89 protein-coding genes and 9 pseudogenes (2 of these 98 only partly in view) are annotated in these 114,109 nt (G+C 72.8%); 41 read left to right on the top strand and 57 right to left on the bottom strand.

What is annotated here, in order from left to right; translation table 11 throughout:
* The 4 genes and pseudogenes from ACSMXW_RS30285 to allB all read right to left on the bottom strand — a co-directional run.
* Positions 1-385: the 5' portion of a guanyl-specific ribonuclease gene (locus ACSMXW_RS30285; RefSeq protein ID WP_485800993.1), read on the bottom strand. It extends 35 nt beyond the left edge of the window; 385 of the gene's 420 nt are visible here — the first part of the coding sequence; the start codon lies at positions 383-385; its stop codon lies beyond the left edge, outside the window.
* Positions 386-632: 247 nt separating this feature from the next.
* Entirely contained in the window at positions 633-1,451 is an 819-nt protein-coding gene (locus tag ACSMXW_RS30280; protein WP_485800991.1) for an AIM24 family protein, read from the bottom strand.
* Between the two features lie 160 nt (positions 1,452-1,611).
* A complete protein-coding gene (gene alc / locus ACSMXW_RS30275; protein ID WP_485800989.1) occupies positions 1,612-2,892 on the bottom strand; it encodes an allantoicase in 1,281 nt (426 codons plus the stop codon).
* Between the two features lie 275 nt (positions 2,893-3,167).
* Positions 3,168-4,436, bottom strand: a pseudogene (gene allB / locus ACSMXW_RS30270) (allantoinase AllB); the annotation flags it as partial.
* Positions 4,437-5,056: 620 nt separating this feature from the next.
* Between allB and ACSMXW_RS30265 the strand changes: the two are divergent.
* Entirely contained in the window at positions 5,057-5,857 is an 801-nt protein-coding gene (locus ACSMXW_RS30265) for an IclR family transcriptional regulator (protein ID WP_485800988.1), read from the top strand.
* 284 nt (positions 5,858-6,141) lie between these two features.
* Here the strand turns inward: ACSMXW_RS30265 and ACSMXW_RS30260 are convergent, their stop codons facing one another.
* Positions 6,142-6,429 (bottom strand): DUF5955 family protein, encoded by a 288-nt coding sequence (locus ACSMXW_RS30260; RefSeq protein ID WP_485808418.1) that lies wholly within the window; start codon positions 6,427-6,429, stop codon positions 6,142-6,144.
* A 557-nt stretch (positions 6,430-6,986) separates the two neighbouring features.
* Here ACSMXW_RS30260 and ACSMXW_RS30255 point away from each other — a divergent pair.
* Together ACSMXW_RS30255 and aceB are read left to right on the top strand one after the other, a co-directional pair.
* Positions 6,987-7,607, top strand: a complete 621-nt coding sequence (locus tag ACSMXW_RS30255) for a nucleotidyltransferase family protein (RefSeq protein ID WP_485800986.1) — start codon at positions 6,987-6,989, stop codon at positions 7,605-7,607.
* A 255-nt stretch (positions 7,608-7,862) separates the two neighbouring features.
* Positions 7,863-9,491 (top strand): malate synthase A, encoded by a 1,629-nt coding sequence (aceB, locus tag ACSMXW_RS30250; protein ID WP_485800984.1) that lies wholly within the window; start codon positions 7,863-7,865, stop codon positions 9,489-9,491.
* Positions 9,492-9,658: 167 nt separating this feature from the next.
* Here the strand turns inward: aceB and ACSMXW_RS30245 are convergent, their stop codons facing one another.
* The 3 genes from ACSMXW_RS30245 to ACSMXW_RS30235 all read right to left on the bottom strand — a co-directional run bounded on the left by ACSMXW_RS30245 (position 9,659) and on the right by ACSMXW_RS30235 (position 13,133).
* Entirely contained in the window at positions 9,659-10,390 is a 732-nt protein-coding gene (locus ACSMXW_RS30245) for a DUF4097 family beta strand repeat-containing protein (RefSeq protein WP_485800982.1), read from the bottom strand.
* Positions 10,391-10,603: 213 nt separating this feature from the next.
* Positions 10,604-11,494, bottom strand: a complete 891-nt coding sequence (locus ACSMXW_RS30240; RefSeq protein ID WP_485800980.1) for a HipA family kinase — start codon at positions 11,492-11,494, stop codon at positions 10,604-10,606.
* 520 nt (positions 11,495-12,014) lie between these two features.
* On the bottom strand, positions 12,015-13,133 hold the full coding sequence (locus tag ACSMXW_RS30235) for an endonuclease/exonuclease/phosphatase family protein (RefSeq protein WP_485808417.1): 1,119 nt from the start codon (positions 13,131-13,133) through the stop codon (positions 12,015-12,017).
* A gap of 129 nt (positions 13,134-13,262) precedes the next feature.
* On the opposite strand from ACSMXW_RS30235, the gene ACSMXW_RS30230 reads away from it, so the two are divergent.
* Together ACSMXW_RS30230 and ACSMXW_RS30225 are read left to right on the top strand one after the other, a co-directional pair.
* On the top strand, positions 13,263-13,958 hold the full coding sequence (locus ACSMXW_RS30230) for a response regulator transcription factor (RefSeq protein WP_485800978.1): 696 nt from the start codon (positions 13,263-13,265) through the stop codon (positions 13,956-13,958).
* Positions 13,951-15,093, top strand: coding sequence for a sensor histidine kinase (locus ACSMXW_RS30225; protein ID WP_485800977.1), 1,143 nt, complete (start codon positions 13,951-13,953; stop codon positions 15,091-15,093). Before ACSMXW_RS30230 ends, ACSMXW_RS30225 begins: the two co-directional genes overlap by 8 nt.
* Before the next feature lie 91 nt (positions 15,094-15,184).
* On the opposite strand, the gene ACSMXW_RS30220 is transcribed toward ACSMXW_RS30225, so the two are convergent.
* A complete protein-coding gene (locus ACSMXW_RS30220) occupies positions 15,185-16,771 on the bottom strand; it encodes an alpha/beta fold hydrolase (RefSeq protein WP_485800976.1) in 1,587 nt (528 codons plus the stop codon).
* Positions 16,772-17,185: 414 nt separating this feature from the next.
* Between ACSMXW_RS30220 and ACSMXW_RS30215 the strand changes: the two genes are divergently transcribed.
* On the top strand, positions 17,186-17,410 hold the full coding sequence (locus ACSMXW_RS30215) for a CU044_2847 family protein (protein ID WP_485800975.1): 225 nt from the start codon (positions 17,186-17,188) through the stop codon (positions 17,408-17,410).
* A gap of 18 nt (positions 17,411-17,428) precedes the next feature.
* Here ACSMXW_RS30215 and ACSMXW_RS30210 read toward each other — a convergent pair.
* Together ACSMXW_RS30210 and ACSMXW_RS30205 are read right to left on the bottom strand one after the other, a co-directional pair.
* Positions 17,429-17,653 (bottom strand): annotated as a pseudogene (locus tag ACSMXW_RS30210) (hypothetical protein); the annotation flags it as partial.
* Positions 17,654-17,857: 204 nt separating this feature from the next.
* Positions 17,858-18,496: an HD domain-containing protein gene (locus ACSMXW_RS30205; RefSeq protein ID WP_485808415.1), complete on the bottom strand. Its 639-nt coding sequence runs from the start codon at positions 18,494-18,496 to the stop codon at positions 17,858-17,860.
* Between the two features lie 134 nt (positions 18,497-18,630).
* On the opposite strand from ACSMXW_RS30205, the gene ACSMXW_RS30200 reads away from it, so the two are divergent.
* Together ACSMXW_RS30200 and ACSMXW_RS30195 are read left to right on the top strand one after the other, a co-directional pair.
* Entirely contained in the window at positions 18,631-19,590 is a 960-nt protein-coding gene (locus ACSMXW_RS30200) for a GlxA family transcriptional regulator (RefSeq protein WP_485800974.1), read from the top strand.
* A gap of 637 nt (positions 19,591-20,227) precedes the next feature.
* On the top strand, positions 20,228-21,241 hold the full coding sequence (locus tag ACSMXW_RS30195) for a methyltransferase (RefSeq protein WP_485800973.1): 1,014 nt from the start codon (positions 20,228-20,230) through the stop codon (positions 21,239-21,241).
* Positions 21,242-21,392: 151 nt separating this feature from the next.
* Here the strand turns inward: ACSMXW_RS30195 and ACSMXW_RS30190 are convergent, their stop codons facing one another.
* Positions 21,393-22,244 carry a helix-turn-helix transcriptional regulator gene (locus ACSMXW_RS30190; RefSeq protein ID WP_485800972.1) on the bottom strand — a complete coding sequence of 284 codons (852 nt, stop codon included), beginning with the start codon at positions 22,242-22,244 and terminating at the stop codon, positions 21,393-21,395.
* A gap of 87 nt (positions 22,245-22,331) precedes the next feature.
* Between ACSMXW_RS30190 and ACSMXW_RS30185 the strand changes: the two genes are divergently transcribed.
* The 4 genes from ACSMXW_RS30185 to ACSMXW_RS30170 all read left to right on the top strand — a co-directional run bounded on the left by ACSMXW_RS30185 (position 22,332) and on the right by ACSMXW_RS30170 (position 26,588).
* Complete coding sequence (locus ACSMXW_RS30185) at positions 22,332-23,207, top strand: SDR family NAD(P)-dependent oxidoreductase (RefSeq protein WP_485800971.1); 876 nt, start codon at positions 22,332-22,334, stop codon at positions 23,205-23,207.
* A 170-nt stretch (positions 23,208-23,377) separates the two neighbouring features.
* Positions 23,378-24,526 carry an esterase-like activity of phytase family protein gene (locus ACSMXW_RS30180; protein WP_485800970.1) on the top strand — a complete coding sequence of 383 codons (1,149 nt, stop codon included), beginning with the start codon at positions 23,378-23,380 and terminating at the stop codon, positions 24,524-24,526.
* Positions 24,527-25,123: 597 nt separating this feature from the next.
* Positions 25,124-25,912, top strand: a complete 789-nt coding sequence (locus ACSMXW_RS30175) for an alpha/beta fold hydrolase (protein WP_485800969.1) — start codon at positions 25,124-25,126, stop codon at positions 25,910-25,912.
* A 157-nt stretch (positions 25,913-26,069) separates the two neighbouring features.
* A complete protein-coding gene (locus ACSMXW_RS30170) occupies positions 26,070-26,588 on the top strand; it encodes an RICIN domain-containing protein (protein WP_485800968.1) in 519 nt (172 codons plus the stop codon).
* A gap of 98 nt (positions 26,589-26,686) precedes the next feature.
* Here ACSMXW_RS30170 and ACSMXW_RS30165 read toward each other — a convergent pair whose 3' ends face one another.
* Positions 26,687-27,181, bottom strand: coding sequence for an ATP-binding protein (locus tag ACSMXW_RS30165; protein WP_485800967.1), 495 nt, complete (start codon positions 27,179-27,181; stop codon positions 26,687-26,689).
* Between the two features lie 158 nt (positions 27,182-27,339).
* Here ACSMXW_RS30165 and ACSMXW_RS30160 point away from each other — a divergent pair, with 158 nt between their 5' ends.
* From ACSMXW_RS30160 to ACSMXW_RS30145, 4 genes are all read left to right on the top strand, one after another.
* Positions 27,340-28,197, top strand: a complete 858-nt coding sequence (locus tag ACSMXW_RS30160; protein ID WP_485800966.1) for a helix-turn-helix domain-containing protein — start codon at positions 27,340-27,342, stop codon at positions 28,195-28,197.
* On the top strand, positions 28,194-28,406 hold the full coding sequence (locus tag ACSMXW_RS30155) for a DUF397 domain-containing protein (protein ID WP_485800965.1): 213 nt from the start codon (positions 28,194-28,196) through the stop codon (positions 28,404-28,406). The genes ACSMXW_RS30160 and ACSMXW_RS30155 overlap by 4 nt, the downstream gene beginning before the upstream one ends.
* A 75-nt stretch (positions 28,407-28,481) precedes the next feature.
* Positions 28,482-29,777, top strand: coding sequence for a VWA domain-containing protein (locus tag ACSMXW_RS30150; protein WP_485800964.1), 1,296 nt, complete (start codon positions 28,482-28,484; stop codon positions 29,775-29,777).
* Positions 29,777-30,685: a hypothetical protein gene (locus tag ACSMXW_RS30145; RefSeq protein ID WP_485800963.1), complete on the top strand. Its 909-nt coding sequence runs from the start codon at positions 29,777-29,779 to the stop codon at positions 30,683-30,685. The genes ACSMXW_RS30150 and ACSMXW_RS30145 overlap by 1 nt, the downstream gene beginning before the upstream one ends.
* A gap of 112 nt (positions 30,686-30,797) precedes the next feature.
* On the opposite strand, the gene ACSMXW_RS30140 is transcribed toward ACSMXW_RS30145, so the two are convergent.
* A complete protein-coding gene (locus tag ACSMXW_RS30140; protein ID WP_485800962.1) occupies positions 30,798-31,598 on the bottom strand; it encodes an SOS response-associated peptidase in 801 nt (266 codons plus the stop codon).
* Between the two features lie 106 nt (positions 31,599-31,704).
* The gene (locus tag ACSMXW_RS30135; RefSeq protein ID WP_485800961.1) at positions 31,705-32,424 is read right to left on the bottom strand and encodes a winged helix-turn-helix transcriptional regulator; all 720 of its coding nucleotides are present in this window, start codon (positions 32,422-32,424) and stop codon (positions 31,705-31,707) included.
* A gap of 151 nt (positions 32,425-32,575) precedes the next feature.
* On the opposite strand from ACSMXW_RS30135, the gene ACSMXW_RS30130 reads away from it, so the two are divergent.
* Positions 32,576-33,784, top strand: coding sequence for a pyridoxal phosphate-dependent aminotransferase (locus ACSMXW_RS30130; protein ID WP_485800960.1), 1,209 nt, complete (start codon positions 32,576-32,578; stop codon positions 33,782-33,784).
* A 341-nt stretch (positions 33,785-34,125) separates the two neighbouring features.
* Here ACSMXW_RS30130 and ACSMXW_RS30125 read toward each other — a convergent pair whose 3' ends face one another.
* Complete coding sequence (locus tag ACSMXW_RS30125; RefSeq protein ID WP_485800959.1) at positions 34,126-36,855, bottom strand: DUF6493 family protein; 2,730 nt, start codon at positions 36,853-36,855, stop codon at positions 34,126-34,128.
* A 27-nt stretch (positions 36,856-36,882) separates the two neighbouring features.
* Positions 36,883-38,319, bottom strand: coding sequence for an SWIM zinc finger family protein (locus ACSMXW_RS30120; RefSeq protein WP_485800958.1), 1,437 nt, complete (start codon positions 38,317-38,319; stop codon positions 36,883-36,885).
* A gap of 209 nt (positions 38,320-38,528) precedes the next feature.
* Between ACSMXW_RS30120 and ACSMXW_RS30115 the strand changes: the two genes are divergently transcribed.
* From ACSMXW_RS30115 to ACSMXW_RS30100, 4 genes are all read left to right on the top strand, one after another.
* The gene (locus tag ACSMXW_RS30115) at positions 38,529-39,128 is read left to right on the top strand and encodes a histidine phosphatase family protein (RefSeq protein WP_485800957.1); all 600 of its coding nucleotides are present in this window, start codon (positions 38,529-38,531) and stop codon (positions 39,126-39,128) included.
* 148 nt (positions 39,129-39,276) lie between these two features.
* The gene (locus ACSMXW_RS30110; protein WP_485808413.1) at positions 39,277-39,954 is read left to right on the top strand and encodes a hypothetical protein; all 678 of its coding nucleotides are present in this window, start codon (positions 39,277-39,279) and stop codon (positions 39,952-39,954) included.
* 112 nt (positions 39,955-40,066) lie between these two features.
* Positions 40,067-40,525, top strand: coding sequence for an acyl-CoA thioesterase (locus tag ACSMXW_RS30105; RefSeq protein WP_485800956.1), 459 nt, complete (start codon positions 40,067-40,069; stop codon positions 40,523-40,525).
* A 332-nt stretch (positions 40,526-40,857) separates the two neighbouring features.
* Positions 40,858-41,706 (top strand): chitosanase, encoded by an 849-nt coding sequence (locus ACSMXW_RS30100; protein WP_485800955.1) that lies wholly within the window; start codon positions 40,858-40,860, stop codon positions 41,704-41,706.
* A 149-nt stretch (positions 41,707-41,855) separates the two neighbouring features.
* On the opposite strand, the gene ACSMXW_RS30095 is transcribed toward ACSMXW_RS30100, so the two are convergent.
* From ACSMXW_RS30095 to uraD, 7 genes and pseudogenes are all read right to left on the bottom strand, one after another.
* Entirely contained in the window at positions 41,856-43,667 is a 1,812-nt protein-coding gene (locus ACSMXW_RS30095) for an ABC transporter ATP-binding protein (RefSeq protein ID WP_485808411.1), read from the bottom strand.
* Positions 43,668-43,679: 12 nt separating this feature from the next.
* Positions 43,680-44,270, bottom strand: a pseudogene (locus ACSMXW_RS30090) (ABC transporter transmembrane domain-containing protein); the annotation flags it as partial.
* Positions 44,271-44,281: 11 nt separating this feature from the next.
* Positions 44,282-44,557, bottom strand: coding sequence for a hypothetical protein (locus tag ACSMXW_RS30085; protein WP_485800954.1), 276 nt, complete (start codon positions 44,555-44,557; stop codon positions 44,282-44,284).
* 380 nt (positions 44,558-44,937) lie between these two features.
* Positions 44,938-46,323, bottom strand: coding sequence for an 8-oxoguanine deaminase (locus ACSMXW_RS30080; RefSeq protein ID WP_485800953.1), 1,386 nt, complete (start codon positions 46,321-46,323; stop codon positions 44,938-44,940).
* 84 nt (positions 46,324-46,407) lie between these two features.
* Positions 46,408-47,502, bottom strand: a complete 1,095-nt coding sequence (gene pucL / locus ACSMXW_RS30075) for a factor-independent urate hydroxylase (protein ID WP_485800952.1) — start codon at positions 47,500-47,502, stop codon at positions 46,408-46,410.
* 7 nt (positions 47,503-47,509) lie between these two features.
* Complete coding sequence (uraH, locus tag ACSMXW_RS30070) at positions 47,510-47,845, bottom strand: hydroxyisourate hydrolase (RefSeq protein WP_485808409.1); 336 nt, start codon at positions 47,843-47,845, stop codon at positions 47,510-47,512.
* A gap of 74 nt (positions 47,846-47,919) precedes the next feature.
* Entirely contained in the window at positions 47,920-48,465 is a 546-nt protein-coding gene (gene uraD / locus ACSMXW_RS30065; protein ID WP_485800951.1) for a 2-oxo-4-hydroxy-4-carboxy-5-ureidoimidazoline decarboxylase, read from the bottom strand.
* A 428-nt stretch (positions 48,466-48,893) separates the two neighbouring features.
* On the opposite strand from uraD, the gene ACSMXW_RS30060 reads away from it, so the two are divergent.
* On the top strand, positions 48,894-50,303 hold the full coding sequence (locus ACSMXW_RS30060; protein WP_485800950.1) for an IS701 family transposase: 1,410 nt from the start codon (positions 48,894-48,896) through the stop codon (positions 50,301-50,303).
* A gap of 51 nt (positions 50,304-50,354) precedes the next feature.
* Here the strand turns inward: ACSMXW_RS30060 and ACSMXW_RS30055 are convergent.
* A pseudogene (locus ACSMXW_RS30055) lies at positions 50,355-50,771 on the bottom strand (transposase); the annotation flags it as partial.
* Positions 50,772-50,923: 152 nt separating this feature from the next.
* On the opposite strand from ACSMXW_RS30055, the pseudogene ACSMXW_RS30050 reads away from it, so the two are divergent.
* The 3 genes and pseudogenes from ACSMXW_RS30050 to ACSMXW_RS30040 form a co-directional block, all read left to right on the top strand.
* Positions 50,924-52,183 (top strand): annotated as a pseudogene (locus ACSMXW_RS30050) (IS4 family transposase); the annotation flags it as partial.
* A 68-nt stretch (positions 52,184-52,251) separates the two neighbouring features.
* Positions 52,252-53,432, top strand: a protein-coding gene (locus tag ACSMXW_RS30045; protein WP_485797810.1) for an IS3 family transposase whose coding sequence is annotated in 2 segments (ribosomal slippage) — positions 52,252-52,536 and positions 52,539-53,432 — 1,179 coding nt in all. Because the reading frame shifts where the segments join, the coding sequence is not laid out codon by codon here.
* Positions 53,413-54,039: a JmjC domain-containing protein gene (locus tag ACSMXW_RS30040; protein WP_485808408.1), complete on the top strand. Its 627-nt coding sequence runs from the start codon at positions 53,413-53,415 to the stop codon at positions 54,037-54,039. Before ACSMXW_RS30045 ends, ACSMXW_RS30040 begins: the two co-directional genes overlap by 20 nt.
* A 608-nt stretch (positions 54,040-54,647) precedes the next feature.
* On the opposite strand, the gene ACSMXW_RS30035 is transcribed toward ACSMXW_RS30040, so the two are convergent.
* The 3 genes from ACSMXW_RS30035 to ACSMXW_RS30025 all read right to left on the bottom strand — a co-directional run bounded on the left by ACSMXW_RS30035 (position 54,648) and on the right by ACSMXW_RS30025 (position 56,326).
* Positions 54,648-55,040 carry a helix-turn-helix domain-containing protein gene (locus ACSMXW_RS30035; RefSeq protein WP_485800949.1) on the bottom strand — a complete coding sequence of 131 codons (393 nt, stop codon included), beginning with the start codon at positions 55,038-55,040 and terminating at the stop codon, positions 54,648-54,650.
* Positions 55,037-55,288, bottom strand: coding sequence for a YkoF family thiamine-binding protein (locus ACSMXW_RS30030; protein WP_485800948.1), 252 nt, complete (start codon positions 55,286-55,288; stop codon positions 55,037-55,039). Before ACSMXW_RS30030 ends, ACSMXW_RS30035 begins: the two co-directional genes overlap by 4 nt.
* 174 nt (positions 55,289-55,462) lie before the next feature.
* Positions 55,463-56,326, bottom strand: coding sequence for a helix-turn-helix domain-containing protein (locus tag ACSMXW_RS30025; RefSeq protein ID WP_485800947.1), 864 nt, complete (start codon positions 56,324-56,326; stop codon positions 55,463-55,465).
* A gap of 103 nt (positions 56,327-56,429) precedes the next feature.
* Here ACSMXW_RS30025 and ACSMXW_RS30020 point away from each other — a divergent pair, with 103 nt between their 5' ends.
* A complete protein-coding gene (locus ACSMXW_RS30020; protein ID WP_485800946.1) occupies positions 56,430-57,137 on the top strand; it encodes an SDR family NAD(P)-dependent oxidoreductase in 708 nt (235 codons plus the stop codon).
* A gap of 304 nt (positions 57,138-57,441) precedes the next feature.
* Here the strand turns inward: ACSMXW_RS30020 and ACSMXW_RS30015 are convergent, their stop codons facing one another.
* The 3 genes from ACSMXW_RS30015 to ACSMXW_RS30005 are packed head-to-tail and all read right to left on the bottom strand — an operon-like array spanning position 57,442 to position 60,379.
* Complete coding sequence (locus tag ACSMXW_RS30015) at positions 57,442-58,827, bottom strand: NAD(P)(+) transhydrogenase (Re/Si-specific) subunit beta (protein ID WP_485800945.1); 1,386 nt, start codon at positions 58,825-58,827, stop codon at positions 57,442-57,444.
* A complete protein-coding gene (locus ACSMXW_RS30010) occupies positions 58,827-59,270 on the bottom strand; it encodes an NAD(P) transhydrogenase subunit alpha part 2 (RefSeq protein WP_485800944.1) in 444 nt (147 codons plus the stop codon). The genes ACSMXW_RS30015 and ACSMXW_RS30010 overlap by 1 nt, the downstream gene beginning before the upstream one ends.
* Entirely contained in the window at positions 59,270-60,379 is a 1,110-nt protein-coding gene (locus tag ACSMXW_RS30005) for an NAD(P) transhydrogenase subunit alpha (protein WP_485800943.1), read from the bottom strand. The genes ACSMXW_RS30010 and ACSMXW_RS30005 overlap by 1 nt, the downstream gene beginning before the upstream one ends.
* 407 nt (positions 60,380-60,786) lie before the next feature.
* On the opposite strand from ACSMXW_RS30005, the gene ACSMXW_RS30000 reads away from it, so the two are divergent.
* Together ACSMXW_RS30000 and ACSMXW_RS29995 are read left to right on the top strand one after the other, a co-directional pair.
* A complete protein-coding gene (locus ACSMXW_RS30000) occupies positions 60,787-61,722 on the top strand; it encodes a TIM barrel protein (RefSeq protein ID WP_485800942.1) in 936 nt (311 codons plus the stop codon).
* A 55-nt stretch (positions 61,723-61,777) separates the two neighbouring features.
* Positions 61,778-62,710, top strand: coding sequence for a 2-hydroxy-3-oxopropionate reductase (locus tag ACSMXW_RS29995; protein ID WP_485800941.1), 933 nt, complete (start codon positions 61,778-61,780; stop codon positions 62,708-62,710).
* A gap of 197 nt (positions 62,711-62,907) precedes the next feature.
* Here ACSMXW_RS29995 and ACSMXW_RS29990 read toward each other — a convergent pair whose 3' ends face one another.
* Positions 62,908-64,902: a glycosyltransferase gene (locus ACSMXW_RS29990; protein ID WP_485800940.1), complete on the bottom strand. Its 1,995-nt coding sequence runs from the start codon at positions 64,900-64,902 to the stop codon at positions 62,908-62,910.
* A gap of 392 nt (positions 64,903-65,294) precedes the next feature.
* Between ACSMXW_RS29990 and ACSMXW_RS29985 the strand changes: the two genes are divergently transcribed.
* Positions 65,295-67,361 carry a phosphocholine-specific phospholipase C gene (locus tag ACSMXW_RS29985; protein ID WP_485800939.1) on the top strand — a complete coding sequence of 689 codons (2,067 nt, stop codon included), beginning with the start codon at positions 65,295-65,297 and terminating at the stop codon, positions 67,359-67,361.
* 207 nt (positions 67,362-67,568) lie between these two features.
* Here the strand turns inward: ACSMXW_RS29985 and gcl are convergent, their stop codons facing one another.
* A complete protein-coding gene (gene gcl, locus ACSMXW_RS29980; RefSeq protein WP_485800938.1) occupies positions 67,569-69,353 on the bottom strand; it encodes a glyoxylate carboligase in 1,785 nt (594 codons plus the stop codon).
* Between the two features lie 379 nt (positions 69,354-69,732).
* Between gcl and ACSMXW_RS29975 the strand changes: the two genes are divergently transcribed.
* Together ACSMXW_RS29975 and ACSMXW_RS29970 are read left to right on the top strand one after the other, a co-directional pair.
* On the top strand, positions 69,733-70,494 hold the full coding sequence (locus tag ACSMXW_RS29975; protein WP_485800937.1) for an SDR family oxidoreductase: 762 nt from the start codon (positions 69,733-69,735) through the stop codon (positions 70,492-70,494).
* 119 nt (positions 70,495-70,613) lie between these two features.
* Entirely contained in the window at positions 70,614-71,297 is a 684-nt protein-coding gene (locus ACSMXW_RS29970; RefSeq protein WP_485800936.1) for a TetR/AcrR family transcriptional regulator, read from the top strand.
* A gap of 405 nt (positions 71,298-71,702) precedes the next feature.
* On the opposite strand, the gene ACSMXW_RS29965 is transcribed toward ACSMXW_RS29970, so the two are convergent.
* The 4 genes from ACSMXW_RS29965 to ACSMXW_RS29950 form a co-directional block, all read right to left on the bottom strand.
* Entirely contained in the window at positions 71,703-72,311 is a 609-nt protein-coding gene (locus ACSMXW_RS29965) for a hypothetical protein (RefSeq protein ID WP_485800935.1), read from the bottom strand.
* 380 nt (positions 72,312-72,691) lie between these two features.
* Positions 72,692-74,287, bottom strand: coding sequence for an FGGY-family carbohydrate kinase (locus ACSMXW_RS29960; protein WP_485800933.1), 1,596 nt, complete (start codon positions 74,285-74,287; stop codon positions 72,692-72,694).
* 151 nt (positions 74,288-74,438) lie between these two features.
* Positions 74,439-75,233 carry a DeoR/GlpR family DNA-binding transcription regulator gene (locus tag ACSMXW_RS29955; RefSeq protein ID WP_485800931.1) on the bottom strand — a complete coding sequence of 265 codons (795 nt, stop codon included), beginning with the start codon at positions 75,231-75,233 and terminating at the stop codon, positions 74,439-74,441.
* A complete protein-coding gene (locus ACSMXW_RS29950; protein WP_485800929.1) occupies positions 75,230-76,063 on the bottom strand; it encodes a histidine phosphatase family protein in 834 nt (277 codons plus the stop codon). Before ACSMXW_RS29950 ends, ACSMXW_RS29955 begins: the two co-directional genes overlap by 4 nt.
* Positions 76,064-76,430: 367 nt before the next feature.
* Here ACSMXW_RS29950 and ACSMXW_RS29945 point away from each other — a divergent pair, with 367 nt between their 5' ends.
* Both ACSMXW_RS29945 and ACSMXW_RS29940 read left to right on the top strand, forming a co-directional pair.
* Positions 76,431-77,483: a 2-hydroxyacid dehydrogenase gene (locus tag ACSMXW_RS29945; RefSeq protein ID WP_485800927.1), complete on the top strand. Its 1,053-nt coding sequence runs from the start codon at positions 76,431-76,433 to the stop codon at positions 77,481-77,483.
* A complete protein-coding gene (locus ACSMXW_RS29940) occupies positions 77,480-78,967 on the top strand; it encodes an FGGY family carbohydrate kinase (RefSeq protein ID WP_485800926.1) in 1,488 nt (495 codons plus the stop codon). The genes ACSMXW_RS29945 and ACSMXW_RS29940 overlap by 4 nt, the downstream gene beginning before the upstream one ends.
* 314 nt (positions 78,968-79,281) lie before the next feature.
* On the opposite strand, the gene ACSMXW_RS29935 is transcribed toward ACSMXW_RS29940, so the two are convergent.
* From ACSMXW_RS29935 to ACSMXW_RS29920, 4 genes are read right to left on the bottom strand one after another with little or no spacing between them, the layout of a single operon-like run.
* Positions 79,282-79,995, bottom strand: a complete 714-nt coding sequence (locus ACSMXW_RS29935; protein WP_485800925.1) for a glycerophosphodiester phosphodiesterase — start codon at positions 79,993-79,995, stop codon at positions 79,282-79,284.
* Entirely contained in the window at positions 79,992-81,359 is a 1,368-nt protein-coding gene (locus ACSMXW_RS29930) for an ABC transporter substrate-binding protein (protein WP_485800923.1), read from the bottom strand. The genes ACSMXW_RS29935 and ACSMXW_RS29930 overlap by 4 nt, the downstream gene beginning before the upstream one ends.
* A complete protein-coding gene (locus tag ACSMXW_RS29925; protein WP_485800921.1) occupies positions 81,356-82,243 on the bottom strand; it encodes a carbohydrate ABC transporter permease in 888 nt (295 codons plus the stop codon). Before ACSMXW_RS29925 ends, ACSMXW_RS29930 begins: the two co-directional genes overlap by 4 nt.
* The gene (locus tag ACSMXW_RS29920) at positions 82,240-83,199 is read right to left on the bottom strand and encodes a carbohydrate ABC transporter permease (protein WP_485800919.1); all 960 of its coding nucleotides are present in this window, start codon (positions 83,197-83,199) and stop codon (positions 82,240-82,242) included. Before ACSMXW_RS29920 ends, ACSMXW_RS29925 begins: the two co-directional genes overlap by 4 nt.
* 347 nt (positions 83,200-83,546) lie before the next feature.
* On the opposite strand from ACSMXW_RS29920, the gene ACSMXW_RS29915 reads away from it, so the two are divergent.
* Positions 83,547-84,347: a polysaccharide deacetylase family protein gene (locus ACSMXW_RS29915; protein WP_485808407.1), complete on the top strand. Its 801-nt coding sequence runs from the start codon at positions 83,547-83,549 to the stop codon at positions 84,345-84,347.
* Positions 84,348-84,595: 248 nt separating this feature from the next.
* Entirely contained in the window at positions 84,596-85,090 is a 495-nt protein-coding gene (locus ACSMXW_RS29910; RefSeq protein WP_485800917.1) for an SRPBCC family protein, read from the top strand.
* Positions 85,091-85,280: 190 nt separating this feature from the next.
* Here the strand turns inward: ACSMXW_RS29910 and ACSMXW_RS29905 are convergent.
* The 3 genes and pseudogenes from ACSMXW_RS29905 to ACSMXW_RS29895 form a co-directional block, all read right to left on the bottom strand.
* Positions 85,281-85,991, bottom strand: a pseudogene (locus ACSMXW_RS29905) (glycoside hydrolase family 6 protein); the annotation flags it as partial.
* A 276-nt stretch (positions 85,992-86,267) separates the two neighbouring features.
* Positions 86,268-86,876 (bottom strand): annotated as a pseudogene (locus ACSMXW_RS29900) (glycoside hydrolase family 6 protein); the annotation flags it as partial.
* 389 nt (positions 86,877-87,265) lie between these two features.
* The gene (locus ACSMXW_RS29895; RefSeq protein ID WP_485800916.1) at positions 87,266-88,216 is read right to left on the bottom strand and encodes an NADP-dependent oxidoreductase; all 951 of its coding nucleotides are present in this window, start codon (positions 88,214-88,216) and stop codon (positions 87,266-87,268) included.
* A 49-nt stretch (positions 88,217-88,265) separates the two neighbouring features.
* Between ACSMXW_RS29895 and ACSMXW_RS29890 the strand changes: the two genes are divergently transcribed.
* Complete coding sequence (locus tag ACSMXW_RS29890; protein WP_485800915.1) at positions 88,266-88,892, top strand: TetR/AcrR family transcriptional regulator; 627 nt, start codon at positions 88,266-88,268, stop codon at positions 88,890-88,892.
* 142 nt (positions 88,893-89,034) lie between these two features.
* Here ACSMXW_RS29890 and ACSMXW_RS29885 read toward each other — a convergent pair.
* The 5 genes and pseudogenes from ACSMXW_RS29885 to ACSMXW_RS29865 all read right to left on the bottom strand — a co-directional run.
* A pseudogene (locus tag ACSMXW_RS29885) lies at positions 89,035-89,272 on the bottom strand (leucine zipper domain-containing protein); the annotation flags it as partial.
* A gap of 317 nt (positions 89,273-89,589) precedes the next feature.
* Positions 89,590-90,783: pseudogene (locus tag ACSMXW_RS29880) on the bottom strand (XdhC family protein); the annotation flags it as partial.
* A gap of 647 nt (positions 90,784-91,430) precedes the next feature.
* Complete coding sequence (locus ACSMXW_RS29875) at positions 91,431-93,917, bottom strand: xanthine dehydrogenase family protein molybdopterin-binding subunit (RefSeq protein WP_485800914.1); 2,487 nt, start codon at positions 93,915-93,917, stop codon at positions 91,431-91,433.
* A 341-nt stretch (positions 93,918-94,258) separates the two neighbouring features.
* The gene (locus tag ACSMXW_RS29870; RefSeq protein ID WP_485808406.1) at positions 94,259-94,801 is read right to left on the bottom strand and encodes a (2Fe-2S)-binding protein; all 543 of its coding nucleotides are present in this window, start codon (positions 94,799-94,801) and stop codon (positions 94,259-94,261) included.
* Complete coding sequence (locus ACSMXW_RS29865; protein ID WP_485800912.1) at positions 94,801-95,700, bottom strand: FAD binding domain-containing protein; 900 nt, start codon at positions 95,698-95,700, stop codon at positions 94,801-94,803. The genes ACSMXW_RS29870 and ACSMXW_RS29865 overlap by 1 nt, the downstream gene beginning before the upstream one ends.
* 345 nt (positions 95,701-96,045) lie before the next feature.
* Between ACSMXW_RS29865 and ACSMXW_RS29860 the strand changes: the two genes are divergently transcribed.
* Both ACSMXW_RS29860 and ACSMXW_RS29855 read left to right on the top strand, forming a co-directional pair.
* Entirely contained in the window at positions 96,046-97,752 is a 1,707-nt protein-coding gene (locus tag ACSMXW_RS29860) for a PucR family transcriptional regulator ligand-binding domain-containing protein (RefSeq protein WP_485808404.1), read from the top strand.
* A 354-nt stretch (positions 97,753-98,106) separates the two neighbouring features.
* The gene (locus ACSMXW_RS29855) at positions 98,107-98,883 is read left to right on the top strand and encodes a hypothetical protein (RefSeq protein WP_485800910.1); all 777 of its coding nucleotides are present in this window, start codon (positions 98,107-98,109) and stop codon (positions 98,881-98,883) included.
* Positions 98,884-98,973: 90 nt separating this feature from the next.
* On the opposite strand, the gene ACSMXW_RS29850 is transcribed toward ACSMXW_RS29855, so the two are convergent.
* Positions 98,974-99,786 carry a GntR family transcriptional regulator gene (locus ACSMXW_RS29850; RefSeq protein WP_485800908.1) on the bottom strand — a complete coding sequence of 271 codons (813 nt, stop codon included), beginning with the start codon at positions 99,784-99,786 and terminating at the stop codon, positions 98,974-98,976.
* 178 nt (positions 99,787-99,964) lie between these two features.
* Between ACSMXW_RS29850 and ACSMXW_RS29845 the strand changes: the two genes are divergently transcribed.
* Both ACSMXW_RS29845 and ACSMXW_RS29840 read left to right on the top strand, forming a co-directional pair.
* A complete protein-coding gene (locus ACSMXW_RS29845) occupies positions 99,965-100,879 on the top strand; it encodes a (2Fe-2S)-binding protein (protein ID WP_485800907.1) in 915 nt (304 codons plus the stop codon).
* Between the two features lie 349 nt (positions 100,880-101,228).
* Positions 101,229-102,290, top strand: coding sequence for a DUF2637 domain-containing protein (locus ACSMXW_RS29840; protein WP_485800906.1), 1,062 nt, complete (start codon positions 101,229-101,231; stop codon positions 102,288-102,290).
* A 183-nt stretch (positions 102,291-102,473) separates the two neighbouring features.
* Here the strand turns inward: ACSMXW_RS29840 and ACSMXW_RS29835 are convergent, their stop codons facing one another.
* The 3 genes from ACSMXW_RS29835 to ACSMXW_RS29825 all read right to left on the bottom strand — a co-directional run bounded on the left by ACSMXW_RS29835 (position 102,474) and on the right by ACSMXW_RS29825 (position 106,388).
* Entirely contained in the window at positions 102,474-102,884 is a 411-nt protein-coding gene (locus ACSMXW_RS29835; protein WP_485800904.1) for an ATP-binding protein, read from the bottom strand.
* A 373-nt stretch (positions 102,885-103,257) separates the two neighbouring features.
* Positions 103,258-105,000 carry a pyruvate dehydrogenase gene (locus ACSMXW_RS29830; RefSeq protein ID WP_485800902.1) on the bottom strand — a complete coding sequence of 581 codons (1,743 nt, stop codon included), beginning with the start codon at positions 104,998-105,000 and terminating at the stop codon, positions 103,258-103,260.
* 83 nt (positions 105,001-105,083) lie between these two features.
* On the bottom strand, positions 105,084-106,388 hold the full coding sequence (locus tag ACSMXW_RS29825) for a protein phosphatase 2C domain-containing protein (RefSeq protein WP_485800900.1): 1,305 nt from the start codon (positions 106,386-106,388) through the stop codon (positions 105,084-105,086).
* Between the two features lie 2,285 nt (positions 106,389-108,673).
* On the opposite strand from ACSMXW_RS29825, the gene ACSMXW_RS29820 reads away from it, so the two are divergent.
* Positions 108,674-109,153 (top strand): DUF456 domain-containing protein, encoded by a 480-nt coding sequence (locus tag ACSMXW_RS29820; RefSeq protein ID WP_485800899.1) that lies wholly within the window; start codon positions 108,674-108,676, stop codon positions 109,151-109,153.
* Positions 109,154-109,213: 60 nt separating this feature from the next.
* On the opposite strand, the gene ACSMXW_RS29815 is transcribed toward ACSMXW_RS29820, so the two are convergent.
* The 4 genes from ACSMXW_RS29815 to ACSMXW_RS29800 all read right to left on the bottom strand — a co-directional run.
* A complete protein-coding gene (locus tag ACSMXW_RS29815; RefSeq protein WP_485808402.1) occupies positions 109,214-109,738 on the bottom strand; it encodes a methylated-DNA--[protein]-cysteine S-methyltransferase in 525 nt (174 codons plus the stop codon).
* Positions 109,739-109,921: 183 nt separating this feature from the next.
* Positions 109,922-111,388 (bottom strand): bifunctional transcriptional activator/DNA repair enzyme AdaA, encoded by a 1,467-nt coding sequence (locus tag ACSMXW_RS29810; protein WP_485800897.1) that lies wholly within the window; start codon positions 111,386-111,388, stop codon positions 109,922-109,924.
* Between the two features lie 178 nt (positions 111,389-111,566).
* On the bottom strand, positions 111,567-112,664 hold the full coding sequence (gene rsgA, locus ACSMXW_RS29805) for a ribosome small subunit-dependent GTPase A (protein WP_485800896.1): 1,098 nt from the start codon (positions 112,662-112,664) through the stop codon (positions 111,567-111,569).
* Positions 112,665-113,019: 355 nt separating this feature from the next.
* Positions 113,020-114,109: the 3' portion of a radical SAM protein gene (locus tag ACSMXW_RS29800; RefSeq protein WP_485800895.1), read on the bottom strand. 275 nt of this gene lie beyond the right edge of the window; only the last 1,090 of its 1,365 coding nucleotides appear in the window; its start codon lies beyond the right edge, outside the window; its stop codon occupies positions 113,020-113,022.

Genomic DNA, 114,109 nt, shown 5'->3' with positions numbered 1-114,109 from the left:
AGTGGTCGGAGGTGTAGTAGTCCTCGTCGGTCCGCTGACCGGTGATGACACGGCGGGCGCCGCGGTCCGGCGAGCCGGGGGTCTCCACCGTGTACTCGTGGTAGTAGCCGCTGGACTGCTGCGGGAGCAGGCCCTCCCGGTTCTGGAAGACCTCGCCGTCCTGCGGATAGGGGAAGGGGCCGCCCTGGTCGATCAGATCGAGCGTGTCGTGCGCCTGGGACGGCAGGTCGGAGTAGCAGATGTCGCCGACGGCCGCGATCTGCTGCGAGATCGAGGGGGCGGCCGCGTGGGGGGCCGGGGCCGCGCTCGCGGCGGCTACGGGGCCGCCGAAGAAGAGGGCGGCGGCGACGGCAGTGACACTGAGGATGCGTGTGGGGGTTCGCATGGCTCCTAGCATGACGCGCGTAGACCCTGTCGTGTCAATGACAAGAACGGGAGTTTGCTGAACGTTCATCGAATGAGGGAGGCATAACGGGCGCAATCCGCGGGGTGCGCGACCCGGCGTGCGCGGCGCCCCGAACGCGGCGCCGTACGCGCGCCCCCGGCCCCGGGCGTACGCACCGTGCGCTTCCCCCGGCGAGCCTGGGTGTGTACGGGTCCAACCCGCCGTGGGCACGGGCCCTGAGCCGTCGTCAGCCCCCGTGGGTGGAGAACAGTCCGCCCGTGGGCCCCTGCTTGTCACCGCCCTGGGCCTTCTTCAGGGCGTTGGCCAGACCCTCGATGGTGAGGGACTGAAGGATGACGCGGCCCTGGCCTTCCAGCGTGGCGAGGGAGAGGCCCTCGCCGCCGAAGACGGCGTTCATGATGCCCTGGCGGTTGAGGCCGCCGACGCGCTCGACGCCGTACCGGATGCCCTCCTCGAAGGCCACCACACAGCCCGTGTCGACCTCGATGCGGCCGCCGAAGTCGGCGGGGTCGAGGTCGATGAAGTTGCCGGCGCCGCAGATGATGACCGTGCCGTGCCCGGTGAACTTCTCCAGGATGAAGCCCTCGCCGCCGCTCATCCCCGTCCTGCCGCCCTGGAAGGCGATACCGAACTCGACCGTGGACTCGGCGGCCACGAAGGCGTCCTTCTCGGCGAACCAGGCGCGTGATCCGGTGAGTTCCAGGGCGCGCATCTCGCCCGGCAGGACGCCCGCGAAGCCGACGGTGCCCTCGCCGCCCTGCGAGGTGAAGTACTGGAACGCGAGGGACTCGCCGGCCAGGTACCGCTGGCCGACCTGCATGGCGGTGCCCATGGCCTGCCGGAGCATGCCGCCCATCCCTCCGCCCCCGCCCTGCCGGCTCTCCGGCTGACCGCCGCCGGACGGTCCCCCCAGCCGGGTCTCCATCGTCACATTGGACGTCTTGAAGAGGAACTTGCCCGCCTCGCAGTAGACGGTCTGGCTGGGCTGGAGGTTGACGACCGCCATCTGCATGGCATTGCCGACTATCTCTTGCTGCAGGGTCACGGCGGTCTCCTTGACACGCGCGGTCGGGGTGCGGTGCGGATCGCGGGGGTCCGCGTGCCGGGGCCCCAGGGCCCGGCGGGTTCCGACGGGTCAACGACTCAGGGGTCCCGCAGGGTTCCGCCCGGCGCAGGGCGGCCCGGCCGCCACCGTGACCCGTCCCTCAGCCGCCGAGCCCGGCGCGCCGTTCCCTCAGCTGCCGCGCCCCCCGCTCGGTGAGGGAGCCGAACAGACGCAGCCGGGAGATGCCGCCGTCCGGGTAAACGTCGATACGGGCGTGGGTGCCGGTGACGGGGGCGGGGAGCACGAAGCGGTGGTTGGTGTCGGGTTGCAGCCGAGTACGGGGCAGCGCCTCGGCCCAGGCACCGCGGCGGGGCGCCGGGCCGGCGAAACCGTCGGCGGCGCGGCCGGCACCCGTGTGGCCGGCGGCGTCGGGAGCGGCGTCCGAGAGCGTGGCGACGGCGGCTTCTGTGCCCTCGGGGTCGGTGTCCGCGGGTTCGCTGCCCTCGGAATCGGCGTCCGCGGGGTCGGCGTCACCGGCGTCCAGGACGGACACCGACGCCCACCCCGCCGCGTTCCCCTTGAGGTACGCCGTGTCGATCTCGACGGCCCGGATCCGGGCCTGCGCGGCGAGCCGGTAGCCGATCCAGTCGTGGCCCCGGTCGCGGCGCCGCCGGGTCTCCCAGCCGTCGTCCATCCGCCGGGACCTGCCGGGCAGGATGGTGTGGGCGGCGGGCGAGTAGAACAGGTCGGAGGCGCCGGTCACCCGGCCGCCGTGCTCCAGCGCCACCACGTCGAAGGTGCCGAGTGCCGTGAGCCAGTCCACGTCGGGCACCACCTCGCCGTGCACCCGCAGGCGCGCGATCCCGCCGTCCGGGTACTGCTTGAGGAGCAGATGGGTGAAGCGCTGCCGGACGTCGACGGCGAAGCCGTTGGCGGCGTGCCCGCCGACCGGAGTGCGCGGCACCAGTGTCCGCCAGGCCGACCCTGCCGCGAGCAGTTCCGCCGGGTCCGGGGTGCCGTCGGCGCAGACGCCCTCGACGGAGACGGACTCCGGGTGGTTGCCGCGGAAGTGGGCGGTGTCGACGACGATGCCGTGGATCACCCCCGGGGCGCCGAGCCGGACGAGCGCCCAGTCGTGGTCGCCGTCCTCCGGCCAGGGACGGTGCGCCGAGGTGCCGCGCCTGCGGCGGGTCTCCCAGCCGTCCATCACCTTCCCCTTGGGCCCGAACCGCTCCGGGTCGAAGACGGGACGGCCGGGGAGCAGCAGGTTCTCGCGCGGCCCGAAGAACTCGTCGTCGGCCGCGACCACCCCCGCGCCGAGCGCCCGGTCGGCGAGGTCGGGCAGGGCGGCGAAGGGGAAGTCGGCGGTGCGGTGGTCGGCGTAGGGGTCACCGCCCGCGTAGGGGGCCGCGGGGCCGGTGAAGCGGGGCAGGGCCGTCATGGAGTTCACTCCGTCCTCTCCAGGAGCCGCCCGCTGGGCGGGGCGAAGGCGGGGGTGGGCGCGTGCGCGGGTGCCGCCGCGTTCATGGGGATTTCGGGGCTCCCGGCATTCGCGGAGTTCCCGGGGCTCCCGGGGCTCCCGGCGTTCCCAGGACTCCCGGAGTACCCGGCGTTCCCAGGGCTCCCAGGGCTCCCGGGGTACCCGGCGTTCCCGGCACCCCCGGGCTGCACGGCGTCCCCTGAACCCCCTGTCCCCCCTAAGCCCCCGACGTTCTCGTGGACGCACCGGCCGCGCAGCCAGGTGGCGGTGACCACGCCGTGCAGGGTGCGGCCCGCGTAGGCGGTGACGGGGTTGCGGTGCTGGAGGGTGGCCGGGTCGACGGTGAAGGTCCGTTCGGGCTCGAACACGGCGAAGTCGGCGTCCCGGCCCGCCTCGATGGCGCCCTTGTGGTGCAGGCCGACCAGGGCTGCGGTGCGCGTGGCCATCCAGCGGGCGACGTCCTGCAGGGTGTGGCCGCGCCGCCTGGCCTCGGTCCAGACGGCGGGCAGGCTGAGCTGGAGCGAGGAGATGCCGCCCCAGGCTGTGGCGAAGTCGGTGGTCTTGAGATCCGGGGTGGACGGGGAGTGGTCGGTGACGACGCAGTCGAGGGTGCCGTCGGCGAGCGCGGCCCAGAGCTTCTCCCGGTTGGCGGCCTCGCGGATCGGCGGGCAGCACTTGAAGGCGCTCGCACCGTCCGGGACGTCCTCCGCGCGGAGCGTGAGGTAGTGCGGGCAGGTCTCCGCGCTGATGCGCACGCCCTCGCGGCGCGCGGCGGCGATCAGCGGCAGCGCGCTCGCCGAGGAGAGGTGCAGGACGTGCACCCGGGCCCGGAGCCTCCGCGCGGTGGCGATGAGTCCCGCGATGGCGGCGTCCTCGCTGGCCGCCGGCCTGGAGCGCAGGAAGTCGGCGTACCGGGGGCCGCCGGGCCGCGGGGCGCGGGCCAGCCGGGCCGGGTCCTCGGCGTGCACGATCAGCAGGCCCCCGAGTGCGGCGGTCTCCGCCATGGCGGCGGCCAGCTGCTCCGCGTCCAGCTCGGGGAACTCGTCGACGCCGGACGGCGCGAGGAAGCACTTGAAGCCGAACACACCGGCGTCGTGCAGTGGCCGCAACTCCCTGACGTTGCCGGGCACGGCGCCGCCCCAGAAGCCCACGTCGACATGGGCGGCGCCCCTGGCCACGGCCTGTTTGGCACGCAGATGGGCGACGGTCGTGGTGGGCGGCAGGGAGTTGAGCGGCATGTCTACGAGGGTGGTGATGCCGCCGGCGGCCGCGGCGCGGGTCGCCGTCCAGAAGCCCTCCCACTCGGTGCGGCCCGGGTCGTTCACGTGCACATGGGTGTCCACCAGGCCGGGGAGCAGGGCGGCGTCGCCGAGGTCCCGGACGTCCGCGCCGGGCGGCGGCGCGGCGTCGTGCGCCCGCACGGCGGCAATGCGCTCGCCGGCGACGACGACGCTGGCCGGCCGGGTCCCCTCGGGGGTGACGACACGGGTGGAGCGGAGCACCAGGACCGGCCGGCGGTCCGGGAAAGGCGGAAGCCGCCCCTGTGGGGCGGTGGCGGGCTGCCGGTTTCGTCGTGACGGGTCGCTCCCCCGCTGCCTCAACGGTGTGGACGGTACGTCTGACGCGGCGGGGTCTCCCCCACTGCCCGAAGCGTGTGGGAGGGCCCCCCGGGGCACGGTCCCGAGGCCCTTCGCGGGTGCGGCCCGGCGGGTCTCTGACACGCGTACCCCTCTCCGCTCCGATGGCTTGGCGTTCTCCGGCTCTCTCCCTAGAATTTCAACGTTCTGTTGAAGAAGTCTCACCAGGCGACCCCACCCCGTCAAGGCACCCCCTCCGCCGCGCGGGCCGCGGAGAACGCTCGCCGAGGCATCCTGGACTTTTCCGTTAAGCGGAATTAAACTTCCGAAAATTGCCCGTCGTCACCCGCTGCCCCGCACCGCACAGCAGCCCGCGGCGCCCGCCGCTCGCCGCCCACGTCAGGCCTCTGACCGGCGGGAACGCCCCGTCGATGACAGGCGGTGGGTGCGCCGTGCCAGGTACGCTGGCTCCCTTGCCCGTCCATCGACCGAAACCCGCACAAGAGGCCCGGGGCCCTCCGGTTCCCGAGCCCCGGAAGGAACGCGCCGTGCCGCCGTCAAGCGCCAGCACCACCGACGCCGACAAGTCTCCTGCCGCCACCGGTTCCTCCGGCGGCGTCCAGTCGCTTGAACGCGCCTTCGATCTGCTGGAGCGCATGGCGGACGCGGGCGGCGAGGTCGGCCTGAGTGAGCTCTCCGCGAGCAGCGGGCTGCCGCTGCCCACCATCCACCGGCTGATGCGCACGCTGGTGACCTGCGGCTATGTCCGCCAGCAGCCCAACAGGCGGTATTCGCTGGGCCCCAGGCTGATCCGCCTCGGAGAGTCCGCGTCCCGGCTGCTCGGCACCTGGGCCCGGCCGCACCTCGCCCGCCTGGTGGAGGAGACCGGCGAGACCGCGAACATGGCCCTGCTGGACGGCGACGAGGTCGTCTATGTGGCCCAGGTCCCCTCGAAGCACTCCATGCGGATGTTCACCGAGGTCGGCCGGCGGGTGCTGCCGCACTCGACGGGCGTCGGCAAGGCCCTGCTGGCGCAGTTGCCCACCGAGGAGGTGCGCGCCCTGCTGATCCGCACCGGGATGCCGGCCGCCACCGAGAAGACCATCACCACCCCGGACGCCTTCCTGGACGCGCTGGAGGAGGTCCGCCGCCTCGGCTACGCGCTCGACGACAACGAGCAGGAGATCGGCGTCCGCTGTCTCGCCGTCTCCGTGCCGGACTCCCCCACCGCGGCCGCCATCTCCATCTCGGGTCCCGCGGGCCGGGTCACCGAGGCGGCCACGGAGAAGATCGTCCCCGTTCTGCAACAGGTCGCGGCGGAACTGTCCACCGCCCTGACGGCGAGTTAACCAATCGGTTAGTCAGTTTTACCGGTATCGGTACGGACCTGTACGTGACCGCCCCCCGGACCGCCCCCCGGGCGTTATCCACCCGGGCCGCGATCCTTACCCGGGCCATATCCGTCCGAGGAATTACCGGGGAATGACGAACGGACTCCCCGGAAAGGCGGAAGGCTCCCGGGAGAAGTCCGAGGAATGCCGTGCATATCCTCGGATCCCGGGAGCCTCGGGAAGAGCCGGCGCCGCTCGGACGGACGGTTGACGGCCGATGGGCGGCCGGGGCGGTACGGCCGTCAACTGGGTGGGCGCTCCCCGAAGAGCTCCACCGCGGTACGCACCTGCGCGAGGCTCGGCGCCAGGGCACTGACCGAGCCGATGGCCCCTGCTACCAGCAGCAGCGAGCGCCGCAGCCGCCGGATCTCCGGGTTCCCGCCGAGCGCCATCGACGCGAGCGCGGCGAGCTCGTCCTCCGCGATGCCGCGGTCGGGGAACTCCGCCGGGTGCGCGGCCAGTTCTCGGCGCAGCCGGGAGACGGCGGCTCGTAAATTCGCCACACGGACATCCTGCTCTCCACTGCCCATCACGGCTCTGTGCTCCACGCTCTGCAACACATCTCCCCCCTCGCACGCCGTTGTGCGCCACCGTTTGCATTTCTCTCTTTAGGCACCCGCACCCCAGGACGACCCCCTGTCGAACATCGGCCAAAGCCCGGAGTCGCCGGACAGTAAACGCCACGCAGTGGGCTTGGCGCCACAGAATGGACGTAATTTGCCCGCTGTACGAGATGTCCGAACGTGATGAGCGGCTGTTCGGTGATTGTGTTCCGCGCTTCACCCCCTTCGATGCGTTGGCGGCTGCTGGTGCGCGGCCTCGGCCGGGTGGCCTTGCCCCGCCGGTGACCCGCTCGGCAGGGGTGCCCCTGTGGGACAGTGGCGGGCTGCGGGTCTCCGGCGGTGGGGGCGCGGCCACGCGGCGGAGCCTCCCCCACTGCCTCATGGGTTCCCCCACTGCCGTGAAGGAGTGGGAGGTACCCCCAGAGGCGCCCCGGGACACAACCCCGCACCCCTTCCTGGGCACGGGGAGTACGGATGGATGGTGGACGGCCGGAGAACGGCCCGATGGTGTGGGAGGCGACTGGATGACAGGCAGTGAGCGGGGTGCTCAAGAGGCCGTGGTGGGGCTGTTGCTGGCCGCGGGGGGTGGGCGGCGGCTTGGGGGGCGTCCCAAGGCACTGTTGCGGCACCGCGGCCGGCCGCTGGTGGAGCACGGGGTCCGGGCGCTGTGGGACGGCGGGTGTGCACGGGTGCACGTGGTGCTGGGTGCCGCGGCCGAGCGGGTGCGGACCGAGGCCGAGCTGACGGGGTGTGTGCTCATCGACAATCCGGCGTGGGAGGAGGGCATGGGCTCGTCCCTGCGCGCCGGGCTCGCGCCGCTCACCGTGGAGGGCGGCGACCGGGCGGGGGCCGTCCTGGTGATGCTCGTCGATCAGCCCGGCATCGGTGCGGAGGCGGTGGCGCGGGTGCGCGCCGCGTACCGGTCGCCCGCGTCGCTCGCCGCCGCCGCGTACGACGGCAGGCGGGGGCACCCCGTCCTGTTCGGGGCGGACCACTGGCCAGGAGTCGTGACCGGTGCCCGGGGCGACAAGGGCGCGCGCACCTACCTGGCGGCGCACGCCGACGCGCTCACGCTCGTGGAGTGCGGCGACATCGCCGAACCGTACGACATCGACACGGCCGAGGACCTGGCACGCCTGGAGTAGGGGCCCCCGAGGGCCGGCGTGGCACTCTGGGCCGAGTTGTATCGACGGCAAGAGTCTCAACATCAACAAACCATTGAAGTTCCACCATAAGAAAACTAGTATCCACTGATCAGAAGCGCCCGATCGTCACCACGGCTCCCCCGGCCGCACCCCTCCGCCCTGGCACGCAGTGCCACGCCATCCGCGGCGACGGCGGCCGGGCACCGTCCGGGAACCGTGCCTGACGCTGTGAAGCTCGCTGAAGGAAGTGAGAGCATGTCCGCATCAGCGCCCTCCGTGCCGGTCATCGTCGACGCGGAGCCCCTGCCCCGGCAGGACGAGGTCCTCACCCCGGAGGCTCTGGCCTTCCTGGGCGAGCTGCACCGGCGCTTCACCCCCCGGCGGGACGAACTGCTGGCGCGCCGCGCGGCACGCCGTGCAGAGATCGCCCGTACGGCGACGCTCGACTTCCTCCCCGAGACGGCCGCCGTACGCGCCGACGACTCCTGGCGCGTCGCCCCCGCGCCCGCCGCGCTGGACGACCGCCGGGTCGAGATCACCGGTCCCACGGACCGCAAGATGACCATCAACGCCCTCAACTCCGGCGCCAAGGTCTGGCTGGCCGACTTCGAGGACGCGCTCGCCCCCACGTGGGAGAACGTCATCCGCGGCCAGCTCAATCTGACGGACGCCTTCGAGCGCCGCATCGACTTCACCGACGAGACGAGCGGCAAGTCGTATGCCCTGAAGGACGCCGACCGGCTCGCCACCGTCGTGGTGCGCCCGCGCGGCTGGCACCTGGACGAGCACCACCTCCAGGTCGACGGTCGCCCGGTGCCCGGCGCGCTGGTCGACTTCGGCCTCTACTTCTTCCACAACGCCCAGCGGCTGCTGGACCTCGGCAAGGGCCCGTACTTCTACCTGCCGAAGACGGAGTCCTACCTGGAGGCCCGGCTGTGGAACGAGATCTTCGTCTTCGCACAGGACCGGCTCGGTATCGCCCAGGGCACCGTCCGGGCGACCGTGCTGATCGAGACGATCACGGCCGCGTACGAGATGGAGGAGATCCTCTACGAGCTGCGTGACCACGCCTCGGGGCTGAATGCCGGCCGCTGGGACTATCTGTTCTCGATCGTGAAGAACTTCCGGGACGCGGGCGAGCGGTTCGTGCTGCCGGACCGCAATGCGGTCACCATGACGGCGCCGTTCATGCGCGCCTACACCGAGTTGCTGGTGCGCACCTGCCACAAGCGGGGCGCGCACGCCATCGGCGGCATGGCGGCTTTCATCCCCTCGCGGCGCGATCCCGAGGTGAACAAGGTCGCCTTCGAGAAGGTCCGCGCCGACAAGGACCGCGAGGCGTCCGACGGCTTCGACGGCTCCTGGGTGGCCCACCCCGACCTGGTGCCGATCGCCATGGAGTCGTTCGACGCGGTGCTGGGCGACCGGCCCAACCAGAAGGAGCGGCTCCGCGAGGACGTCTCGGTCGCGGCGGCGGACCTGATCGCCGTGGACGCGCTGGACGCCCGGCCCACGTACGAGGGTCTGGTGAACGCCGTCCAGGTCGGCATCCGCTATATCGAGGCGTGGCTGCGCGGCTCGGGCGCGGTCGCCATCTTCAACCTCATGGAGGACGCGGCCACCGCCGAGATCTCCCGTTCCCAGATCTGGCAGTGGATCAACGCCGGTGTGGTCTTCGAGAACGGCGAGCGGGCCACGGCCGAGCTGGCGCGGAAGATCGCGGACGAGGACCTGGCCGCGATCCGGGCAGAGGCCGGCGAGGAGGCGTTCGCGGCGGGGCGCTGGCAGGAGGCGCACGACCTGCTGCTGAAGGTGGCGCTCGACGAGGACTATGCGGAGTTCCTGACGCTGCCGGCGTACCGGGAGCTGGTGAGCAGGGGCTGAGCCGAGCCCCCGGCGCGTGCCGGTGCACCGAGGTACCGGGGCACCGGGCGGCCCGAGTCGTGGGCGCCCGGGCTCCGGGAAGTCGAGGGGCCCCCGGCTCCGGAGGGTTTCCGACGCCGGAGAGGCTCCCGACGCCGGAGACGTATCCGACGCCAGAGGGGCTTCCATCAGGAGTTCCTGACGGTGATGTCGCCGTTGCCGGTGGAGAGTGCCAGCCGGTACGTACCGGACGGGTCGTCGGCCACGTCGACGTTCTTGTCGCCGTGGCCCGTCTCGGCCGTCACGCGGTAGCCGGCCCGGGGCACGGTCACGGTGATGGCGCCGTTGGACGTCTTGGCCTGTACGTTGCCGGGCGTGGCGGAGGTGAGGTCGATCGCGCCGTTGGAGGTCTCGGCACGGATCTGCCGGCTGCTGATGTTCCGCCCGGTGATCCGGCCGTTGGAACTCCGTACGTCGATCGGGCCCGTGGCGCCGTTCATCTCGATGCGCCCGGAGCTCGTGGTCACGGTCACGGCGCCCACGGCGGCGAGGCTGACGCTGCCGCTCGACACACGGCCGCGCACCGGGACGCCGGCCGGTACGTCGACGGTGTAGTTCACCGAGCAGTGGTTGCCGCAGCCGCCGAGGATCAGGACGCCGTTCTCGATCCGGTGCGTGGCGCCCTTCGGCTTGTCGCCCCGGTACTCGACTCTGCGGTGCAGTGACAGCGTGCCCTTGCCGTGGGTGCCGTGCAGGGTGACGCCGCCCGAGTCGTTGTCCAGCCGCACCGAGGTGATCTTCCCCTTCAGCGTGTTGTCGTCCTCGAACGTCTCGTCTCTCACCAGGCCGCACGCGGTCAGGCCGCCGGCTGCGAGCAGGGCGGCCGCGCAGATCGCCGGGCTGCGGAGCTGGTGACGCATGGGGTCCCCCAGTTCTGGAAAGGTGCCTGCGAAGGCGGGAAGTGGCGCTGGATCAGGGTCATCCGGGCCGGGCCGCAGCACGGCCCCGTGCGCCGACAACGCTAAGGCAGGCCGCGCACCCGCGACCATGGGGAAAACCCCCGGATGATCCACCGGCTGTCCGCAGACCGGACGGGCTCTCGCTCTCCCGGCGGGCTCGGCGGGCGGGCGGCCTCAGCGGACGGCGGGCCGGTCGCTGAGGTCAGGGACGTGCTTGAGCCAGGCGGGCCGGGCCGCTTCGGTGGCGGCGGCGCGGCGGGCGTCCTGGGCGGCCAGCTCGTCGCGGTGCGGGAACTCGCGGGGGAGCCAGGTCGCGGAGGCGCGGGCGCGGGCGGCGAGGTGGCGGACGTAGGCCTCCCGTACGGCGTCGGGGCCGGCGAAGCCGGGCTCGTCGGCCAGCCACTCGTCGGGGACGAGGGCGACGACCTCACGCAGCAGGTCCTCGGTGACCCGGGGGGCCAGCCGGGCGTCGGCGGTGACGGTGTCGGGTCCGTAGCCGCCGAGGGCGTGCGCGCGGAAGTCGTAGGCCTTGTCGACGGTGTCCTGGGCGGTGTCCCAGCGGTGGTGGAAGACGAGGGCGGCGCCGTGGTCGATGAGCCAGAGGCGGGGCTCGCGGGTGCCGAAGCTCGGCCAGATCATCAGGTTGGGGCTGTGCACGGTGCGGTCGACGTTGGCGGTGAGGGCGTCGAGCCAGACGATGCGGCCGGCCTCGAGGGGGGCGACGGTGTCCAGGGTGGCTGCGGTGAAGTCGACGGCGCCGGGGAGGAGGTCCATACCGAGGTTGAGGCCGGCGCTGGCGTGCAGGAGGTTCTGCACCTCCTGGTGCGGCTCGTCGGCGGCGACGGCGGGATCGAACTCCATCCGCACCAGCTCCGGCACGCGGAGCCCGAGGCGCCGCCCCAGCTCCCCCACGATCACCTCGGCGACCAGCGCCTTCCGCCCCTGCGCGGCTCCGGTGAACTTCACGACGTACGTCCCCAGGTCGTCGGCCTCGACGACTCCGGGGACGGATCCGCCGGACCGCAGGGGTGCGATATAGCGGGTGGCGGTGACCTCTCTCAGCATTTCCTCATGCCGTTCGCCTTCATTTCCTTTAAATCCATGGAATGCCCCCAAAGTGTACAGCCGAGGGAGTCACCCACGATCAGCCCTGGAAATCCGGGGAGAACCCGAAGGCCGTTCCATGATCGGGTCGTGGGCGGAAGGGTCCGTTCGTAGCTTGTCCCGCCGGGCGGCAGCAGCCCTCACGGACGGCAGGATCATCATCACGCAGACCGGCGCGGACGGCGCTCAGTGCCGTCTTCCCACGGTGCAGCGGCTCGCGGTATGCCGCGGCGGTGCGCTGAGAGTCGCCCAGGCACGCGACGGGGGCCTCGTTGCCGGTCCTGACGAATCCGCGCATGGCCCCAGTCTTCAGTCACGAGGTGATTCCCGGCAAAGGGTTTTCCACGCCCGCGAGGACTCGGGCCGGCTCGCCCGCGCGGCCCGCGCCGCGGGAATGTAACTCCCGCTCCTCTCGAACAGCTGCGGCATGGGTGGTCCCTTCGTGGGACGAACTCGCCCTCAACGCTCGGCACCGCGGTGTTCACCAGCTGATTCCGGCCGCCACCGGCAAGTGGTCGCTGCCGTTCGCCGGCAGTACCCGCGAGCTCTCCGGTGCCACGCCGCGGAGCAGGATCTGGTCGATCCGCACCACGGGGAACTCTGCCGGCCAGGTGAAGCCGAAGCCGTCTCCGGCCGTGTCCTGGGCCGAGTGCAGCTGTGCGGTGAGGCCGGCGAACGCGCGGTCCTCCATGGTGCCGTTCAGGTCGCCGAGCAGCACCACCCGCTCACTGGGGTCGCCGGCTATGGCCTTGCCGAGCGCCTGCACGCCCATGTTCCGCGAGGCCGTCCAGAAGCCCGCCTCGGGATTCACGCGTACGGACCCCAGGTGGGCCACGTACACCGTCAGCCGCCCGTGGTCCGTGGCCACCGTGGTGCGCAGCGCCCGGTTCGCGGCCATCTTCTCGTCCGCCGGCTTGGTGTCCGCCAGCGGCCCGTAGTCCACGATGTCGATCGGCCGGGTGTCCGACAGCGGCAGCTTGCTCCACAGCCCGACCGTGCCCTGCACCGTGTGGTACGGGTACTCCTTCGCCAGCCCCTTCTCGTACGTGCTCCGGGCCTGCTCGGTCAGCTCCACCAGGGCCAGCAGGTCCGCTCCGGAGGCGGCCAGGTCGCGTGCGGTGGCAGCCGGGGCGGGGTTGTCCGTGTCGACGTTCTGTTCGGCCACGGTGAGGTCGCCGCCCGGGTGGGCCTTGTCGCCGAGTAGCCCGCCGAAGAGGTTCAGCCACACCACGGCCGGCAGCAGCAGCGCGAGCACCGCGGAGGCGGAGCGGCGCCACAGCGCCCCGGCCAGCAGCACCGGGATGAACAGGCCGAACCACGGCAGGAAGGTCTCCACCAGGCTGCCGACGTTCCCGATCCGGTTCGGAATCCCGGCGTGCAGCAGCATGAGCAGCCCGAGCAGCAGCGCCAGCGCCCCGAGGACCAGGCCGCGCTTCCAGGGCCCCGGCCGGGAGGCGGCGCGTGTCGCCCGGCGGATGCGCGCGCGCCAGGTCCCGGCGCCGGTCTCCCGGCGGCCGGCGCCGCCCTGCCCGGTCCGCGCCGTGTCCACCGGCGATGCCGCGAGGGCAGATGTCGGGCCGGCGACCGGACGCCGGTGCATCCGGCGGCTCGTCGTCCGCGCTGGTGGCGGGGTGTCGTTCATGCCGCCAGTCAACGCGGCGTGGTGTTGCCGGCGCGTATGGGATTTTCGATACGCCGACGATATGTCCCGGCTCATAGCATCAGGAGCATGCGCGTGTTGATCGTCGAGGACGAACCTTTTCTGGCGGAAGCCATCCACGACGGCCTGCGCCTGGAGGCGATCGCGGCCGACATCGCAGGCGACGGCGACACCGCTCTGGAGCTGCTGGGCGTCAACGCCTACGACATCGCCGTCCTCGACCGCGACGTCCCCGGACCGTCCGGTGACGAGATCGCCATGTCCATCGTCGCCTCCGGCAGCGGTATGCCGATCCTCATGCTCACCGCTGCCGACCGCCTCGACGACAAGGCCTCCGGGTTCGAACTCGGCGCCGACGACTACCTCACCAAGCCGTTCGAGATGCAGGAGCTCGTGCTCCGGCTCAGGGCACTCGACCGCAGGCGCGCGCACAGCAGGCCGCCCGTGCGGGAGATCGCAGGCCTGCGGCTGGACCCGTTCCGCAGGGAGGTCTACCGGGACGGCCGCTACGTCGCGCTCACCCGGAAGCAGTTCGCCGTGCTCGAAGTCCTCGTCGCCGCCGAAGGCGGTGTCGTCCGCGCCGAAGAGCTCCTGGAACGCTCGTGGGACGAGAACGCGGACCCCTTGACCAACGCCGTGCGCATCACCGTCTCGGCACTGCGCAAGCGGCTCGGCGAACCCTGGATCATCGCCACCGTGCCAGGCGTCGGCTACCGCATCGACACGCGAGCAGAGGGCGGACACGAGGGAGGCGGACGTGAATAGAGCACCCGGGTTGAGCGTTCGCCTCAGACTCACCCTCAGCTACGCCGGCTTCCTCATGCTGGCCGGCGTCCTGCTGCTCGCGGCGGTGTGGGCGTTCCTCCTGCGTTACATACCCGACCGTGCGCTCATCATTCCCGGCTCCACCGGCACCACCATGGGTGTTTTTCCCATCCGGTCCAACCTCCAGCACGTCTTCGCTCCGAGGGCAGCCGTGGTGTTGGCATTCCTGCTGGCGTTCGGCCTCGTGGGAGGGTGGCTCCTCGCCGGCCGAATGCTCGCCCCGCTGACCCGTATCACCGACGCCACCCGCCTGGCCTCGACCGGATCGCTCTCCCACCGGATCCGGCTACCGGGCCGCAGGGACGAGTTCCGCGAACTCGCCGACGCCTTCGACACGATGCTCGCACGGCTCGCCGCACACGTCGCCGTACAGCAGAGGTTCGCGGCCAACGCCTCGCATGAGCTGCGCACCCCGCTGGCCGTCTCGAAGGCACTCCTCGACGTGGCGCGCACCGACCCGAACCACGACACCGGCGAGGTCATCGACCGCCTCCACGCCGTCAACACCCGGGCGATCGACCTGACCGAGGCATTGCTCGTGCTCAGCCGTGCTGAGCAGCGGTCCTTCACCCGGGAACCCGTCGACCTGTCCCTCATGGCGGAGGAGGCCACCGAAACGCTCCTGCCCCTCGCGGAGAAGCAGGGCATCACCATCGAGATCTCCGGCGACATCGCCCCCACCACAGGATCGAAGGCGCTTCTGCTGCAGTTGACCACGAACCTCGTGCAGAACGCGATCGTCCATAATCTGCCCGAGAAGGGCGTCGTGTGGATGAATACCGGCGTGCGCCCGAACAGTGTGGTGCTCACTGTCGAGAACACCGGCGAGCAGGTCCCCCCGGAGCTGGCCTCGATACTCACCGAGCCGTTCCAGCGCGGCACCGCGCGCGTACACACCCACCACGCAGGCGTCGGCCTCGGCCTGGCGATCGTCAAGACCATCACGCATGCCCACGACGGGACACTCACCCTCACCCCGCGCTCCGCCGGCGGGATCCGCGTCACCGTGGAACTGCCGCGGCAGACCCCCACTCCGGCAGGTGACGGAGGCACTGAGCCGCGACACACCACGTGACAGCAGCCGGTCGGCCCGTGGTCCGGATGCTGTCGCGGATCTCCATGGTGTCCATGACGCGGCACGCCGGCGGTGTGTCACGTGCGGTGTGTCAGGGCGTGGCCGGCGTGGGGATCGGCTTTCCGGGGCAGGACCCCTCGGAGGTGGTGCCGTGGGTGAAGAACTCCACCGCCTTCGAGGCGCACGGCAGGTCCTCCAGCGAGACGTGGACGTCGTCCTGGATGGTCAGCAAGGAGCCGCCGATCGTGGCGCGCATCTCCTTCGCCCACTTGAACGGGGTGTTCGTCTCGTAGGCGTGCCCGACCAGTTGCAGCGCGCCGTGGCTCTTGCCCAGGTGCCACGGCTGTGCCGGGAACGGCCAGCCCACGCAGCGGGTGGTGCCGCCACCGCTGTAAGCGGCGACCGGATACTTCTTCTTCAGCTGCTCGGAGTGGGCCCAGTCGGCCTCGAAGTCCCGGAAGGCCGGGGAGTCGTTGCAGCCCACGGCGGCGAGCATGTAGACGGTGTCGCCGTCCTGGTACGGGGAGTCGTCGAAGCCGTTGCCGACGGGACGCGCCGCGCCGGCCGGGTCGGCGCCGGGCGTCGCCGTCGCGGGCGGCTTGGGTACACCGCCGTCGCGGATGGTGGCGAGGTCCTGGGCCGACTGCTCCCAGTTGGCCCGCGATGCCGACAGGAGGAGATCGACCGTCTGACCGTCCACGGTCGACCCGCCGGGCGCGCCCGGCCGGGGGTGGGCCTCCATCTGGTGCAGGAGCGCGAAGAGGGCCTTGACGACCTCCGACTCGGTACGGCCGAAGTGATAGGTGCCGTCGTGGCCGGCGATCCACCCGGCGAAGTCATGGAACAGTGATTCCTGGGCGGCGATCTGATCGTCGTTGTCGGTGAGCGACTGGCCCGGCGCCATCACCGAGTCCAGCAGCATCCTGTCCACATGGCCGCCGAACAGGCTCCGGTAGGAGGCGCCGAGCGCGGTCCCCCACGACTTGCCGAAATAGGAGATCTTCTCCTCGCCCAGTGCGATGCGGATCCTGTCCATGTCCCGTGCGACGTTCGCCGTGGTCAGCGACCTGGCGAAGACGGGGTCCCGCTCCGCGCAGGCCTTCAGCGCCTTGGCATAGGCGTCGGTGCTGAACTTCGCCTTCTCCTTGCCGGTGAGGTCGGCGGGCGGGCGCTCGATCTTGTCAGGCGACATTTCGAGGCATGAGGGTTTGTCGCTGTATCCCACGCCGCGGGTGTCGAAGCCGATCAGGTCGTGGTCGCGGCCGACGTCGGCCATCCGGGTGTGGGCGACGTGGTACGGCTCAGTGACGCCCTGCACGCCGGGGCCGCCGGGGTTGATGAGCAGCACCCCCTGGCGGTGGGCGGGGTCGGTGGCCCTGATCCGGCTCACGGCTATGTCGATCTGGCGGCCGTTCGGTCGGGCGTAGTCCAGCGGCACCCGCACGGTCGTGCACTCGGTGTCGTGGTCCTGGGGGTCCCAGTCCTTGGCGATCTCGAAACACGGCTGCCACACGAGTTCCGTGGCGGCCGCCGAGGACGCGCCCGACTCGGTCCCCCCGGCCCGTGGCTGCCCCGCGTCGGCCGTCGAGGCGGTCAGGGACTGCACGGCCAGAGCCGCCAGCGCCATGCCGGCCGCCACCACGACGACGTTCCTCTTCCTCCTGCGTGCTGTGCCCATCAGCGACATGAAAACCTCTCGGGTCCGTCCGGTCGGATCATGAAGGCAGGCTAGGGGCGGGCTGTATCGACTGTGCGTCCATGCCGCATCAACGTCTCATCCGAAACGGGAGGCGCAACCACACGGAAGGCGCGTCCCAGCGGGAGGCGCGGAGGACCGGCTCGGCTCCTCGCCCGGTCCCGCGGCACACGTCGGTCCACGGGCACGCTGTCATCCGTCCGTTCCGCCATCCCCCACTACGATGAACCGTCCGTGGAGTCCGGTGCGGGGGAAGGGACGAGAGGGTGGGCGAGGGCGCGGAGAGTTCGGAGTCGGTGATCCCGGTCGAGGTGGACGGGCAGCGGGTGCTCCTCTCGGTCGGTTCCAGCGGTCAGGCGGCGACCGGCCTGGCCGGGGAACAGGAGATCGGCTGGCGTGCGGTGCGTCTCGAAATCGGTGCTCGACAGTCTGACCGCCGTGGCGCGCGCCATGGGTACCCGGCTGCAGCAGACCGGTGCGTCGAAGGCGACGGTGGAGTTCGGCTGTGACCTCTCCCTCGACACGGGACAGTTGCTGGCCGTGTTGGGCAAGGCGACGTCGAAGTCCGCGTGGAAGGTGACACTCGAGTGGACGGCGCCGGAGGCGGCTCCGGGGGCTTAGGCGTGGACAGCTGGAGGCGGGCACGCTGGGCGTCCGGTCGCGGCCGGCGCGGTCCGACCACGTTGCCGGCCAGTCGAGCTCTCCGCGGGTGAAGCCGGCGGCGTGCACGCGCACGATGACATCGTTCTCGGCAGCATGGGGATAGGGCAGGTCCGTCAGGAAAAGACCCTCGACCCCGGATTCTCGGTCTCGAACGCTACGGCACGCATAATGATATGTCCTTGATTCGCGATGTGAACAGATTTCGCGGTCCTCGCGCGCTGCAACGGTGATTCATTGTGGCGTGCTCCGGCATGCCACTCCGCTCCGCCGCGCGGGGAGTCCTGTCATAGGAGCAGAGCGGTCCACGCGCGCAATGCGATTCACGCAAAGGCCGAATACTGCGCAGCTGCGACGTCACTGCTCGGTCGAGCCGCTTGGGAGTGTGTCCTCCTCCTGGTCCCGCGGTCAGCTCGGCCAAGGTGCGTTGGTGATGCGCTCCACTGTCGTCGTGCGGTGGAAGTCGGGGACGAAGTGTTCCAGCACGTCCGCGTTCACGGTGCCGTTCGTGGTCTCGGGCCGGTGCTTCAGCCCTTCGACGAAGGCCCGCAGGAACTCCTTTTTGAAGTCGCCCCGGGGATGGACGGCGGTGACCTCGTCGACGCTGCTGCGATCCAGCTCGTCCAGGGCGAAACCCAGTGCGTCGGTCAGCACACCGAAGTGCGTCACGGCCGTCTCCGGACCCATACGGCCGGGAATTCCCGGTGTGGTGTGGAGCGCGATCGCCGTCCAGACCACGTCGGCGGCCGTGGCCGGGAAGCCGCGGTCGAGCATGAACGTGCGCGCGTGGTCGGCACCATCCACCTCGAAACGCTGCGCCACTTCCGAAAAGGGCTTCAGGAGGCCCGTGTCGTGAAACATGGCGGACAGGTAGAGCAGCTCCGGGTCGGGCTCCAGTCCGAGCCGGCGGGCGTGCATCACGCTGAAGAGGAAGACCCGCCGGGAGTGATGGTAGATGAGGGGGCCGGTCGTCTCCCGGACAAGACGGGTGGCATCGGCGACCGCCGCTGTTTCGGGAATTTCCACTCCCGCGATGGTCTCAGTCATGGTCTGCGCACTTCTTGCTTTCGGTGTGTTACGAATGACGGTGTATGCGCTTTCCAGGCTTGCACTGCACGGCGTATCGCGCCGCCTTGGTCCGGCCATGAACCACTCGAATCCGGACACGAGGGGAAGGGACCATGACCTCAGCCACGCACCAGGTCGCCATGCTCGTCTACGACGGGGTCACCCTCCTGGACGTCGCGGGCCCCGCCGAAGTGTTCGCGGAGGCGAACAGGTTCGGCGCCGACTACCGCATGGTGCTGCTGTCACCGACGGGTGCGGACGTCACCTCCTCCCTGGGTATCCGGATCGGGGTCGACGACGACGCGGCCGCGGAGTCCGCGGTCCACACGCTTGTGGTGGCCGGCACCGACATCTATCCGCGCGACCCCGTCGCGCGGGATGTGGTGGAGGCCGCACGGACGCTGGCGCCCCGCGCCGGCCGGGTCGTGTCCATCTGCACCGGCGCGTTCGTCCTCGCCGCCGCCGGCCTGCTGGACGGTAAGCGCGCGACCACGCACTGGAAGGTCGCGCACGAGCTCGCCGCCCGGTCCCGCGGCAGCCGCGTCGACGCCGACGCGATCTACGTCCGCGACGGCGCCACGTACACCTCAGCGGGTGTGACCGCGGGCATCGACCTGGCGCTGGCACTCGTCGAAGAGGACCACGGGCCGGCTCTGGCGCGCGACGTCGCCCGCTCCCTGGTGGTCTACTTGCAACGGGCCGGCGGCCAGTCACAGTTCTCCGCCCCGTTGCAGGGGCCACCGCCCCGATCCCCCGCGCTCCGCAGAATCACCGACCTGGTGACGGCGGATCCCAAGGGCCACTACTCACTCACCGAGCTCGCCCGGCACCTGAACGTGAGCCCTCGGCACGTCACACGGCTCTTCCGTGAGGAGCTGTCCACCACCCCCGCCCGCTACGTCGAGATGATCCGCTTCGACATGGCGAAAGCACTGCTCGACCAAGGACATGCCACGGCACAGGCGGCGGACCTCGCCGGCTTCCCGAGCTACGAGAGCATGCGGCGAGTCTTCGCGAGAGAGTTGTCGATGAGTCCAGCCGCCTATCAGCGGCGCTTCGGCACGACCCGGTGAACGTGTCCGGGCGCCATCGCCCCCGACACCGCCTCGGCCCGCTTCGACCCGGCAGGACGGGCACCGTACGCCGGTGCGCATCCCCGCCTTTTCTCCCTCCACTCACCCTTCACCGTTCCCGGGCAACCCCACCCCGGAACGACCGGGTACGAGCACACAAATTCCACATGAACACCGTACGGACAATTGCCGACCTGATGGTGGTGCGGAATCCGCACAAACGCCGTGGCCCGCTCGCCGGACCTCGGAGTGGACCTTCGGGCGGCGCCTTCGGGAAACTGTCGGCGGTGCCATGGTGAGAACGGCTGTTCTCGGGTCGCGGCGTGTGGGGGCGCCGGTGGCACTTCCCTAACGTCCGGACGTTTCCGCAGGTCAGACGCCTCTTCCTCGGAATTTCGGATGAGCGGATCTCGACCGTCGAGCCGGGCGGGGTGCCGCCGCCCGGGGCCCGCGGCAGTGCGCCGAGTTCCGGTGCGGAGTGTTTTTCGCCGTCGGCTCCTCAAGAAAGGCCGGAGCGCGGCGGGCCTCCTGCGTGCGCCAGGCGTCCCAGGGCGGTGAACCGGGTCTCCCTCACCGACCTATCATCTGGTCGACCATTCGACTTATCTGGTCGACCATTCGACTTTGGAGGAATGACATGGCTGATGAGCCACAGGGGATCCCCGCCTCGGCTCAGATGGGGCAGCTTCTGGCTGGTTTCCAGGTTTCCCAGGCGCTCTTTGTGATAGCGGAACTGGGAGTGGCGACGGAACTCCTGGAAGGTCCCCGCAGTGTGGAGGATCTGGCCAAGGCGACCCACGCCGACAGTGACGCGCTCGGGCGGATCATACGGTTCCTGACGCCCTTGGGCCTCTTCCGCACCGTGGAGGGCGGCGTGGAGGTCACCGACCTCGGGCGCACGCTCGCCGACGGTCCCGCGGACTCGGTGCGTGGAATGGCGAGGTACTGGATGGAGACGCACTACGCTCCGTTCGGCGACCTGCTGAACACCGCGCGCACGGGTGAGACAGCCGCCACCAAGGCCCTCGGCAAGCCGTTCTTCGAGTGGATCGGTGAATCCCCCCGCCGGGCCGCACTTCAGAACGCCGCCATGGCCAGCGGAGGACACACCGCGCGCGGCGACCTCCTGGATGTCTACCGGCTTCCGGAAGGTCGGACGATCGCGGACATCGGCGGCGCGGACGGCACGCTCCTGGCCGAGTTGCTCACCAGGGCGCCCGAGCGGAGCGGCATCGTCTTCGACCTTCCGAACGTCGTGGCAGCGGCCGGCGAGACCCTGGCGGCGGCGGGGCTCGACGACCGCGCGACCGCGGTCGCGGGCGACTTCTTCGACAGCGTGCCCACTGCCGACCTCTATGTCATGTCCGTCGTCCTGCACGACTGGGACGACGCCTCCGCCGTCCGCATCCTGCGCAACATCGCCAAAGCCGCCGCTCCCGGCGCGCGCCTGGTCCTGGTGGAGATGGTGGTGCCGGAAGGCGACGAACCGCACTTCTCGAAGATGATCGACCTGACCATGCTGACCATGGTCGGCGGCCGTGAGCGCACCCGGACCGAGTGGACCCAGGTGCTCGCCGAAGGCGGTTTCCGGCTCGATCGCATTGTGTCCGGCTCCGGGTTCATGTCGGCCATCGAAGCGACGCTGAGCTGACCACGGCTGCCGGGGTCTCGTGTGAGTCCGGCCGTCACGGGTGCGTGTGCGCCACGGCGTCCGGACCCGTCCGGCCTCCACGGCCCGGCCCTGCCGCGCGTGATGCCGGCGGGCCGACCGGCGTACCGGACCTGCCCCAGCACAGCGGCGTTCAGCCGGTGACGTCCATGCGCTGGGTGCCGATGACCGTGAGCAGGCGGAGGGCGTCCTCGGACGGGGAGCCGGGGGCGGCGGTGTAGATCACGACGCGCTGGTCGCGGTCGGTGATGTCGAGCACGTCGCAGACGACGGTGATGGGGCCGACCAGCGGATGCCGGAACGTCTTGCAGAGGCTGGCTCCGGCGGTCACGTCGTGCGAGTCCCACAGCTCGGCGAACTCCTCGCTGCCGGCGCTGAGTTCGCGTACGAGCCCGGCCACCTCCGGGTTGCCGGCGTAGCGCGCGGCCGTGGCGCGCAGGTGCCGGGCGGCGCTGCGGGCGAACGTATCCCCGTCCTGAAGGCCGTACAGCCGGCCGTGCTCCGGGCGCGGTCCGAGGAAGGCACGCCGCAGGAGGTTGCGCTCGCGCCGGGGCAGCGCGGAGAAGTCCTCCATGAGGGCGGCCGCCAGGTCGTTCCAGGCGATCACCTCGTACGTGGCGGAGAGCACGATCGCGGCCGCGCCCGGCAGCCGGTGCAGCAGGTCCAGGATGCTCTGCCGGACCTCCCGGCAGGGCCCCGGCGGCGGTCCGGGCGGGGCGCCGGCGAGGTGGTGGAGGTGGTCGCGCTCGGCGTCCGTGAGGCGCAGGGCGCGGGCCAGGCCCGCCAGCACCTCGCGGGACGGGCGCGGTGCGCGGGCCTGCTCCAGGCGTGTGTAGTACTCGGTGGAGATGTGCGCGAGCTGCGCGGCCTCCTCACGGCGCAGCCCCGGTGTACGGCGGCGCGTGCCCGCGGGCAGTCCGACGGCGGCGGGGGTGATCCGCTCGCGCCGGGTGCGCAGGAAGGCTGCCAGTTCTCGTCTGTCCACGCTCCCAGTGTGCGGTCGGTGCCGGGGCCTCAGCCAGGTACCGCCTGTGCCTGGCTGCGCGCCGTGGCGCGGTGCAGGCTCGACGTCATGACCACCACTTCCACCAGGGACGACGCCCTGGCCACCACCGCTACGAGGGCCGTCGGCGCGCCCGCCGCACCCACCCCCACGCCCACGCCTGCCCCCGCCCCCGGGCCCACCGCCCCGGGCCTGCTGGCCGGCAAGGCCGTCCTCGTCACCGGGGCCGGCCGCGGCATCGGCGCCGCCGCGGCCCGCCTGTTCGCCCGGGAGGGCGCCCGCGTGCTCCTCGCCGCGCGCACGGAGGCCCAGCTGAAGACGGTCGCCGAGGAGGTGCGGGCGGCCGGCGGCACCGCGGAGCACGTGGTGTGCGACATGGCGGACCCGGACAGCGTGCGTGCCGCGGTGGACCGCGCCGTCGACCGGTTCGGCCGCCTGGACGCCGCCTTCAACAACGCCGGGGCCGGTGTGCCGCCCGGCCCGATGGACCTGGTCCGGGAGGCGGACTTCGACCACGTCTACGCCGTCAACCTCAAGGGCCCTTGGCTGGCGATGGCCGCCGAGGTCACCGCGATCCGGGCCACCGCGGGCACCGGCGCGATCGTCAACACCTCCAGCGTCGGCGCTCTGATGGCCAACCCGGAGCTGCCCGCGTACGGCGCGATGAAGCGGGGGCTCAACAGCCTCACCGAGTCGGCCGCGGCCACCTACGGCCCGGAGGGCATCCGCGTCAACGCGATCGCGCCCGGCACGACGCTCACCGAGATGCTGCGGGAGTGGAACGAGCGCTCACCCGGCGTGGTCGACCGGCTCAACGCCCGGACGCCGCTGAGGCGCGCCGCCGACCCCGAGGAGATCGCCCAGGCCGCGGCCTGGCTGCTCAGCGACCGCGCCTCCTATGTGACGGGCGTGGTGCTGCGCGTGGACGGGGGCATGGTGGCCTGAGCGCGGCCGGGGGCGTGGTGGCCTGAGCGCGCGGCCGCGCCGGAGGGGGCTGCGCCCCGGCCTGCGAAGGCGCGCGGGGCTGTGTCCGGGGCCGCCGCCGAGGTCACCGCGGACCGAATACACGATTGGGTGACTGCGCTCGCGGGTGGGCCTTCGGAAGAGTTCCCCTCATGCATTTTCTCCCCTCACGCACGGCGCTCGCCCTGGCGGCGGCAGTGACCGCGACCCTGACCGGCACGCTCACGGGTTTACCCGCGCACGCAGAGCCCCCTGCCGTCCGTCTCCTGGGCAGGTCGGTCGTACCCCACGGACTCTCCTACCAGGACACCACCGTGGGTGGCCTGTCCGGCATCGACCGGGACCCCTGCACCGGCGAGTACGCACTGATCAGCGACGATCGTTCCTACCAGCAACCCGCACGCTTCTACACCGCCCGCATTCCGGTCGACGTCGACGGTGTGCACGGCGTCCGGTTCACCAGCACGCACCCGCTGCGCCAGCCGGACGGGAGCACGTACCCGTCGCCCACGCTGAACGACGGACAGGCGATCGACCCCGAGGACATCCGGGTCGACCCGCAGACCTGCCGCTACTGGTGGAGCCAGGAGGGCAACCGGCCGAAGAGCCCGGACGCACCGGATCCGGTGATCCAGCCGTCGATCCAGTTCGCCGGGCGCCAGGGGGCGTACCGGGGCCGGCTTCCCCTGCCGGAGAACTACAGCATCACCGACGACCGAGGGCCCCGCCGGAATCTGGTGCTGGAGGCGATCACGTTCAGTCCGGGCGGCGCGCGGCTGACCAGCGCGGTGGAGGGGCCGCTCATGCAGGACGGCCCGGAGTCCACCACCGAACACGGCTCGCTGGTCCGGGTGACGCGGCACAGCCGGTCCGGCGCGGTCCTCGACCAGTTCGCCTACCACCTCGAACCGCTCTTCGCGGAGCCCGACCCGGACAGTCCATGGGGTCCGGACACCGGCGTACCCGACATCCTGGCGTACCCGGACGACCCGGACCGGTACCTGGTCATGGAACGGACCTGGGTTCCCGGCGCCGGCTACAAGATCCGGATCTTCGATGCCGCCACACGGGGCGCCGGCAGGGTCGAGCACCTGGACTCTCTGACATCGGCCGCCGTCCGGCCGATGCCCAAGCGCCTGCTCGTCGACCTGGACGACCTCTCTCTGCCCGCGATGAACAACGTCGAGGGCATGACGTGGGGTCCACGTCTGCCCACGGGTGAGCGGACGCTCGTACTCGTCAGCGACGACAACTTCTCCGCCGACGAGGCCACCGAAGTGATCGCCCTGGCAGTGCGCTGAGAGGCGCCGCCGGTCTCGGAGGGGTGGTCTCTGCCGTCCTCGGGCCACCGGCGGTGGTGGCCCGCACAGTTCCCCGCGCCCCTGGGCAGGCCAGGGCGCGATCCCTCCCTGAGGGGCGCGGGGCCGTGTCCTGGGCGTACCTCCTCGACGCCGCTGTCGTCCGACCTCTCCAGGTGCTGATCGGAGGGGGCGAGACGGTCCTCATCAGGGGGCCGGCGGGCGGCCGGGATGGGCGGGGCGGCGGCGAACAGGCCACCGGCGGTGTTTATGGTGGGCTGATGGGACTGATCGGGCGCCGTGGTGGCCGAGCTGCGGCGGGCCGGCGGCCCGGGCGGCCGGGTGCGTGCTCATACCGCCGAAGCCGAACGGGCCCGCGTCAGCGCGACCCGGGCGCTGTGGGCAGCCGTGCAGCGGGTGGAGCCGGTTGCCCCGCCGGCCGGGGCGCACCTGCCCGCCTCCCTGCACACCGGGCGACTCTTCCGCCCCCAACCGGCACCGGGCGGCCCGACCCGCCGGAGCGTGTGACCCACGTCTCGAACAGCCGGTACCCATCGACGCCACGCCTTCTGTGCAGAGCAACTATTTCGAGAGCGGGATATGCGTAACGTACGGCACGACATTCTCGGCCGGCTCGCCGCCGACATCCACGGTACGCCGGACGACGGGCCGCCCCTGGTCCTGCTGCACGGCCTGTGCTACGACCGCCGGCAGTGGGAGCCCGTGCTGAAGGAACTGGAGGTCCTCAGCCCGGGCCGGTTGGCGGTCGCCTTCGACCTGCCCGGCCACGGCAGGTCGCCGCGGCAGGACTCCTACCGCGTCCGCGACGTCGTCGCGGTCCTCCACGAGGCGGTGGCCGCCGCGGGACTTCAGGCGCCGATCCTCGTCGGGCACTCCCTGGGCGGGGTGCTGGCCACCGCCTACGCGGCCACGCATCCGGCTTCCGGCGTCGTCAACATCGACCAGCCGCTGCTGGTCGGCCCCTTCGCGCAGATGCTGCGGCAGGCCGAACCGGAACTCCGGGGTCCGGCCTGGGAGCAGGTCTGGAACCGCTTGCTCGCCGGCATGCACGTCGAACTGCTGCCTGAGGCCGCGCAGGACCTGGTCCGCACGGCCACGACACCCCGGCAGGATCTGCTGCTCGGTTACTGGAGCGAACTCCTGGACACCGAGGCGGAACAAGTCGGCGAAGAGCGGGCCCGCGAACTGATCGCCATCCGGGACAAGGGAATCCCCTACTACAACGTGGCGGGGCAGGATCTGCCGCCCGCCTACCAGCAGTGGCTTGAAGCGCTCCTGCCCGACGTCACCGTCATCACCCTTCCCGACGGTGGCCACTTCCCGCACCTGGCCCACCCGACCGAACTCGCCAGGCTTCTCGCCGGCTGATTCTCCCCCGGGCCGCGCTCAAGGCCCTGGGCGACGCGGTGCCCGTCCAAGGACGCTGACAGCCACGCACGCATATGAGGTCAAAGACGGGGGGAATCTTCCAGGGCCCGTAATCACCCGGATCCCTCGGCCAGTACCAGTGGATACGTCCCGGCCGATGTGGATCCGCCGATGTGAAGGGTTCCACCTCGTGGCCAGTGTCTTACGTAAGCTCCTCCTACCTGCCCTTCTCGCACTGACGTCCTTCGCCCTGCCGTCGGCGGCAGTGGCGGCCCCGGCACCTGCCGAAAGGGCCCCGGCCGTCGGCACGATGTGTCTGGAATCCAGTTACCCGAGCACCTACATCGTGTCTGTGAAGGGGTGCAACCCCGCCGTGGCCGGCCAGCGCTGGGCCGTCAGCGGCGAATCGATCCACGAGACCCAGTACCCCACCATGTGTCTGGAATCCAGTTACCCCAGCACCTACATCGTGTCCGTGAAGGCGTGCAACCCCGCCGTGGCCGGCCAGCGCTGGGCCGTCAGCGGCGAATCGATCCACGAGACCCAGTACCCCACCATGTGCCTGGAATCCAATTACCCCAGCACCTACATCGTGTCCGTGAAGGCGTGCAACCCCGCCGTGGCCGGCCAGCACTGGACCATCCAAGGAGAGCAGATCAGCGAGACCGTCTTCTGATCCACCTCGGTACGTCTCGCCCGCTGGTGGCCGCCCCGCGGACGCGCGCGGCGCCCACCGGCGTCCGGGGGCCACGAGAGCTGCCGGAGCCCCGGCGGTCACGGGGTGCCCCCCTTGCCGTGCAGCGCCAGTTCACACCACACCGTCTTCGTACAGGGGGGCTCCGTGCGCGTGCCCCAGCGGTCCGCCAGCGCCTCCACCAGCAGCAGGCCGCGCCCGGACTCCGCCAGCTCGCCCGACGGCGCGGCCTGCCCCGCCTCCGGCGGCAGGTGCTCGATCCGGGCGTCGGTGACCTCGATCCGCAGCACGCTGTCGTCGTCCGCGACGGTCAGCGTCAGCCGGAAGTCCCGGCCGGGCACGTGCCCGTGCAGGACCGCGTTCGCGGTCAGCTCGGCGACGAGGTGCGCCACGGTGAGCGACAGCTCGCCGTCGTACGGCCAGCCCCAGTTGGCCAGTTGCTCCGTGGCGAGCCGCCTCGCGAGGCGCGCGCCCCGGCGCGTTGCGGAGAGCCTGAGGCTGAAGTGACGTACGGGGCAGTCGGGTTGGGCGGGACCCGGTGTGTCGCCCTTTGGGCGGACAACGTGCGTATTCATGTCACTCAGAGTGGCGGAGTGTGCCAGGCGGTTACCACGACCCCACCGGTACATGATCTCGCTGTCCGGTTCTGTCCGGGCCTTGTCCGGGTCGCGTCCCGTAACGCCCGGCTGCGCCGGGAGGTTGCTTACCGAAGAACCCCTATGGAGGTGCAGGCATGGGCGGAATACAGCAGGGGCAACCGGACGATGGGGAGCTGCACACGTGGGAGGACGACTCCGCAGCGGTGCTACGCACGGTCGGCAAGCTGATCAAGTGGCTGCGTGAGCAGGCAGGGATGACGCAGGCGGAGTTGGGTGCGGCCATCGGGTACAGCGTGGAACTGGTGTCGTCGGTCGAACGAGGCCGTCGAGCGCCCAAGCCACAGTTCCTGAACTCCGCCGATGACGTGCTCGGCGCACGTGGCATGCTGGCGATGTTCATTCGCGACGTCGAGCAGGTCCGGTACCCCAAGAAGGTGCAGGACTTCACCACACTCGAAGGCAGGGCCGTGGAACTGTGCTCGTACTACAACACCGTGGTACACGGCCTGCTCCAGACGGAGGACTACGCACGGGCGATGTTCAAGACTAGGCGGCCGCTCTTCACCCACGACGAGCTGGAGAAGCGAATCGCCGACAGGCAGAAACGCCAGAAGATCATCGACGAGGCATGTGCCGCTCCCATCCTCAGCTTTGTGCTGGACGAGGCGACCTTGCGCCGACCCATCGGGGGAAGGATGATCATGCGCAAGCAACTCGAACATCTGCTGGAAGTGGCGCAGCTCCGGAACCTCGACATGCAGGTTCTTCCTATGGACCGTGAGGACAACGCAGGCCTGGACGGCTCGTTCAGGTTGATGCGACTGGACGACGGTGACACGGTCGGATACATCGAGAACCAGGTCACCCACCGCTTGATCTCCGACGCCAGGCAGGTTCAGATCCTTGAGGTGCGGTACGGATTAATCCGGGCCCAAGCTCTCCCTCCGCGGGAGTCGCTGGCCTTCATCGAGAAAGTGCTGGAAGAGACGTGAACATAAAGCCTTCTGACGAGTTTCCTCAGCTCGCATGGCGCAAGAGCAGCTACAGCAACCCTGACGGCATCGACTGCGTCGAATTCGCCCCCGCCCCGGGCACCGTCCACATCCGCGACTCCAAGAACCCGGAGGGCCCCACCCTCCAGTTCACCCCCCAACAATGGGGCCGTTTCCTGCCGTTCGCCGCCGGGGAGCCCCTCACCTAGCCGGGCGTCAGCGGGTGGCCGGGAGGCGTCGGGCTCGGTTTGAGCCCGGCACCCCCCGGTCAATAGGATCCGCCGATGATCACAAGAAAACGGTCGGCGGCAGCGCTCTGCGCACTCCTCGCCGCCCTGGCCCTGGGCCTGGCCGGCCCCGCGACGGGGCCGGCCCTCGCGGCGGACGACAACCCGGCGCAGTCGGAGGACGCGCCGAAAGTCGACCTCGTGCTCGACGTCAGCGGCTCGATGCGGGCCCGCGACATCGACGGCGGCTCCCGGATGGCCGCAGCCAAGCAGGCGTTCAACGAGGTGCTGGACGCCACGCCCAAGGAGGTGCAGCTCGGCATCCGGACGCTCGGGGCGAACTACCCCGGCGACGACCGCAAGGTCGGCTGCAAGGACACCGCCCAGCTCTACCCGGTGGGCCCGTTGGACCGCACGGAGGCCAAGACGGCGGTCGCAACCCTCGCGCCCACGGGCTGGACACCGATCGGCCCGGCACTCCAGAAGGCGGCGCACGACCTGGACGGCGGCAACGGCTCCCGCCGCATCGTGCTGATCAGCGACGGCGAGGACACCTGCGCCCCGCTGGACCCGTGCGAGGTGGCCCGGGACATCGCGGCCAAGGGCATCCACCTCACCATCGACACCCTCGGTCTCGTTCCGGACGCCAAGACACGTGACCAACTGCTGTGCATAGCCGAGGCCACCGGCGGCACCTACACCTCCGTCACGCACAAGGAACAGCTCACCGACCGGGTGGGCCAGTTGGTGGACAGGACCGCGGACCCCGTGGTGACGCCGGTCGGCGTCAAGGGCACCGGGCAGTGCGCCGACGCGCCGCAGCTGAAGCCGGGGCTCTACGACGACCGTGAGACGTTCGGCGAGCATCGCTGGTACCGCGTGGACGTCGACCACGGCAAGGAGCTGCGGGCGTCCGTGAGCGTGGCGGACGACCGGGCCGTGAACCGCGACTACGGCGTGCTGCTGCGCGCGGTGACGCAGCACGGGCGGGAGATCGTGCGCGGCTCCGAGGCGGGCGACGGCCGCACGGACGTGATCTCGACGGGGATCCGGTACCCGAGCCCGGAGCTGGATGACGACGACGGCTCCGACACGGCGCCTGAGCCCGAGACCGTCTGCCTGGAGGTCAGCAACTCCTACTCCGCTCCCCCGTCCGTGAAGACCGCCCCCGGCCTGCCGGTCGAGCTGACCGTGGATGTGGTGGACGGCCCCGACAACGCCTCGGACGTGGCCTCGTTCGGCCTCGGCCGCGGCTGGTGGCTGCTCGGCGCCCTGGTGCTCACCGGCTTCCTGACGGGTCTCGTGTGGGGCTGGCTGTCGCGGTGGCGGATCGCGGTGTGGAGGAGCAACTGATGCGGACGACGAAGCGCACGACGGCGCGCACCACGGCGCGTAGCAGACGGAACAGGCGCGGCGCGACCCGCCGGGCGCTGGCGGCGGCGCTGCTGGCCCTGGGTGCGGTGCTCGCGCCGGTGGGACCGATGGCGGCGATGGCCACGGCGGACGACGCCTCGCCGTCGGCGTCCGACGGCTCCGGGGACTCGTCCGGCGACGCGGCGCCCACTCAGGCGGGCACGTCGTTCCGTACGGCGACGGAGATCCGGCAGGACCAGGAGGCGACGGCGAGCGCGTCCACCGGTGACTACCTGTACTGGTCGTTCCCGGCGGACGCCGGCCAGCGGCCCACCGTCCGCGCCACGGTGAAGCTGCCGCCGTCGTCCGCCCGGCACGGCACGACCACGTGGCAGGTCGACGTGTACGACGGGCTGCGGCGCAGGCAGGCGTGCATGTACGGGACGCAGACCCGGGCGGCCGCCCCGGACTCCGCCACGGTCGAGCTGGCCTGCACGCTGCGCCCGGTCCGGGCGTGGGCCGAGCCGTGGGCCAACGACCCGCTGCCCGGCACGTACTACATCCGGCTGACCGCGGTCGGCCTCGGCGCCGCCGACACCGGCCAGCCGGTCCAGGCGTCCGTGGAGGCCGTCTCGCACGACGCGGGCGGCGCGCACGCCGTGGGCGGGCACCTGGCGGAGCCGCTGGTCCCGGGCGTCTCCATGGCCACGGACGACGACTTGGCCGACGGCACCGGAACGGCCGCCCTCTCCAAGAGCGAGCCGGACGGCGGCTGGTCCTCCGGCTGGTGGACCGACCGCTGGCTGTGGACCGCCGCGGGCGCCGTCCTCGCCGCCCTCGCGGGCATCGGCGGCTACGCCCTCACCCGTGGCCGCGGTCGCCCGTACGGGGTGCCGCCGGGCGTCTGACGGTCCCGGTGCCGCCGGGCGCCCGGACGCCTCACCGGGCCGTCGCCCCCTGCATCCCGGAGCAGCCGGGGCAGGGGGTGGCGGCCGGTGCCGTCCGGTCGCCCCGCGCCGGCTACGGCGTGACCTCGTCCAGGAGGTGGGCGCCGTTGTTGCGGACATCGTTGACGTCCATGGAGACGGGCCGGGCGTCCAGGTGGCCGTCGCCCGGCTGGGTGAGGAGCCTGCGCAGGTCGTCGGTGTCCTGATGACGCGGGTCCAGCCACGCGTCGAAGCGATCGGGGGGCACGGCCAGGGGCATGCGGGGGTGGATCCGCCCGGCCGCGTCGGTGGCGTCCGTCGTGATGACGGTGCAGCTCACCAGCCAGGCGGCGGGATCGTCGTCGTCCTCGATCTCCGGGTTGCGCCAGTATGCGTACAGGCCGGCGAGCCCCAGCACCTCTCCGTCGTCGGGGTGGACGTAGTAGGGCTGCTTGCGGCGCCTGCCGGAGGACCGGTCGCGAACCTCCTGCCACTCGTAGAAGCCGTCGGCGGGGAGCAGGCAGCGGTGCAAGGCGAAGGCGCGGCGGAAGGCGGGCTTCTCGTGCGCCGTCTCCACCCTCGCGTTGATCAGCCGGGAGCCGATCCCGGGATCCTCCGCCCAGGACGGCACCAGCCCCCACCGGACCGGTCGCAGTTCTCTGCGCACCGGGGCGCGTTCGCGGTGCTCACGCGGGGTCTCCTCGCGGTCCTCCCGGTCCTCGCGCGGGGCGCGTTCGCGGTCCCCGCGCGGGGCGCGTTCCAGGACCGCGTAGACGTCGTCGGTGGGGGCGACGTTCCAGCTGGGTGCCAGCTCGTCCTCGGGGCGCCAGTCCGTGACGCCGAAGAGCCTGGTCAGCTCCTGTGGACTGCGGGTGGACACATAACGGCCGCACATACCGCCACTGTGCCACCACGGCCGCGCGGATCCCCGGACCGTGGGCCGTGTGCCGTGTGCCGTGTGCCGTATCCCGTGGGCCCCTTCCGTGGGCCGATCACCGGGGTCAGCTCCCCGCACCGAGGAGGGCCTTGGCGAGCGGCCCCTCCCCCACGACCCGCAGCCGACCGCTCCGCACGGCCTCCCCCACCCCCAGCGCCCCGGAGACCACCTCTGCGCAGGCCCCGGAGTCCATCCGGACCCGTGCGTCGGGCTCCCCGGGCGGGGGCCCGTCACCGTAGACGGGGCCACCGTCGGGGGCGTCCCCGACGACCACGTGGAACACCCCCTCGTCCACCCGGACCTCGGCCACCCCGGCCACGCCGAGCGCGGCGAGCCGCCCCCGCAGCGGCAGCGCGAACCAGTGCGCGCGAACCGCGTCCGTCGGCCGCCGCTCGGCCAGCTCCTCAGCGCCCCACGCGCAGAGCGCCTCCAGGACGGGCAGCAACCGCCGCCCGCGGCCGGTGAGTTCGTAGACCGCGGCGGAGGCGGGCGGCGGCAGCCTGCGCCGGACGGCGATCCCCTCGCGCTCCAGGTCCCTGAGCCGGGACGCGAGCACATCCGTGCTGACGCCGGGCAGGTCGGCGTGCAGATCCGTGTAGCGCCGGGGGCCCGCGAGGAGTTCGCGGACGATCAGCAGGGTCCAGCGGTCCCCCACCGCGTCCAGGGCGCGGGCCGCGCCGCAGTAGTGGTCGTAACTGCGGCGGCGCTGCTGCCCGGTGCGCGCGGGCGCGGCGGCCCCGCCCGGCTGGCGTGACTGACGTGGCATGCGTCGCAGTCTAGACATGTTGTTGGACTTTCCAAGCGCATACTTGGTAAAACCAAGTCGGATGCGAGGCCGCAGGGCCGGCAGAAGGCCGGGTGCCGTGGCGCGCGGCCGGCGGCGCGGACCACGCGGGTCCGGGGACGCCGGGTACACAGGTCGGGAGGGCGGTCGTATGGAGTTCCGGCAGTCGAGCAAGCTCAGCGAGGTCTGTTACGAGATCCGGGGCCCGGTGATCGAGCACGCCGACGCCCTGGAGGAGGCGGGGCACAGCGTGCTCCGCCTGAACACCGGCAACCCCGCGCTCTTCGGCTTCGAGGCGCCCGAGGAGATCGTCCAGGACATGATCCGGATGCTGCCCCAGGCGCACGGCTACACCGACTCGCGCGGCATCCTCTCCGCCCGGCGCGCGGTCGCAGGGCGGTACCAGACCCTGGGCCTGGACGTCGACGTGGACGACGTGTTCCTCGGCAACGGCGTCTCCGAGCTGGTCTCCATGGCCGTCCAGGCGCTTCTGGAGGACGGTGACGAAGTCCTGGTCCCCGCACCGGACTTCCCGCTGTGGACGGCGGTCACCACGCTCGCCGGCGGCCGTGCGGTGCACTACCTGTGCGACGAGGACTCCGACTGGTACCCGGACCTGGCCGACCTGGCGTCGAAGATCACCGACCGTACGAAGGCGGTGGTGATCATCAATCCGAACAACCCGACCGGCGCGGTCTACCCGAAGGAGATCGTCGAGGGCGTCCTCGACCTGGCCCGCCGGCACGGTCTGATGGTCTTCGCCGACGAGATCTACGACCAGATCCTCTACGACGGCGCCGTGCACCACAGCGCCGCCGCGCTCGCCCCCGACCTGGTGGTGCTGACCTTCTGCGGGCTCTCCAAGACCTACCGGGTGGCGGGCTTCCGCTCCGGCTGGCTGGTCGTCACGGGGCCCCGGCAGCACGCCAAGGACTACCTGGAGGGGCTGACGATGCTCGCCTCCATGCGGCTGTGCCCCAACGCGCCGGCGCAGTACGCCATCCAGGCCGCGCTGGGCGGCCGGCAGTCCATCCGGGAGCTGACCGCGCCGGGCGGGCGGCTGCGCGAGCAGCGCGACCGCGCCTGGCAGCGGCTGAACGAGATCCCGGGCGTGTCCTGCGTCAAGCCGCGCGGCGCGCTCTACGCGTTCCCGCGGATCGACCCGAAGGTGCACGCCATCCACGACGACGAGAAGTTCGTCCTGGACCTGCTGCTGCGCGAGAAGATCCAGGTCGTGCAGGGCACCGGCTTCAGCTGGCCGCGGCCCGACCACTTCCGCATCCTGACCCTGCCGCACGTCGACGACCTGGACGCCGCGATCAGCCGCATCGGGCGGTTCCTGGGCGGCTATCGGCAGTAGGCGCCGGCCGGCGGGCGCGGTGCGCTACCGCGCCCCGGCAGCGGCGCGCGGAACTGCGCGGCCATGGACAAGACCGCCAGGTCGCCACCGGCACAGCGGCGCGGTTGCGGCCGCAGCCGGGCCACCGGCCGGTGGCCCGGCGCGCGCACAGGAGCCCGGCGCGGGGGCTCCGCCAGGGGCTCGCCGGTGTGGCCGAAGGCCTTCGGCACGGTCTTCCGCCGCACGGTGCCACCCGTGCCGCGATCTTCCGCCGCACGGTGCCACCCGTGCCGACGAAGGCGGGCCGTGCGTCACACGCCCCTGTGCCGGGGCGCCTCGACGGCGCCCCGGGCTGCCAGGGGTCAGCTGGGCCCGGCAGCCGAACCCAGCAGGGAGCGAAGCCTTCGGGCCTGCTTGACGAACCGAGCCGACCCGGTCATCGCCGCGATCCGGTCGACCTCCGCAATGGGCCCGCGCGCTCCACAGGCCTGGGCACACTCGACGGCGACAGCCAGGACATCGCCCATCCCTCTGCGATTGGCCTGCTCGCCGAGGAGCCCGGGCAGGGCCGCCGCGAGCACCGACCACATGGTGGAGTGGGCACCCGTGCGCGCGGCGGAGGCGATGGCATCGGCCACCCGGTTCGTCTTGACCGCTCCGAGAGCGGCGAGCTCGGCCAGATCACGGCCGAGCACCGTGGTTTCCAGGTGACCACTCGCGGCCAGGAGAAGGGCGGCGTCGACCGCTGCCGTCCGGTCTTCGGCGCGCTGAGCGCCGAAGCCGTAGGCGAGGGCCAGGTGCATCGCGGGGCCGGCCGGCCCCGGGGCCTCGGCGAGCACGGGAAGATGGAAGGCCGCGCCCCACGAGAGGTCCGCAGCATCGTCGGCGAACCGGTGCAGCAGCCGTGCGGCCAGCCGCTCCCGATCCCCGGGCAGTACGGCGAGCCAGCGCCCTGTGCCGGGGTCCGTCCCTCCCCAGTGGAAACATCTCTGTGTGGGTGGCTGGGGTCGGCCCAGACCACTGAAGGGCGAGCTGAACTCCTTCAGCAGCTGCTCGGATTCCGCGGTGCCCACCATCACTCGCATCAAAGGGCCGTCAGCCTGCCGGTCGACCGGAGGCGCCATGCCGACCAGGGTCCTTTGCTGCTCGGCGGGGGCCAGCCCGCCGTGGGCGAGCCACGAGGCGAGCCTGCGCTCCTCCGCTCCGGCGCCCTCGAAGGTGACGTCCAGGTCCTCGGCCCCCTTGACACGCAGCAGAGCCTGCTCGAAGTCGGCCCTGCCGACGTCGATGCCCCTCTCTCGGTGCTCGTTCAGCCGTTGCAGCAGCACGTGCGCGTCGATCGTCCCGTCATCCCAGGTCGGCGTCGCCAGCAGAAAGGGCGGGCGGTCGTCCTGCACCCGCTGCGCCGTCTCGCGTACCCGGGCCCGTATGACCTCGTCGTAGGCATCCACCTCGCACCGGCGTTCTCCGTCGGAGGCGGTGGGGAGACCGCCGGGGACGACGATGGCGGAGGCGACGAATCCCAGCATGCTCTGCGGGGTGTTCAGCCAGAACCGGGGTGCCTCGTTCCGGGCGGGGTTCAACTGCCGCTCCGCTTCGGAGTACCGCTCGGTCGGTGGCGGATAGCCCGGCATGACCCAGGGATAGCGCCGGCTGACGAGCGGCTCCAGGGCACCCGCCAGGGCGGAGCGGTCCTGATGCGCATGGCGGACGAGGTCGTCCAGAATGCGCTCGAACCGCATGGCGGTGGCGTTGCTCTCGTCCGTGGCCAGGAACTCCGCCACGTCCTCGGCTACCTCTTCCGGTGTCTTTCTGGGGGACGCCGTGGGCTGGGTGACGGCGGCCATCGGCAGCGACTCGTGGTACGTCTGCGGTTCGGCCGCGGCTACCGGCACCGGTTCCCCGAACACGTCGGCGGCCTGGTCCCGGAGCTCCGGATCAAGGTTCTGGGCGGCCGGTGCCAGGACGGCCCGCAGCTCAGGGCCGGCCGAGCCGAGGTACTTGGCGACCAGCTTCAGTGCCCGCGACTGGACATCGGCGTCTTCGTGCCCGAAGGCGTCCGTGACCGCGGGCAGTAGCACCGCGGCACTCGCGGGATTCTCCGCGAGTGCCTTTCCGGCGAAGGTCAGTTGGGCGCGGACCAGGGTCTTCTCCGGGCGGAAGAAGACGCCTCGGGACGCTTCCGCCAGGACTTCCCCGTCCAGCCGCCCGGCTGCCCACAGCCGGCGCAGGTACTCCTGGCCCCTGGCCGCCACCGGCGACGGCGCGTCGGACACCAGTCTGACCCAGTCGCCGCTGTGGTCGGCGAGTTCGTCGTCGGACGGGTCCAGCGCCGCGAGGAGGTCCATGAAGCCCCGAAGGGCCTTGGGGCGTTCACCGCGCAGAAGACGGGACACGGCCCCGTCGATCAGTGACCTTCGGTCCAGCAGCCCTTCAGCGGCCAGCAGGCTCAGCGCGGCCGGCCATCGGTCCTTGGGCCGGAGGTAGGACTCGGCGAACACCGTCCCCACCCCGTCCACCTCGAACAGGCGGGGCACGACGCACTGAGTCCACGGATCGGCCCGTAGCCGCTCCGCGAGCGTCCGGTCGTCCACACGGCTGACCCCGGACGTCCAGGAGCGCACCACTCGATCCGTCGTGGGCAGGGCGGCGCCGGCCTGGCGCGACAGACCCACGATGACGTCATACGCCAGCATGCCGCCGGACTTCTCCGCCAGGCGGCGGGCCAGGTCCTGCGACCATTCCGGGGTGCGGTCGGACAGGATGTCGAGCATCATGGCCCAGATCCATCCTTGGGATTCCGGCGCATATTCTTCCGCGCAGATCCATGACACGGCCGCGGCGGCACCGGTCTGACAGCCCACCCCCGCCAGTTGCAGCGCCATACGACGCCGTTGTGCTTCCGCGGGCGAAGCCCACGGGGCGCTGCGCAACCGGGTCCGCATCTGCTTGAGCTCCACCGAGCAGCTACGGCGCTCGGCGGGGCCGAGCTGCCGCAGGAGGTCGGGTATCCGTTCGACCTGACCCGTCTCCACGGCCGCCAGGAGGGCGGCACTCGCCTCGGGTACGGGCAGCTTCTTCGTAGTGGTCATCGCATGCTCACAGACATAGTCGTTCCTTTACCGGCCATTGCCGCTGTCCTCCCGCTCTCTACCGGCCATCACCGCTGTCCCCCGCTCTCCACCGGCCATCGGCCTTGTTTGCCCGCGCTGCACGATCCGGACGGCGAGGGCGTGTTTGCAGGGGCCCCGATCGCCTCGGTACCTGATCCACCAGTCGCAGGTACACCTCAGAGCGCCCTCGGTCCGCCGCACCCGGTAGACCTGTCCGCCCGAGTCCACCGTGGCCACGTCGCCACCCGCACGCACCTTCCCGGCCGCCACGAGGGCGCGGGCGGATCTCAGCCGTGGATTGTCCCCCTCCACACGCGAGGAGTGGTACGGCAGTTCCCGGTGGAAGAACGCGGACTCCGCGGTGTCGTAACCGATGCGCCCGGACGTCGCCAGCCACATCAGCGCCCCCTTGGCCCGTTCCACGGACAGGCCCAAGCGCTCGGCGAGCTCGCCCGGCTCGACGCGCGGTTCCCAGTCGAGCATCAGAGCAGCCAGTTCCGCGTCCGTGGCGGCGCTGTCCGGGAGGGTTTCGAGAACGCGACCCTCACCCGACAGTCCGCGATCCGCTCCCGGCGACAGGGTGAGGGTCAGCCGCATGCCGGGAAGGACGGCTTCCCAGGCACTGGCGGCACTCCCGGTCCCGCCACCGAGTGCCGGACCGTACACACGCAACTCGGTCATGTACCGCATCACGCGCCGCAATCCCGTCAGACGGTTCGCGTCCGGCAGGCACACGCTTCCCGGTACCGGGCGTACCGTCCGACGCAGTCCTCCGCCACCGCCCGGAGCGAACCATGAGGCAGTACGGCTCCTCCGTGGCGCACCGCTCGGCAGTGACCGCAGAAACGTGATCGCGTCCGCGGCGGCCAACTCCGCCCTGAGGTCGAAACCGGCGGTGATCGCCTGGGTCTCCGCGAATCCCCGCAGCCAGCGGCCAGGCAGTTCGACCTTCTTCTCCACCACCGGGCCGGTCGTCGTGGTGATGGCCAACTCGTCGAGGCCGACCCTCAGATGGAGAGGATCGCGAGCACCGAGCCGGGACAGAGCCTCCCGCAGCGCGTCGTTGAAGTCGACGTTGGTCGTCCCGCGCCCGATGTCGCCGCCGTCCAGACCGCTGCGCAGCACGTCCAGCCGGGCATAAACGCTTCCGCACAGGGAGAACGACTCGAAGCGGAGCCTGTCGCCGTTCCCCGTGATCACCGGATCCACGCCTGGCGGCCGTTTCGGCCAGCGGTAATCCGTGGCGGCGACCTCGGCGACCGACAACAACGCGGCGGAGGCGGCTTGGGGTGACACCAGGAACCCGGTGAAGAAGTGCGGATGGTCCACTGATCCGAGCGGGGTCCGGCCACGTGAGGTCTGCAGTTCCAACGAGGGACCGGCAGCGCGGAGGAGCACCGCGGAACCCCGGGGGTAGCGAAGCGACTGACGCGTCGTACTCATGGCCGGAAGCGTAATCTCGCGCACTGACACCGGAGGGCGGGCCCGGGCACTGCCCCGCCTCGAAGGGGCGCCGTTCGGCGCCGGAACCCCCCGGTACCGCCCAGGGACGCGCCCCCGGCGGATGATGCAGCCTTGTAGTGTCCCGGAGCGCAGGGTTCCGGGACGGCACGCCCACGGCCGGCCCCCGCCGGCGGAACAGGAAGACGTACATGGGTGACCTGCTGCTTGTCCGGCACGGCGAGACCGAGTGGTCGCTCTCGGGACAGCACACGAGCTGGACCGACCTGCCGCTCACCGAGAACGGCCGGGAACGGGCCCGGGCGCTGGCGCCGGTGCTGGCCTCGCTGCCCATCGCCGCGGCCTACACCAGCCCGCTGCGGCGAGCCCGCCAGACCGCGGAGCTGATCGGGCTCGGCGACGCACACGTGGACCCCGACCTGCACGAGTGGGACTACGGAGGCTACGAGGGGATCACCACCGCCGACATCCACCGGACCCGGCCCGACTGGTTCCTCTTCACCGACGGGGTCGCCGAGGGCCCGCCGGGGCACCCCGGCGAGAGCCCCGAGGACGTGGGGGCGCGCGCCGACCGGATGCTGGCCAAGGTCGACAAGGCGCTCCGCGAGGAGCCCGGCCCCATCGTGTTCGTCTCCCACGGCCACTTCCTGCGCGTCCTCACCGCCCGCCGCCTCGGCCTGCCGCCGTCCGCGGGCGCCCTCTTCCAGATCGCGACGGGCACGGTGTGCACCCTCAGCACGGAGCACGACCGGCCGGTGATCTCCGGCTGGAACGTCAGTCCCCGGCCGTAGCCTGAAAGGTGCCGGGGTGGGACGGACCACGGGACGGACCACGGGACGGACCGAGGTCGTCGGCGGACCGCCGGAGGGACCCGGTGCGGGCGCGGGACGGACCGGGGCCTCGGCACACCGCGGAGGAACCAAGGGGCGGGAGGAGCCGGTGGCCAAGGTGCCGAGCGCCGCGCAGCGGCGGATCATCGAGGCGGCGGACCCGCAGACGGGCCGCCTCAGCGGCCCGGCGGGCCAGCTCGCCGCACTGGTCCGCCTCGGCCTCGCCTTCCGCCACCCCCGCCCGCCTAACGACACCTTCCTCACCCCGGAGGGCCACCGCACCCGGCAGGCGGCCACCCGGCCGCGTCCCGCAGCCCGAGCGGAGCAAGCCGCCCGGGGCGGGCCCGGCCCCGGCCCGGCCCCCGCCCCCGGAACCGACTCCGCGGACGCCGTCTTCGCCGCCCGCACCGGGGACGAGCCGGCGCCGGACGAGAGCCCCGAGCGGGCCCGGCAGGTGCGCAGCGCCTGGCAGGGGCTGATCGAACTGCGCCGGATGACGCACCCGGACGCCGCCACCGACCGCCCCTGCGGCTGGGAGCGGACGCACCTGGTACGGGCCGCCGCCCTGGCGCTGGAGTCGGCCGGGTGCCGTCCCGCCGTCGCCGGCACCGGCGGCTACCGGGTGACACCGACGCCCCAGCCGGAGGCCGTCGCCGTCCACGCGCCGACCGCCGCCCAACTCCGCGCCTGCGCCGCCGCCCTGGAGCGCGCGGGCTGGCAGCCCGGCGAGCACACCGACCGCACGACCGGCGCCCGTTTCCTGCTGGCCTCGCCCCGCCGGGCATGACCGACGACGGCGCGATACCGGGCGCTCACACGCGGCGCCTAAGATAAGCAAGCGCTCAGAAACCAGCAGCGGCACCTCCCGCGCCGCCTCTCGCCATACCGAGGAGAGCAGCATGTCCCAGCCGACCACCGGCCCCGAGTCCCCCGCGCCCCGGCCGCCCTTCTCCGTGCCGATCACGGTCCGCGGCTATGAGACCGACACCCAGGGCCACCTCAACCAGAGCGTGTACCTCCAGTACGCGGAGCACGCCCGCTGGTCGATCCTCGCGGCGGCCGGCATCCGGCAGCAGGACCTGGTGGGCAGGGGGGTGGGGCCGGTGGCCCTGGAGACCACCATCCGTTTCCTCAAGGAGTTGCGGGCGGGTGACGAGACGGCGATGACGTGCCGGTTCGAGTGGGGCGCCGGCAAGACCTTCCGGATCGTGCAGACCCTTACCAAGACCGACGGCACCATCGCCGCGGAGATCACGGCCCTCGGCGGGCTGCTGGACCTGACGGAACGCCGGATGGTCCCCGACCCGCACGGCTTCCTCCGCAAGCTCGCCACCGACCCGGACGTGCTGGACGGCTGAGGGCCCGGTGGCGTCCGGGGGTCCGGTGAGCGGCTGAGGATCCGATGGACGGCTGTGAGTCCGGTGGACGGCTGAGGATCCGGTGGACGGCTGTGGGTCCGGTGGACGGCTGTGGGTCCGGCGGACGAGGGCGCGCCGGGCGCTGGCGGTCCGCCGGACCGCCGCTCGCTCCCAACTCCCGCCCCCCGACGGGTAGGCGTCGCGCCCCAAACTCTGGTAGGAAACCTTCCTAACAGTGTGGCGCGGCCGCGGCACGCGGCTCGCCACGCGTACGGCACGACCCACCGGTGCGCCCCACGCACCGGCACGACCCACCCCCTCATGGAGGTCACGTGCACTCCCCCCACACCCACCGCCCCCGTCGGCGGGCGATGCTCACCCTGATGGGCGCCGCGCTGGTCGCCGGGCCGGCCGCGCTGCTGGCCGGCCAGTCCGCGAGCGCGGAGGGCCGCGGCTCCGCGGCTGCCGCGGCCGGCGGACTCGACGACCCGGAGAAGAAGGAGATCGCGATGCAGCTGGTCTCCAGCGCGGAGAACTCCTCACTGGACTGGAAGGCCCAGTACGGCTACATCGAGGACATCGGCGACGGCCGCGGCTACACCGCGGGCATCATCGGCTTCTGCTCCGGCACCCACGACATGCTGGAGCTGGTCGAGCTCTACACGGAGCGGGTGCCGGACAACCCGCTCGCGCCCTTCCTGCCCGCCCTGCGCGAGGTGGACGGCTCCGACTCGCACGACGGTCTCGACCCCGGGTTCACCGACGCCTGGCGGGAGGCCGCGCAGGACGAGGCGTTCCAGCAGGCCCAGAACGACGAGCGGGACCGGGTGTACTTCAACCCCGCGGTCAGCCAGGGCAAGGAGGACGGGCTCGGGGTCCTCGGGCAGTTCGCGTACTACGACGCCATCGTGATGCACGGTGGCGGGGACGACCCGACCAGCTTCGGTGCGATCCGGCAGCGCGCCCTGGAGCAGGCGAGCACCCCCGCGGACGGCGGTGACGAGGTCGCCTACCTCAACGCCTTCCTGGACGCCCGGGTCTGGGCGATGAAGCAGGAGGAGGCACACTCGGACACCAGCCGGGTGGACACCGAGCAGCGGGTCTTCCTGGACGCGGGCAATCTCAATCTGGATCCGCCGCTGGACTGGCACGTCTACGGCGACCCGTACCACATCGGCTGACGGGCAGGCCGTAGCGCAGACGGACGGCGGCCCAGTGATCTCGGGCATCCGGGCCGCCGTCTCCGTCCCCGACCCGCGCGGGTCCGCCCCGTGGCGTTTCGTTCCCGGCCACCCACCGGTGGGATTTCCCGCGCAGTTCCCGGCGCCGCTCACTGGTTCCGCTGGGCCTGGCGATGGACGAGGGTGGCCGGCCCTTGTGGTCCGCGCTCGCCGTGCCAGGAGTTCCAGAGGCGTGCGTATGCACCCCCAGCCGCGACCAGGGCGTCGTGGTGTCCCAGTTCGGTGAGCCGGCCCCCTTCCATGACGGCCACCCGGTCGGCGTCGTGTGCCGTGTGCAGCCGGTGGGCGATGGCCAGGACCGTTCGGCCTTCGAGTACGGCCGAAAGCGCGCGCTCGGTGTCACGAGCCGTCGTCGGGTCCAGCAGGGCGGTGGCCTCGTCGAGAACGACGGTGTGAGGATCCGCGAGCACGACGCGGGACAGGGCCAGCTGCTGGGCCTGGGCGCTGTCGAGCCGGTACCCCGGGGTTCCGACTTCGGTGTCCAGGCCGTCCGGCAGTTCGTCCGCCCAGACGGCGCCGACCGCGTGGAGTGCGGCGAGGAGCTCGGCGTCGGACGCCTGCGGTTCGGCGATCAGCAGGTTGTCACGGACGGACGCGTGGAACACGTGGTGTTCCTGGGTCACCAGGGCTATGTGGCGTCGCAGCTGCTCCGGCGGCAGGTCCGAGACCGGCACGCCGCCCACGGTCACGGAGCCGGTGTCCGGGTGCTCGATTCCGGCCAGGAGGCGGCCCAGCGTGGACTTTCCCGCGCCCGACGGTCCGACGATGGCAAGGCGCTCTCCCGGCCGCACCTCCAGGTCGACGCCGTGCAGGACATCATGCCCGGCGCCGTAGGCGAAACGGACATGGTCGACGTCGATCCGGTCGTTCGCGGGTTCGGCCGCGGGCGCCGGGTGCGAGCGCGGGAGGTCGCCGAGCCCTTCGAGCCGCGCACATGACGCCGCGCTGATCTGGAGCTGATCGATCCAGATCTGCATCGTCTCCAGAGGACCGGCGAGCTGCCGCAGGTACAAGGCGGAGGTGACCACCGCACCGAGGCTGATCGTGCCGTGGTCGTACAGTGCGCCGCCGACGAGCAGGACCGCGACGAGCGGCAGGACGCAGGAGACGTCGATGGTCGGGTACAGCACCGTGCGGAGCGCCAGGGCACGCAGGCGGCTCTCCCGGGATCGCCCGATGGCCTCGGCGCTCGCCTCCAGGCGGCGTTGCCGAAGGCGCAGCGCCTCGACGGTACGCGCTCCCTGAACGGTACTGACCAGGACGTCGGCGAGGACCGAGTTGGCCTCTCCCAGGGCGAGGTAGGCGCTCCGAGCGCGCCTCAGATACCAGCGGGTCGCCACCACGATGCCGAGCAGGCCGACCACTCCGCAGGCACCGAGCAGTGGATCCACGAGGAAGACGGCGACGATGACGAACAGTGCCTGGAGAATGGCGATGAGTATGTCCGGTACGGCATCGCGCATGCTCACGGTGACGTTGTTGACGTCACCGGAGCCCCGTGCGGCCAGGTCGCCGGTGACGATGTGTTCCAGGGTGCCGGCGAAGATGTCCGCCTCGTTCTCCGCGACCAGGACACGTGCACGGAAGCGCTGGATGGCGATGCTGTCGAGGCGGATTCCGCCCCAGGTCGCCTCTGACCGGCTGAACCGTCCCAGGCGGTCGACGATGCCCGCGGTATCCGCCGGTCGCGCACCCGACAGGGCGGTCAGCCGGCCGGTGGCGACCTCGATTCCGGACTGCGGGTCGTGCAGGTCCGCGGGACCCGCGGGTCCCTTTCCGCACACGGCTTCGGTCCTGCCCGCGGCGTCCCGCCCCAAGCGGAGCAGAGCTATGACCCGCCGGGCGGACACCACGGCCTGGGAGAGGTTCGATCCGCTTTCGATCAGCTCCGCGATGGGGATGACGAGGACGGCGACGTAGCCGTACACAGCAATCAGGTCGCCGACCGAGATGGTGCGCTCGGAGGCCATCCGCGCGGCCAGCCACGTGACGACTGCCAGGAAGATCAGTGGCAGGCCGGCACCGAGGGAGGGGATCCAGCTGGAGACGGCCCCCACCCGGTAGCCCTCGTCGCGCAGCTCCCGGGAGCTGCGCAGGTAACGCGCGGCGAACAGATCCTTCCCGCCGATTCCGTTGAGAACGCGCAACCCCTGCACGATGTCGACCAGCGAGGTCGTCAGCTCGCCCTGCCGAGCTCGGTAGACCGAGCCCACCTGCCGCAGCCGTCCGAGCGGCGGCCCCACGAGCACCGCGACCACGGGCGCCCCCAGCATGACGATCAGCGTGATCAACGGCGAGATGTTCAGCAGCAGTACGGCCACCACGATGTAGGCGATGACCGCGCCCACCCCGGGACCGACGACGGTCAGACTGGTGCTGATCACCCACACGTCACCGATGCCGATCGTGGCCACTTCACCGGCCGACACCTTGCTGACGGAACTGGCGCCGAGCTTCGTGGACCGTTCGACTACTGCGTTCAGCGTCCGGAAGGCTCCGTCCATGCGGACCTTGGTCATCGTACGGTGCCACGCGATGGCACGTAGGCATGCAGCACGCCCATCGCCGACAGCACCAGAACCCAGCCGACGAGCGACGAGAACCGCCGGTGCCGCAGACCGTCGTCGATGGCGAAGGAGAGTACGTACGGCGGCACTGCCAGACCGAGCATCCAGAGGGTGCCGAGCGCCGCCGCGAGGAGGACCCGCCATCGCTGACCGCTCACCAGCCACCACAGGAACCGGCCCGCGCCGCGCAGGTCGCCATCGCCGGGCGGTTCGTAGTCGCTCATGGTTCGAACGCCGTTCGGCCGGCAGCCCTCCGCCGGGGCGGAACGGCCTCGCCAGGCGAGACGGCCCGGGACATCGTGGTGATCGCCACGGTGATGGCGCACCTGCCGGAGAGATCGAACAAGTTGAACTCCCGTCGGACGGAGCGTTGACCTGACCGATCGCGCGTCGGATTGGCAGCGGACACCTTATCCCGCCAGTCGACGACACATCGCCGACAGGCAGTTGACCGTCTTCCTTCCGGGGGCCCGGACCGGACGGGAGGCGTCCAGGGAGGTGCGGCGCGCGCCGCGTACCCGCACCTCCCGGGAGCTCCGGGCGCGGAGGCCGTCCACACCCGAGGGCCGCAGGCCATCCCCTCCGGCCGGGTCCTGGCGCGTGCTCAGGCGAGCCCGGCGAGGCGCGCGAGGCGCCGCGCCTCGTCCCGGGTGGCCCGCGCGACGGCGTCCTCGTCGACGCCCAGCAGGCGGCCGTGCTCGGTGACGGGCCGGCCGCCGACGAGGGAGAGCGTGACGGGCGCCGGGGCGCCGAAGACGAGGGCGGTGACCGGGTCGGCGATGGAGGCGTGCGCGAGGGTGTCCATCCGCCACAGCACGAGATCGGCGAGCTTGCCGGGCTCCACGGAGCCGATCCGGTCGGCGCGACCGAGCACCGCCGCGCCGCCGTGGGTGCCGAGCCGCAGCGCCTGCCGGGCGCCGAGGGCCCGTTCCCGGTGCGGCCCGAGGCGGTTCACGAGCAGGGCGTTCCGCAGCTCGGTGTGGAGTTCGCCGGCCTCGTTGGAGGCGGTGCCGTCCACGCCGAGGCCGACCGGGACGCCCGCGGCGAGCAGGTCGGGCACCCGGGCGATGCCGGCGGCGAGCCGGGCGTTGGACGATGGGCAGTGCGCGACACCCGTGCCGGTGCGGGCGAACGCCGCGATGTCGGAGTCGTTCATGTGGACGCAGTGCGCCATCCACACGTCGCCGCCGAGCCATCCGGTGCTCTCGAAGTAGTCCGTGGGGCCCATGCCGAACCGCTCGTGGCAGAACTTCTCCTCCTCCACCGTCTCCGAGCCGTGCGTGTGCAGCCGCACCCCCCTGCGACGGGCGAGCTCGGCGCTCCGCCTGAGCAGTTCGGTGGAGACGGAGAACGGCGAGCAGGGCGCCACGGCGATCTGCGTCATGGCGTCGGGCGACGGGTCGTGGTGGGTGCCGATGGCCTCCTCGGTGGCGGCGAGCGCGCCGTCCAGGGACTCCACGGCGAAGTCCGGCGGCAGCCCGCCGTCCGACTCGCCGAGGTCCATGGAGCCGCGGGCCAGCGTGAGGCGGACACCCAGCCCGGCCGCCGCCCGGACGATCGCGCCGGTCAGGTCGCCGGCGCCCCTCGGGTAGACGTAGTGGTGGTCCACGGCGGTGGTGACGCCACCGCGGACCATCATCGCCAGCGAGCCCTGCGCGGCGGCGTGGGCCATCTGCTCGTCGATCCGGCCCCAGACGGGGTAGAGCGCGCTGAGCCAGTCGAAGAGGTTGTGGTCGGTGGCCAGGCCCCGGGTGAGCCACTGGTAGAAGTGGTGGTGGGTGTTGACCAGACCCGGGGTGAGCAGGTGCCCGGTGCCGTCGATCCGGCGGGCGGCCCCGTCCCGGCCGGCCGGCGCGGGGCCCGGGCCGACGGCCTCGATGGTGTCCCCCGCGATGACCACATGCCCCGAGGCGTACTCGGTGTCCTGGGCGTCGACGGTCGCGATCGCGCAGTTCTCGATGACGAGGCGCTGGGGTGCCGTGGGTGCCATGGGTGCGTGCGTCCTCATTTCTCTCGCGTGCCGGACGGGTGCCCCGTACCGGCGGTCCGACGCCCGGGGCCTCGGCGGGCGGGGTCAGAGGTTGGTCAGGTCGGCGGGGATGCGGGCCTCGCGGCCCGCGCGCAGCACGGTGCCCTCGATCAGGCCGTAGGGACGGTCGGCGGCGAAGTAGACCTCGTTGTCGTTGGTGAGGCCGAAGGGTTCGAGGTCGACGAGGAAGTGGTGCTGGTTGGGCAGCGAGAACCGCACCTCGTCGATCTCCGGCCGGTGGTCGATGATGCGGGCTCCCATCTGGTACAGCGTCTGCTGGAGGGAGAGTGAGTACGTCTGAGCGAAGGCTCGCAGGAGGTGCTTCCTGGCCTCGCGGTACGACGCGTCCCAGTCGGGCGCCGGCTCCCCGCCCATCCAGCCGAACCGCCAGCAGCCGGTGACCCGGGTGGCGAGGATGCGGTCGTACGCCTCCGGGAGGGTCGTGTACCGGTCCTTGGTGTAGCCCCGGAACTCCGAGTCGGTGGAGTTCATGACGGTCAGGTCGCGCAGTCCCGAGACGACCTCCCAGCTGTCCCCGTCGAAGGTGACCTGGGTGGTGCGCGTCTCCCGGCCGCCGCGGACGAACGAGTGCGGGGCGGGGGCGGCGTCCGCTCCGCCGGGGCCCGGCGGGCCGGCCGCGCCGCCGGGGGTGTCCGCGGCGGCGGTGTCTGCGACGGGCGCTTCCGCGCCGTGGGCGTGCGCGCCGGGGCCGCGCTCCGGGTCACGGGAGATCTCGATGCGCTCCCAGGCGTACTCCTCGATCCTGATCCTGGCCCGGTGGATGGCGTCCTGGGAGGTGACGAAGTGCCGGGCCAGGTGTATGCCGAACTGCTCGGCGGACTCGATGCCGTGCTCCTTGGCGAAGGCGAACACGGTGTTCTTGGTGGTGTCGGTGGGCAGCACGTGGGCGTTGGAGCCGGAGTAGTGCACGTCCGCCATGTCGCCGGAGAGGGCGACGGAGACGTTCAGGTCCTTGATGTGGTGGGTGGCGCCGTCGCGGGTGATCCGCACCACGCGGTTCTCCGCCTTGCCGTACTGGTTCTGCCCGAGCAGCACGGGCCGTTCGCCCGCGGACGGCGGGGCGGTGCCGCTGTCGGTGTCGGTGGGGTGGGCGCCGGCGGCGCGGGAGTCGGTGGTCATGTCCTCGCTAGCTCCCTCGGTAGACGGAGTAGCCGAACGGGCTGAGCAGCAGTGGAACGTGGTAGCGCTCCCCCGGTGCGACGGCGAAGGCGACCGTCACCTCCGGGAAGAACGCACCGCTGTCCCCCGCGCGGCCTACGGCGTGGCTGCCGGTGTCGAAGGTGAGCCGGACCTGGGCGGTGCCGGGCGGCGGCGCGGGCAGGTCCCGGCACCGGCCGTCCGCGTCGGTGCGGGAGGCGCCCACCGGTGTCCAGGCGGCGCCGTCGCCGGGGCGGGCGGCGAGCGTGACCGGCACGCCCGCCGCGGGGCGGCCCGCCGCGGTGTCCAGGACGTGCGTGGACACCGTGGCGCCCGCGACCCGGGTGGTGTGCGGGGCCGGTGTGGCGTGCGGGTCCCGCGGGGGTGTGCTGCCGGTGGTCACGCGCTCTCCTCTCCGGCCGCCGCGAGCCGGGTCAGACGGATCCGGTTGATCTTTCCCAGCTCGGCGCGGACGATCTCGCGCTCCCGGGCCGGGGGGTTGCCGAGCCGGGCCGTGAGGGCGTCCCGCAGTTCCTCGGCGCCCAGGCCGGTGGCGCAGACCAGGAAGACGTGCCCGAACCTCTCCTGGTAGGCCAGGTCGAGGGCGAGCACCTCCGCCTTCAGCCGCTCGGACGCGCTGGCCATGCCCGCCTGCTCGCGGGCCGAGACGGCGTCGCCCGGTGCGGGCCGGCCGATCGGCGGGTGCCCCGCCATCGCCTCGGCCAGATCGGTGCGGGTCAGCGCGGCGGTGGCGGCGTCCGCTGCGGCGAGCAGGGCGTCGACGGTCGGATACGGTCGCGCGTCGAGCAGGGCGCGCGTCCAGGCGGTCGAGGAGCACACGCCGTAAAGCACGGTGGTGGCGGCGTCCGCGGGGAGGGCGTTCAGCCGCGCGAGCCCCGCGGGTGTACCCCGGGCGGGCCCGGTGGGGCCCTGCGCAGACGTCATCACGGTGGCCTCCGGCCAGGTTCACGGGACGGGCTGGGCTGCGTCCATCCCATACCCCCGACCAGGGATCGTCAACACTTTGTTGAATTCCGCCGCGGGTCCCCGCGCCTCCGGATCGGGGCCGCGCCCCGGTAGGGGTCCGGAGGGCAGGCGCTGTCGCATGCGGACCACCGGCCGGTAGTGGGTTGCCCGCGCCCGCGCGGCGGAGCCGCATATCGGCACAGTCCCGCGGCCCCTTTCCGGCGCACCGTGGGCGCACGGGCGCCCTAAGTGCCCTTCGCCTGCTCCCTAGGGTCCTCGCCCCTTCATGACGTCGTTCCCTTCGTCTAGCGGTAGTTCGTTAATTCCGGTGGTGGCGTGGGTTGACGGCAGGGCGGGTTGGTCGTAGGCCGGTGGTAGAAGTCGACTGCCGTTTCTAGGGGCTGCAGATGACCGCGCGCCGTCCGTGTCCGCCTGCGCCGGGGCCGTTGGAGGAGTACGCGGCCCGGTTCGACGACCTCTTCTTCAGCCTGGCCCAGCGGCGGGGGTTTCGCGAGTACCTGACCGGGCTGCTGGCGCCACGGGAGCGGAACAAGACGATCACCTGCCTGGCAGGCGCGGAGCCGGTGGCCGGTGCGGGGATGCCGGGGGTGCAGCGGCTGCAGTTCTTCCTGTCCGAGTCCCCCTGGGAGACCGAGCAGATCAACGACCGGCGGCTTGAACTGCTGCGCGAGCAACCGGCGACGGCTCCACACGACGGCGGGGTCATCGTGATCGACGACTCCGGGGACCGCAAGGACGGCACGGCCACTGCGCATGTGGGCCGGCAGTGGCTGGGCCGGTTAGGAAAGACGGACAACGGCATCGTCACGGTAACCACGGTGTGGACCGACGGCCGCGTGTACTACCCACTGCACGCGACTCCCTACACGCCCGCCCATCACTTCGCCCGCGGCCGCTCGGATCCGGCCTTCCGTACGAAACCGCAGCTGGCCGCTGCCCTCGCGGCCCGCGGGAAGGAGGCGGGCTTCGGCTGCCGGGCGGTGGTCGCCGACTGCGCCTACTCGGTCAGCGACGACTGGTACCTTGCACTGCGCGACGCCGGCCTGGCCTACGTGGTCGCGCTCAAGCCGCACCGCGGCACCTGGGCTCCGGCCGACCAGCCGCACACCCCCATCGAGGCCGCCCACTCCCTGACCTGGAAGGATGCCAAGAGTCCAGGCGACTGGACGCCCGTGGAGCGTCACTTCCGCGACGGGCACACCGAGACCTGGTGGGCCGCTGACGCCTGCCTGGGCGGCTACGGCCCCGACTCACCCTGCCGCCTGGTCATGGCCACCACCGACCCGGCCACGTTGCCCGAGAAGGCCACCTGGTACCTGGCCACCAACCTGCCCCACCCCGACGCACCCCACGCCGCCAGCAGCCCGCACCCGCCGGCCGGCCTCACCGAGATCATCCGCCTCTACGGCCTGCGCCCGTGGATCGAGCAGAGCTACAAGCAGGTCAAGGACGAACTCGGCTGGGCCGACTTCCAAGTCCGCTCCGACCGCGCCATCCGCCGCCATCAGACCCTGGTCAACTGCGCCTTCTCCTTCTGCTGGGACCACTGGTTCGCCCCACCCGGACCCCTGGATGCCACCGCGCCGGACCCGTACCCCGACGAGGGGCCAGAGAGGGGGCCCAGCCAAACCCCACCGGTCCCAACAGCCTTGCTGGCCCAGAGCGTTACGGGCCATCCGTTCCTGGCTCACCCCCGCCATCACCCTCAACCGGTGGTGGCAAGCCTGGACGGACAAAGCCCCACCCTCCGAGCTCCAGGCCCTGATCGACGCCGTCACTACGGGACACAGACTTGACCTCTACTGCCGGAATTAACGAACTACCGCTAGAGATCTTCATGGCTGGAGTTACGGCGGTTGGAAGTCGAGGCCGGTCTTGGTGGTGAGACCGTCGATGAGGCCGGGTCGGTACTGCATCTGTTTGAGCCGGGTCTTCACCAGCACGGTGAGCTGGTCGAGGCTGTGTTTGGTGAGGTTGGTCAGGGACCGTTTCAGGTGTGACCACACGCCCTCGACCGGGTTGAACTCGGGTGCGTACGGCGGCAGCTGGTAGACGGTCAGCCATAATCGAGCGTCGACCAGCTGCCGCATGGTGCGGCTGACGTGCGTGTTCAGATTGTCCCAGACCAGGACGATCGGACCGCCGAGCTGCTGGTGTGCGGCGTCCAGCAGGCGGGCGTAGTCGCTCTCGGTCAAGCCCTTGCGCCGGCCTTTGGCTGGGCCGCGGTCGAGGTGGATGCGGTAGATCAGCCGGGGCCGGTGCAATGCCGCGTAGTTAAGAATGCGGCTCGGCTCGTCAAGCCCGGTTCGCTGTACGCGTGCTAGCGGTGCTGATGGAACGGGACCTCTGGTAGGGCAGAGATCGACCAAGATCTTCCTGCTGTGAGAGGTCCCCGTTGCGTGATCAGTGTGCCACCATGGCACCCGCTCACACCGATTCCGCCCGCGATGCCGTCTTCCTGCCGGGGCATCTAGGTGAGCTGACCCGTTTCATCCCCGCCGAACTTGTCGACGCGATTATTGAGGAGACGCGAACGCGGCAGAAGCGGCTGCGGCGGCTGCCCTCGCGTGTCGGGGTGTACTTCATGCTCGCGTTGGCGCTGTTCCCCTCTGTGGGATACAGGCGGGTCTGGGACAAGCTGGTGGCCGGCTCGCGGACCTCCGGTTCGTACCGCCCCAGCGAAAAGGCTCTTCGTGATCTGCGTCGTCGCCTTGGTGCCGCCCCGTTGAGATCTTTGTTCGAGGTCCTGGCGGGTCCGCTGGCACAGCCCAGGACTCCAGGAGTGTGCTATCGCCGCTGGCGCACGGTCGCCTTCGACGGGTGCAGTTCTGTCAGGGCCCCGGACCAGGAACGAAACCATGGCTGGCTGGGACGCCGACCGGGAAGCCGGCTGGGGTGGGCCGGCTACCCGATCGTGCAGCTGATGACCCTGTGCGAGACCGGTACCCGTGGCCTGCTGGGAGCGGTTTTCGGTCCCACGTGTCATAGAGAGGTCTTCTATGCAGACAAGCTGCTGAACCTCCTGTCACCGCGGATGCTGTTGCTGGCCGACCGGGCCTTCGACACCAACGACTTTCTGGCCTCCGTGTCCGGCACCGGCGCCCAGTTCCTGATCCGGCTCACGCCGCGCCGTCGCCCGGCCGTGTTGGCTGTACTGCCCGATGGCTCCTACCTCACCCGGCTGGGCACACTCAAAGTCCGCGTCATCGATGCCGACCTCACGCTGGTCACCAGCGGCGGCATCCGGCTGTCCGACCACTACAGGCTGGCCACCACCCTGCTCGACCACCGCCGGGATCCCGCCGACATCCTGACCCGCCTCTATCACGAGCGCTGGGAGATCGAGTCGGCCTACTACGCCTTGCGCCACACTCTGCTCGACGGGCGGGTCCTGCGCTCCACGGACCCGGTCGGACTGGAGCAGGAACTGTGGGCCCAGCTCGCGCTCTACCAAGCACTGCGGGCCGCGATGGTGGAGGCAGTGGAGTCCGTCCCGGGAACCGACCCAGACCGCGCCAGCTTCCTCATCGCACTGGAGAGCGCTCGCAACCACACCATCACCGCCCACGCCATACCACCCGACAAGCGGGTCACGACCGTCAGCGCCATCGGGCAAACTGTGCTGGCTCACCTGCTGCCGAAGCGGCGTCCCCGCATCAGCCAGCGCAGAGTCAAAGGGGACTGCTGCAGGGTTGGGTGACACCTGACCTGGCTTGCTGAGAGGCGGCCTGGAAGGATGTTGCAGTGCCCAAGCCGTATCCGAAGGAGTTCCGCGAGGACGTCGTGCGGGTCGCGCGCAACCGCGAGCCCGGCGTCACGCTGGAACAGATCGCCGCCGACTTCGGCGTCCACCCGATCACGCTCTCGAAGTGGCTGCGCCGCGCCGACACCGACGAGGGCGCCAGGCTCGCAACGACGTCGGGCGAGGCGGCCGAGCTACGCGAGGCCCGTAAGCGGATCCGGTTGCTGGAGCAGGAGAACGAGGTGCTCCGGCGGGCAGCGGCGTATCTGTCACAGGCGAACCTGCCGGCAAAATGATGTACCCGCTCGTCCGCGAGCTGGCCGCCGCCGATGCCCCTCACCGGGTGCCGGTGGCGGTGACGTGCCGGGTGCTGAGGCTGGCACGCCAGCCCTACTACCGGTGGCTGGCCTGCCCGGTCACCGACGCCGAGCTGGCCGAGGCGTATCGGGCCAATACCCTCTTCGACGCACACCGCGACGATCCCGAGTTCGGTCACCGGTTCCTGCTCGACGAGGCCCGTACTGCCGGTGAGCCGATGGCCGAGCGGACCGCCTGGCGGATCTGCCGGGACAACGGCTGGTGGAGCGCCTTCGGCAAGCGCAAAGGCCGCGGCAAGAACGCCAAGGCTGGGCCGCCGGTCCACGATGACCTGGTGCGGCGCGACTTCACCGCCGACGGGCCGAACCGGTTGTGGCTCACGGACATCACCGAGCACACCACCGGCGAGGGCAAGCTCTATCTGTGCGCCGTCAAGGACGCCTTCTCGGGGCGCATCGTGGGCTATTCCATCGACGCCCGCATGCAGTCCCGCCTCGCCGTGGCCGCGTTGGAGTCCGCCGTCGCCCGCCGCGGCCAGGTGGCCGGGTGCGTGGTGCATTCGGACCGCGGCTCGCAGTTTCGGTCACGGAAATTCGTCGCCGCTCTCGTCCGCCACGGACTGGCCGGCTCGATGGGTCGGGTCGGCGCAGCGGGCGACAACGCTGCGATGGAAAGCTTCTTCGCGCTGCTGCAGAAGAACGTCCTCGACCGCCGTACCTGGGCCACCCGTCAGGAGTTGCGGACCGCGATCGTGACGTGGATAGAGCGCACCTACCACCGGCGCCGACGCCAGAGACGCCTGGCCCGTTTGACCCCCGTCGAGTACGAGATCATCATGACCCCACCTGCAGCACTGGCTGCATAGACCCCCGCTGTCACCCGATCATGCAGCAGTCCCATCCCTTGCCCGGGAAACGGGCTGCCTCGTCCACGTCAACGCCTACATGACTCCTGGTGGGTCGCACGGGCTTAGGTACCACTACGACCCGTATGTGACGCTGATCGTCCAAGTCGCTGGTCAGAAGACGTGGCCGATTCACCCGCCGGTCGTCGACAACCCCATGACCGAACACGGGAACTTCTTGGAGCGTGGATTCACGCACCAGGAGCGCATGTATCTGGCCAACACACCGCCTGCTCAGGAGTACACGTTGCGCCCCGGAGACGTGTTCTGGCTACCCCGCGGCTACCTTCACTCCCCCCACGCCAGTGGGGGCAGCACCTCCCTACATCTGACGTTCGCACTCAAGGAACGTACCCGCCAATGGGTGGCTGAGCAGGTGGCCAGTGAAGTGCTCGAACAGGCCATCGTCGATCCAGCCATGCGCGAGGGACTGACGCCAGCACAACTGTTCTCTACACCCGCCATCGCGGTGAAAGAGGCCCGAAAGTACCTGTTGGGTGCCCTCCTTCAACTCGACCAAGTCGCTATGGGTGACCGACTTCAGCGTGTCGCGCGTCAGTACCCCTGATGTCAGTGGGTCGCGCTAGCTTTCTGCCCTTCCTCCAGCTCAGCACCAGGAGCCAGCCACGGTGACAACCCACTGGCACGCATACAAGTACACCGGCCGTGCTCATACGGATGGTCAGGTCCGAAGGGGTGAAGCACCGGCCAAGTACCCCCCATTCGAGCTGAAGGACTGGTTACTATGCCCCGCGCTCAACGCTCGGTCAGACCCCTGGGAACGACGTGGTATTTGGCTACTACACGAAGGCGCGAGCCTACGTGTCACTGGCCCTCATCGCCTGCCCGAGACGTAGGATGAGCCCTTTGGAGACCATGGTTCCTAGTTGCCCGCGCCCACCAAGATGAAATCACTTGGCGGCAGCCCGAGGCCTCCGCACAGTGCGGGGCCTCCGGGTTGGAACGGGGCCCCTACCAAGGCAGAGGGATCCTACGAACCGTTGCCCCGGACTCTTGCTGTGCCAGCAGCGGGCGCGCCCTTGGCTGTCTTCGGGGCCTTGGTGGACCGTCAGCCTCTTCTAGGTACGCGAGTAGACGGAGCCGATCCCTCGGGTTGCATGGACATGACAGCCACGGCTAACTGCTCGGCTGTTTCCGCAGGTGAAGGGCCCTGAGTCACTGCGGATCACCGCTGCCTTTAGCCCGCTGCTCCTCTTGGGAACGCACGTAGTTATACACGGTGAACCTGCTCACGCCCAGAGCACTCGCGACGGTCTCCACGCCGTGCCGCACCGCGAACGCGCCGCGTGCCTCCAGGTGCCGTACGACCTTCTGCTTCGTCCTGCGGTCGAGGTCCGCGAGCGGACCGTGCTCGCGCTCCAGTGCCGTGAGGATGCGGTCGAGGGAGTCGGCGAGCTGGGGCAGCCGGACGGCCACGACCTGTCTGCCCTGCCAGGAGAGCACGATGTCGTCGGCGGCGGCTTGGGCGGGCGGCAGCATCTCGCCGCCCATGGCGTCCACCAGCGGTTTCACGGCCCGGGCGAACGGGTCGTCGGTGCGGCCGGTCAACGGCCCGCCTCCGCGACGACGTTGACCTGGAGCGAGACGCGGGTGGCGCCCGCGTCGAGGGTGCGGCGCAGCAGGGTGTCGATGGCGCCCAGTACGGCGGGCGCGTCCCCCTCCACGGTGTTTCCGAACGGGCCGACGTCGACGGCGTCCAGGTCCGCGGCCTCGATGACCTCGCGGGCGACCAGGGCGTGGCCGGGCGGCTCGTCCAGGTCGAAGGGTTCGGTCGTGAACTCCACTGTCAATCGCACGGTGCCCCCAGGATCCTCACTGCGACCTGCGCGTTCTCTCAGTCCCTGCGTGAGAGGGCACATCCGGGCCGTTCCCCTGCGGGCGTTGGGCCGCATCGCCGCGCAGTGTGCCCCGGTCGCTCCGACACGACCTTAACGGACTTGCCGGGGCCGGTCGGCTGGCCGGCCAGTCGGTCAGCCGGTGAGCCTCTGGATGCCGAGGGTGGTGATGAGCGCGAGGCGTTCCCCGTCCGGGGTGCCGGGCTCGGCCGTGTAGACCATGAGGCGCAGATCGCTGCCGGCCACGCTGAGCACGTCGCAGTCCAGCGTCACCGGACCCGCCTCGGGGTGTTCGACGGTCTTGCGTGCGGCCTCGTGCCGGCCGACGGCGCCCGTGTCCCACAGCTCGGCGAACCTGGCGCTCTTCGTGCGCAGCTCCGTGATCAGCTCCCTCAGGCCCTGGTCGGCCGGGTACCGGGCGGCGGTCGCCCGCAGGTCGGCCACCTGTGCCGCCTCCAGGTCGCGCCGCTCCCGCGGGCTCAGCCGGACCCGGGAGCGGGGGCCCAGGAAGGTGCGCCACACGCCGTTGCGCTCGTGGCCGCGCCAGCCGGACGGGTCGCCCATCAGCGCCGCGTACGACGGGTTGGCCAGCAGCAGCGTCCAGGTGGCGTCGTAGACCCCGACGGGGACGCCGGCCAGCCTGTCCAGCATCCGCTGGACGCTCGGAGTGAGGTACGCGGGCACCACCTCGGGCCCCGGCGCCACCAGACCGGCCGTCCGGAACAGGTACGCACGCTCGTCCGCCGACAGCCGCAGCGCCCGCGCCAGGGCCTCGACCACCTGCGGTGACGGGTTGGTGGCCCGGCCCTGCTCCAGGCGGATGACGTAGTCGACGGAGATCCCGGCCAGCAGCGCCAGCTCCTCGCGGCGCAGCCCGGGCGCGCGCCGCTGACCGCCGACGGGCAGCCCGGCCGCCTCCGGGGGGACCTGCTCCCGCCAGCGCCGCACCGCCGTGCCGAAGTCCCCTGCCGGCTTGCCGGTCGATTCCCCTGTGGTCACGCAGCCAGTGTGCACCCGCCGCCGGGCGGTCCACCTGGTACCGGCAGTCCCAGGAAGACCGGGGTCCTGGCCGGCCACGCCGCCGCGCCGCACTCTGGACGGCATGACGACAACACTGATCACCGGAGCGAACAAGGGTCTCGGCTTCGAGACCGCCCGCCGGCTCATCGCGGCGGGCCACACCGTCTACATCGGCAGCCGGGACGCCGAGCGGGGCCGCCGGGCCGCCCGGGAGCTGGGCGCGCGGCTCGTCGTGCTCGACACCACCGACGACGCGTCGGTGGCCGCCGCGGCGCGGACCATCGAGGCCGACGGCGGCCTGGACGTCCTCGTCAACAACGCCGGCGTCGAGGAACGGGGCCCGGGCAACAGCATCATCGGCCCCGCGGACGTGACCGCCGACATCATGCGCCGGACGTTCGAGACGAACGTCTTCGGCGCGGTGCGGGTGCTGCACGCGTTCCTGCCGCTCCTGGAGCGGTCCGCGGCACCGGTCGTGGTCAACGTCAGCAGCGGGCTGGCGTCGCTGACCCGGATCACCACGCCCGGCACCCCCACGCACACCTACCCCGGCGTCGCCTACCCGGCGTCCAAGACGGCCGTGAACGTCATCACCATCCAGTACGCGAAGGCGTTCCCGAACATCCGGATCAATGCGGTCGAGCCCGGCTTCACCAAGACCGACCTGAACGGCAACACCGGCACGCAGACGGTCGAGGAGGGTGCCGAGATCATCGTGCGGATGGCCCGGATCGGCCCGGACGGCCCGACCGGCGGCTACTTCGACGCGGAGGGCACGCTTCCCTGGTGACCCGGGCGCCCACGGCATCCCCGGACCCGACGGCCCGTCGTGGCCGGTCGCGCAGTTCCCCGCGCCCCCGGGTGGGCCGGGGCCGGCCCCAACGCAGGGCCGCGCCCCGAAAGGGGCGCGGGGAACTGCGCGCGCAACCACCCACCCGCCGGTGGACCGGCAACGACGGAAACAGCCCCTTTGGGACGTCCCCCACTGCCTGAAGGGCGTGGGAGGCACCCCAAGACCCGACGGTCTCGTCGTGGCTGATCGCGCAGTCCCCCGGACACCCCTGAGGTGGGCCGGGGCGGCCCCGGACAAAGGCTCAGAGGGACTTGAGTTCCTCCGTCACCTCCAGGACGGACTTCTTCGCGTCGCCGAAGAGCATCGACGTGCGGTCCGCGTAGAAGAGCGGGTTGTCGACGCCCGCGAACCCGCTGCTCATGGACCGCTTGAGGACGATGACCTGCCGGGACTCGTCCACATTGAGGATCGGCATGCCGTGGATGGGGCTGGACGGATCCGTGCGTGCCGCGGGGTTCGTGACGTCGTTCGCGCCGATCACCAGCGTGACGTCCGTACGGGCGAACTCGTCGTTGATCTCGTCCATCTCCTTGAGCGCGTCGTAGGAGACGTCGGCCTCGGCGAGCAGCACGTTCATGTGCCCCGGCATCCGCCCGGCGACGGGGTGGATGGCGTACTTGACCTCCACCCCCTTGCCCTCCAGCAGCTTCGCCATGTCCTTGACGGCGTGCTGCGCCTGCGCCACCGCCATGCCGTAGCCGGGTACGACGATCACCTGGGAGGCGTAGGCCATCTGGATGGCGGCGTCCGCGGCGGACGTGGAGCGCACCGTGCGTTCCATGCCGCCCGCCGCGCCCGGTGCGGGACCGCCCCCGCCGCCGAAGCCGCCCGCCACTATCGCGGGGATGGTGCGGTTCATGGCGACCGCCATCCGGTTGGTGAGGATGGAGCCGGACGCGCCGACGATCATGCCCGCGACGATCATCGCGGTGTTGTCGAGGGCCAGCCCCGCCGCCGCGGCGGAGAGCCCGGTGAGCGCGTTGAGCAGGGAGATGACGACGGGCATGTCGGCGCCGCCGATCGGGATGACGACCAGCACGCCCAGCACCGCGGCGAGCACCAGCACCAGGATCACCCACACCTGCGAGGCCCCGCCGAGTCCCGCCACCACGGCGCACGCCACCGCCGCGGCCAGCAGCAGGAGGTTGACGTACTGCTGGGCCCTGCCGAGCCCCATCGGGCGGCCTGGCAGGATCTCCTGGAGCTTGCCGAAGGCGACCAGCGAGCCCCAGAAGGAGACCGACCCGACGAGCGCGGCGAACATGGTGGCGACGACCACGTAGCCGGCGTCGCCGGTGAAGCCGTCCGAGGTGCGGAACTCCGACCACGCGATCAGGGCGACCGCGCCGCCGCCGACGCCGTTGAACAACGCCACCATCTGCGGCATCGCGGTCATCCTGACCCGCTGCGCGGCGGGCACGCCGAGCACCGTGCCGGCGAGGAGGCCCACCACGATCAGGGCCCAGTTGTGGTCGACCCTCAGCAGGGTGGCGACGACCGCGACCAGCATGCCCGCTGCGGCGGTCTTGTTGCCGCGCACCGCCGTCTTCGGGCCGGTGAGACCGGACAGGCCGTAGATGAACAGCGCGAACGCGATGATGTAGAGGACCCGGGCCAGTGTGTCCATCACTCGCCCGCCTTCCGTCCGGTGCCGGGCTTCCCACCGGAGTCCGGCTTCCCACCGGAGTCCGGTTTCCGCCCGGAGTCCGGCTTCCCACCGGCGTCCGGCTTCCGCCCGGCGTCCGGCCCGCGCTCGGCCCCGCTCGTCCTCTGCTCCGCCGGCCGGGACTTGAACATCCCCAGCATCCGGTCGGTCACCAGGAAGCCGCCGACCACATTGATCATGCCGAAGGTGATCGCGACCACCAGGACGACGGAGTCGAGTGCGGACGGGTTCCTCAGCTCGCCGAGCACGGTGAGGCCGCCGAGCAGCACGATGCCGTGGATGGCGTTGGTTCCGGACATCAGCGGGGTGTGCAGGGTGTTCGGCACCTTCGAGATGACGGCGAAGCCGACGAACCCGGCCAGCACCAGGATCGCGATGTTCGCCACCAGACTGCCCGACCCCATCAGGACTCCCCCCTCGTGACACAGGACGCGGCAAGGACCTCGTCCGACCAGTCCGGCGCGACGGCGCCGTCCTCGTCCAGGATCAGCTCCAGCAGCGCCGCGACGTTGCGCGCGTACAGCTCCGAGGCGTGCTCCGGCATCGTCGCCGGGAGGTTGAGCGGTGCGGCGATGGTGACGTCGTGTCTGACGACGGTCTCGCCGGGCTCGGTCAGCGCGCAGTTCCCGCCGCTCTCGCCCGCGAGGTCGACGACCACACTGCCCGGGCGCATGCCCTTCACCGCCTCCGCGGTGACGAGGGTCGGCGCCTTGCGGCCGGGCACGAGCGCGGTGGTGATCACCACGTCGAAGCCGGTGATGGCCGCCTCCAGGCGGCGCTGCTGCTCGGCGCGTTCGTCCTCGGTGAGTTCGCGGGCGTAGCCGCCCTCGCCGGCCGCCTCGATGCCGAGGTCGAGCCACTGGGCGCCCAGCGACCGCACCTGCTCGGCGACTTCGGGGCGCACGTCGTAGCCGGTGGTGCGGGCGCCGAGGCGCTTGGCGGTGGCGAGCGCCTGGAGTCCCGCCACGCCGACGCCGAGCACCAGGGCGGTGGCGGGCTTCACGGTGCCGGCCGCGGTGGTCAGCATCGGGAAGAACCGGGTGGAGCGCTCCGCCGCCAGCAGCACCGACTTGTAGCCGGCGACGTTCGCCTGCGACGACAGGGCGTCCATGGACTGCGCGCGGGAGATCCGCGGCACGGACTCCATCGCGAAGCCCAGGACGCCGGCCGTCCGCAGCGCCCCGGTCGTCTCCGGGGCGGTCAGCGGGGCGAGGAAGCCGATCAGGGCGGCGCCGGGGCGCAGCCGGGCGATCTCCTCGGCGGTCGGCGGGGCCACCTTCACCACCACGTCGCACGCCCACGGGTCGCCGATGGTGGCGCCCGCGGCGACGAAGAGCTCGTCCGGGATCAGGGCGCCGAGTCCGGCGCCGGACTCCACGATCACCGGGCCGCACGAGCCGCGGAGCCTTTCGATCACTTGTGGCACGAGGGCGACCCGGCGCTCGCCGTCGCCCCGCTCCCGGGGCACTCCCACGGTCGCTCCCCGGGGACGCTGCACGGTCTCAGCGCCCATGGACACATCCTTGCGATCGCACTGCCGTACCTCCAACGTCGGAAACCGGATGCCGTTCCGTGCGCCGGGTGCCGCGTTCCCGCGGGGCCGCTCGCCCCGCACCGCGCGCCGCCCCGGCGGGGGACGGCGGCGCCGGTCCTCGGCGGTGCCGCCGGCGCCGCGCAGCAGGCTATGCGCCCCGGGCCCGGCGCGCCGGGCACACGACGGGCTCTGGCCAGGTCCGGGCCCCCGACGTCTTCCGACGGCGGGGTCCGGGGCCGGATTCGGGGTGGTTCGCGAGGCTCGTGGAGCGGTGGGCCCGGACGGTCCGTGTCGCGTGGCACCCCTTGACAAGGGACGAGACCCGGCGGCAGGCTTCCATGAAGCAGAATAAATCTTCCGAAATACGGAAGGAGCACCGTCCGCTCATGGCTCCGCCTGCCTCGGTCCCCCCGCCCTCCCCCTCCGACTCCGCCAGCCCGGGTGGCGCCCCCGCCACCCCGCCCCCGGGCCGCCCGGGGCCGGACACCGGCACCGGCCCCCGCTACGACGTGAACCTCTCCATCCTGTTCACGGAGCTGCCCCTCCTGGAGCGCCCGGCCGCCGCCGCGGCCGCCGGCTTCGGCGCGGTCGAGCTGTGGTGGCCCTGGGTCGAGACGCCCACACCCGGGCGGGCCGAGCTCGACGCCCTGCGGGGTGCCATCGAGGACGCGGGCGTGCGTCTGGTGGGCCTGAACTTCTACGCGGGCCGGCTGCCGGGCCCGGACCGCGGCGCGCTCTCGATCCCCGGCGCGGAGTCCGAGAAGTTCCGCGCCAACGTGGACGTGGCCGCCGACTTCGCCGCGTCCCTCGGCTGCCGCGCGCTCAACGCGCTGTACGGCAACCGCGTCGACGGCGCCCACCCGGCCGAGCAGGACGCCCTGGCGCTGGAGAACCTGGCGGTCGCCGCCAGGGCCGCGGACCGCATCGGCGCCACCCTGCTGATCGAGGCCCTCAACCACCTGGAGTCCCCGGCCTGCCCGATCGTCAGCGCCCCCAAGGCCATCGAGACCGTGGACCGCGTGAACGAGGTCACCGGCCTCGGCAACGCCCGCTTCCTGATGGATCTGTACCACCTCTCCATGAACGGCGAGGACCTTCCCTCGGTCATCGACCGCTACACGGACCGCACGGCGCATGTGCAGATCGCGGACAACCCGGGCCGCGGCGCACCCGGCACCGGCTCCCTGCCGCTCGCCGACCTGCTGGAGCGGCTGCGCAAGGCAGGGTACGACGGCTGGGTCGGGCTCGAGTACAAGCCCGGTGACCGGCCGAGCGCGGCGGCGTTCGACTGGCTGCCCGCCGAGGCGCGGTCGGCGCGCTGAGACCGCCGGCGGCGCCCACACACGTAGCAACAGCACCCCGGCGAGAGGCACCCTCATGACCACCAGCAGCACCCCCGACCCCACCGCCCCCGGCGCCGGCACCGGCCTGCCCCGCGTCGCCTGGATCGGCCTCGGCATCATGGGCTCGCCGATGTCGGAGAACCTCATCAAGGCCGGCTACCCCGTCACCGGATACACGCTGGAACCGGAGAAGCTGGAGCGGCTGGCCGCGGCGGGCGGCACACCGGCCGGCTCGGTCGCCGAGGCGGTCCGCGAGGCGGACGTGATCGTCACCATGGTGCCGGCCTCCCCCCAGGTCGAGGCGGTCGCCTACGGCCCTGACGGCATCCTGGAGAACGCCCGCCGCGGCGCCCTGCTGATCGACATGTCCTCCATCGCCCCGGGCACCTCGATCGACCTCGCCGCCGCGGCCCGCGAGAAGGGCATCCGGGTGCTGGACGCCCCCGTCTCCGGCGGCGAGGCGGGCGCCGTCGAGGCGGTGCTGTCCATCATGGTCGGCGGCGACCAGGCCGACTTCGACGCGGCCCGGCCGATCTTCGACGTGCTGGGCAGGACCATCGTGCTGTGCGGGCCGCACGGCTCGGGGCAGACCGTGAAGGCCGCCAACCAGCTCATCGTCGCCGTCAACATCGAGGCCTGCGCGGAGGCCGTGGTCTTCCTGGAGAAGTCCGGGGTGGACCTCGACGCCGCGCTCGACGTGCTCGGCGGCGGGCTCGCGGGCTCCACCGTGCTGGCCCGCAAGCGGGACAACTTCCTGAACCGCGACTTCAAGCCGGGCTTCCGCATCGATCTGCACCACAAGGACATGGGCATCGTCACGGACGCGGCGCGTGCCGTGGGCGCGGTGCTGCCCACCGGGTCGGTCGTCGCCCAACTGGTCGCCTCGCTGCGCGCCCAGGGCGACGGCGGTCTCGATCACTCCGCCCTGCTGCGGGCGGTGGAACAGCTCTCCGGCAACCAGGTCTGAACGGCCGCGGACCCCTTGGGCCCGCCCCCGAACCCGGGCCGCCGCGGCGCCGACACCTGCCCTGTCGCGCCCAGGCGCCGCTGCGGCCCGGCACCAGGCGCCCTTCGGGCGCCCTCCCCCGTATGCCGGGCTTCCCCCCGGCCCACCGCCCCGAAGGGGCGGGCTCCGCCGTCCGGGGCGCAGCCCGGCAGGGGCGGTCACCGGAAGCGGCGGGTGAGCGCCCTGAGAAGGTCCGTCCTCGCGATCCGCAGGGCGAAGTGCTCCGTGGAGGGAGAGGCCGGCCGGGCGTACCAGGGCAGGGCGCGGCGCCGCCACTTGGCGGGCGGCAGGCCCGAAGGGAGCGCCGGCAGCGGTATGTCCCACGTGCCGAGCCGGAGTTCGCCCGTCCAGATCCCCGCCGGCAGCGTCTCCACCGGCACGGCGACCCGGAAGTCCCGGGTGCCGGGGACCCGCCGGGCCGGGAACTTGGCCGTCTCGCCGTTGTCGTTGTGCAACGCCAGGACCAGAGCGTGCGTAGGGTATGCCACCAGATCGCAGCGTCCGCCGAGCTCCAGCGTCGTGGGGGCGCCGGCGGCCCAGCGGATGTCGTCGAGGCGCAGCAGAGGCCGTACCCGGTGCTTCGCCTCGCCGAGTTCGAGTGTGACGTTGCCGTACGGCTTGGTCGTGTAGAGGGTGACGGCGCGCAGTCCTCCGCCGGCGGCGACGACGCGTGTGCCGGCGTCGGTGGGGGTGCCGGCGGCCCGCTTGCTGCCGATCCGCACCTCCTTCGACAGGCCCTGGGCACCGACGGCGAGGGAGATGTCCCACAGCCCGTCGGTGAGTGGCCCGCCGCCGGCTGCGGAGGCGAAGTCGACGGTCGCTTCGAATCCGGCGAGGTCGTAGGCGTAGCGGCCCTGGTCCTGGTCCGCTCCGAGCCCGGGGGTGGCGACGTGGGTGACGGGCAGGCGGTGCTCGGCTCCGCTCCCGCGCTCGCGCAGCACCAGTTCGGTGGTGACGTCCCGTGTCTCCACGCGGTGGATGTAGCCGTGGCCCGCCAGGTGCAGTGTGGTGCCGCGCAGTTCGGCGCGGGTGAGCTGATGGCGGACGCCGAGCTGGGCGGTGACGTCGTAGCAGAGGTCGGGGACGGCGCGGTCGGGATCGCGCAGGAAGGGATAACGGGCGAGTGCCCGGCCGCCGTCGACGAGGACGGGGGTGGCCGCCCTGGTCCGGGCGAGCCGCTCTTCGAAGTCGATGAGCTCCAGCAGTTCGTCGAGCATGCGGTGGCGCACGAGGTGCAGCCGCAGGCGCGCCATGGCCGAGAGGCGCTCGTTCATCCCCTCGTGCCATAACGGCTCGATGACCTCGGCCAGTCGGTCCAGCGTCTTCTGCTGGGTCTGGCGGGGCTCGAAGACGAGCTGATGGGCGAGCAACTGCTTGACCTCGACGGTCAGGTGCCGGTGCGCCAGGTGGTCGCGGCCGGGCCCGGGCGGCACGTGCTCCAGGATCAGGTCGATCACGCGCGGCAGGAACCGGAGCCGGCGCTCGGAGCCGCTCAGCCGGCGGGTGATGTTGCCCTCGTCCTCGCGCATCACCCAGAACAGGCAGTCGTAGTCGGCGACCACGGAGACGCCCGAGGCGTGCAGATAGGCCGCGCCGACGAACAACTGGTCCTCGCCGATGGCCAGATCGGTCGGGAACCGCAGCGCGTGCCGCTCCAGCAGTTCCCTGCGGAACAGCTTCATCGGGTTGAGCGTCCAGTACACGCGGGAGGAGAAGACGTCGGTGCGGGGCTGGTTGCGCTTGAACATCGACGTGGGCGCCCCGCGCCCGCCGACGCCGACCATCTTGCCGAGCACGATGTCGGTGCCGTTCTCCTCGGCCATCCGCACCATGCGCTCCAGCGCCTCCGGCCCGAGGTGGTCGTCGGCGTCCAGGAAGAAGACGAACGTGCCCGTGGCGCGCCCGAGCCCGGTGTTGCGGGGCCCGGACGGGCCGCCCGAGTTCTCCTGGTGCACGACGCGTAACAGGCCCGGGTAGACGCCGTCCAGCCGGTCCAGCTCGGCGGCCGTGCCGTCCGTCGAACCGTCGTTGACGACGATGACCTCCAGTCGGTCACGGCCGATGCTCTGCTCGGCGACCGAGGTGATGCAACGCGTCAGGTAGGGCATCGCGTTGTACGCGGCGATGATGACCGAAACGCTGGCACCGGGCATGAACTGACGCTCCAAATGACGGGAAGCCACCCCATTCCATGGAGCGTTCCGATATCTCCAAGGGAAGCATCGTCGAGTGCCGCGGGGGGCTCTGCGATTTCCGTGAACATATCATGGTGATTACGTGGCGATGGAGTGACGACCCGGTGTGAAACGGCAGCTCAGATGGGGTTTGCGCCAGGTGGCTCGATCTCGCGGTAAGCGGCGGCGATGAGGGGGCGGGCGGTGCCGGTGGGCGGCAGCGCCGCTTATGGGGCCGGTGACGCCATACCGTCCCTGGGTGTTGGCGGAATTTTTCCCTGCGCGCCGTGGCCGGTTCGCGGTCACATGACGAGACTGGCGCCGCCTCCCCCCGGCGCCACCGCGCACCACGCAGAAAGAGCAGGCCCGTCATGACCGCGATCAACCGCAGACGTTTCATGCAGCTTGCGGGCGGCACCGCCTCCGCGACCGCGCTCACGTCCCTCTCCGCCAGCATCGCCCGCGCCGCGGACATCCCCGCCAACCGCCGCACCGGCTCGATCCGGGACGTGGAGCACATCGTCGTCCTGATGCAGGAGAACCGCTCGTTCGACCACTACTTCGGCACCCTGCGCGGAGTGCGCGGCTTCGGCGACCCCCGGCCCGTGACGCTGCCCAGCGGCAAGCCGGTGTGGTACCAGTCGGACGGCTCGAAGGACGTGCTGCCGTTCCGGCCGGAGGCGGACGACCTGGGCCTGAAGTTCATCCAGGACCTCGCGCACGGCTGGAACGACACCCACGCCGCCCTCAACCAGGGCAGGTACGACCAGTGGATACCGGCCAAGACCACCACCACGATGGCGTACCTGACGCGTGAGGACATCCCCTTCCACTACGCGCTCGCCGACGCCTTCACCATCTGCGACTCGTACCACTGCTCGTTCCTCGGCTCCACCGACCCGAACCGCTACTACATGTGGACCGGGTACACCGGCAACGACGGCAAGGGCGGCGGCCCCGTCCTCGGCAACGACGAGAAGGGCTACTCCTGGACCACGTACCCGGAGCGCCTGGAGCAGGCCGGCGTCTCCTGGAAGATCTACCAGGACATCGGCGACGGCCTCGACGCGGCCGGCTCCTGGGGCTGGATCGACGACGCCTACCGGGGCAACTACGGCGACAACTCCCTGCTCTACTTCGACCAGTACCGCACCGCCGCCCCCGGTGACCCGCTGTACGACAAGGCCCGCACCGGCACGAACGCCAAGGCGGGCGACGGGCTCTTCGACGTCCTGAAGGCGGACGTCAAGGCCGGCAGGCTGCCGCAGGTCTCCTGGATCGCCGCCCCCGAGGCGTTCACCGAGCACCCCAACTGGCCCGCCAACTACGGCGCCTGGTACGTCTCCCAGGTGCTGGACGCGCTGACGTCCGACCCGGACGTGTGGTCGAAGACCGCGCTGCTCATCACCTACGACGAGAACGACGGCTTCTTCGACCACGTCGTGCCGCCGTATCCGCCGTCCTCGCCGGAGCAGGGCGCCTCGACGGTGGACGTCGGCCCCGACCTGTTCACGCCCAAGGGCTCCGAGACCAGCGTTGCCGGCCCCTACGGGCTCGGGCAGCGAGTGCCGATGCTCGTCGTGTCGCCGTGGAGCAGGGGCGGCCGGGTCTGCTCCGAGGTCTTCGACCACACCTCGATCATCCGGTTCATCGAGAAGCGCTTCGGCGTGCACGAGCCGAACGTCTCCCCCTGGCGGCGGACCGTCTGCGGCGATCTGACCTCCGCGTTCGACTTCTCCGGCAAGGACACCGGGGTCCCCGCCCTGCCGGCCACCGACGGCTACCGGCCGCCGGACAACGACCGGCACGACGACTACGTGCCCACGCCGCCCGCCGACCCGGCGCTGCCCCGCCAGGAGCGCGGCCTGCGCCCCGCCCTGCCGCTCCCCTACGACCTGGCGGCGGACGGCACCGCGGGGACCCAGGACGGCCTGCGGATCGACTTCGCCAGCCACGGCGAGGCCGGCGCGCAGTTCTACGTCACCTCGGCGACCCTGGCCGGCGGCCCCCGGACGTACACCGTCGGCGCCGGCGAGCGGCTCTCCGGCACCTGGTCCATCGGGGCGAAGGACGGCGCGTACGACGCGTCCGTGCACGGCCCGAACGGCTTCCTGCGGCAGTTCGCGGGCCACGCCGGCAAGGGCCCCGAGGTGACCGCGCGGCACACGGCGCACGGGCAGGTCGAACTGGCGCTGGCCAACCACGGCACGTCCACCGTGCAACTGACCGTCAAGGACGGCTACGGCAGGGCGCGCCCCGCCGTGTACCGGCTGCGGCCCGGCGCGAGCGCCGTGCACACGGCCCGCACGGACGGCAGCCACGGCTGGTACGACCTGTCGGTGACGGCCGGCCACGACGAGGCGTTCCTGCGGCGCCTCGCGGGGCATGTGGAGACCGGCGAGATCAGCGCGAGCGACCCGGCGATCGCCACCGTCTGACCGGCGCCGCCACCGCGCCCCGGCCCGAATCCCGCTCCGGCCGCGCGACCGCCGCGCCCCCGCCCCGGCCGCGCGACCGCCGCGCCCCGGCCCGCCGCACACCGGGCCGGGGCCGGGCCGGGGCCGGACGGGCACCGGGGCGCCGGGGCGCCGAGCCGTCGGGGCGAGGAGCCGCTTCACGGCCCCGGACCGTGGCCGCTCGGACCGTCAGGCCTTGAGCGGTTTGATGGCGGTCGGCGCGTGCCAGGGTTCGGTGGCGATCTCCTCGAACTCGACGACGTTCCCGATGTCGTTCGTGCCGCTCATGGAGATGTTGGTGATCCGCTCCAGGATCGCCTCCACGACCACCGGCACCCGGTGCTCCGCGGCGAGCTTCCTGGCCTCCTCGAAGGCGGCGCCCAACTCCCTGGGGTCGGTGACCCGCAGGGCCTTGCAGCCCAGTCCCTCGGCGACCTTCACGTGGTCGACTCCGTAGACGCCTGTCTCGGGGCTGTTGATGTTGCGGAACTCCAGGTTGACCTGGAAGTCCATGTCGAACGCCCGCTGTGCCTGGCGGATCAGGCCCAGGTAGGAGTTGTTCACCAGGACGTGGACGTACGGGATCCGGTGCTGGGCGCCGACGGCCAGCTCCTCCAGCAGGAACTGGAAGTCGTAGTCGCCGGAGAGCGCGACGACGGGGCTCTGGGGATCGGCCACCGCGACGCCGAGCGCCGCGGGCACGGTCCAGCCCAGCGGTCCCGCCTGGCCGCAGTTGATCCAGTGCCGGGGCCGGAAGACGTGCAGCATCTGGGCGGCGGCGATCTGCGAGAGCCCGATCGTGGAGACGTAACGGGTCTCGGGGCCGAAGGCCTTGTTCATCTCCTCGTAGACCCGCTGCGGCTTGATGGGGATGTCGTCGAAGTGGGTGCGGCGCTGGAGCAGGGCCCTGCGCTCCTGGGTCGCCGCGGCCCACGCGGAGCGGTCGGGCAGCCGGCCCGCGTCCTTCAGTTCCCGCGCCACCCGGACGAACAGCTCCAGGGCCGCTGCGGCGTCCGAGGCGATGCCGTAGTCGGGTGCGAAGATCCTGCCGATCTGGGTGGGCTCGACGTCCACGTGCACGAAGGTGCGTCCCGCGGTGTAGACGTCCAGCCTGCCGGTGTGCCGGTTGGCCCAGCGGTTGCCGATGCCGAGCACGAAGTCGGACCGCAGGAAGGTGGCGTTGCCGTAGCGGTGCGAGGTCTGGAGGCCGACCATGCCGGCGTTCAGCTCGTGGTCGTCCGGGATGGCGCCCCAGCCCATCAGCGTGGGCACCACCGGCACCCCGGTCAGCTCGGCGAACTCCACCAGCAGGTCGCAGGCGTCGGCGTTGATGACACCGCCGCCCGCGACGATCAGCGGCCGCTCGGAGGCGTTCAGCAGCGCGAGCGCCTTCTCGATCTGGGCGCGGGAGGCGGCCGGCCGGTAGACGGGCAGCGGCTGGTAGGTGTCCGGGTCGAACTCGATCTCGGTCTGCTGGACGTCCAGTGGCAGGTCGACGAGGACGGGTCCCGGCCGCCCGGAGCGCATCAGGTGGAAGGCCTGCTGGAAGACGCCCGGGACCTGCGCGGCCTCCAGCACGGTGACGGCCAGCTTGGTCACCGGGGCCGCGATCGAGGCGATGTCGACGGCCTGGAAGTCCTCCTTGTGGATCACCGCGGTGGGGGCCTGTCCGGTGATGCACAGGATCGGGATGGAGTCGCCGCTCGCCGAGTACAGGCCGGTGAGCATGTCGGTGCCGGCGGGCCCCGAGGTGCCGATGCACACCCCGATGTTGCCGGGACGGGTGCGGGTGTAGCCCTCGGCCATGTGCGAGGCGCCCTCGACGTGCCGCGCGAGGGTGTGCTCGATTCCGCCGGCGGCCCTGAGCTGCGCGTAGAAGGGGTTGATCGCGGCACCCGGCACGCCGAAGGCGTGTGTGACGCCCTCGCGCTTGAGGATCTCGACTGCCGCACGGGCAGCGGTCATACGAGCCATCTTCTGCTCCTGCTTCGGCTGTTGGCTTCGCCGCTCCCGTCGCGCCCCGCGGTGAGCATGCGTGGTCCGTGTCCGTATCCGTGTCCGTCCCTGCCCTGCGCTCGCGATGAGATCGCAGTCCTTCCTTCTTCTTCCGTATCGCGGAATTCCTCTTCTGGTATACGGAAGCAATGTAGAAGGGTCCGCAGGCGGCGTCAAGGAGAATCCGGGCACACCGAGCGCGACGGAGGCTCGCGTGCGACCCGCACCGAAAAACGTCCACCGAAACATATGGACGTCACGTTCATGTCTGTGCTTATATGAACGTGACGTCCACAAGGGAGGGTTCCGGGAAGGCCCCGGGGCGCCTGCGGACGCGGATGCCGAAAGGAACAGAGCCATGACCATCACCGAGAACACCGCCTCCGACAGCCGGTCGTCGCGCGTCGCCATCGTCACCGGGGGCTCCGGCGGGATAGGCCGCGTGGTCGCCGAACGGCTGGCGGCCGACGGGCTGAAGGTCGTCATCGGTTACGCGGGCAACCCGGGCCGGGCCAAGGAAGTGGTCGGCGCGATCACCGAGGCCGGCGGCGCGGCCGAGGCGGTCAGGGCGGACGTGGCCGACGAGGCCGAGGTGGCGGCGCTGTTCGACCGCGCCGAGGAGGCCTTCGGCGGGGTCGACGTGGTGGTGCACACCGCGGGCATCATGCTGCTGTCGCCGCTGGCCGAGCTGGACTTCGCCGACTTCGACCGGATGCACCGCACCAATGTGCGCGGCACCTTCGTGGTCAGCCGGGAGGCCGCGCGCCGGCTGCGCGGTGGCGGTGCGCTGATCAACTTCTCCACCAGTGTCACCAAGCTCGCACTGCCCGGTTACACCGCCTACGCGGCCACCAAGGGCGCGGTGGACGGCATGACGCTGATCCTCGCCAAGGAGCTGCGCGGCCGGGACATCACCGTCAACGCGGTCGCCCCCGGCCCCACCGCCACCCCGCTCTTCCTGGAGGGCAAGGACCAGCAGACCATCGACCGGCTCGCCAGCGTCCCGCCGCTGGAGCGCCTCGGTTACCCCGAGGACGTCGCCGACGCCGTCTCCTTCCTCGCCGGTCCCGCCCGCTGGGTCAACGGCCAGGTCATCTACGTCAACGGCGGCGCCGCCTGACGCCGGCACGGCCGGAACGCGGGGCCGGACCGGCCCCGTGCGCCCGGCCTGCCGCCACGCGCCGCGGCGTTCCGGGCGGGCGCCGTCCGCCGCCGCCGAGCCCGGAGAGGAGCCCTGACTTGGCAACCACCCCAGCCGATCCCGGGGCGCCCCCGGCCCCGGGCGGTCCGGGCGTCTCCCCGGCCACCGGAGACTCGGGGGCGTCCCCGGCCCCCGGCGGGGCGCGCAAGGGCCGTGGCCGGCGGCCCGCGGACGAGGTCCGCGGCGCCATCCTCCGGGCGGCCGGCGCCCTCCTGCTCGACGAGGGGATGGCCGCCTTCACCATCGAACGGGTCGCCCAGATCGCGGGCGCCAGCAAGACCACCATCTACAAGTGGTGGCCCTCCAAGGGCGCGCTCGCCCTGGACGGCTACATGCACGCCGTCGAGGAGACCCTGGCGTTCCCCGACACCGGTGACGTCGTCGCCGATCTGGCGGCGCAGCTGCGTGCGTTCGTCACGCTGCTCACCCGCACACGGGCCGGGCGGGTGCTCGCGGAACTCATCGGACAGGCCCAGACCGACCCCGACCTCTCCGCGGCCTACCGCAGGCTCTACTCGGCCGGGCGCAGGAAACTGGCCGCCGATGTGCTGCTGCGGGCCCAGGAACGTGGCCAGATCCGGGCGGACGTGGACCCCCGCGTCGTCGTCGACCAGCTCTGGGGCGCCTGTTACCACCGTCTCCTCATCCCCGACGAACCGGTCACCGAGGAGTTCGCCCTCGCCCTCACCGACAACCTCGTACGCGGGTTGCGTCCGGAGTGAGGCGCGTCCCGGCCGCGCCCGGCCCACCGGCCCCCGGTGGTTGGTCGCGCAGTTCCGCGGGCCCTTGGGGACACCGTGGGGGCGGGCCGGACACCGACGGCACCCCTTCGGGGCCCAGGGGAACCGCGCGACCAACCACGACGAGACCGTCGCATCGCCACCGACCCGAGGGGGCACATCCGTAACGTCCGGGCCGCCGACCGGTGGCGGTGATCTGTTCCAACAGGCGGGGGAACGCGGCGGCGCGGACGGCGTTGGCGTCCAGCGGCTCCACAGCGGTCCGGGGCGTCCTTCCGTGCGCGGTCGCAGGGGAAAGCCACTCCGCCCTGAAGCGGTAGGGCCGGTGTGGTGGAGGCGACTGGAGCCGCCCGCACCACACCGGCCCTGCGTGCCGGAAGGTTCCCGTCATTCGTCGGTCAGGGTCTTCACGTCGCTCAGGGCGTATTCACCGTGGTCGAACGCCGTCGCCAGCTCCGCCAGCAGGGCGTACTGCTCGCTGGTGATCGTGAAGTAGTGCGGTGACCGTGACGCGCTCGGCAACGCGCACAGCAGGAGCCGGAAGGCGAGGTCGGGTGTGCACGAGCCGACCGCCTCCTCCAGGGCGTCTCCCACCATCGGGGAGAGGTACACCCGCGACACCCCCACCACCGTCCGCACACGATCGGCCAGTTCCCACCCGTCGTACGTGTCCGCCGGCGACAGCTCCGCCGCGGAGGACCTGCGTGACAGCCAGTCGTCGCACAGCCCGACGATCTGCCGCATCCACGCGGCGCCGTCCTCGGCCCGGGGCGCGCGGAAGAAGGCCGGGCCGCTGCCCGTACCCGCCCGCCAGATCGTACCGATCTGATCCGCGGTGAGACCGTCAGCGAGCCGCTGGGCATCGCGGCGCAGGAGAAGAACGGTCTCGGGGTCGAGTTCCTCCCAGAGTTGGTACGTCACCACCCCGACCGGCGTCGCGAACTCCAGCGGCCAATCCTGGTGGAAGTGGCTCATCAACCAGGGGAGGCCGAACATGAACTCACTGCACCGTGCTGTCATCCCTGACCCCCGCTACGACGGGAAGGCCGTGTAGACGTAGTAGCCAAATCCATGCCCCTTCGCTCGCTGGAGCATGACGGTGTACCTGTTGCCAGCCGTTGTGATGCTTTCCCTTGGTCGGAGCACGGAAACAGCCGAAGGCCGTGTCCACGTCCGGCGAATCCTCTACCGGCGATCAAGTGCGGGACACCGTTCGAAGCCGGAGCACGAAGAAGCGGCGGGCCGGGACGCGGGGCGGGGTGCGGGCGTGCGGGTGTGCAGTCGTCCGTCGGCCGTTTGAGCGGCAGGCACCCGCCGGCCCACCTCCGCGGCAGGCAGCCGCCGGCCCGCCGAAGCGGCGGTCGCGGCTCAGCCGTTCACCGCGGGAGCCAGCCGCGGGCCGTCAGCTCCTCGCGGAAGCGGCCGTAGGAGTCGTCGAGCGCGGCCCGCTCCGCGGGGAGCGGCTCGACCAGGTGGCCCCGGCCGGTCATCTCCCGGGCGGCAGTGGTGAGGTCGGGGTGCAGGGTGCCGGCGGCGGCGAGCAGCGCGGCGCCGAACGCCGTCTCCGCGCGCTCCACGACGCGCAGGGGACGGTCCAGGACGGTGGCGCGGATGCGGTTCCACAGCGGGCTGCGGCTGCCGCCGCCGGCGGCGTGCAGCGGTCCCGTCACCTCGGCGCCCAGCTCCCGCACCCGCTCCAGGGCGAGGCGTTCGACGAAGGCCACCCCCTCCAGGACGGCACGGTGCCGGTCGGCGTCGTCCTCGGGCGTACCGGTGCGGAATCCGCGGGCCGCTCCGGCCACGAACGGGAAGCGCTCGCCCTCGCGCCGCAGCGGATAGCAGACGTGCGACGCGGGGCCGCGGGCGTCCGCCGCCGCGTCCAGCGCGGCCAACCGCCCGCCGCCCGCGGCGGACGCGGCGGACGCGGCGGACGCGGCGGACGCGGCAGGGGGGGTGGACGCGGCGGAGGGGGTGGCCGCGGTGGACGCGGCGGCGGGGGACGGCTCGGGCTCCTGCGCCTCGGCCACGGTGATCGCCTCGCCGCCGGTGTTCGACGCGCCGCCCGGCAGCCACCAGCCGTCCGGGTGCCGGTGGCTGTAGAGCGCGCCGGCGGGGTCGGTCAGCAGGTCCCTGGCGACCCCCTTGAGGACGTAGGTGGTGCCGAGCACGCCCACGAACTCGCCGGGTGCCACCGCCCCGGTGGCGAGCTGTCCCGCGCAGCCGTCCGTCATGCCGAGGCGGACGCGGCAGCCCGCGGGCAGGCCGGTCTCCGCCGCCGCCAGCGGGCTCACGGTGCCCACCTGCGTGCCGGGCGGCTGGACCCGGGGCAGCAGGCGAGCCGGCACGCCGAGCGCGTCGAACACCTCCGAGGCCCACTCGCCGGCGAGCGGGTCGTACCCCGTCTTCAGGGTGTGGCTCCAGTCGGCCGCCACCGGGCCGCCCGTGAGGCGGTGGCCGAGGACTTCGGGGGTGTGCAGGACATGGCGGGTGTCCGAGTGGTTCCGCACGCACCAGACCAGCCGGCCGAGGGCGGCCGTGGGACCGACGGTGAGGCCGAGCGAGCGCCAGCGTGCCGCGCCCAGCTCCTGGGCGAGGGCGTTGACATCCGCGGCGCGCCGGTCGTCGTACATCAGCGCGGGACCGAGCGGTATGCCGTCGGCGTCGGCGGGGACCAGCGTGCCGGAGGTGGCGGACACGGCGAGGGCCACCACCTCGCGGCCGTGCCCCGGGAGCGCCGCGGTGGCCTGCCGCAGCGCCGCCGCGGTCGCGGGCCACCAGCTGCGCGCGTCCTGCTCGCTGCGCCCGCCCGGAGCGCGCGCCGGCTCCGGCAGCCGGGCACCGCCCTCGGCCAGCACTCTCCCGTGGGCATCGGCGCACACCACGCGCACCGCGGCGGTGGCCACGTCCACCCCTGCCACGACGGGCACCGGACGGCGCCGGCCGCCCTCACCACCACCGGTACGGAACACCATGGTTGTGAAATTAACACGGATCGATGAGAGTTTTCAGACGGAGTCAGGTGGAGCCGGAGAGCGTCGGACGGGCCGCGCCGGCCGCGGGACGTCCCGCACCGCCGCCCGCCGGCGCCACGGGCCCCACGGAGTCAGGCGGGGTCAGGCCGGGTCAGGCGGGGTCCGCCACGCGCACGTCGGTGCGCTCCCGCAACTCGGCCAGCAGCTCGCCGCCGATGCCCGCGTCCACCACGAGGTGGTCGAAGTCCCCGACCGGCGCCAGGCGGTGGAGCGCGGTCCTGGCCAGCTTCGTACGGTCCATGAGCAGCACCTTCCGGGTACCGGAGGCGAGCATGGCCCGCTTGACGAGGACCACGTCCTGCTCCTGGTGGTATGTCATGCGGGCGTCCATGGCGGAGGTGGAGACCAGCACCATGTCCACCGAGAGGGCGTCGACGGCCTCCACGCACGGCACCCCGAGGAAGGAGTCGTGGGTGTGGGAGTACTCGCCGCCGAGCGCGATCAGCCGGATGCCGTCACGGCCCGCGAAGACGTCCACCACCCTGCGGGCGTTGGTCACCACGGTCAGCGGGGTCTGCTCGACCAGCAGCCTGGCCAGCGCCAGCGCGGTGGTGGAGTCGTCGATCATCACCGACATGCCCGGCTCGACGAGTTCGGCGGCGGCCCGGGCGATGGCCTCCTTCTCGGCGACGTTCACCCCGAGCCGGTAGTCCAGGTTGCTCTCGAAGACGGTGGACGGCAGGGCGGACACGCCGCCGCGGAACCGCCGCAGCACCCCGCGCCTGGCCAGCTCGTCCAGGTCGCGGTGGACCGTCATCACGCTGACACCGGTCAGCTCCGAGAGTTCCGCGACCGTCGAGGTGCCCTGCGCCAGCACGTGCTCGGTGATGAGCTGCCTGCGGGCGTCCTGCGGGCGGGCCGAGCCGCTCGTCGTACCGGTCGTCATGCGCTCAAGTCTGTCTCATGCGGGGGCGGCGTCTCGCGGGCGGCCTCGCTGAGCGGTGCCCCGGGGGCGGCACCGGTGCGCCCCTTCTCACGGGCGGCCGCGGTGGACGGTGCGTCGCGGGCGGCTCCGGTGGACGGTGCCTCGCGGGCGGCTCCGGTGGACGGTGCCCGGCCGGCGCCGGGAGCCTTGCTGCCGCCGGGGTCCCGGCCGGTCGGCACGTTGAGGGAGCGGAGGGCGGTGTGCTCGCCGGCCACCTCGATCTCCGTGACCGCGGCGTTGTCCAGCCGGGGCAGCACCAGGCGGTAGCGGCCCACCGGGATGCCGAGCATGCTGCACAGGGCGATCCGCAGCAGGGTGTTGTGCGCCACCACCAGGACGGTGCCGCCGGGGTGCCGGGCGGCCAGCGCGCGCAGCGCGGCCGTGGCGCGCGCCGCCGCGGCCGACGGCGGCTCCGAGCCGGGGAACGCGCCGGTCTCGGCGTCCGCGCGGAAACGGCGCACCGCCTCGGCGTCCTCGGCGGCCATCTCCGCGATGGTGCGGCCCTCGCCCCAGCCGAAGTCCACCTCGCGCAGCTCCGGGACCGCCTCGGGCACCACCCCCAGCAGGTCGGCGGCGGGCTGCGCGGTCGCCCGGGTGCGCGCGAGCGGGGAGCAGGCCACGGCGCCGGCGCCGCGCCGCACCGCCCACTCGCCCAGCCGGGCCGCCTGGCGCTGCCCGCGCTCCGTCAGGGCGACGTCCGAGACGCCGGCGTAGCGGTTCTCCGCGTGCCACACGGTCTCGCCGTGCCGCACCAGCAGCAGTCGGGCGGGCTCGGCCGGCGTCGTGGGCATCTGGGGGCCTCCTCGGGGCTCTCCGGGCCGTCCGGGCCGGTACGGGGGGCCGCCCGTGTGCGGGGCCGCCCCGGCGGGGAGGTCTCCAGCGGCCGGTATCGGTCCATTGATTCTTCACGTAGTGGCTGTTAAATCTATCAAGGACGGTGATGGACAGATGTGCAGCCCTTCTGCCGTTCCGCCGTCCCAGCCGGTGCGGTCGCATGCAGTTGTATGCGCCCGTTGCGGCTGTTGCGCTCGTTGCGGCTGTTGCGGCTGTCTTCACCGTGCCGGCCGCTCCCGCCGTTCACCCAGCATTCCAGCCGTCCCGACCGCTCCAGCCGATCCTGCCGCACACGCCTCCTGACCCGTACGAAGGGCACCCTCCATGCGTATTCTCGCCGCCGGCGACCACTTCGTCCGCCCGCACCTGATCCGCGCGGCGCTCGACGAAGAACTCTCCGCGGCCGGGATGCGGGTGGACGTCACGGACCTGGTGCTGCCGTGGCCGCACGAGCCGTTCGGCCCGGTGGGCGGGGTGAAGGAGGCCAGCGGCACCGAGGAGCGGCTCATCGACGCGCTGGGCGACGCCGAGGTGTGCGTCACCCAGATGGCGCCGTTCACCGCCCGGGTCTTCGAGGCCCGGCCGGCGCTGCGGATGGTCGCGGTCTGCCGCGGCGGGCCCGTCAACGTGGACCTGGCGGCGGCCACCCGGCACGGCGTGGCCGTCAGCTTCGCCCCCGGCCGCAACGCCCCGGCCGCCGCCGAGTTCGCCGTCGGCCTGATGCTGGCCGCGATGCGCCGCATCCCCACCGCGGACGCGGAGCTGAAGCAGGGCCGCTGGCGCGGCGATTTCTACGCCTACGACGAGAGCGGCGGCGAGTTGGACGGCGCCACCGTCGGGCTCGTCGGCTACGGCGCGATCGGCCGGATCGTCGCCAGGGTGCTGCGCGCCTTCGGGGCGCATGTGCTGGCCGCCGACCCGTACGCGGACCCGGAGGCGGTGCGCGCGGACGGCGTGGAGCCCGTGGAGCTGGACGAGCTGATGCGGCGCAGCAGCGTGGTCAGCCTGCACGCCCGGCTCACCCCCGAGACGCACCACCTCATCGACGCGGAGCGGCTCGCACTGCTGCCCGAGGGCGCGGTGCTGGTGAACTCGGCCCGCGGTGACCTGCTCGACCACGCCCCGCTGCCGGACCTGCTGAGGTCCGGCAGGCTGCGGGCGCTCGCACTGGACGTGTACGACGTCGAGCCGCCGCCCGCCGACTGGCCGCTGCACGACGCGCCGAACGTCGTCACCGCACCGCACCTCGCGGGCGCCACCCGGCAGACGGCACACCGCGCGGCCGCCATCACGGCCGGCGAGGTGGGCCGTTTCCTGCGCGGCGAGAAGCTGGCGCACCCCGCCAACCCCGAGGTGTCAGGGGGCCCGAGGCCATGACCTCCCGTGCTGGGACCGACCGCTCCGGCGCCCCGTACATCGGGGTGGACATCGGCACCTCCGTCACCAAGGCCGTGGCCTACGGCCCCGACGACGCGCCGCTCGCCGCCGCGTCCCGCGCCAGCCGGCTGGACCGGGGGCCCGGCGGGCGGGTCGAGCAGGACCCGGAGGACGTACTGCGCACGGTCGCCGAGGTGGTCCGCGAGACCGTGGCCCGGCTGCCGGTGCCGCCCGCGGCGCTGGCGCTCACCGGACAGGGCGACGGGCTGTGGCTGCGGGACGCGCACGGGCGTCCGGTGCGGCCGGCGATGTCCTGGATGGACGGCAGGGCCGCCGGCATCGTCACCGGCTGGCTCGCCGACGGCACGATCCAGCGGGTGTACGCGCACACCGGCTCCGGGATGTTCCCGGGCTGCCACGCGCCGCTGCTGGCCTGGCTGCAGCGGCACGAGCCGGAGGTCCTCGACCGCGCGGCCACCGCCGGGTACTGCGTCGACACCGTCGCCGAGCGGCTGACCGGGCAGGTCTGCGTGGACGCCTCCGACGCCACGCTGCCGTTCCTCGACCCGGTGCGCCGCGGCTACGCGGCCGAGGCGCTGGCGGCCTGCGGGCTCGCGGACCAGGCCCGGCTGCTGCGCCCGCCCGCTCCGCCGGGCACCGTGCTCGCCCTGGACGCGGCGGGCGCGGAGCTGCTCGGCCTGCCGGCGGGCCTGCCGGTCACCGCGGGCCCCTACGACCTGCCGGCGTGCGCCATCGGCAGCGGGGTGCGGGAGGTGGGCGACGGGCTGCTGATCGTCGGCACCACCCTCGCCTGCCAGGTGCTCACCGACCGGGCGGAGATCGACCCGGCCGCGGAGCCCGCGGGCATGTGGCTGTGCCTGCCCGAGGAGGGCCGGTGGCTGCGCGCGATGCCGGCGATGGTCGGGACCGCGGCCCTTGAGTGGGCGCTGGGGCTGACCGGCGCCGGCACCGACGACCTGGACGCGCTCCTCGCGGCCAGCCCGCCCGGTGCCCACGGGGTCACCGTGCTGCCGTTCCTCTCCGACGCGGGCGAGCGCGCACCCTTCGTCGAACCGGCCGCCCGGGGCCGCCTGGACGGGCTGACGCTCGCGCACACCCGCGCGGACGCGGTGCGCGCGGTCTGCGAGGGCATCGCATACGCCGCGCGGCACTGCCTGGAGGCCGCGGGCCTCTCCGGCACGCTCGCCGCCTGCGGCGGCGGGGTGCGGTCCGGTACCTGGGCGCAGCTCTTCGCCGATGTACTGGGCAGGCCGGTGCGCGTCCCGCACGAGGCGGAGGTCGGCGCGCTCGGCGCGGTCATGATCGCCCGCCGTGCCCTCGGCGACCCGCCGGCGGTCCGGCCGGACGACGCCGCCCGCTTCCGCGTCGTCCACCCGCGTGAGGAGACGCGGAGCGTCTACGAGACCGGATACGCGGCGTACCGCGCGGCGCTGTCGGCGGCACGTACGCAGTGGGGCGGCTAGGGCCTGCCCGACGCGTCGGACCAGCTCGCGTCCGTGCCGCCGGGTCCTGGTGAGGCCTGCTGGCGCCCGCCCTGCGCTTGGCATTCCGCCGGGGCTGCCGGTGGCGGGCAGGTGGACGACGGACCTCAGCCGGCACCGAGGCCGCCGGCAGCCGACGCCGATGTCATACGAGGACTTCCGGCCGGCACGCCGAGTGGGGCACCTCCCCGCCGAGCGGGGCACCTCCCGCGCCGTTGAGGCAGTGGGGAGGCCGGCGGGGCGGCGGCGCACCCGGGAAGCTCCGGCCACCCCCCGTGAAAGTGGCCGGAGCCCGCTCAGTCCCCCGGTTCCTCCGCCGCGAGCCACTCCGCCATCCGGCCCGGGTGGTCCGTGGTGACCGCGTCCGCCCCGATGGCGGCGAAGAGCTGGACGTTGGCGCGGTTCGCGGCGGGCCAGGCGTCGACCTGGACGCCCACCTCGTGGCAACGGGCCACCAGCTCACGGGTGAGCTCCGGCTTCAGCTCGGGGCAGACCCAGGTGGCCTTGAGGTCGAGCGCCGAGCGCAGCATCTCGTCGCCCGGCTGGTGGGTGATCAGACCGCGCGGGACGTGCGGCAGCAGCCGGGCGGCCTCCTCCACCGCGGCCTTGTTGAAGGAGGTCAGCACCACCTGGCCGGGCAGCGGGGTGTGCCGCTCCCGGTCGGCGAGCGCCTGGACCGCCTCCAGCGCCTTGATCTCGATCTGCACGAGGTCGCCGCAGACCTCCATCGCCTCGTCGAAGGTCGGGATCCGCTCCCCCTGGCCGGCGTCCAGCTCCTTGATCTGCGCGAGGGTGAGGTCGGCGATGGCGCCGCTGCCGTCGGTCGTGCGGTCGACGGTCCTGTCGTGGATCACCACGAGGTGGCCGTCGGCGCTGACGCGTACGTCCAGCTCGATGCCGTCGGCGCCGAGGGCCAGGGCCCGCCGGTAGGAACGCAGCGTGTTCTCCGGCTCGTCGGCCCTGGCTCCGCGGTGCGCGTACACCAGGGGACGCGTCACGGGGTGGTTCACAAATGCTCCTCGATCATGGTGCCGTAGCGGTCTACCCCCTTGCGCAGCTGGTCGGCGACCTCCGAGAAGGCCTGCTGCGCGGGGGTGTTCGCCGACCATATGCGCTGCAGGGCGGTATAGATACGCACATTCGCGTTCGGGATCATCATGCGTACCTGATCGCACTTGCGGGTCAGTTCGAGCTGCCGCACGGCGGTGGTGAAGTTGGGGTCGGCCTTCATCAGCCTGACGAGCGGCGTCTCATCGACCGCGGCGGGCACCACGGGCAGGTAGCCGGTCTCCACGGTCCACTGGGCGGCGTTCTCCGGGCGGGCGAGGAACCGCACGAACTCGGCCGCGGCCTCCTTGCGTTCCCGGGGTACCCGCCTGAACATGCCGAGGCCGCCGCCGCCCGTGTTGACGGCGAACTTCTTCTCCCTGGGCAGGAAGCCGGTGCCGAGCTGCCAGCCGTTCGCCTTCGCCATCTCGTTGATCTTCTTCAGGCCGCCGGTGGAGGTGACGAGGGTGGCGATGAGCTGGTTGCCCATGTCGGCGGTGGGCTCGGTCGCCATGTAGGCGATCCCGTCCTTGAAGATCAGTTTGCGCTGCCACTCCCCCGCCTGGACGGCGCCGCCCTCGTCGATGGTGACGTCCAGGCCCCTGGAGTAGGCCCCGCCCCACTGCCAGGCGCTGCACTGGAACTGCCAGTCGCCGTCGACCTTCTGGTACGCCTCCAGGGCGACCCGTTTGCCGCCGGTGGTCAGCTTGGTGATGCGGTGCGACCAGTCGTAGAGCTCGTCGTAGCTCTCCGGGGCGCGCACCGGCACCCCGGCCTTCTTGAACATGGTCTTGTTGTAGTAGAAGAGCGGCGTGGAGCGGGCCAGCGGCAGCCACCAGGTGCGGCCCCTGATCCGGCCCTCGCTGAGCAGCTTGGCGTTGTAGGTGGCGTCCAGCTCGCCGGGCTTGAAGTAGGAGTCCCAGGGCTCCAGTGCGTCGCCGAAGTAGAACTTGTACCACTTGACGTCGGAGAGCACGCACAGGTCGGGCGCCTGGGCGCCGAGCAGGCTGATGACGGCCTTCTGGGCGCACTCGTCGTAGGTGCCCTGGAACTGCACCTCCACGTAGACGTCGCGCTGCTCGCCGTTGAAGGCGTCGACGAGCTTCTGCAGGGCCGGACCCACCGGGTCGGCGAAGGTGGACCAGAGCACCACCTTGGTGCGGCCGCGGTACTTCCCGGGCAGTGAGCCGCCGGGCTGGGAGACGGCGCCGGTGGTCTGGCCGCAGGCGCTCAGGGCCGCCGCGAGGCCGGCACCCACGCCCGCGCCGAGCAGGCGGCGCCTGCCGAGCACGGAGCCGGCGGGCCCGGCCGGCGAGGGTCGCGTCATTTTCCGGCTCCCTGGGTCAGCCCGGCGATGATGTACCGCTGGGCGAGGAAGAAGACGACGAGGACCGGCACGATCACCATCACGGCGCCGGCCAGGATGGCTCCCCAGTTGGAGTAGGTCTCGGTGTTCTTCAGGAAGAGCAGCCCGATGGGGAGGGTGCGCATGTTGTCGCTGCTGGTGATGATCAGCGGCCAGATGAAGTCGTTCCACTTGCCGACCATGACGACGAGGGCGACGGTGATGACCATCGGGCGCGACATCGGCAGCACCACCCGGAACAGGGTGCGCAGATGGCCCGCACCGTCGATCTTCGCCGCGTCGGTGATCTCCCTCGGCAGCGTCAGCATGTGCTGGCGCAGCAGGAAGGTGCCGAAGACCGAGCCGAGGCCGGGGGCGATCAGGCCCGGGTAGGAGTTGACCCAGCCGAGCTGGGCGACGGTCAGGAAGTTCGGCAGCAGGGTGACATGGCCCGGCACCATCATCGCCCCGAGCAGGAAGAGGAAGAGCACCTTCTTGCCGGGGAACGGCAGGAACACGAAGGCGTACGCGCACAGCAGCGCGGCCACCAGCTCGATGGCGGTGCCGACCACCGACACCACGAGGGTGTTGACGAAGTACCGGCCGAAGGCGGCGGCGTGCCAGGCGTCGGAGAAGTTGGACCAGCGCAGGTCGGTGGGTATCCAGTGCGGCGGGTAGCCGTAGATCTGCGGGTTGGTCTTGAGCGCGGAGGAGATCAGCCAGTACAGCGGGCCGCCGGCGATGAGGGCGACCAGCACCAGCAGTGCGTAGAGCCCGAAGCGCCGGGCGCGGCGGGCACCGGCGCGGCTGCCCGGGGCGGCCACGCCGGCCGGGCGGACGTCCGGCAGGGAGTCGACGGCGGTCACTGGTAGTGCACCTTTCGCTCGAGGAAGCGCGCCTGGAAGCCGGTGATCAGCAGCAGGACCACGAACATGATGAGGGCGGCGGCGGAGGCCCGTCCGGCGTCGAAGGTGCGGAAGCCCTGGTCGTAGATGAACCAGCTCAGGATCGAGGTGGAGGTGCCGGGGCCGCCCTGGGTCATCATGGCGATCACGTCGAACGCCTGGAAGGTGCTGATGGTGCAGGTGACCAGGAGGAAGAAGGTGACCGGCGAGAGCAGCGGAAGGATGATCCTCCGCAGCCGCGTCCAGGCGCCGGCGCCGTCCAGGGCGGCGGCCTCGAAGACGTCCCTGGGCAGGCCCTGCAGGCCGGCGAGGTAGACCACGGCGACGAAGCCGGTGTTCTTCCAGAGATAGACAAGCACCAGGCCGAACAGCGCCCACTTGGAGTCGGTCATCATCGCCGGCGCGGCCGTGCCGAGCGGGGCCAGCAGCGGGCGTATCAGGCCGTAGTTGGGGTCGAATACGAAGAGCCACAGGGTGCCGACGGCGGCCCCGGAGAGCACGTACGGGGCGAAGGTCAGCGTCCGGACGACGTTCCGGCCGCGCAGCCGCTGGTTGAGCAGCAGGGCGGTGGCGAGGCCGAGCACCAGGCCGCCCGCGACCACGCCGACGACGAACAGCACGGTCGTCCACAGGCTGCCGAGGAAGTCCGGGTCGGTGAAGAGGGACGCGTAGTTGTCCAGGCCGATCATGTGCCAGGACGAGGAGACCATGTCCCAGTCGGTGAAGCTGAGATACGCGTTGTAGACGACCGGCCAGTAGGCGAAGACCAGCAGGAAGAAGAAGTTCGGGGCGGCGAAGGCGACGAAGAGGAGACAGTCGCGCCGCCGTCGCCGGGCGCGGAGCCGGCGTCCTGCCTCACCGGTGGCCCCGGAGCCCGGCGGGGCGGCGGTGCCGTCCTGCTGCACGTCGGTGGTCAAGACAGCGGTGTCCTTCCGGTGAACCGTACGGCGCCCCGGGCTGGGCGCAGTCCCGCTCTAGGAATACCAACAAGGTGAACGAGAAGAGAACACCGTGTCGTGTTACGACTTGGCAGCCCACCGGGCCGCCACGTCGCGCACACCACCCGCCATTTCGGCGCTGAGCTGGCAGAACAACGGAGATCGACGGGACCACCAGGACTTCACACATTCCATGTGATGATCGCTTGCCGTCGGCCGTCATCTCTCACTATACACTCGACGTATACTTTATGTGTATAGTCGGCGGCATGCTCGATTCGATCAAGAACGCACTCGGCACGGACGGCGGGCACCGGCGGGGCGGCATGCCCCGGAGCGGTGCGGGGCGCCGGTCCCGGCCGGGCCGTGCCGGCCGTGCCGGCCGGGCCGGGGCGGTGCTCGCCGCGGTGCTCTCGCTGGCACTGACCACCACCGGCTGCACGCAGTACGACACCACCGCGCCCAGCACCGCCCGCGCCCGCGCCGACGCCCACCACCCGGCCCCGCTCGGCGCCGTCGACTGCCGCAGGGCCAAGTGCATCGCGCTGACCTTCGACGCGGGCCCCAGCGCGAACAGCCCCCGGCTGCTGGACATGCTCAAGGAGAAGCACGTCCACGCGACGTTCTTCCTGCTCGGCAAGAAGCACATCGAGCGCTATCCGGAGCTGGTCGAGCGGATGGCGGCCGAGGGTCACGAGGTGGCCAGCCACACCTGGGACCACCGGATCCTCACTCGGATCGGGCCCGACGAGGTGCGCGAGGAGCTGACGCGCCCGAACGCGGCCATAGCGAAGCTGACCGGCCGCAAGCCCACGCTGATGCGTCCGCCCCAGGGCCGCACCAACAAGACCGTCAACGACATATGCCGCCAGTTGGGCCTCGCCGAGGTGCTGTGGAGCGTCACCGCGAAGGACTACCTGACCACCGATTCCGACCTGATACGCAAACGCGTCCTGGACCAGGCGGGCCGTGACGGCATCATCCTGCTGCACGACATCTACCAGGGCACGGTCCCCGCGGTACCGGGCATCATCGACGCCCTCAAGGAACGCGGCTATGTGTTCGTCACGGTGCCGCAGCTGCTGGCACCCGGGAAGGCCGAGCCGGGGACGGTGTACAAGCCGTGAGGGCGCGACCGGCCGCGGGGCGGGGCCCGGCTGGGCGGAGGGCCGTCCAGGAGGCCGGCGCGTCGGTGCGACGGCGGACCGTCCGCAGGGCCGTCGGCGGGACGGCGGCCCGTCCCTGGGACGGCAGACCGCGCGCGGGACGGCAGACCGTGCGCGGGAAGACGGGGCGCCTACGGGACGACGGGCCGGGGCCGAGTCCGGGCGCGTGCTGCGCCCGTGCCGGGGCCGCCCGCGCCTACGATCAGCGGATGGTGCTCTTCCGTGTGGTCCGGGACTCCCCGCACCCCGCCGCCGAGGCCTGGCGGCGCGTCACCCGGTGGGAACGGCACGGCGACGCGGTGCCGATGACCCGGGTCACCGTCACCACACCCGCGCCGACGCACGTGGGCACCGTCCTCGTGGCGCGCACGGGCCCCGCCCACTCCCGGCCGGGGCGCACCCGGGCGGGGGCGGCGGTGCTGCGGTGGACGGGGGCGGGGCGGCTCGGGTACGACGACCCGATGGAGGTGACGCGGTGGCGGCCGCCCGTGGGCGACGCCGCCGGACTCTGCCGCCTGGACAAACGCGGCCGGGTGATCACTGGCTGGGCCGAGATCGAGGTCCGGGCGGACGCCACCGGAGCCCGGGTCGTATGGCGCGAGGAGGCACGGGTACGCGGGCTGCCCCGGCTCCTCGACCCCCTGCTGGCGGCCGCGTGCCGGCTGGTCTTCGGACGCGCGGTGGACCGGCTGCTGCGCGGCTGAACGGGCCGCCGGGCCGGGCACGGGACCGGCGGGCGTGGGTGGTGCCCGTACGCGGTCACGCGGTCCAGCGGCCATCCGGGTCACGCCGTCACGCGGCCACCCGGTCCAGCGGTCACCCGCTCCACCGTCGCGCCGTCACGCGGCCACCCGGCCCAGCGGCCACCCGCTCCACCGCTCCACCGTCACGCCGTCACGCCGTCACGCCGTCACGCAGCAGCGTCCCTCCGTGGTCCCGTGCTCCCCGCAGCACCGGGGGATCGGCTCCGCGGACGAGTTCCAGGGCCATCTCGGAGAACCACGCGCCCGCCGGCGGGTCGGGCCTGCCGCGCCGGGGGTCGGCGGGTCCCCGGGTGCCGCGCAGACAGGCGCCGTCCGACTCGCCGGGAACCTTGATCCAGAGCCGGGCGTCCTGCAGAGGGTCGCCCGTGTGCAGGGTCGGCCGGGCGCCCAGGCCGCGGCCGGGCGGATTGCACCAGTCCTCCGAGGCCGGTGCCCCGCCTCGGGGCGCGTTCCACGGCCCCCGGCCGTTGCGGCTGGTGTCGGTGACGAAGTGGGGCAGCGCGGCCGCGGGCGTGTGCAGGTGGGCGGCCAGCCAGGCGCGGGCGCTCTCGCGCGGGGTGCGCTGGTCGGGGCAGTCTGCCGGGTCGCCGCCCCGTACGGCGTGGCCGATGCAGGACGAGACCAGTGTGCCGTACCAGGTGTCGGCCTCGTCGGGCTGGAAGTTGGCGACGTTGACGGAGAAGCCGGCGGCCCGGGCGACGCCCGCCCTGAGCAGCCGCGGGACGATGGTCCTGACGCTCTGCCAGGCGGGGTGGCCGGCATCGAGGTAGACCCGGGTGCCGCCGTGCGGGGCGAGCCTGCCGACGGCGTAGGCCAGGTCGCGGTAGCGGGCGGCGGTACGGGCCTCGGCGGACCGGGGTTCCGCGGGACGAACTGCGGCGGACCGGGGATCTGCGAGTCGGGCTTCTGGAGACCGGGTGTCCACGGGGCGGGCCTCGGCGGACCGGGCCCCCACAGGGCGGGCGTCCGAGGAGCGGGCCTTCGGATGGCGGGCTCGCGCGGGCCCGGTGGTTCCCCTGCCGCCGGTTCGGGCGCCTGCGGTGCGGGCCGGGAGGGTCGGGGCCTGGACGGCCCGGGCCTTCGCGCCGCGGGACCCGGGGGTGTGGCTGCGGGCGCAGTCGGTGGGCAGCAGGGCGAGTGAGTCCGGTTCGAGGACCACGAGGGCCGGGCCGCTGCCGAGGGCGCGGGCCACCGCGTCGATCCAGGCGCGGTACCCGGTCCCGTCGGCCGCGCCGCCCGCCGAGTACTGGGCGCAGTCGCGGCCCGGCACGTCGTAGAGGACGAGGGCGGGCACGGCGCGGGCACGGGCCGCGTCCCGCACCAGGCCGCGGACGCGGCGCTCGGTCCCGGCGGGGCTGCCGCCGCTGAACCAGACCGCGCGTGGGACGCGTGCCATGGCGAGCACGCCCGCCGCTTCTGCGGGCCGCCCCGCCCGCGTCAGCTCCTCGGCCTGCCGTACGGCGCCCGGGGTGGGCTCGGGTGCGTAGAGCCGGTCCGGGCGGACGGCTCCGGGGCCGGGGGTGACCGCCGGGTCCGCGCGCCCCACGGTGCCGTCCTTCTGCTCCGGGGCCGGCAAGGAGGTTCCCACCCGGACGGTGGCACCCGTCCGGGGTGCGGTGCCCGGCCCCACGGCAGGTGCCGCCCCGGCCGCGGTGCCCGCCGTGAGCAGGGCACCGGCCGCCGCGACCGAGACCCCCGCGGTCAGTACCGCCGTCCAGCCCGGCATCCGTTCCATACGGTCACTCCATGGTCACCAAGCGTTCTGCGCCCAGCATGCCGTCGCGCGTCCCGAGGCGCGCGCCGGGAAACCTGCGCGGGCCCCGTGGCCGGGCCGGTCCGGCACCGCAGGCCCGCACCGTCGGACTTCTCGCCGTCGTGTCGGGGAGAACGGGGCTCCGCCCCCATTCCGCAGACCGAGCCCAGTCGTTCCCGCCCCACCCCGCCGCAACGGCGAGCGACCACCACGACCCGACCCGCGCTCCCCACCCACACCCGGCCCACGCGCCGGAGCCGCCGCCGGGACGACCAAGGCGAGGGGCCGGGCCCCGGGCCGGAGAGGCGGGCGCCCCAGGGCACGGGCCTGGACAGTGCCCGCAGTGCCCGGTCAGTGCCCGGTCAGTGCACCAGCACGATCTTTCCGCGAGCATGCCGGCTTTCGCTCAGTTCGTGCGCGGCCGCCGCTTCGGCGAGCGGGAACGCCGCTGCGACCGGCACCCGCAGCCGGCCCTGTCCGGCGAGCGCCACCGCGATCCCGAGGCCGTGCAGCGCCAGCGGGTCGGCCGGGGCTCCGACGGCCGCGCCCGTGTCGTCGCCCGCCGCCGAGTGCGACATGTGCACGCCGTGGGCCGCCGCGGTGAAATCGGCGATGGTCACCACGCGGACCGGGTCCCCGGCGATGGCGATCAGGTCGGGCAACACCCCTCCGGCGCAGTCGAACACCCCGTCCACCCCCGCAGGTGCCAGCGCACCGACGCGTTCGACCAGCCCCGTCCCGTACGTCGTCGGCTCCGCGCCGAGGGACCGCAGGAAGTCGTGGTTGCGCAAGCTCGCCGTACCGATGACGGTGGCACCGCGGGCAGCCGCCAGCTGGACGGCGATCGTGCCCACACCGCCGGCCGCGCCCTGCACCACCACGGTGTGCCCGGCGCCGATCGCGAGCCGGTCGAGGACCCGGGTGGACGTCTCGATGCTGCCCGCGGCGCCGCCGGCCTCCGCCCAGCTCCATTCGGCCGGTTTGGGCGCCCAGGCGGCCAGGACGGCGTGATCGGCGTTGGCGCCACGCGCGGCCATGGTGGTCATGCCGAACACCTCGTCACCGATGCCGACGCCCGTGACGCCGCTGCCGACCTCGTCCACCACGCCCGCGGCGTCGAACCCGGTCCGGTACGGGAACGTCATGGGCACCACGTCACGCAGCGTCCCGGAGCGGAGGTACGTCTCCCCCGCCGACAGTCCCGACGCCCGCACGGCGATGCGGATCTCCCCCGGTCCGGCGTGCGGCGCCTCGACCTCCGCCACATGCACCACGCCGGGCCGGCCGTACTCGCAGAACTGAACAGCTCTCATGCGCCGGACCGTAACGGAACACCCCGTCCGGTTGGCTAAAGTGAGAGCGGTGACGGCCCAGGTGATGCAGAAGAAGCTACGCTCGGACGCCAGCGACAACCGTGCGCGCATCCTCGCGGCCGCACGGCTCGCCTTCGCCACCGGGGGCCTCGACGTGCCGATCCGGGAGATCGCCCGGCGCGCGCAGGTGGGCGTCGCGACCGTCTACCGGCGCTTCCCGACCAAGGAAGCGCTGTTCACCGAGGTCTTCGCCGAGCAGATGGCCATGTGCTCGGCGGTGGTCGAGGAGGGCCTGGCGGCGGCCGACCCGTGGGCCGGGTTCCGCCTGGTGATCGAGAGGCTCATGGAAATGCACGCCCTCGACCGGGGCTTCGCCCGCGCGTTCACCTCGCGGCTTCCCCAGGCGGCGGGCTTCGCCGCCGACCGCGACCGCACGCTGCGGATGCTGCTCGACCTGGTGCGGCGCGCGAAGGAGGCGGGCGGCCTGCGGCGGGATTTCGTGCTGGAGGACATCAGCCTGGCGCTGATGGCGAACGAAGGCATCCGCGCCGAGTCACCCGAGATACGGGCGGCGGCGTCGCGCCGCTTCGCGGCCCTGATGATCCAGTCGTTCCGGGCGAACCCCGTCCCGGCACCACTGCCGCCGGCCGTCCGGCTGCCGCTCTCCAGGGGCTAGGGGGTATTGCCGTTCGCCTGCGGCCGGTAGGGCCGGTAGGGCCGCGCGCGCTTATGGGTGATCCCGGCAGTGGCCAGGACGTCGCGCCAGTCGCGCGAGCGGTAGCAGGAGCCGTTGCCGGTCAGTGCCCGCTCGACAACGCCTTGATGATCCTGCGTTCGGTGCGGGTGGGGGTCTGCCCGGACCGCGGGGCGGACGTGAGGAGCGGTCCGTCATCCCGGCCTCGCCGAACTCGCGGGAGCGACCGGCCCACCGCTGGGCCCTGGGGGCGAGGCCTGGAAGCGGTCGGCCGCCCGTCGCAGGGGCCAACCGTCCTCGACCACGCGGCGTGCCAGGCGGAGCCGTACGGTTCCGGGCAGGGGGGCGTTGCGGCGGGGCACGGCCTCCTCACCCGAGCCATGGGCCCCCTCTCCCCCCGCCCACCGACTCCAACTGACATCCCGACATCCCGCGGCCACACGACCCCGCTGGCCCTGTCCAGCCCGGTGACCACCGAAGGGTTCGCGGGCCGACGCCGGTCTGCCGGCCCGGCTCACGGGCCGGCTCACGGGCCGGCCGGCGGCCTCCTCGACCGGCCGGGGTCCGGCGCGTGGTGCGGACGGGTCGGCGCGCGGGCCGTGCGCCGCTGGGCGACCGAGCCCGCCCTCCCCGGTGCGGTCGCAGCGCCCGGCGCGTTCCCCGGCGGCGTGGCGCCCCGCGGGTCGTGCGGCGCGTCGTGGTGGATGGGCGCCCGGGCACCGGTGAGCGGGGCGCCGGTGCCGCCGTGGCGGTGGGCGACGATCTCGGCGGCGATGGACAGGGCCGTCTCCTCCGGTGTGCGGGCACCGAGGTCCAGGCCGATCGGCGAGCGCAGCCGGGCCAGATCGCGGTCGCCGAGGCCGGCCCCGCGCAGCCGCCGGGCCCGGTCCTCGTGGGTGCGCCGGGAGCCCATCGCGCCGACGTACGCGACCGGCAGCCGCAGCGCCAGCCCGAGCAGCGGCACATCGAACTTGGCATCGTGCGTCAGCACGCACAGCACCGTCCGGCCGTCCACGCCGGTGCGCTCCAGGTACCTGTGCGGCCACTCGACCACGACCTCGTCGGCGTCCGGGAACCTGGCCCGGGTCGCGAAGACGGGCCGCGCGTCGCACACCGTCACCCGGTACCCCAGGAAGGCGCCGACCCGCACCAGCGCGGCGGCGAAGTCGATCGCACCGAACACGATCATGCGCGGCGGCGGCGCCGAGGACTCCACGAAGAGCGTGAGCGGCTCGCCGGCGGCCGCACCGTACGGCTCCCCGCACGCCGCCCCCGCGCCGGAGCCGCCCCCGGTGCCGGACGCCTCACCGGCCGGGTCCCCGCCCCGCAGCTCCACCATTCCGGTGCGCCCCGCGTCGAGCATCGCACGGGCGTGCGCCGCCGCCGTGCGGTCCAGGGCGGCATCGGCGCCGAGGGTGCCCTCGTAGGAGCCGTCGGGGCGGACGTGCAGGGCGTGGCCGAGCAGGCCGGCGGGGCCGGAGGTGAGGCGTGCGACGGCCGCCGCCGCGCCGTCCGCCGCCGCGCACAGCGCGCCGGTCAGCGCACCGCGCGCCGGGGAGTCCGACCGGACCGGCGTGACCAGGATGTCGACGACACCGCCGCAGGTCAGCCCGACCGCGAACGCGTCCTCGTCGCTGTAGCCGAAGCGCTCCACGACGGATCGCCCGTCCTCGAGGGCGTCCCGGCACAGCTCGTACACGGCGCCCTCCACGCACCCGCCCGAGACCGAGCCGACGGCGGTGCCCTCGCTGTCCACGGCGAGCGCGGCGCCCGGCTGCCGGGGCGCGCTGCCGCCGACGCCGACCACCGTGGCCACGGCGAACTCGCGCCCCTCAGCGGCCCACCGGTGCAGTTCCTCGGCGATGTCCAGCATCTCGCCCTCCTGTACGGGGTGTGCGGGTCGTGCGGGTCGTGCGGGTGCGGGTGTGCGGGTCGTGTGGAGGTGTGGGGGTCATGCGGGTGTGGGGGACATGCGGGTGTTCGGGCGGTTCATACGGCTCCGCGAGGGCCCAGGGTACGTGCCGGGGCGGCGCCGGGCGCCCGCCGCACGGGGCCGGGGTCCAACGCCCGGTGCCGCCGAAGCGCACCTGGGGCGAGCCCCAGCAGGAGCGTGCGGGCGCGGAGGAGCACGGGCCAGCCGGTGAGTTCGCCGGCCGGTCCAAGGGTGAGGGGGATGCTTCTGCCCTGGTGGACAAAGCTGCGGCCAGGTCGTCTCGTCGTGCTGGTCACGCCCCCCAAGCCCCTGGGCAGGCCGGGGCGCAGCCCCGACTCGAAGGGGCGCGGGGAACTGCGCGAGCAACCCACCACCGGTTGGTGGTCCGGAGACGACAGATACCGCCCCTTCGGAACGGTGGCGCTCCGCCGGTCTCCTCCCGATGGGGACGATGGCACTCCGACGGTCTCGTCCCCATGGGGACGATGGCACTCCGACGGTCTCGTCGTGGCTGGTCGCGCAGTTCCCCGCGCCCCTTGAGGCGGGTGGCCGTCCGGCCACCCGCCGCCGGGCGTGCGGTGGTGCGGTCAGCCGCCGGGCTCCGCCGCCGCGGCGCCCGTGAGCGCGCCGGCGACCAGGTGCTCGGGCCGCACCGGCGTGTGCGTGAGCTCCAGTCCCGTCGCGGCGCGTACGGCGGCGAGGATGGCGGGCGTGGACGACAGCGTGGGCGCCTCGCCCGCGCCGCGCAGCCCGTACGGTGCGTGCGGGTCGGCGAGTTCGAGGATGTCGACGGGGATGGTCGGGGTGTCGAGGATGGTGGGGATGAGGTAGTCGGTGAACGAGGGGTTGCGGACCTGGGCGGTGACCGGATCGACCACGATCTCCTCCATCACCGCCATGCCGAGCCCCTGCACGCTGCCGCCCTGGATCTGGCCGGCGACGGCCAGGGGGTTCATCGCCTTGCCGACGTCCTGCGCGCACGCCAGCTCGACGACCTTCACGATGCCCAGCTCGGTGTCCACCTCGACGACGGCCCGGTGTGCCGCGAACGAGTACTGGACGTGCCCGTCGCCCTGCCCGGTGACCGGGTCGAAGGGCCGGGTCGGGCGGTGCCGCCACTCCAGTTCCGTCTCGACCGCGTCGTCGCCGAGCACGTCCACGAGGTCCGCCAGCGCCTCGCCGCCGCCGGTGACGACCTTGCCGCCCTCCAGCAGCAGTTCCGCGGTGGCCCATGCCCGGTGGTACGTGCCGAACTTGCGGCGGCCCATCCGCAGCACCTCCTCGCGCACCTTCCGGCAGGCACTCCGGACGGCTCCGCCGGTGACATACGTCTGGCGGGACGCGGAGGTGGAGCCCGCCGAGCCCACGCGGGTGTCGGCGGGCTGGATCGTCACCCGGGAGACGCCCAGCTCGGTGCGGGCGATCTGGGCGTGCACGGTGATCCCGCCCTGCCCGACCTCCGCCATCGCGGTGTGCACGGTGGCGACCGCCTCACCACCGATGACCTCCATGCGCACCCGGGCGGTGGAGTAGTCGTCGAAGCCCTCCGAGTAGCCGACGTTCTTCATGCCGACGGCATAGCCGACACCGCGCACCACGGCTTCCCCGTGGGTGGTGTTGGACAGACCGCCGGGCAGCTGGCGGACGTCGGCGCCCTCGGTGGTCTCCCACTGCCGCTCGGGCGGCATCGGCAGCGCCTTCACACGGCGCAGCAGCTCGGCGACCGGCGCGGGCGAGTCGACGCGCTGCCCGGTGGGCATCAGGGAGCCCTGCTCCATGGCGTTGCGCTGCCGGAACTCCACCGGGTCCAGGCCCAGTTCGGCGGCGAGCCGGTCCATCTGGGCCTCGTAGGCGAAGCAGACCTGGACGGCGCCGAAGCCGCGCATGGCGCCGCACGGCGGGTTGTTGGTGTAGAGAGCGAGTGCCTCGATGTCGACGTTGTCGATCACATAGGGCCCGGCGGCGAGCGAGGAGGCGTTCCCGACGACGGCCGGGGACGCGGAGGCGTAGGCGCCGCCGTCCAGCACGACCCTGCACCTCATGTGGGTGAGCTTGCCGTCCCGGGTGGCCCCGTGCTCGAAGTGCAGCCTGGCGGGGTGGCGGTGGACATGCCCGAAGAAGGACTCGAAGCGGTTGTAGACGATCTTGACGGGCTTGCCGGTGCGCAGCGCCAGCAGGCAGGCGTGGATCTGCATGGACAGGTCCTCGCGGCCGCCGAAGGCACCGCCGACGCCGGCCAGCGTCATCCGCACCTTCTCCTCGGGCAGCCCGAGCACCGGGGCGATCTGCCGCAGGTCGGAGTGGAGCCACTGGGTGGCGACGTACAGGTCGACGCCGCCGTCCTCGGCGGGCACCGCGAGCCCGGACTCGGGCCCGAGGAAGGCCTGGTCCTGCATGCCGAAGGTGTACTCGCCGGTGACGACGACGTCGGCGCGCCGCGCGGCCGCCGCGACGTCGCCGCGCACGATCGGCTGGCGGTGCACGATGTTGGGGTGCGGGGCGATGGGGGTCCCCTCTTGGCCGGAGCCGGTCGGAGGCCCTTGGGGGGCGTCCGTGCGGCCGGGGTGGAGGACGGGGGCGTCGGGCGCCAGCGCGGAGGCCTCGTCGGTGACCACCGGCAGCTCGCGGTACTCGACCTTGATCTTCTCGGCGGCGCGCCGCGCGGTCTCCGGGTGGTCGGCGGCCAACAGCGCCACCGGCTCGCCGTGGTGGCGGACCCGGTCGTGTGCGAGGACCGGGGTGTCCTGGATCTCCAGGCCGTAGTGGCGTACGGCGGTGGGCAGGTCGTCGTGGGTCATGACCGCGTACACGCCCGCCTGTGCGAGGGCCTCCGACGTGTCGATCGAGACGATCTCCGCATGGGCGACCGGTGAGCGCAGGATGTGGCCCCAGATCATGTCCTCGTGCCACATGTCGGAGGAGTACGCGAACTCCCCGGTCACCTTGAGGACGCCGTCCGGACGGAGCGTGGACTCCCCGATGCCGCCCTTGGCGCGGGCACCCTGGGTGAGGCCGGCGGGCGCGCCGGAGGCGGCCTTGGGAGTGCGCGACGGGGACGGGCGCCGGGCGCGCACACCGGTCGCGGGCGTGCGGGACGCCGAGGCCCGGGGCGCGGGCGCGGCGGGTCCCGGCGTGCGGGGCGCGAGGGTGGCAGCGCCCGGTGACCTGGGCGCGGGCGTATCCGGCGCGGGCGTGGCTGCGTCCGGCGCGCAGGGCACAGGCACGAGAGACGCCGGCCTGGCAGCAGCATGCGCGCAAGGCGCGGGCACGGGGGACTCAGGGACGGCAACGTCCGGCGCGCAGGGTGCGGGCGAGGCGGACGCGGGCGTCGCTGCGTCCGGCCCACAGGGCACACGCACGGGAGACACCGGCCTGGCAGCAGCATGCGCGCGGGATGCGGGCGTGCGGGGCGTGGTCATCGCCTGGCCTCCTCCGCCTGCCGGGCGGCCGCGAGGCGCACCGCGTCCATGATCTTCTCGTAGCCGGTGCAGCGGCAGAGGTTGCCGGCGAGGGCTTCCCGGATGTCCGCGTCGGACGGGCTGGGGTTCCGCTCCAGCATCTCGTCGGCGGCGACCAGCAGGCCGGGCGTGCAGAAGCCGCACTGCACGGCGCCCGCGTCGACGAACGCCTGCTGGACGGGCGACAGCCCGCCCCGGTCGGCCTCACCGCCGGCCGCGCGGCCCGCGGCCCCGGCCCGCTCGGCGCGCTGCCTGGCGTGCTCGGCCAGCCCCTCGACCGTGAGGACCTCGCGGCCCTCGGCCTGTCCCGCGGCGACCAGGCAGGCGCAGACCGGCACCCCGTCGAGGCGGACCGTGCAGGAGCCGCACTCACCCTGCTCGCAGGCGTTCTTGGCGCCCGGCAGCCCCATCCGCTCGCGCAGCACGTACAGCAGGCTCTCGCCCTCCCAGACGTCGTCGGCCTCGTGCCTGCGGCCGTTGACGGTGAAGTGCACACGCATCACGCGGCACCTCCCTTCCAGTACGTTCCGGTGGTGGAGGCGCGGTAGGCCTCCCAGGCCCAGGTCAGGGTGCGGCGGGCCATGACGCCGACGGCGTGCCTGCGGTAGTCGGCGGTGCCGCGGACATCGTCGATGGGCCGGCAGGCCGCGGCGCACAGTCCGGCGAACTTCTTCGCGAGCGCCGGCGGGACGGCCGCGCCGCGGTCCCACAGCCGCTCCTCCGCAAGGGCCGCGGCCAGGAACTCCTCGGCCGTCCTCGCCCGGATCGGCGTGGGGGCGGCGGAGCCGACGCCGGTGCGCACGGTCCGCTCCGCGGGGTGCAGGGCGAGGGCGAACGCGCAGACGGCGATCACCATGGCGTTGCGCGTGCCCACCTTGGAGAACTGCTGGGGCCCGCCGGCCTTCCTGATGTGCACGGCCCTGATCAGCTCGTCCGGGGCCAGCGCGTTGCGCTTGACGCCGGTGTAGAAGTCGTCGATCGGGATCAGCCGGGAACCGCGCACCGACTCGGCCTCCACCTCGGCGCCCGCGGCGAGCAACGCGGGGTGGGCGTCGCCCGCGGGCGAGGCGGTGCCCAGGTTGCCGCCGACCCCGCCGCGGTTGCGGATCTGCGGGGAGGCGACGGTGCGCGAGGCGAGGGCGAGGCCGGGCAGCCAGGTCCCGAGGTTCTCCATGATCTTCGTGTACGGCACGGCGGCGCCGAGCCGGACCGTGGGCCCATGGGTGTCCCAGGTGCAGAGTTCCCCGATGCGGCCGAGGTCCAGGAGTTGCTCCGGCCGCCGGTGGCCGAAGTTGATCTCCACCATCACGTCCGTGCCGCCGGAGAGGGGCACGGCCGCCGGGTACTCCGCCTTGGCGGCGAGGGCGTCGGCCCAGCGGGCGGGGCGAAGGAAGTCCATGCGGGGCTCTCTTCCTCGTCGGGTGGCCGGCGCGCGCCTCCGGTGCCGGCGCGCTTGGGCGGGTGGCCGCCGCGGGAGCGGGTGGCCGCCGCGGGTGGGTGACCGGCACGCGCGGGGTGACCGGCATCGGCGGGGTGGGTGGGTGGCCGGCACGGGGCGGGCGGGGCGGCGTCGAACGGGTGCACCGGTGCAGCCTCCATGCCAGTACAGCGCGCCGGGTCCGGCCCCGGTCAGTCACCGAAACTCTGAAGGAGTCGGCTGGCCAGAGGGCCGATCTTGTAGATTCATATGAATGGCGGGGCGAGGGCGGCCCGGCCACCCCCACAAGAGATCGGCGGCGACGGTATGCGGCTGCGCGCACTGCTGGACACCGATGTGCTGGGCCTCAGGCTGCTCGGCGGCGAGGACGAGCTGGACCGTGTGGTGCGCGGCGTGATGACCACCGACCTGCGGGACCCGAGCCGGTACCTCTCGGGCGGGGAGCTGGTCCTCACCGGTCTGGCCTGGCGGCACGCGCCGGAGGACTCGGAGCGGTTCGTCGCACTGCTCGCCGCGGCCCAGGTGGCGGGGCTCGCCGCGGGCGAGGCCGAGCTGGGCGACATCCCGGAGGACCTGGTGCGGGCGTGCGCCCGGCACCGCCTGCCGCTCTTCGCCGTGCACGAGTCGGTCGCGTTCGCCACGATCACCGAGCACATCGTCCGCCAGGTCTCCTCGGAGCGCGCCGGCGACCTGGCGGCCGTGGTGGACCGGCACCGCCGGCTGATGACGCCGGGGCCCGCGGGCGGCGGCCCGGACGCCGTGCTCGACCTGCTCGGCTCCGACCTGGACCTGCGGGCCTGGGTGCTCTCCCCGACGGGGCGGCCGGTGGCGGGCTCCCGGCTGCCGGGGCCCCCGCTGCCCGCCCAGGTGCCGGGGAGGCTGGCCGCGGCCTACCTGGCGGCCGCCCGCGCCGGGCGCCCGGGCCCCTACCGGGTGACGGAGGGGGCCACCACGTACTCCCTGTTCGCCGTCCGCGGCTCGGGGCCGCACCCGCCGGGCCCGGGCGGCGCGGAGGCGGGCGACGACCCCCGCGCGGCGGTGCTGTCGGACTGGCTGCTCGCGGTCGAGGCCGACGCCGGGGACTGGCCTGCGGGGCGGCTCGACCTGCTGCGCGGTGTCACCCAGCTGATCGCGGTCGAACGCGACCGGCGCGACGCGGCCCGCACGGTGCGGCGCAGGCTCGCCCAGGAGATCGTGGAGCTGGTGCAGGGGGGCGCGGCCGCGGCGGAGGTCGCGGCACGGCTGAGGGTGGCCGCGCCGGTGCTGCTGCCGGGGTTCGGCACCGCGCCGCACTGGCAGCTCGTGGTGGCCCGCGTCGAGTGGGACCCGCCCGCCGCGGCGCCCGGCGCGCCCGGGCCGCTGCGGACGGGTCCGGTCGCCCGGGCGCTGCTGGAGGAGATCCTCGTCGACCCGCGCGCGGCCGGCACCGAGCCGTCCGACCGGATCGCCGTGGCGCACACCGGGGACGAGGCGGTGGCGCTGGTGCCGCTGCCCGCGGTGGGCTCCGCCGGGGCCCCGGAGCTGCGTGCGGAGGCGCTGCTGGCGGCGGTGCGCGAGCCGCTGTCCGCGGGGCTGGACGGGGACGGACGGCTCACGCTGGGGGTGAGCGCCGCGGTGGAGTCCGCCGAGGGGCTGCACGGCGCTCTGGAGGAGGCCCGGCACGCCCGCCGGGTGGCCGCCGCGCGCACCGGCCGGGTCTGCGCCGCGGGCCACCAGGAGCTGGCGTCGCACGTCCTGCTGCTGCCGTTCGTACCGGACGACGTGCGGCGCGCGTTCACGGCGCGGCTGCTGGATCCGCTCCGCGAGTACGACCGGCGGCACCGTGCCGAGCTGATTCCCACGCTGGAGGCGTTCCTCGACAGCGACGGGTCCTGGACGCGGTGTGCCGCGCGGCTGCACCTGCATGTCAACACGCTGCGGTACCGGATCGGACGCATCGAGCAGTTGACAGGCCGCGACCTGGCCCGGCTCGAGGACAAGCTGGACTTCTTCCTGGCGCTGCGCATGGGGTAGGGGCCCCTGCCGCGGGTGGTAGTTGCGACCGAAACCGCCGCTTCCGTGCGTCCCCACTGCCTGGAGGACGGGGGAGGCACCCCAGACCTGACGGCCTCGCGGCGGATTGGCGCCCCCGCCGGGTGCCTTGGCCGCTCCCGCACTGCCTTGGCCGCTTGCCTTGGCCGCTCCCCCACTGCCTCAAGGGGGTTGGGGTGCCCCGGAGGTACCCCGGTCCTCGTCGCCCCTGATGGCGCGCCCCCGGAGGGGTGACTTTGTGAAATCATTCACTCACGCCCTCTTGGCCGGGCCTGCCCTTCCGTGCTGAGATGCGGCCACGACTCAACATCACAATGGCGTGCTAGGGGAGGGAACGTGGCGCGTACCGCCATGTCTGGTACCGGAACGACCGCAGGAAACGATCCACTCCAGACCGCGGTATGGCGGCTGCGCTCACGCGCCTGCTGGGCCGACGCCGCCGCCCTCCTCGAAGAGCGCGCCGCGGCGGAGCCGGCCGCCGCCCTCCAGCGCGTCGGCCTGCTCGTCGAGCGCTGCCTGTACACCGAGCAGGGCTGGGCCGAGGCCGAGGACGCGCTGCGCACGGCGGAGGCGCTCGCCCAGGACGACGAGGAGCGGGGCGCCGCCGCGTGCGAGCGCGGCAACCTCGCCTACGCGGCCACCCTGCTGAAGGTGCGCGACCGCGCGGACGAGGCGCGGGCCGCGCTGGGGCGCGCCGCCGCGCTGATCCCCCCGGGCGCGCCGGGACGGGCCCTGCTGGACTTCAGACGCGGACTGATCGCGGAGAACCTCGCCGGCTCCCCGCAGGCCGCGCGCGCCGCCTACCGCAGGGCGCACGCGGGCGCCACGGCCCACGACGACCGACTGCTGCTCTCCTTCACCTGGCGGCACCTGGCCGGCCTCGCCCTGCGCGACGGCGAGCTGACCGAGGCCAGGCACGGCTTCGCCGAGTCGCTGCGGATCCGCGAGGAGCTGGGTTACCTCGTCGGTACGGCGCCCGCGCTGGCGTCGCTCGCGGACGCGGAGGTCGAACCCGAGGCGGGCCGGCTGCGCGCCGAGGCCGCGCGGCTCGTCCGCCTGCTGGGCGGCGTACCCAGCTGGCTGGTCGGGCAACTGGCGCCGTCGGCGGCCTGACCCCGCATACGTCCGCGCCCCGGCAGGGGCCGCGCCCATGGCCGCCGGACCGGCCGCCGCGGGGCGCCGCGCACCTGCAGGGCGCGCCCCTCAGCCGGCCGAGGCGCCGAAGTGGCCCCGTACCAGGGACTCGACCGTGGGCAGGTCGTGGGCGGTGAGGGCGTCGAGGAGCGCGGTGTGCTCCGCAGCCGCGGCCAGCAGCCTGGCGCGGCGCCGGGTGGGCGGCCCGCCCGGCGGGGGCCACTGCGCGCGCCGGTGCAGTTCGTCCGCAGTGCGCACCAGCTCCTGATTGCCGGACAGGGCCAGCACACCCCGGTGGAAGGCCCGGTCCGAGTCCGCGTAGGCCACCAGGTCCCCGGCGGACGCGGCGGCCGTGGTCGCCTCGGCGAGCGGCCGCAGCTGCGCCCAGCGCACCGCGGGCACGGTGGCCGCGAGGCGCAGTACCACGGGCACCTCGATCAGCGTCCTGACCTCGGCCAGCTCGGCCAGCGCACGCTCACTGCGGCGCACCACGCGGAAGCCTCTGTTGGGTACCACCTCGACGGCGCCCTCCCCCGCGAGCTGCTGCATCGCCTCGCGGACCGGCGTCGCCGACACCCCGAAGTGGTCGGCGAGCGCCGGCGCCGAGTAGACCTCGCCGGGCTCCAGGTCGCCGTCCACCAGGGCGGTGCGCAGCGCGTCGAGGACCTGCCCCCGCACCGAGCACCGCTGCACCTGCGCCCGCTCCCCACCCGGCGCCGGCGGCTCACCGGCGGCCGGCGGGACGGCCGGGGCGCCGCGGTCCGGGGAGGCGTCCGCCGCCTCCCCGCCGCGCGCAGCGTGACCGGCGCCCGCGGGCGCGGCGGGGACCGGCCGGGCGCGCGGCACCACGGGACCGGCGCTCCGCGTGCGGGGCTGCTCCACTGCTGCGCTCCTTCCGACCGTGCTCCCGGTCGTGCGCACCTTTGCGCGACTTGTACCGCGGCGGGCGAGGTGCCCGGGCACGTCAGCACGATAGGGCGCCGGGGCCCCGGTGGAAACCTCGATCAACTCAGGTAAGGTAAGGCTTACCTGCAAACGATCGAGGTTCGGTGGTCCCCGCATGTCCGCTCCCGCCGTGATCGCCCGCTCCGCGCTCCCCCGCACCGCGCGGCCGTCCACCGCGTCCGCGACCCCCGCCTCCCCCGTGGCGGACGCCTACGCGCGGCTGACCGCGGCCTTCCCGGGCCTGCGCGTGACCGAGCTCACTCCCGGCGAGCCCGTCCCCGCGGACGGCGGCTGGACCACGGCGGCGGACCTCGCGGCGGGCGGCGCGGCGTTCGACGCCTTCCTCGCCCGGGACGACGCACAGGTGCTGCGGGACCACGGCCGCCGGGCCCGCCCCGACGTGGTCGCCACGTTCGCGCTGCACCGCTACGCCTGGCCCGCCTGCCTGCTGTTCACGGTCCCGTGGTTCGTGCACCGCCGGGTGCCGCGGCTGACGGTGGCGGACGTCTCGTTCCAGCGCTCCCAGGGCCGCATGGCGGTGCGCACCGGCGGCTTCGCCTGCCTGCCGGGCGACCCGGCGGCCGCGCTGCCCGCCGCACGCGTGGCGGCCGGCGAGGAGGAGCTGCGCGCAGAGCTGCGCGCCGCCGTGGCGGAGCACCTGACGCCACTGCTCCAGGCCTTCGGACCGCGGATGCGCCGCCGCGGTCGGGCACTGTGGGGCATGGCGACCGACGAGATCGTCGAGGGCCTCTGGTACGTCGGGCACCTGCTCGGCGAGGAGCGGCGCGCGATGCGCGAGCTGGCACAGCTGCTGCCGGGGGCCACCGCGCCGTACGCCGGGGCCGCCGCGTTCCGCGAACTGACCGGCCCGGACGGGCGGGCCCTGCCGACCCGGGACCGGGCGAGCTGCTGCCTCTACTACACGCTGCGCCCCCAGGACACCTGCGTGACCTGCCCCCGCACCTGCGACGCGGAGCGCATCGCACGCCTGGACGCCGGCGCAGACACCGGCACCGGCACCGACGGCTGACCGTCCCCGCGACCGGCCGCGGGCGCACGGACGACGGCCCCACGGCCGACCGCCCCGGCGACCGGTCGCGGTGCGCCCGGCAACCGACCGCACACCCGAGGCAGAACCGAGGGGGCCGGTCCGAAGGCGAGTCGGGCATCAGCTATTCTTCGATTCCCTTGCGGGAGGCTCCCGTTCGCACGTGTCGAACGCAACTGGCATGATCCAGACGGGAGTTCGAGAGGAATGCCTCCGCGTGCCCGGCCCGGGCACCTCCTTGGCGTCCTCTTGCCCCGAAACCCCCGGCATCCCACCGGAATTGAGCCACTATGGCGCCCGAAACGCCCGAACCCGATGCAAGGGATCCCAGATGAGACTGACCGACATATCGATGGACTGGTTGCTCGCCAGCGCCGTGCTGATCCTGGGCATGGGCGTGGCGGTCGCGGTGCTCGCCCACCAGCGGCGCACCAAGGAGACCAGCTCCGCCGATGACTCGTGGGAGCGCAGCGAGGAGCGCAGGCGCCGCAAGGAAGCGCTGATGGGTACCGCGTCGTACCTGCTGCTGTTCTGCTGTGCGGCGGTGGCCGCCGCGCTCTCCTTCCACGGTCTGGTGGGTTTCGGGCAGCAGAACCTGGGGCTGTCCGGCGGCTGGGAGTACCTGGTGCCGTTCGGGCTCGACGGCGCGGCGATGTTCTGCTCGGTGCTCGCGGTACGGGAGGCCAGCCACGGTGACGCGGCCCTGGGCTCGCGGCTGCTGGTGTGGACGTTCGCGGGTGCCGCCGCCTGGTTCAACTGGGTGCACGCGCCGCGCGGCATCGACCACGCGGGTGCGCCGCAGTTCTTCGCCGGGATGTCCCTGTCCGCCGCCGTGCTCTTCGACCGTGCGCTGAAGCAGACCCGCAGGGCCGCGCTGCGCGAGCAGGGTCTGGTGCCCAGGCCGCTGCCGCAGATCCGTATCGTCCGCTGGCTGCGTGCGCCTCGTGAGACGTACGGCGCCTGGTCCCTGATGCTGCTGGAGGGCGTCCGCAGCCTGGACGAGGCCGTGGACGAGGTGCGCGAGGACCGCAGGCAGAAGGAGCAGAACCGACAGCGCCGGCGGGAGCAGGAGAAGCGGGAGCGGGCCCGTCTGAAGGCGCTCAGCCGCAGCCACCGGCGGTGGCCGAGCCGGGGTGGCCGGCAGGTGGACATCCAGGCCGGGCCCGCGGCCACGGCGCCCGCGCTGCCCTCGGCGGAGAGCACCGCGGAGCGGGACGCGCAGTCGGCGCGCCCCGAAGCGCTTCCGATGCGGAGCCGCCCGTCTCTGACGCCCGTGCGGGGCAGCAACGACGCGATCACCGTGGACCTCACCGCGGAGGACGACACGCAGACGCTGCCGCGGTTGGATTCGCTGGAGCGGAAGCTCAAGGATCTGGAGCAGCAGTTCGGCTGACCCGCACCCCTTGGAGGGGCGCGGGGAACCGCGCGAGCAACCACCTACCGGCCGGTGGTCCGACAACGGCAGAGACCGCCCCCTTCGGACGGTGACGGCGCTTGCCTCTCGTCGTGGCTGGTCGCGCGGTTCCTCGCGCCCCTGAGGCGGGCCGGGGCCGACCACACGTACGGGCGCACCCCTTCAGGGCGCGCCCGCGTCCAGTTCGAACCAGACCACCTTGCCGCCGCCCTGGGCCCGTACCCCCCACGCGTTCGCCAGGGACTGGACGAGGAGCAGGCCTCTGCCGTTCGTGCCCTCCTCGGCGCCCGGCGTTCTCGGCTTCGGGATGCGGTCCACGAAGTCCCTGACCTCCACACGCAGCACGTGCGGCCCGACCGTGGCCGTCAGCACGGCCTCGTCGTCGGTGTGGACCAGGGCGTTGGTGATCAGCTCCGTGGCGAGCAACTCCGCCGTGTCGGACCTTCCCGGCTTCCCCCAGTGCTCCAGCAGTGCCCGCAGCGCATGACGCGTCTCCGGGACCGCTTGGACATCCGCGCGGCCGAGCCTGCGCCTGAGCCGGGTCCGCTCGGTGTCCCGTGCCTGCCTTGCCATGTCCCCCGTCCACACGTTGCTACCGGTCCTTCCCCCTGGGTCCCCCTCGAACAGGTACACGAGATGCATGCCCCACTCGATGTGCCGCACTCCTGTCCTTTCATGGGACACCCACGGCGTCACCAGAGCGTCATGATCGGGTCATGAAAGGTCATGGTCGCGTACCAACCCGGGACGGCCCGGTAACACGGCCGCAAGGGCGGCTCCGGACGGTCCGGAAACACCTGTCCGGACCGCCCGGGACGGTCATCGAAGCGCCGTGTTTTCCGGCCTCGACCGTTCGGCTGCCTGAAAGAAATCTGCGGCCGGGCCGGGACTCCGGCATATTTTCGGCGCCCGGCCGGAGCCGCGGCGCATCCTCACAAGCCCGGCGTCACGGCCGCGGCACATTCCGCAGATTCGAGCGGGCCATCTGGACCATCCTGCCGACCCCGCCGTCCAGCACCATCTTCGACGCCGACAGGGCGAATCCGGTGACCATGTCGGCGCTGATCCGCGGCGGAATGGAGAGCGCATTCGGGTCGGTGACGACGTCCACGAGGGCGGGACCGTCGTGCGCGAAGGCCTCCTTGAGTGCCCCGGCGAGCTGTTTCGGCTTCTCCACCCGCACACCGTACGCACCGCAGGCCCGGGCCACCGCGGCGAAGTCCGGGTTCTGGTTGGTCGTGCCGTGCGCGGGCAGGCCCGCAACCAGCATTTCCAGTTCGACCATGCCCAGCGAGGAATTGTTGAACAGCACGATCTTCACCGGCAGCCCGTACTGGACCAGCGTCAGGAAGTCGCCCATCAGCATCGAGAAACCGCCGTCGCCCGACATCGCCACCACCTGGCGGTTCCGGTCCGTGAACTGGGCGCCGATGGCCTGGGGCAGCGCGTTGGCCATCGAACCGTGCGAAAAAGAGCCGATGATACGGCGCCGGCCGTTGGGCGTGATGTAGCGGGCCGCCCAGACATTGCACATGCCGGTGTCCACGGTGAAGACGGCGTCGTCCGCGGCGAGTTCGTCCAGCACGGACGCCACGTACTCGGGGTGAATGGGGACGTGCCGGTCCACCTTGCGCGTGTACGCCTTCACCACGCCTTCCAGCGCGTCCGCGTGTTTCTTCAGCATCTTGTCGAGGAACCTGCGGTCCGTCTTCGGCGAGACCTTCGGAATGAGGCAGCGCAGCGTCTCGCGGACGTCGCCCCAGACGGCCAGGTCCAGCTTCGTCCGCCGGCCGAGGTGCTCCGGGCGCACGTCCACCTGGGCGATCCGGACGTCGTCGGGCAGGAACGCGTTGTACGGGAAGTCGGTGCCCAGCAGGATCAGCAGATCGCATTCATGGGTGGCCTCGTAGGCGGCGCCATAGCCGAGCAGGCCGCTCATTCCGACGTCGAAGGGGTTGTCGTACTGGATGAACTCCTTGCCGCGCAGTGCGTGCCCCACCGGCGACTTGACCTTCTCGGCGAACTCCATCACCTCGGCGTGCGCGCCGGCCGTACCGCTGCCGCAGAACAGCGTGACCCGGTCGGCCTCGTCGATCATGGCGGCCAGCTTCTCGATCTCCTCGTCGCCGGGGCGCGCGGTGGGGCGCGAGGTGACGAGGGCGTGCTCGGCGGCCCGCTCGGGCGCCGGCTCCGCGGCGATGTCACCGGGCAGTGAGACCACGCTCACGCCGGACTGGCCGACCGCGTGCTGGATGGCCGTCTGCAGCAGCCGCGGCATCTGGCGGCGGTTGGAGATCAGCTCGCTGTAGTGGCTGCACTCACGGAAGAGCTGGTCCGGGTGGGTCTCCTGGAAGTAGTTGAGGCCGATCTCGCTGGAGGGGATGTGCGACGCCAGCGCGAGGACCGGTGCCATCGAGCGGTGCGCGTCGTACAGGCCGTTGATCAGGTGGAGGTTGCCCGGGCCGCAGGAACCGGCGCAGGCCGCCAGACGGCCGGTGATCTGGGCCTCGGCGCCCGCGGCGAAAGCGGCCGTCTCCTCGTGCCTGACATGGATCCACTCGATGCCGGAGTGCCGCCGGACCGCGTCCACGACGGGGTTGAGGCTGTCGCCGACCACCCCGTACAGGCGTTGGACTCCGGCGCGTACGAGGGTGTCGACGAACTGCTCCGCGACGTTCTGCTTGGCCATGGCGAGGCACTCCTCGGTGGTTCCGTGGTGTCACCCGGACGGGTGACACCGACTGAGGTCCATGATTGGCATATTCACGGGATTCATGCCTCCCACACGGCCGCGGCCGTCCGGTCGTCGGCATAGCCCTTCACCCGCACCTGGGCGTCCGCGAGGAAGTCCGTCAGGCCGGGCGGCCCGCCCTGGGCCCAGCGCCCGGTGAGGTACGCCGCCAGCGCCGGCTCGCCGCGCAGCGGCTCGGCGAGGCCCGCACTGCACATCAGCAGGACGTCGCCGGGCGCGGCGACGGCGGCGTGGAACCGGAAGGGCGGGCGCACCGGCTCCGCCGCGGACTGCTCGTACGGGTCGTACGGCCCCGGGGGCGTGGGAACGCCGAGCGTCATGGTGTGCCGGTCGCCGCCGTCCTGCCCGGCGCGCACCGCTCCCGCCGTAGGCGCCGGGCCCTGCCCCGCCGCCGTCGGGTCCTGCCCCGCCCCGGGGGCCGCGCCCGGCGGTCGGGGGTCGCGGGGGAGCCGTGGGTCGCGGGGGCGGCGCGGGTCGGGCGCGGAGTGCGGGTCGTGCGGGGAGTGCGGGTCCTGTGGACGGTCGGGGTCCGCGTCCGGGGCCTGCGAGGCGTACAGGTCGTACGCCTGACGCGGGACCTGCGGTGCGTGCGGGGAATGCGGCGAACGCGGGTCGTGCGGGCCCTGGGGGTCATGCAGGCCCTGCGGGTCATGCAGGCCCTGCGGGTCATGCAGGCCCTGCGGGTCATGCAGGCCCTGCGGGTCATGCAGGCCCTGCGGGTCGTGCGGGCCCTGTGGTGGGGGCGGCTCGATGTCCTGCCATGCGCCGCCGCGGATGCGGAAGAGCCCGCCGGGTCCGACCCCGAAGAAGACGCGGGTCCGGCAGTGCGGGTCCGCCGGCAGCAGCAGGCAGCGCAGTGTCGCCGTGTACTCCTCGGGTGCGAGGCCGAGTTCCTCGGCACGGGTGCGGAGCCTGCCCAGGCACCGGTCGGTCAGCCGGTGCAGGCCGGCCTTGAGGGCGCCGCGCCGCCCGGCGCCCATGTCCTCCGCGAGGCTGGCGTGGTGCCGCCCGACGGACCTGCCGATCTCCTGGCAGGCCTCGGCGGCGGCCCGGTGCGCGGCCGCGCCGGCCCTGACGCCGGTGGCCATCGCGACCAGCACCAGCGCCTGCCTGCCGGTGCCGAAGCGGGCGGTGAGCAGGAAGTCGCGGCGCGGCTCGCCCCGGTACCGCGCGGAGTCGCCGCGCACCGATGCCGCACGCAGTGTGCAGGAGCCGTACCGGGCGCCGTCCAGCACGGTGTCCGGGGCCAGGTCCGCCAGGTCCTCGGGGTCCGCGCCCGGCAGTGCGGTGGGCTCGGCGTCGTAGGTGGGCGGCCTGTCGCCCACGTGCCGCACCGGGCGCGGCACACGCATACCCCTGCCCGCAGGGCCGCCAGCCGGCTCCGCTCCCGGCCGGGGGCTGCCGGAGGTGCCGGGGGTCGGCCCCGGGCGCTCCGGTTGCCCGGTGTCCCGGCCCCGTCGTCCGGGTTCCACGGGCGACCGGCCGGCGGCGGGCGCCGGTGCGCCCCACGGAGTGGCGGCGGGGCCGGGCGGACTCGAAGGTGCGGAGCCGGAGCCGGGTGGCTCGTGCCGGCCCGCAGCGGGGGCGGGGGGCTCGGGTGGGCCGGGCGGTCCGGCGGTGGGTGTCGGGGACGGCCAGGGGTTCCCGGCGGGGTCCGGCGACCCCCATGGGTCCGCGGTGGCGGGCTGCCCGAGATCGGAGCCGGGCGGGCGGTGCGGGGAGGACGCGGACGGCCGAGGAGTGGTGGGCGCCGGGGGCGGCGGTGCGGAGCCCGCGGAGGGCGGCGGTGTCCGCTCCCCGGACCGGCCCCCGGCCGCCCGAGAAGTCGGTTTCACGGCGTCGCCGGACGGCGCGGGGGCCTCGTCGCCGGTACGTCCGGACGCGGGAGAAGCCCGGCCCACCGAGCCGCCCGGGGCGGCAGGCGGCTCCTCCACCGGACGTCCCGGCACGGGAGGAACCTGACCCACCGGGCCACCCGGGCCCGCAGGAGCCTCGTCCCCGCGACGCCCGGGCGCAGGACTCGCCGCGCCCCCCGAACCTCCCGGCACCGCAGGCGGCTCCTCCACCGGACGTCCCGGCGCGCGAGAAGCCCGACCCACCGGGCCACCCGGCGCCGCGGGCGGCCGGCCCGTGGGGCCCTCCGCGGTCGGGCGGAACCGGTCCACGGGCTCCCGGGCGGGCGCGGGCCCCGGGGCCGGGGCCCGCCGCGGACGCGGACGCGGGGGTTCCCAGGGCTTGGCGGGCGGCTCCCAGAGGGTGTCCGCGGGATCCGCGATGTCCGGCAGGGAGGTGCCGTCCTCAGCGGGCAGGGTCGGAGGCGGTGGCAGGGAGACGTCCGCGGTGGCGGCGGACGTACGGGGGTCGTAGGCCGGCGGCTCGTACTCGGGAGGCTCGAACGGCGGCGGTTCGTAGGCCGGGGGCTCGAACGGGGGTGGTTCGAACGGCACCGCGGGGTCGTCGACGAGGCCGAGGGCGGGATCGTCGGTCAGGGACGAGGGGCCGGTGGGCGGCGCCTGCACGGAGGGCGGCTCGGGCACCTGCGGGGGACCCGGAACCTGCGGCGGCTCGGGAACCCGCGGGGCCCCGGGCACCTGCGGGGCGTCGGGAACCGGCCGGGACACCGGGGTCTGCCGGTCAGGCGGCCCCTGCGCGGGCACCGGGGCCTGCGACTCGCCCGGGGTGTGCGGTCCCTCCTGGCCGGTGCCGGGCTCGTGACCCGCGTGAGCGGGCCCGCCATGAGGCGGTCGGTCATGGCGCGACCCGTCCTCGGGTGGCCCGTCCTCGGGTGGCCCGTCCTCGGAGGATCCGTCCTGGGGCCGGGAGCCCGGGAACCGCTCCGTCACCGCGGTGAAGGCGGAGGCGAAGCGGTCGTCGAGGGTGTCACCGGCCCGGGTGGGCCCGGTGTCCTCGGCGTCGTCGTCGTACAGCTCTCCCCACCAGTCGTGCTTGCGGCCCGGACGCCTCTCCCCCTGCTGACTCATGACCTTAATTGTCCACCGCACGGACGGCCGGAAAACTGAAGCGGAGGGAAAAACCGCGGCGTGGCGCGCGAGCGCGCCGGGACAAGACCGCCGGGCGACCCCACCCCCCACGGGAGAGCCGCCCGGCGGCCGCCGGTGTGACCTGGGTCCGCCGTCTGCCGCGTACGACGGCCCGGATCACGGTCTGGGCGGCGGCGTCACCGTGTGCGGCCGTGCACATCCGCCGGTTTCCACCGTATGAGTGAGCCGGCCAGCCCGAGCTTCCTGTCCACAACCATTGTCGTCGAGGCGACCTGCGCGCGTCCACGCGATGCACGCCCCGGGGACGGCATCGTGCGCCATTCCGAGACCTTTCTCGATTGTTTTCCGCCGTGCGCGCGGCGAAACGGAACCCGCCGGTACGGTACGACGTCGGCCCCCGCCGGATCCGGGCGCCCGCGCACACGAGGCGCACGGGCGTACCAGCGCACGGGCTGCCGGGACGGTGCCGGGACGACGGGTGGCGGGCTGCCGGGACAGGCGGGCCCGGTTGCCCGGACGGGTGGCCCTGGTTGCTCGGACGGACGGCCCGCATCGCCGGGACGGTGGTCCGGTCTGCGGGGCGGCGCCGCCTCCTGCACTCTGGGCAGATGGGAGTCTGGGAGCTCCTGCTGGTCGGCGTCGTGATGCTGCTCGGCCTCGGCGGCGTGCTGGCACCCGGCGTGCCGGGGGCGTGGCTGGTGTGGGCGGCGGTGCTGTGGTGGGCGCTCCAGGACCAGCGGACCCTCGCGTGGCTGGTGCTCGCGGGCGCCACCGTCGTCCTGCTCGTGGCGCAGGTGGTGCGCCTGCAGCTTCCGCCACGGCGGCGCAGACAGGGCGTGGTCACCCACCGGCTCGCGGTGCGCGCCGGTGCCGGTGCGCTCGTCGGGTTCTGCGTCCTTCCCGTGATCGGTGCGATTCCCGGCTTCGTCGCCGGCATCTACCTGGCCGAACGGATCCGCCTCGGCAGGCACGGCGAGGCGGTGACCGCGACCAGGACGGCGCTGCGCTCCGGCGGCTGGAGCGTCCTCACCGAACTCTTCGCCTGCCTGCTGATCATGGGGGCGTGGCTGGCGGCGGTCGCGGCGTGAGCGGTTCGGACCGACGACGCGGGACACACCCCCGGCGGTGAGCGGCGACCGCGTGCGGTGTCACGCGGGCCGGGGCGGCAGGGCCTGCTCCAGCGCGAGGAGGTGGCGCTTGCGGTCGAGGCCGCCCGCGTACCCGGTGAGCGAGCCGTCAGCGCCGATCACCCGGTGGCACGGCCGCACGATCAGCAGCGGGTTGGCCCCCACCGCCCCGCCCACCGCGCGCAGCGCCGCCCGCGGGGCGCCGATCCGGTCCGCGAGCGCGCCGTACGTGGTGGTCGTCCCGTACGGCACGGAGTCCAGCGCGGCCCACACCTTCTCCCGGAAGGCGGTTCCCGTGCCGTGCAGCGGCAGCCGGAACTCCGTCAGCTCCCCCGCGAAGTACGCGGCCAGCTGCTCCCGGGCCGCCCGGAACGGCTCCGTCGCGGGCCGCCAGAGCGCCCCGGCCGCCGCCGCGTCCGGCCTCGGCCGCCCGCGCACGGTCTGCCCCGGCACGGAGAGCGAGGTCAGGGCGCCCGAGTCGGCGGCGGTCAGCAGCAGCTCGCCGAGGGGGCTGGGAACGGTGGTGTAGCAGGTCGTCTCGGTCACCTCAGTCCTCCCGGTCGCCTTCGTCCTCCCGGTCCGCTCGGTCCTCCCGGTCGCCTTGGTCTTCTCGGTCGTGCCGGTCCTCTCGGTCGTGTCGGTCGTGTCAGCTGTCTCGGCCTTCTCGGCCTTCTCGGCCTGCTCGGCCTGCTCGGCCGCGATCATCTCGATCATCTCGGTCATGGGGACTCACGTTCCGTTCGAGCCGGGTTCAGGAGAGTACGGGCGGCGCCGGGTATGCGGGCCTGCGCTTCCGGCGGTGCCGGCCGCCCGGAGGTGCCGACGGGCGTAGGAGCGCCAGGGCCGCCAGCTCTCCGGGGCGGTGCCGGCCGGGGGGCCGACGTCGGGCTCGCCCAGCGCGCGGGTGCGGATCTCGGCGATGGTGCGGGCGCCGATGCCGGGCAGGGTGCGCAGCACCCGCCGGGCCGCGGCGCGGTCGGCGCCCGCGTCGAGCCGCAGCGTGCCGTCGGCGAGGGCGGTGGTGAGGGCCGCCAGCGGTCCCGCGGGCTCCACCGCGGCGAGTGTGGCGGACTCGGGGAAGACATGGGTGAGGGTGCCGTCCTGCGCGTCCAGCGCCTTGCCGTGGTGGCGCACGAGGCGTTCGGCCCCGGTGGGGCCAACCAGGGCGCGCACGGCCATCTCCTCCGGGTCCGCGGCGCCCGGGGAACGCAGGCCCGGGCGGGCCGCGACGAGCGGGGCGAGGTCCGGGTCGGCGGCGAGCCGCTCGTCGACGGCGTACGGGTCCGCGTCCAGGTCGAGCAGCCGGCGCAGGCGCTGCACGGCGGTGGTGAGGTCGCGCAGGTCGGTGAGGTGCAGCCGGGCGTCGAGCCAGCCGCCGGCGGCCGCGGCCGGCCGCTCGTCGACGGCGGCGATCCCCGTGCCGTGCGGCAGCCGCAGCGTGCGGCGGTAGGTACGGGCGCCGGGGGCGCCGGTGACCTCCTCCACACCCCGGACGGCCTCCTCGGCGAGCAGGTCGAAGACGGGGCCGGCCTGGTAGGGGCCGCGGTGGGCGAGGCGGAGGGGGATGCCGGGCGGGACGGCGGTGGCGGGGGTGCCCGCCGGTGCCGTGGGTGTGGGCCAGACCGCGGCCCTGCGGGTCCGGGCGGACCTGCGCAGCTGGGTCGGGGTGAGGCCGTGGATGGCACGGATGGTGTCGTTGAACTGGCGCACGCTCGCGAACCCGGCCGCGAAGGCGATCTCCGTGACCGGCAGGTCGGTGGTGGCGAGCAGTACCCGGGCGGTGTGGGCGCGCTGGGCGCGGGCGAGCGCGACGGGTCCCGCGCCGAGTTCGGCGGTCAGCTGGCGCTGCACCTGCCGGGCGCTGTAGCCGAGGCGTGCCGCGAGGCCCGCGACGCCCTCGCGGTCCACCACGCCGTCGCTGATCATGCGCATGGCCCGGCCGACGACGTCGGCGCGCACGTTCCACTCGGCGGAGCCGGGGACGGTGTCCGGGCGGCACCGGCGGCAGGCGCGGAAGCCGGAGCCCTGGGCGGCGGCCGCGGTGGGGTAGAAGCGGACGTTCCGGCGCTTCGGGGTGACGGCGGGGCAGCTCGGCCGGCAGTAGATGCCGGTTGTCTCGACGGCGAAGAAGAACTGCCCGTCGAACCGGGCGTCCCTGCTGCGCACCGCCTCGTACCTGGTGTCTTCGTCGGTCACGCTCCCATTCTCCGGGACGGAGGGGACCGTCGGCTGGCGGGAATCGGACACGGGGGTCCGCGCCCCTGATGGCGCGAAGCGCCGAACAAGGGGCGCGGGGAACGGCGCGCCCAGCCCCCACCGGCCGGCTGTCGAAAACGAGACCGCCAGGGGCCGGGTCCGCCGAGCCGGCGCGGTCTCACCGCAGGCGGCCCCGCTTGGCCTCGCCCGCCGCGCGCCCCTGCGCCCCGCGCAGCTTCCACTGGCGGCGCAGTTCCGCACGCACCCGCGCGTCGGTCTTCGCCACGATCCGCTCGTTCTCGCGCAGCAGCTTCCGGTACGAGTCGAGACGGCGGTGTGCCAGTGAACCGTCCGCGACGGCGGCCAGCACCGCACAGCCCGGCTCGGCGAGGTGCGCGCAGTCGTGGAAGCGGCAGGACTCCGCGAGCTCCTCGATCTCGGAGAAGACCTGGCCCACGCCGGTGCCCGCGTCCCACAGTCCGACGCCGCGCAGCCCGGGCGTGTCGATGAGGACACCGCCGCCGGGCAGTGCCAGCAGGTTGCGGGTCGTGGTGGTGTGCCGGCCCTTGCCGTCCGCGTCGCGGACCGCCGCCACCTCCATCGCGTCCGTGCCGAGCAGCGCGTTCGCGAGCGTCGACTTTCCGGCGCCGGACTGCCCGAGCAGCACACTGGTGCCACCGGCGACCACCGCGGCGAGCACGTCCACCGCCTCGCCGGTGGCCGCGCTGACGGGCAGCACCTGCACGCCGGGCGCCGACATCTCGACGTCCTGGACCAGGTGCGCCCGGGTGGCCGGCTCTGCCACCAGGTCCGCCTTGGTGAGCACCAGCACCGGCTGCGCCCCCGACTCCCAGGCGAGCGCGGTGAACCGCTCGATGCGGCCGAGGTCGAGTCCGGCGGCGAGGGAGACCGCGATGAGGGCGTGGTCGACGTTGGCCGCGAGGACCTGCGCCTCGGACCGCTTGGAGGAGGTGGAGCGCAGGAACGCGGTGCGGCGCGGCAGGTACGCGCGGACGAACCGCGGGTCGCCGTCCGGGTCGACGGCGGCCCAGTCGCCGGTGCAGATCACCCGCACCGGGTCGGGCGGGGTGACGAAGGCGGTGTCGGCCCGGACGGTCCCGTCCGGGGTGAGCACATCGCACCGGCCGCGGTCGACCCGTACCACCCGGCCGGGCACCAGGCCCTCGGCGGCGTACGGGGCGAAGGCGTCGGCCCAGGCGTCGTCCCAGCCGTAGGGGGCGAGGGCGGCGCAGGGGTCGTTCACGGGGTGGTTCAAGGGAGGGACCCTTCGCGAAGGGTGGCCCCGGCGCCGCGCGCACGGGCGCGGCGGTGCGCTGCGGTGGCTGAGCGGTGCTCAGGCAGCGCGAGGAGGTCGGCCGGGGGCCACGGGAGTGGACGGGATGTACTTCGGGATGCGGGCAGCGCCCATCGCAACGACAGCCATCGGTCACACCTCCCGTCCTGCACTCGGTCTTCGGATCACGCCCGGCGCGGCGGCCGTCGGCCACCGCGCGGAACGCACGCAATGTAGCCCGGCGGCGCGGTGCCGGGCCACCGGTTTTCCGGTGCCTCGCAGGGGCCCCGCCGGGGGCCGGCCGGTGGCCCGGCCGCGGCCCGGCCGGGGCTCCGGTTCAGCCGGTGGCCGCCTGCTCGTCGTGCGGCAGGCTGTCCATGAAGGAGCTGACCGAGAACACCGCGCGCCCCGCGCCGGGCGGGCCGTATCCGGGCGGGGAGGACAGGCCGTACTCGTCCATGGTCGCGCGGTAGGCCTGCAGCAGGCGGATGTGGTACTCCAGCGGCGCGCCCTGCGGGTTGGCCTTGCCCAGCGGGGTGGTCGGCTCGGGGCACCAGGTGGTGAAGCGGGGCGTGATGCCGCGGGACATGAAGAACCTGAGACCCTCGGTGGTGGACTCGATCGCCTCGTCGACGGTGGTGAAGCCGAACGGCTCGGCCATCTCGACGCCGGCCACGAAGTTGGGGATGACGTTGCGCGGCCCGAACACCTCGGCGGAGTCCAGGATGCGGCGGTGCCACTCGTCGCGGCCGATGTAGCGCTCCTTGCCGGGGCAGTACAGCTCGAAGAGGCGGCGGTCCCACACCTCGAAGTTGGGGTGGTAGATCTGCACGCCGTAGTCCTTGAAACGCTGCACGTCCGCCTTCGGCAGCGCCTGGGCGACGACCTTGCCGATCCAGCGGCCGGGGAAGCGCTCCTCGATGGCCTGCGCGTACTGGCCGTAGAACGCGGCCTCGTCCTTGCCGCCGATGTGGGACGTGATGGCGCCGCCGGTGAGGGTGTAGGCGGTGGACGCCTTCGCCGTGTCGTACCGGTCGATGATCTCCAGTGCCTCCAGCACCTCCTCGACGGGCTTCACGCCGGTGTAGGGGCGGCCCGCGGCCTTGTGCTGGCGCCAGTTGTGATTGATGTCGCAGTACTGGCACTCCTCCTTGGCGCCGAAGTACTGGCAGACCCGGAAGACGGTCAGGTAGATCAGGTACCCCCACTGGATGGTCGGGGCGACCTCCATCACCGACTTCCCGTTGGCGAGGGTGTGCCGGTAGTAATCCGGCATCGGGGGCACCCCGACGTCGGCGATCCGGCGGCCGTCCAGGTAGAGCCCGAGCATGCCGTCGTCGGCGGCGGCCACGCGGTAGGGCGAGGACGGGTTCACCCGTACCGACACCACGGTGCGGCGCAGCTCGTACGGGCCGCCGGTGAGGACG

The sequence above is a fragment of the Streptomyces sp. DSM 116793 genome (assembly GCF_057320905.1).
This window is presented reverse-complemented; position numbering and strand designations above follow the sequence as displayed.

Bases quoted from the DNA above. Each gene is read 5' to 3' on its own strand.
- ACSMXW_RS29835 (WP_485800904.1), bottom strand. From the start codon at position 102,884: ATGGCAAGGCAGGCACGGGACACCGAGCGGACCCGGCTCAGGCGCAGG.
- pucL (WP_485800952.1), bottom strand. From the start codon at position 47,502: ATGACCACCGACTCCCGCGCCGCCGGCGCCCACCCCACCGACACCGAC.
- ACSMXW_RS30005 (WP_485800943.1), bottom strand. From the start codon at position 60,379: ATGGGCGCTGAGACCGTGCAGCGTCCCCGGGGAGCGACCGTGGGAGTG.
- ACSMXW_RS29995 (WP_485800941.1), top strand. From the start codon at position 61,778: ATGACCACCAGCAGCACCCCCGACCCCACCGCCCCCGGCGCCGGCACC.
- alc (WP_485800989.1), bottom strand. From the start codon at position 2,892: ATGACGGCCCTGCCCCGCTTCACCGGCCCCGCGGCCCCCTACGCGGGC.
- ACSMXW_RS29985 (WP_485800939.1), top strand. From the start codon at position 65,295: ATGACCGCGATCAACCGCAGACGTTTCATGCAGCTTGCGGGCGGCACC.
- ACSMXW_RS30185 (WP_485800971.1), top strand. From the start codon at position 22,332: ATGACCACCACTTCCACCAGGGACGACGCCCTGGCCACCACCGCTACG.
- ACSMXW_RS30160 (WP_485800966.1), top strand. From the start codon at position 27,340: ATGGGCGGAATACAGCAGGGGCAACCGGACGATGGGGAGCTGCACACG.
- ACSMXW_RS30235 (WP_485808417.1), bottom strand. From the start codon at position 13,133: ATGCACCGGCGTCCGGTCGCCGGCCCGACATCTGCCCTCGCGGCATCG.
- ACSMXW_RS30020 (WP_485800946.1), top strand. From the start codon at position 56,430: ATGACGACAACACTGATCACCGGAGCGAACAAGGGTCTCGGCTTCGAG.
- ACSMXW_RS30150 (WP_485800964.1), top strand. From the start codon at position 28,482: ATGATCACAAGAAAACGGTCGGCGGCAGCGCTCTGCGCACTCCTCGCC.
- ACSMXW_RS30125 (WP_485800959.1), bottom strand. From the start codon at position 36,855: ATGACCACTACGAAGAAGCTGCCCGTACCCGAGGCGAGTGCCGCCCTC.
- ACSMXW_RS30200 (WP_485800974.1), top strand. From the start codon at position 18,631: ATGACCTCAGCCACGCACCAGGTCGCCATGCTCGTCTACGACGGGGTC.
- ACSMXW_RS30105 (WP_485800956.1), top strand. From the start codon at position 40,067: ATGTCCCAGCCGACCACCGGCCCCGAGTCCCCCGCGCCCCGGCCGCCC.
- ACSMXW_RS29840 (WP_485800906.1), top strand. From the start codon at position 101,229: ATGAGACTGACCGACATATCGATGGACTGGTTGCTCGCCAGCGCCGTG.
- ACSMXW_RS30130 (WP_485800960.1), top strand. From the start codon at position 32,576: ATGGAGTTCCGGCAGTCGAGCAAGCTCAGCGAGGTCTGTTACGAGATC.
- ACSMXW_RS30170 (WP_485800968.1), top strand. From the start codon at position 26,070: ATGTGGATCCGCCGATGTGAAGGGTTCCACCTCGTGGCCAGTGTCTTA.
- ACSMXW_RS29860 (WP_485808404.1), top strand. From the start codon at position 96,046: ATGCGGCTGCGCGCACTGCTGGACACCGATGTGCTGGGCCTCAGGCTG.
- ACSMXW_RS30175 (WP_485800969.1), top strand. From the start codon at position 25,124: ATGCGTAACGTACGGCACGACATTCTCGGCCGGCTCGCCGCCGACATC.
- uraD (WP_485800951.1), bottom strand. From the start codon at position 48,465: ATGACGTCTGCGCAGGGCCCCACCGGGCCCGCCCGGGGTACACCCGCG.
- ACSMXW_RS30115 (WP_485800957.1), top strand. From the start codon at position 38,529: ATGGGTGACCTGCTGCTTGTCCGGCACGGCGAGACCGAGTGGTCGCTC.
- ACSMXW_RS29950 (WP_485800929.1), bottom strand. From the start codon at position 76,063: ATGCCCACGACGCCGGCCGAGCCCGCCCGACTGCTGCTGGTGCGGCAC.
- ACSMXW_RS29945 (WP_485800927.1), top strand. From the start codon at position 76,431: ATGCGTATTCTCGCCGCCGGCGACCACTTCGTCCGCCCGCACCTGATC.
- ACSMXW_RS29820 (WP_485800899.1), top strand. From the start codon at position 108,674: ATGGGAGTCTGGGAGCTCCTGCTGGTCGGCGTCGTGATGCTGCTCGGC.
- ACSMXW_RS30140 (WP_485800962.1), bottom strand. From the start codon at position 31,598: ATGTGCGGCCGTTATGTGTCCACCCGCAGTCCACAGGAGCTGACCAGG.
- ACSMXW_RS30000 (WP_485800942.1), top strand. From the start codon at position 60,787: ATGGCTCCGCCTGCCTCGGTCCCCCCGCCCTCCCCCTCCGACTCCGCC.
- ACSMXW_RS29895 (WP_485800916.1), bottom strand. From the start codon at position 88,216: ATGAGAGCTGTTCAGTTCTGCGAGTACGGCCGGCCCGGCGTGGTGCAT.
- ACSMXW_RS29940 (WP_485800926.1), top strand. From the start codon at position 77,480: ATGACCTCCCGTGCTGGGACCGACCGCTCCGGCGCCCCGTACATCGGG.
- ACSMXW_RS30240 (WP_485800980.1), bottom strand. From the start codon at position 11,494: ATGCTGAGAGAGGTCACCGCCACCCGCTATATCGCACCCCTGCGGTCC.
- aceB (WP_485800984.1), top strand. From the start codon at position 7,863: ATGTCCGCATCAGCGCCCTCCGTGCCGGTCATCGTCGACGCGGAGCCC.
- ACSMXW_RS30230 (WP_485800978.1), top strand. From the start codon at position 13,263: ATGCGCGTGTTGATCGTCGAGGACGAACCTTTTCTGGCGGAAGCCATC.
- ACSMXW_RS30180 (WP_485800970.1), top strand. From the start codon at position 23,378: ATGCATTTTCTCCCCTCACGCACGGCGCTCGCCCTGGCGGCGGCAGTG.
- ACSMXW_RS29960 (WP_485800933.1), bottom strand. From the start codon at position 74,287: ATGGTGTTCCGTACCGGTGGTGGTGAGGGCGGCCGGCGCCGTCCGGTG.
- ACSMXW_RS29930 (WP_485800923.1), bottom strand. From the start codon at position 81,359: ATGACGCGACCCTCGCCGGCCGGGCCCGCCGGCTCCGTGCTCGGCAGG.
- ACSMXW_RS29955 (WP_485800931.1), bottom strand. From the start codon at position 75,233: ATGACGACCGGTACGACGAGCGGCTCGGCCCGCCCGCAGGACGCCCGC.
- ACSMXW_RS29910 (WP_485800917.1), top strand. From the start codon at position 84,596: ATGGTGCTCTTCCGTGTGGTCCGGGACTCCCCGCACCCCGCCGCCGAG.
- ACSMXW_RS30085 (WP_485800954.1), bottom strand. From the start codon at position 44,557: ATGAGCGACTACGAACCGCCCGGCGATGGCGACCTGCGCGGCGCGGGC.
- ACSMXW_RS30010 (WP_485800944.1), bottom strand. From the start codon at position 59,270: ATGGGGTCGGGCAGTCTGGTGGCGAACATCGCGATCCTGGTGCTGGCC.
- gcl (WP_485800938.1), bottom strand. From the start codon at position 69,353: ATGGCTCGTATGACCGCTGCCCGTGCGGCAGTCGAGATCCTCAAGCGC.
- ACSMXW_RS30195 (WP_485800973.1), top strand. From the start codon at position 20,228: ATGGCTGATGAGCCACAGGGGATCCCCGCCTCGGCTCAGATGGGGCAG.
- ACSMXW_RS30260 (WP_485808418.1), bottom strand. From the start codon at position 6,429: ATGGGCAGTGGAGAGCAGGATGTCCGTGTGGCGAATTTACGAGCCGCC.
- ACSMXW_RS29865 (WP_485800912.1), bottom strand. From the start codon at position 95,700: ATGGACTTCCTTCGCCCCGCCCGCTGGGCCGACGCCCTCGCCGCCAAG.
- ACSMXW_RS29990 (WP_485800940.1), bottom strand. From the start codon at position 64,902: ATGCCCGGTGCCAGCGTTTCGGTCATCATCGCCGCGTACAACGCGATG.
- ACSMXW_RS29965 (WP_485800935.1), bottom strand. From the start codon at position 72,311: ATGTTCGGCCTCCCCTGGTTGATGAGCCACTTCCACCAGGATTGGCCG.
- ACSMXW_RS30205 (WP_485808415.1), bottom strand. From the start codon at position 18,496: ATGACTGAGACCATCGCGGGAGTGGAAATTCCCGAAACAGCGGCGGTC.
- ACSMXW_RS30060 (WP_485800950.1), top strand. From the start codon at position 48,894: ATGACCGCGCGCCGTCCGTGTCCGCCTGCGCCGGGGCCGTTGGAGGAG.
- ACSMXW_RS29915 (WP_485808407.1), top strand. From the start codon at position 83,547: ATGCCCCGGAGCGGTGCGGGGCGCCGGTCCCGGCCGGGCCGTGCCGGC.
- ACSMXW_RS30245 (WP_485800982.1), bottom strand. From the start codon at position 10,390: ATGCGTCACCAGCTCCGCAGCCCGGCGATCTGCGCGGCCGCCCTGCTC.
- ACSMXW_RS30080 (WP_485800953.1), bottom strand. From the start codon at position 46,323: ATGGCACCCACGGCACCCCAGCGCCTCGTCATCGAGAACTGCGCGATC.
- ACSMXW_RS29870 (WP_485808406.1), bottom strand. From the start codon at position 94,801: ATGCGTGTGCACTTCACCGTCAACGGCCGCAGGCACGAGGCCGACGAC.
- ACSMXW_RS30145 (WP_485800963.1), top strand. From the start codon at position 29,777: ATGCGGACGACGAAGCGCACGACGGCGCGCACCACGGCGCGTAGCAGA.
- ACSMXW_RS30015 (WP_485800945.1), bottom strand. From the start codon at position 58,827: ATGGACACACTGGCCCGGGTCCTCTACATCATCGCGTTCGCGCTGTTC.
- ACSMXW_RS29845 (WP_485800907.1), top strand. From the start codon at position 99,965: ATGTCCGCTCCCGCCGTGATCGCCCGCTCCGCGCTCCCCCGCACCGCG.
- ACSMXW_RS30220 (WP_485800976.1), bottom strand. From the start codon at position 16,771: ATGGGCACAGCACGCAGGAGGAAGAGGAACGTCGTCGTGGTGGCGGCC.
- ACSMXW_RS30255 (WP_485800986.1), top strand. From the start codon at position 6,987: ATGACAGGCAGTGAGCGGGGTGCTCAAGAGGCCGTGGTGGGGCTGTTG.
- ACSMXW_RS29975 (WP_485800937.1), top strand. From the start codon at position 69,733: ATGACCATCACCGAGAACACCGCCTCCGACAGCCGGTCGTCGCGCGTC.
- ACSMXW_RS30135 (WP_485800961.1), bottom strand. From the start codon at position 32,424: ATGTCTAGACTGCGACGCATGCCACGTCAGTCACGCCAGCCGGGCGGG.
- ACSMXW_RS30165 (WP_485800967.1), bottom strand. From the start codon at position 27,181: ATGAATACGCACGTTGTCCGCCCAAAGGGCGACACACCGGGTCCCGCC.
- ACSMXW_RS30120 (WP_485800958.1), bottom strand. From the start codon at position 38,319: ATGAGTACGACGCGTCAGTCGCTTCGCTACCCCCGGGGTTCCGCGGTG.
- ACSMXW_RS29830 (WP_485800902.1), bottom strand. From the start codon at position 105,000: ATGGCCAAGCAGAACGTCGCGGAGCAGTTCGTCGACACCCTCGTACGC.